Annotated in this window: 78 protein-coding genes, 2 tRNA genes and 1 pseudogene; 45 read left to right on the top strand and 36 right to left on the bottom strand. The window is 60.7% G+C overall.

The features are described from left to right. The 3 genes from mcpH to N5D53_RS15955 form a co-directional block, all read right to left on the bottom strand. Positions 1–1,891 (bottom strand): methyl-accepting chemotaxis protein McpH (mcpH, locus tag N5D53_RS15945; RefSeq protein ID WP_279840544.1); only part of this gene is annotated, 1,891 nt, incomplete at its 3' end. 317 nt (positions 1,892–2,208) lie between these two features. Next, positions 2,209–2,511: a cell division protein ZapA gene (locus tag N5D53_RS15950; RefSeq protein WP_003255684.1), complete on the bottom strand. Its 303-nt coding sequence runs from the start codon at positions 2,509–2,511 to the stop codon at positions 2,209–2,211. Next, a complete protein-coding gene (locus tag N5D53_RS15955) occupies positions 2,508–2,738 on the bottom strand; it encodes a hypothetical protein (RefSeq protein WP_003255686.1) in 231 nt (76 codons plus the stop codon). Before N5D53_RS15955 ends, N5D53_RS15950 begins: the two co-directional genes overlap by 4 nt. A gap of 266 nt (positions 2,739–3,004) precedes the next feature. Here N5D53_RS15955 and N5D53_RS15960 point away from each other — a divergent pair, with 266 nt between their 5' ends. Further along, entirely contained in the window at positions 3,005–4,630 is a 1,626-nt protein-coding gene (locus N5D53_RS15960) for a methyl-accepting chemotaxis protein (RefSeq protein WP_003255688.1), read from the top strand. A gap of 108 nt (positions 4,631–4,738) precedes the next feature. Here N5D53_RS15960 and gbcB read toward each other — a convergent pair whose 3' ends face one another. Continuing rightward, positions 4,739–5,839 carry a glycine-betaine demethylase subunit GbcB gene (gbcB, locus tag N5D53_RS15965; protein ID WP_014589387.1) on the bottom strand — a complete coding sequence of 367 codons (1,101 nt, stop codon included), beginning with the start codon at positions 5,837–5,839 and terminating at the stop codon, positions 4,739–4,741. 295 nt (positions 5,840–6,134) lie between these two features. On the opposite strand from gbcB, the gene gbcA reads away from it, so the two are divergent. Then, positions 6,135–7,427: a glycine-betaine demethylase subunit GbcA gene (gbcA, locus tag N5D53_RS15970; protein ID WP_014589386.1), complete on the top strand. Its 1,293-nt coding sequence runs from the start codon at positions 6,135–6,137 to the stop codon at positions 7,425–7,427. 43 nt (positions 7,428–7,470) lie between these two features. Here the strand turns inward: gbcA and N5D53_RS15975 are convergent, their stop codons facing one another. The 7 genes from N5D53_RS15975 to N5D53_RS16005 all read right to left on the bottom strand — a co-directional run bounded on the left by N5D53_RS15975 (position 7,471) and on the right by N5D53_RS16005 (position 16,772). Further along, on the bottom strand, positions 7,471–8,361 hold the full coding sequence (locus N5D53_RS15975) for an RHS repeat-associated core domain-containing protein (protein ID WP_129932082.1): 891 nt from the start codon (positions 8,359–8,361) through the stop codon (positions 7,471–7,473). A 607-nt stretch (positions 8,362–8,968) separates the two neighbouring features. Beyond that, positions 8,969–9,739, bottom strand: coding sequence for an electron transfer flavoprotein subunit beta (locus N5D53_RS15980; RefSeq protein ID WP_003255694.1), 771 nt, complete (start codon positions 9,737–9,739; stop codon positions 8,969–8,971). Positions 9,740–9,749: 10 nt separating this feature from the next. Further along, on the bottom strand, positions 9,750–10,982 hold the full coding sequence (locus N5D53_RS15985; protein ID WP_190869764.1) for an electron transfer flavoprotein subunit alpha/FixB family protein: 1,233 nt from the start codon (positions 10,980–10,982) through the stop codon (positions 9,750–9,752). Continuing rightward, entirely contained in the window at positions 10,982–12,934 is a 1,953-nt protein-coding gene (gene dgcB, locus N5D53_RS15990) for a dimethylglycine demethylation protein DgcB (protein ID WP_104960625.1), read from the bottom strand. The genes N5D53_RS15985 and dgcB overlap by 1 nt, the downstream gene beginning before the upstream one ends. A gap of 178 nt (positions 12,935–13,112) precedes the next feature. Next, entirely contained in the window at positions 13,113–15,173 is a 2,061-nt protein-coding gene (dgcA, locus tag N5D53_RS15995) for a dimethylglycine demethylation protein DgcA (RefSeq protein ID WP_003255697.1), read from the bottom strand. 15 nt (positions 15,174–15,188) lie between these two features. After that, positions 15,189–15,719, bottom strand: a complete 531-nt coding sequence (locus N5D53_RS16000) for a DUF5943 domain-containing protein (RefSeq protein WP_003255698.1) — start codon at positions 15,717–15,719, stop codon at positions 15,189–15,191. 75 nt (positions 15,720–15,794) lie between these two features. Continuing rightward, positions 15,795–16,772, bottom strand: coding sequence for a dipeptidase (locus N5D53_RS16005; RefSeq protein ID WP_003255700.1), 978 nt, complete (start codon positions 16,770–16,772; stop codon positions 15,795–15,797). Between the two features lie 285 nt (positions 16,773–17,057). Here N5D53_RS16005 and N5D53_RS16010 point away from each other — a divergent pair, with 285 nt between their 5' ends. The 3 genes from N5D53_RS16010 (at position 17,058) to N5D53_RS16020 (ending at position 18,996) form a co-directional block, all read left to right on the top strand. Next, complete coding sequence (locus tag N5D53_RS16010; RefSeq protein ID WP_104960624.1) at positions 17,058–17,474, top strand: lysozyme inhibitor LprI family protein; 417 nt, start codon at positions 17,058–17,060, stop codon at positions 17,472–17,474. A 138-nt stretch (positions 17,475–17,612) separates the two neighbouring features. Then, positions 17,613–18,305 (top strand): hypothetical protein, encoded by a 693-nt coding sequence (locus N5D53_RS16015; protein ID WP_020193117.1) that lies wholly within the window; start codon positions 17,613–17,615, stop codon positions 18,303–18,305. Between the two features lie 73 nt (positions 18,306–18,378). Next, positions 18,379–18,996: a hypothetical protein gene (locus N5D53_RS16020; RefSeq protein WP_104960623.1), complete on the top strand. Its 618-nt coding sequence runs from the start codon at positions 18,379–18,381 to the stop codon at positions 18,994–18,996. 3 nt (positions 18,997–18,999) lie between these two features. Here the strand turns inward: N5D53_RS16020 and N5D53_RS16025 are convergent, their stop codons facing one another. Further along, positions 19,000–19,947, bottom strand: coding sequence for a GlxA family transcriptional regulator (locus N5D53_RS16025; protein ID WP_011953245.1), 948 nt, complete (start codon positions 19,945–19,947; stop codon positions 19,000–19,002). A gap of 144 nt (positions 19,948–20,091) precedes the next feature. On the opposite strand from N5D53_RS16025, the gene choX reads away from it, so the two are divergent. The 4 genes from choX to N5D53_RS16045 all read left to right on the top strand — a co-directional run bounded on the left by choX (position 20,092) and on the right by N5D53_RS16045 (position 23,653). Then, positions 20,092–21,036: a choline ABC transporter substrate-binding protein gene (gene choX, locus N5D53_RS16030; protein WP_014589378.1), complete on the top strand. Its 945-nt coding sequence runs from the start codon at positions 20,092–20,094 to the stop codon at positions 21,034–21,036. Between the two features lie 123 nt (positions 21,037–21,159). Further along, positions 21,160–22,044, top strand: a complete 885-nt coding sequence (locus N5D53_RS16035) for a 3-keto-5-aminohexanoate cleavage protein (protein ID WP_064490896.1) — start codon at positions 21,160–21,162, stop codon at positions 22,042–22,044. A gap of 162 nt (positions 22,045–22,206) precedes the next feature. After that, positions 22,207–23,172, top strand: a complete 966-nt coding sequence (locus N5D53_RS16040) for an L-carnitine dehydrogenase (protein ID WP_020193114.1) — start codon at positions 22,207–22,209, stop codon at positions 23,170–23,172. A 10-nt stretch (positions 23,173–23,182) separates the two neighbouring features. Further along, entirely contained in the window at positions 23,183–23,653 is a 471-nt protein-coding gene (locus N5D53_RS16045; protein ID WP_190869765.1) for a thioesterase family protein, read from the top strand. A gap of 99 nt (positions 23,654–23,752) precedes the next feature. Here N5D53_RS16045 and N5D53_RS16050 read toward each other — a convergent pair whose 3' ends face one another. Next, positions 23,753–25,333: a zinc-dependent metalloprotease family protein gene (locus N5D53_RS16050; protein WP_190869766.1), complete on the bottom strand. Its 1,581-nt coding sequence runs from the start codon at positions 25,331–25,333 to the stop codon at positions 23,753–23,755. Between the two features lie 338 nt (positions 25,334–25,671). Here N5D53_RS16050 and N5D53_RS16055 point away from each other — a divergent pair, with 338 nt between their 5' ends. Further along, entirely contained in the window at positions 25,672–25,929 is a 258-nt protein-coding gene (locus tag N5D53_RS16055; protein WP_003255717.1) for a hypothetical protein, read from the top strand. Between the two features lie 118 nt (positions 25,930–26,047). On the opposite strand, the gene N5D53_RS16060 is transcribed toward N5D53_RS16055, so the two are convergent. After that, positions 26,048–27,154, bottom strand: coding sequence for a GlxA family transcriptional regulator (locus N5D53_RS16060; protein ID WP_104960620.1), 1,107 nt, complete (start codon positions 27,152–27,154; stop codon positions 26,048–26,050). Positions 27,155–27,656: 502 nt separating this feature from the next. Further along, positions 27,657–29,033 carry an L-serine ammonia-lyase gene (locus tag N5D53_RS16065; RefSeq protein ID WP_010951662.1) on the bottom strand — a complete coding sequence of 459 codons (1,377 nt, stop codon included), beginning with the start codon at positions 29,031–29,033 and terminating at the stop codon, positions 27,657–27,659. Between the two features lie 452 nt (positions 29,034–29,485). Here N5D53_RS16065 and N5D53_RS16070 point away from each other — a divergent pair, with 452 nt between their 5' ends. From N5D53_RS16070 to choV, 3 genes are all read left to right on the top strand, one after another. Further along, positions 29,486–30,433 (top strand): choline ABC transporter substrate-binding protein, encoded by a 948-nt coding sequence (locus tag N5D53_RS16070; RefSeq protein ID WP_104960619.1) that lies wholly within the window; start codon positions 29,486–29,488, stop codon positions 30,431–30,433. An 81-nt stretch (positions 30,434–30,514) separates the two neighbouring features. After that, the gene (gene choW / locus N5D53_RS16075) at positions 30,515–31,363 is read left to right on the top strand and encodes a choline ABC transporter permease subunit (RefSeq protein ID WP_172830946.1); all 849 of its coding nucleotides are present in this window, start codon (positions 30,515–30,517) and stop codon (positions 31,361–31,363) included. After that, entirely contained in the window at positions 31,360–32,538 is a 1,179-nt protein-coding gene (choV, locus tag N5D53_RS16080) for a choline ABC transporter ATP-binding protein (protein WP_190869767.1), read from the top strand. The genes choW and choV overlap by 4 nt, the downstream gene beginning before the upstream one ends. A gap of 173 nt (positions 32,539–32,711) precedes the next feature. Here choV and hisF read toward each other — a convergent pair whose 3' ends face one another. The 6 genes from hisF to N5D53_RS16110 all read right to left on the bottom strand — a co-directional run bounded on the left by hisF (position 32,712) and on the right by N5D53_RS16110 (position 37,599). After that, on the bottom strand, positions 32,712–33,482 hold the full coding sequence (hisF, locus tag N5D53_RS16085) for an imidazole glycerol phosphate synthase subunit HisF (protein WP_003255729.1): 771 nt from the start codon (positions 33,480–33,482) through the stop codon (positions 32,712–32,714). Between the two features lie 10 nt (positions 33,483–33,492). Further along, positions 33,493–34,230 (bottom strand): 1-(5-phosphoribosyl)-5-[(5-phosphoribosylamino)methylideneamino]imidazole-4-carboxamide isomerase, encoded by a 738-nt coding sequence (gene hisA / locus N5D53_RS16090; protein WP_003255731.1) that lies wholly within the window; start codon positions 34,228–34,230, stop codon positions 33,493–33,495. A 27-nt stretch (positions 34,231–34,257) separates the two neighbouring features. Then, positions 34,258–34,518: a DUF2164 domain-containing protein gene (locus tag N5D53_RS16095; protein ID WP_003255734.1), complete on the bottom strand. Its 261-nt coding sequence runs from the start codon at positions 34,516–34,518 to the stop codon at positions 34,258–34,260. Further along, the gene (hisH, locus tag N5D53_RS16100) at positions 34,519–35,157 is read right to left on the bottom strand and encodes an imidazole glycerol phosphate synthase subunit HisH (protein ID WP_014589369.1); all 639 of its coding nucleotides are present in this window, start codon (positions 35,155–35,157) and stop codon (positions 34,519–34,521) included. After that, positions 35,158–35,751: an imidazoleglycerol-phosphate dehydratase HisB gene (gene hisB / locus N5D53_RS16105; RefSeq protein WP_003255736.1), complete on the bottom strand. Its 594-nt coding sequence runs from the start codon at positions 35,749–35,751 to the stop codon at positions 35,158–35,160. 186 nt (positions 35,752–35,937) lie between these two features. Continuing rightward, positions 35,938–37,599, bottom strand: coding sequence for an OFA family MFS transporter (locus tag N5D53_RS16110; protein ID WP_266022179.1), 1,662 nt, complete (start codon positions 37,597–37,599; stop codon positions 35,938–35,940). A 268-nt stretch (positions 37,600–37,867) separates the two neighbouring features. Here N5D53_RS16110 and N5D53_RS16115 point away from each other — a divergent pair, with 268 nt between their 5' ends. The 4 genes from N5D53_RS16115 to N5D53_RS16130 all read left to right on the top strand — a co-directional run bounded on the left by N5D53_RS16115 (position 37,868) and on the right by N5D53_RS16130 (position 41,613). Beyond that, complete coding sequence (locus N5D53_RS16115; RefSeq protein ID WP_104960617.1) at positions 37,868–40,114, top strand: AsmA family protein; 2,247 nt, start codon at positions 37,868–37,870, stop codon at positions 40,112–40,114. Beyond that, the gene (mutY, locus tag N5D53_RS16120; RefSeq protein ID WP_010951654.1) at positions 40,111–41,178 is read left to right on the top strand and encodes an A/G-specific adenine glycosylase; all 1,068 of its coding nucleotides are present in this window, start codon (positions 40,111–40,113) and stop codon (positions 41,176–41,178) included. The genes N5D53_RS16115 and mutY overlap by 4 nt, the downstream gene beginning before the upstream one ends. Next, positions 41,175–41,447 carry an oxidative damage protection protein gene (locus N5D53_RS16125; RefSeq protein WP_003255742.1) on the top strand — a complete coding sequence of 91 codons (273 nt, stop codon included), beginning with the start codon at positions 41,175–41,177 and terminating at the stop codon, positions 41,445–41,447. Before mutY ends, N5D53_RS16125 begins: the two co-directional genes overlap by 4 nt. A 90-nt stretch (positions 41,448–41,537) precedes the next feature. After that, positions 41,538–41,613: transfer RNA gene (locus N5D53_RS16130), tRNA-Phe, on the top strand. Positions 41,614–41,800: 187 nt separating this feature from the next. Here the strand turns inward: N5D53_RS16130 and N5D53_RS16135 are convergent. Further along, complete coding sequence (locus N5D53_RS16135; RefSeq protein ID WP_019439077.1) at positions 41,801–42,028, bottom strand: hypothetical protein; 228 nt, start codon at positions 42,026–42,028, stop codon at positions 41,801–41,803. A 239-nt stretch (positions 42,029–42,267) separates the two neighbouring features. Here N5D53_RS16135 and N5D53_RS16140 point away from each other — a divergent pair, with 239 nt between their 5' ends. Next, the gene (locus N5D53_RS16140; RefSeq protein WP_014589364.1) at positions 42,268–42,711 is read left to right on the top strand and encodes a hypothetical protein; all 444 of its coding nucleotides are present in this window, start codon (positions 42,268–42,270) and stop codon (positions 42,709–42,711) included. 238 nt (positions 42,712–42,949) lie between these two features. On the opposite strand, the gene gabP is transcribed toward N5D53_RS16140, so the two are convergent. Continuing rightward, positions 42,950–44,335, bottom strand: a complete 1,386-nt coding sequence (gabP, locus tag N5D53_RS16145; RefSeq protein ID WP_020190016.1) for a GABA permease — start codon at positions 44,333–44,335, stop codon at positions 42,950–42,952. A 631-nt stretch (positions 44,336–44,966) separates the two neighbouring features. Between gabP and N5D53_RS16150 the strand changes: the two genes are divergently transcribed. From N5D53_RS16150 to N5D53_RS16170, 5 genes are all read left to right on the top strand, one after another. Further along, positions 44,967–45,740: an ABC transporter ATP-binding protein gene (locus tag N5D53_RS16150; RefSeq protein ID WP_003255746.1), complete on the top strand. Its 774-nt coding sequence runs from the start codon at positions 44,967–44,969 to the stop codon at positions 45,738–45,740. Between the two features lie 11 nt (positions 45,741–45,751). Further along, positions 45,752–46,504, top strand: a complete 753-nt coding sequence (locus N5D53_RS16155; RefSeq protein WP_021782626.1) for an ABC transporter substrate-binding protein — start codon at positions 45,752–45,754, stop codon at positions 46,502–46,504. 54 nt (positions 46,505–46,558) lie between these two features. Then, positions 46,559–47,251, top strand: coding sequence for an ABC transporter permease (locus N5D53_RS16160; RefSeq protein ID WP_003255749.1), 693 nt, complete (start codon positions 46,559–46,561; stop codon positions 47,249–47,251). After that, positions 47,251–47,940: an ABC transporter permease gene (locus N5D53_RS16165; RefSeq protein WP_014589362.1), complete on the top strand. Its 690-nt coding sequence runs from the start codon at positions 47,251–47,253 to the stop codon at positions 47,938–47,940. The genes N5D53_RS16160 and N5D53_RS16165 overlap by 1 nt, the downstream gene beginning before the upstream one ends. A 111-nt stretch (positions 47,941–48,051) precedes the next feature. Next, positions 48,052–49,257, top strand: coding sequence for a DUF2890 domain-containing protein (locus N5D53_RS16170; protein ID WP_190869768.1), 1,206 nt, complete (start codon positions 48,052–48,054; stop codon positions 49,255–49,257). 354 nt (positions 49,258–49,611) lie between these two features. Here N5D53_RS16170 and N5D53_RS16175 read toward each other — a convergent pair whose 3' ends face one another. After that, positions 49,612–49,902 carry a DUF3077 domain-containing protein gene (locus N5D53_RS16175; RefSeq protein WP_003255753.1) on the bottom strand — a complete coding sequence of 97 codons (291 nt, stop codon included), beginning with the start codon at positions 49,900–49,902 and terminating at the stop codon, positions 49,612–49,614. 525 nt (positions 49,903–50,427) lie between these two features. Between N5D53_RS16175 and N5D53_RS16180 the strand changes: the two genes are divergently transcribed. From N5D53_RS16180 to N5D53_RS16210, 7 genes are all read left to right on the top strand, one after another. Continuing rightward, the gene (locus N5D53_RS16180) at positions 50,428–50,676 is read left to right on the top strand and encodes a hypothetical protein (RefSeq protein ID WP_010951646.1); all 249 of its coding nucleotides are present in this window, start codon (positions 50,428–50,430) and stop codon (positions 50,674–50,676) included. Positions 50,677–50,774: 98 nt separating this feature from the next. Next, positions 50,775–50,850: transfer RNA gene (locus tag N5D53_RS16185), tRNA-Thr, on the top strand. A gap of 162 nt (positions 50,851–51,012) precedes the next feature. Continuing rightward, positions 51,013–52,332, top strand: coding sequence for an integrase arm-type DNA-binding domain-containing protein (locus tag N5D53_RS16190; RefSeq protein ID WP_190869769.1), 1,320 nt, complete (start codon positions 51,013–51,015; stop codon positions 52,330–52,332). 930 nt (positions 52,333–53,262) lie between these two features. Next, positions 53,263–54,243: an integrase domain-containing protein gene (locus tag N5D53_RS16195; protein WP_190869770.1), complete on the top strand. Its 981-nt coding sequence runs from the start codon at positions 53,263–53,265 to the stop codon at positions 54,241–54,243. After that, positions 54,240–54,515, top strand: a complete 276-nt coding sequence (locus N5D53_RS16200) for a hypothetical protein (protein WP_190869771.1) — start codon at positions 54,240–54,242, stop codon at positions 54,513–54,515. The genes N5D53_RS16195 and N5D53_RS16200 overlap by 4 nt, the downstream gene beginning before the upstream one ends. A gap of 310 nt (positions 54,516–54,825) precedes the next feature. Then, on the top strand, positions 54,826–55,725 hold the full coding sequence (locus N5D53_RS16205; protein ID WP_190869772.1) for a hypothetical protein: 900 nt from the start codon (positions 54,826–54,828) through the stop codon (positions 55,723–55,725). Positions 55,726–56,096: 371 nt separating this feature from the next. Continuing rightward, positions 56,097–57,413 carry a hypothetical protein gene (locus tag N5D53_RS16210; RefSeq protein WP_190869773.1) on the top strand — a complete coding sequence of 439 codons (1,317 nt, stop codon included), beginning with the start codon at positions 56,097–56,099 and terminating at the stop codon, positions 57,411–57,413. 631 nt (positions 57,414–58,044) lie between these two features. Here the strand turns inward: N5D53_RS16210 and N5D53_RS16215 are convergent. The 4 genes from N5D53_RS16215 to N5D53_RS16230 form a co-directional block, all read right to left on the bottom strand. Then, positions 58,045–58,227, bottom strand: coding sequence for a helix-turn-helix domain-containing protein (locus N5D53_RS16215; RefSeq protein WP_155741781.1), 183 nt, complete (start codon positions 58,225–58,227; stop codon positions 58,045–58,047). Between the two features lie 457 nt (positions 58,228–58,684). After that, positions 58,685–61,153 (bottom strand): TonB-dependent receptor, encoded by a 2,469-nt coding sequence (locus N5D53_RS16220; protein ID WP_190869774.1) that lies wholly within the window; start codon positions 61,151–61,153, stop codon positions 58,685–58,687. Positions 61,154–61,252: 99 nt separating this feature from the next. Then, positions 61,253–62,236 carry a FecR domain-containing protein gene (locus tag N5D53_RS16225; protein ID WP_223843569.1) on the bottom strand — a complete coding sequence of 328 codons (984 nt, stop codon included), beginning with the start codon at positions 62,234–62,236 and terminating at the stop codon, positions 61,253–61,255. 5 nt (positions 62,237–62,241) lie between these two features. Further along, entirely contained in the window at positions 62,242–62,751 is a 510-nt protein-coding gene (locus N5D53_RS16230; protein ID WP_064491786.1) for a sigma-70 family RNA polymerase sigma factor, read from the bottom strand. 300 nt (positions 62,752–63,051) lie between these two features. On the opposite strand from N5D53_RS16230, the gene N5D53_RS16235 reads away from it, so the two are divergent. From N5D53_RS16235 to N5D53_RS16245, 3 genes and pseudogenes are all read left to right on the top strand, one after another. Then, complete coding sequence (locus tag N5D53_RS16235) at positions 63,052–63,375, top strand: helix-turn-helix domain-containing protein (protein ID WP_064491785.1); 324 nt, start codon at positions 63,052–63,054, stop codon at positions 63,373–63,375. Further along, positions 63,375–64,601, top strand: a complete 1,227-nt coding sequence (locus N5D53_RS16240; RefSeq protein WP_064491784.1) for a type II toxin-antitoxin system HipA family toxin — start codon at positions 63,375–63,377, stop codon at positions 64,599–64,601. Before N5D53_RS16235 ends, N5D53_RS16240 begins: the two co-directional genes overlap by 1 nt. A gap of 41 nt (positions 64,602–64,642) precedes the next feature. Continuing rightward, a pseudogene (locus tag N5D53_RS16245) lies at positions 64,643–64,726 on the top strand (DUF3079 domain-containing protein); the annotation flags it as partial. 171 nt (positions 64,727–64,897) lie between these two features. Here the strand turns inward: N5D53_RS16245 and N5D53_RS16250 are convergent. After that, positions 64,898–67,195, bottom strand: coding sequence for a TonB-dependent siderophore receptor (locus N5D53_RS16250; RefSeq protein WP_279840547.1), 2,298 nt, complete (start codon positions 67,193–67,195; stop codon positions 64,898–64,900). A 140-nt stretch (positions 67,196–67,335) separates the two neighbouring features. On the opposite strand from N5D53_RS16250, the gene N5D53_RS16255 reads away from it, so the two are divergent. The 3 genes from N5D53_RS16255 (at position 67,336) to N5D53_RS16265 (ending at position 71,244) form a co-directional block, all read left to right on the top strand. Continuing rightward, positions 67,336–68,055, top strand: coding sequence for a response regulator (locus tag N5D53_RS16255; protein WP_190869777.1), 720 nt, complete (start codon positions 67,336–67,338; stop codon positions 68,053–68,055). A gap of 1 nt (position 68,056) precedes the next feature. Continuing rightward, positions 68,057–69,424, top strand: a complete 1,368-nt coding sequence (locus tag N5D53_RS16260; protein ID WP_104886813.1) for an ATP-binding protein — start codon at positions 68,057–68,059, stop codon at positions 69,422–69,424. Positions 69,425–69,573: 149 nt separating this feature from the next. Next, positions 69,574–71,244 (top strand): FMN-binding glutamate synthase family protein, encoded by a 1,671-nt coding sequence (locus N5D53_RS16265; protein WP_190869778.1) that lies wholly within the window; start codon positions 69,574–69,576, stop codon positions 71,242–71,244. 151 nt (positions 71,245–71,395) lie between these two features. Here N5D53_RS16265 and N5D53_RS16270 read toward each other — a convergent pair whose 3' ends face one another. Beyond that, positions 71,396–72,715, bottom strand: a complete 1,320-nt coding sequence (locus tag N5D53_RS16270) for an OprD family porin (RefSeq protein WP_003255784.1) — start codon at positions 72,713–72,715, stop codon at positions 71,396–71,398. A gap of 474 nt (positions 72,716–73,189) precedes the next feature. Here N5D53_RS16270 and N5D53_RS16275 point away from each other — a divergent pair, with 474 nt between their 5' ends. Next, positions 73,190–75,259, top strand: coding sequence for a TonB-dependent siderophore receptor (locus N5D53_RS16275; RefSeq protein WP_121160939.1), 2,070 nt, complete (start codon positions 73,190–73,192; stop codon positions 75,257–75,259). A gap of 67 nt (positions 75,260–75,326) precedes the next feature. On the opposite strand, the gene N5D53_RS16280 is transcribed toward N5D53_RS16275, so the two are convergent. After that, positions 75,327–75,524 carry a hypothetical protein gene (locus tag N5D53_RS16280; protein ID WP_011953221.1) on the bottom strand — a complete coding sequence of 66 codons (198 nt, stop codon included), beginning with the start codon at positions 75,522–75,524 and terminating at the stop codon, positions 75,327–75,329. Between the two features lie 192 nt (positions 75,525–75,716). After that, positions 75,717–76,823 (bottom strand): agmatine deiminase, encoded by a 1,107-nt coding sequence (aguA, locus tag N5D53_RS16285; RefSeq protein WP_010951636.1) that lies wholly within the window; start codon positions 76,821–76,823, stop codon positions 75,717–75,719. 277 nt (positions 76,824–77,100) lie between these two features. Between aguA and rfbC the strand changes: the two genes are divergently transcribed. From rfbC to N5D53_RS16305, 4 genes are read left to right on the top strand one after another with little or no spacing between them, the layout of a single operon-like run. Then, on the top strand, positions 77,101–77,646 hold the full coding sequence (rfbC, locus tag N5D53_RS16290; protein WP_104960607.1) for a dTDP-4-dehydrorhamnose 3,5-epimerase: 546 nt from the start codon (positions 77,101–77,103) through the stop codon (positions 77,644–77,646). A 42-nt stretch (positions 77,647–77,688) separates the two neighbouring features. Further along, the gene (locus N5D53_RS16295) at positions 77,689–79,503 is read left to right on the top strand and encodes an ATP-binding protein (RefSeq protein ID WP_010951634.1); all 1,815 of its coding nucleotides are present in this window, start codon (positions 77,689–77,691) and stop codon (positions 79,501–79,503) included. Then, positions 79,500–80,906, top strand: a complete 1,407-nt coding sequence (locus tag N5D53_RS16300) for a sigma-54 dependent transcriptional regulator (RefSeq protein ID WP_010951633.1) — start codon at positions 79,500–79,502, stop codon at positions 80,904–80,906. Before N5D53_RS16295 ends, N5D53_RS16300 begins: the two co-directional genes overlap by 4 nt. Continuing rightward, positions 80,906–81,361: a YiiD C-terminal domain-containing protein gene (locus N5D53_RS16305; RefSeq protein ID WP_179052312.1), complete on the top strand. Its 456-nt coding sequence runs from the start codon at positions 80,906–80,908 to the stop codon at positions 81,359–81,361. The genes N5D53_RS16300 and N5D53_RS16305 overlap by 1 nt, the downstream gene beginning before the upstream one ends. An 82-nt stretch (positions 81,362–81,443) precedes the next feature. Here the strand turns inward: N5D53_RS16305 and cysQ are convergent, their stop codons facing one another. Both cysQ and nudE read right to left on the bottom strand, forming a co-directional pair. After that, complete coding sequence (cysQ, locus tag N5D53_RS16310; RefSeq protein WP_104886817.1) at positions 81,444–82,262, bottom strand: 3'(2'),5'-bisphosphate nucleotidase CysQ; 819 nt, start codon at positions 82,260–82,262, stop codon at positions 81,444–81,446. After that, a complete protein-coding gene (gene nudE, locus N5D53_RS16315; RefSeq protein WP_104960604.1) occupies positions 82,259–82,825 on the bottom strand; it encodes an ADP compounds hydrolase NudE in 567 nt (188 codons plus the stop codon). Before nudE ends, cysQ begins: the two co-directional genes overlap by 4 nt. 64 nt (positions 82,826–82,889) lie before the next feature. Here nudE and yrfG point away from each other — a divergent pair, with 64 nt between their 5' ends. Next, positions 82,890–83,552: a GMP/IMP nucleotidase gene (gene yrfG / locus N5D53_RS16320; RefSeq protein ID WP_021782608.1), complete on the top strand. Its 663-nt coding sequence runs from the start codon at positions 82,890–82,892 to the stop codon at positions 83,550–83,552. Positions 83,553–83,648: 96 nt separating this feature from the next. Here the strand turns inward: yrfG and lysM are convergent, their stop codons facing one another. Further along, a complete protein-coding gene (lysM, locus tag N5D53_RS16325) occupies positions 83,649–84,089 on the bottom strand; it encodes a peptidoglycan-binding protein LysM (RefSeq protein ID WP_010951629.1) in 441 nt (146 codons plus the stop codon). 175 nt (positions 84,090–84,264) lie between these two features. On the opposite strand from lysM, the gene fdhD reads away from it, so the two are divergent. The 3 genes from fdhD (at position 84,265) to N5D53_RS16340 (ending at position 88,125) form a co-directional block, all read left to right on the top strand. Next, positions 84,265–85,095 (top strand): formate dehydrogenase accessory sulfurtransferase FdhD, encoded by an 831-nt coding sequence (gene fdhD, locus N5D53_RS16330; RefSeq protein ID WP_010951628.1) that lies wholly within the window; start codon positions 84,265–84,267, stop codon positions 85,093–85,095. A 5-nt stretch (positions 85,096–85,100) separates the two neighbouring features. Then, complete coding sequence (locus tag N5D53_RS16335) at positions 85,101–87,446, top strand: FdhF/YdeP family oxidoreductase (RefSeq protein WP_190869779.1); 2,346 nt, start codon at positions 85,101–85,103, stop codon at positions 87,444–87,446. Between the two features lie 196 nt (positions 87,447–87,642). Then, the gene (locus N5D53_RS16340) at positions 87,643–88,125 is read left to right on the top strand and encodes a glycine zipper domain-containing protein (protein ID WP_104960602.1); all 483 of its coding nucleotides are present in this window, start codon (positions 87,643–87,645) and stop codon (positions 88,123–88,125) included. Positions 88,126–88,177: 52 nt separating this feature from the next. On the opposite strand, the gene N5D53_RS16345 is transcribed toward N5D53_RS16340, so the two are convergent. Further along, positions 88,178–88,618, bottom strand: coding sequence for a thioesterase family protein (locus N5D53_RS16345; RefSeq protein ID WP_266022209.1), 441 nt, complete (start codon positions 88,616–88,618; stop codon positions 88,178–88,180). Positions 88,619–88,953 lie beyond the last annotated feature (335 nt).

Consider the following 88,953-nt stretch of genomic DNA (forward strand, 5'->3'; position numbering starts at 1 on the left):
CACGCAACGCCTGGCACTCCTCGCGGCACCCTTGCACCTCCGCCGCCGTCTCACGCGCCAAATCGGAAATCCCCTGCACCGTCCGGTTGATTTCCTCGGTCACCGCCGACTGCTCCTCGGTAGCCGTGGCCACCTGGTGGTTCATGTCACTGATGTGCTCTACCTGGTCGGTAATCGCGCTCAGTGATGCCCCGGTGCGCTGGCTCGATTCCACGCCACTGCCGGTCGCCTGCTGCCCTGCCTGCATTGAACTCACCGCCGAACCTGCACCTAGCTTCAGGCGCTGGATCATCTGCTGCACTTCATCGGTGGACAGTTGTGTGCGCCGGGCCAGCGTACGTACTTCATCGGCCACCACAGCGAACCCGCGCCCCATCTCCCCTGCCCGCGCGGCCTCGATGGCAGCGTTCAACGCGAGCAGGTTGGTTTGCTCGGAAATGCTGCGGATTACCGCGAGCACTTCATCGACCGAGGCGACTTCGTCGGCCAGCTGGCTAACCGCATCGGCCGCCTTGCCGATGTCGCCCGACATGCCCTCGATGCCACGAATGGATCGTTGCACCACCTCGCGGGCCTGCAACGCCTCGTCTCGTGCCGACTGCGACGCCTGGGCCGCATCGCCGGCATTGCGGGCGATGTCCTGCACGGTCAGGCCCATCTCGTGTACAGCAGTGGCGACCATTTCGGTCATCTCCTGCTGGCGCCCGGAGCGCTCGGCGGTGTTGTCCACCACCTGGGTTACCTGCTCCACGGCCCGCCGCAGCCGCTCGGAGGTATTCAACACCTCGCCGATCAGGCTGCGTTGGCTGTCCAGGAAGCGGTTGAAACCACGGGCCAGGTCACCCAGCTCATCCTGACGCGAATCGTCCAGGCGGTGGCTGAGATCACCCGCTCCACTGCCAATCTGAACCAATGCGGCGGTAACGCGGCGGATCGGCCGCACCAGGCCACGCGCCAGCAGTACCACCAACAGCAGCGACACCAACGCGACGGCGCCACCGATCAGGCTGGTCAGCCAGACGGCCTGATGCATTTGCGCGTAAATTTCCGACTCTGGCACTTCGGCCACAAGGGTCCAGTTGAGGTCGCGCAGCGGCAGGCCCAGCGCCAGGTAGCGCTCACCGTCACGGCTGAAGCGGCTGCTACGCAGGCTCTCGCCTCCGGTCATGACGCCTTTGGCTGCGTCCGCGCCAAGCTGCTCGGCAAGCTGGCGCTTGCCACTGAAGGCAGCATCGGGATGCACCTGGATCAGGCCATCGTTGCGCACCAGGAACACCTTGCCGTGCTCGCCAAAGCTGAAGTCGTGGATCAGCTTCGATAACTCGGTCATGCGCAGGCCCATGCCGGCCACACCCACCAGCTTGCCTTCCTTTTCCACGCGATAGTCGATGAACAGAGCCAGTTCGCCGGTGGCACCATCGATGTCGATGTTGATGAAGCGCTCGGCGCCGCTGTCGATGTAACCGTAAAACCACTTGTCCTTGGGGTTGCTGCGGCTGAGGGTGCGGTCCAGGCCGTTCTCGTTGTAGTAGTGGCCGGTTTCGGTCGAGGCGAACAGCGCAGTGAAGGCGTGGTTGCGCTGTTTGGCGGCGGTCAGGTATTCGATGAATTGGGGCGCCTGCGCGGGATCTTCACCGGCAGCAAGCCAGTCGCGCAGCAGGGTGTTACCGGCAATGTCCGCGGCAGCGACCAACGGTTGGCCCAGCATACGCTCGATGTCGTTGCGGATGGCTTCGATGCTGGCTGGCAGGGCAGTGTCGACCAGGTAGCGGTCGGTGAGGCGGTTGAGCGCCACGGTGAAGATAATGACCACCACCAGGATGCTCGCCAGCAGGGCAGCGCCCATGCTGGTGATCAATTGCAACTGGATGCTCTTACGCCAGATACGCATGCCCCTACTCCCCGCACATTATTGTTTTGCGGAAAGTGTATACACTTGCGTATCCAGTTAATCCAGTGATCTGAGGCAATCAGATGCACCCTGTAGGAGCGGGTTTACCCGCGAATGCGGTGTTGAAGCCACTGACGCATTCGCGGGTGAACCCGCTCCTACGGGGGGACGGTGTAAGGCCGTGGCGTCGATCTGCGCTTGAGTTCGCGCAAGGGTCTGCTGATGCCTGTAGGAGCGGGTTTACCCGCGAATGCGATGTTGAAGCCACTGACGCATTCGCGGGTGAACCCGCTCCTACGGGGGGACGGTGTAAGGCCTTATTGCTCAGCGATGGTCCGCACGATGGCATCCACCGTGGCGTCGATCTGCGCTTGAGTTCGCGCAAGGGTCTGCTGATGCTCCTTCTGCAGTTCAACCTGTTTGGAGCACAGGTTAAGGGCAGCCAGCACCAGCAGTTTGTCACCGATCAAGGTCGGGTACTGACGCTTGGTCTCGTTAAGGGCTTTGTTGAGCATCCGTACCGCCTGGGCCAGGGTTTCTTCCTGGCCTTCGGGCGCCTTGATCGAATAGTCGATGCCGAGGATCGACACGACATTGATCGGCTGCTCCTGCAGTCTCATGCGCCAACAACGCCCGCGCTGGCGCGCTCGACCAGGGCCTGGATGCGTGCTGCGGTAGCGCCGTTCTTCTCTTCCTGCTCCATCAGCGACAGCTGCAGGGTTTCGTTCTCTTCCTTGGCCTGGGCCAGTTCCTGGCCAAGGGCGGTGTTCTGCTCGATGAGTTGAGCGTTTTTCTGCATCAGGTCGCTGACCAGTTGCTCGATTTGATTCAGGGAAGCTTCCAGCATGGGTCTATCTCAGGTTGTTGCGAGGGGCACACACGATAAAGAAAAGTGCGCCCTATCGCCATTAAATATCGGATTCATAAGGTGTCGAACCCGCAGATTGACAGGGTAATCGACCCCTTGTTCCGACCTGGATCAACCGCCGGTCAGGAAAAGGTCAGCGGTTGCACCATTTTCCCCGAACGCATTCAAGACTGGCCAGTCACGACCGATAGCCCGGCAAGTCATGTTTTGTCGCTCTTTCCCCACTTGCCTGGATCCTCCTCTCCATGTCCCTACGCAACATGAATATCGCCCCGCGCGCGCTTCTCGGCTTCGCGCTCATCGGCCTGCTGATGCTCGGCCTTGGTATCTTCTCCCTGGTGCAGATGGGCAACATCCGCCAGGCGGGCGTTGCCATCGAGCAAGTCAGCGTGCCCAGCATCAAGATCCTCGACGAACTCACCGCGCTGAACCTGCGCATGCGCACGCTTTCCTACCGCCTGCTGCTCAACCGCGAGCCGGCAACCCAACGCGATACCCTCGATCTGCTGGACCAGCGCAACAGCCAGATCGACCGTGCACGCCAGGCCTACCTGCCAATGATCGTCGCCGCCGACGAACAGGCAGCATTCGACCAGTACGGTCAGTTGCTCAACCAGTACCGCCAGTTGGAATCGCGCATGCGCACACTGAGCCAGGCCGACCGCCTGGATGAATTGCGTGACCTGCTCAACCGCGACCTGCTGGCCAACTCCGAGCAGATCAACAAGGTCATGGACACCTTGGTACGCATCAACACTGACCAGACTCGCGCCACCAACGAAAAAGCCGCCAACCAGTATGCCGGCGCTTTCGCTCTGGTGATCGGCCTGCTGGTTGCCGCCACCGTACTGACCTTCGCCTGTGCTTTCCTGCTGACCCGCAGTATCGTCAAGCCGATCGAAGAAGCGCTCAAATGCGCCGAGCAAGTCGCCGACGGCGACCTGACCCACGTCATCCGCGCAGAGGGCACCGACGAAGCCGCCCGGCTGTTGCGCGCCATGGCGCGCATGCAGGACAAGCTGCGCGACACCTTGCAGCAGATCGCCGGCTCCGCCACCCAGCTGGCCTCGGCGGCAGAAGAGTTGAATGCCGTCACCGACGAAAGTGCCCGTGGCCTGCAGCAGCAGAACAATGAGATTGAACAGGCCGCCACAGCAGTCACCGAAATGACCAGTGCGGTGGAAGAAGTGGCGCGCAATGCCGTGAGCACTTCAGAAGCCTCCAGTGAAGCCAGCCGCTCCACCGGTGATGGTCGTGACCTGGTGATGGAAACCGTGGGTGCGATCGAGCGCATGAGTGGTGATGTGCAGGCCACCGCCAAGCTGATTACCCACCTGGCAGAACAGTCGCGCGACATTGGCAAGGTGCTCGACGTGATCCGTGGCCTGGCCGACCAGACCAACCTGCTGGCACTCAACGCAGCCATCGAAGCCGCGCGGGCCGGTGAAGCGGGCCGTGGTTTTGCCGTGGTCGCCGATGAAGTGCGGGCATTGGCCCATCGTACCCAACAGTCGACCAGCGAAATCGAGCGCATGATCGGCAGCATCCAGGGCGGTACGGAAGAGGCGGTAGAATCGATGCGCACCAGCACCGAGCGTGCGGAGTCGACACTGAACATCGCCCGGGGCGCAGGCATGGCACTGGACACCATCGCCGGCGCGGTGGCGCAGATCAACGAACGCAACCTGGTGATTGCCAGTGCGGCGGAAGAGCAGGCCCAGGTAGCGCGGGAAGTGGACCGCAACCTAGTGAACATCAATGACCTGTCGGTGCAGAGCGCTACCGGGGCGCATCAGACCAGCGCAGCGAGTGCCGAGCTGTCGCGCCTGGCGGTAGACCTCAATGGTCTGGTAGCCCGGTTCCGCACCTAGAAGCAGTCGCGGGTACGCCCGCTCCCACAAGGTTCACCGCAGTCCTGAAGATAGCGATGACCCTGTGGGAGCGGGCGTGTCCGCGAAGAAGCCAGACTGGCCACTGGATCAGTAATCGATCCGCACATCCCCTTTCGGCACGCTGCAGCACGACAGGATGTAGCCCTCGGCTTCGTCCTCTTCGGTAATCCCGCCGTTGTGCTCCATCTCCACCTCGCCGCCCAGCTTGAGCACCTTGCAGGTGCCGCAGATGCCCATGCCGCAGGCTTTCGGGATCATCAGGCCAACCTTGGCTGCCGCCGCATGCACGGTCTCGCCCGGGGCGATGCGGATGCTCTTCTCGCTGCCGATGAACTCCACCAGATTGAGGTCGGAAACGTCCAGCTCCGGTGCATCGGCCGCCTGCTCGGCGTGCTCCACGGCATCGGCCTTGGCTTCCGCCGGCGTCGCGCCGAACGACTCCTCGTGGTAATTCGCCATGTCGAAACCGACCGCTTCGAGCAGGCGCTTGACCGCTGTCATGTACGGCGTCGGGCCGCAGCAGAACACCACGCGCTCCATGTAGTCCGGCGCGATCAGTTCCATCAGCCGCTGGTTCAGGTAACCGCGGTAACCCGCCCACGGCTCGCCCAGGCCGTGCTTTTCGCAAATGATGTGCAGGCTGAAGTTGGGGATGCGCGAAGCCATCTGCTCCAGCTCGCGGTGATAGATGATGTCCTTCGGCGAACGGGCGCTGTGCACGAACACCATGTCGACATTGGCGTTGGTGTCGTAGAACCAGCGCGCCATCGACATCACCGGGGTAATGCCCACGCCACCCGACAGGTACAGCACCTTGCCCGACGGGAAGTCGATGGCGTTGAACAGGCCCACAGGGCCGTGCACCGGCAGCTCGAGGCCTTCGTGCATGGTGTCGTGCAGGAAGTTGGAGACCAGGCCGCCCGGCACGCGCTTGACGGTGATCGAGAAGCTGTAGGGCACTGACGGCGAACTGGAGATGGTGTAGGACCGCATCACGGGCTTGCCTTCGATCTCCAGCTCCAGGGTGACGAACTGCCCTGGCTTGAAGAAGAACATGATCGGCTGGTCGGCCATGAAGCAGAAGGTGCGCACGTCCCAGGTCTCCTGGATGACCTTGACGCAGCGCACAATGTGGCGGCCGTTGGCCCAGGTCTGGGTAGTGACCGGATTGAGGAAGGTATCGGACATGTTCATCTCCAGCGGCCGACTATGGCCCTTTTCATGGCTGCGATAATGCGCAAGCTGAAGACGACGCACATTCCTGCCTGCGACATCGACGTGCTTATCGCGACCAGCCCCGTGGCACAAGGGCTGGCGCGTCGTTATTCAAATCGGCCATGTCGCCCATGGATACGGTTCGCGGCGTCTTCGGACGCACACTCCACGGCAAAAGAACTAGCTGTTTTATCTGAAGCAGCCTTGCGGCACCACAACAACGATTAGCCACCTTTTGCCGGCCGCATACGGCCCCGAGGAATACACGATGGACGTCACCGCAACCCTGAGCCTGGGCGATCCACTTGAACCTGCACGCAAGGCTACCGCCGAGATGTTGCAGACCCGCGAGCGCACCTACTCGCTGCCCCAGCCTTTCTACACCGACGAGCGTCTGTTCCAGATCGACATGCAGGAGATCTTCCATAAAGAATGGTTGATCGCCGGCATGACCTGCGAGATCCCGGCCAAGGGCAACTACATCACCCTGCAGATCGGCAAGAACCCGATCATTGTGGTGCGCGGTGCCGAAGGCAAGGTGCATGCCTTCCACAACGTCTGCCGCCACCGCGGTTCGCGCCTGTGCGTCAGCGAGAAAGGCAAGGTGGCCAAACTGGTGTGCCCATATCACCAGTGGACTTACGAGCTGGACGGCCGCCTGCTGTTCGCGGGCACCGAGATGGGTGCTGACTTCGATATGAACCAGTACGGCCTCAAGCCCGTGAACGTGAAGGTGGCCGGCGGCTACATCTTCATCAGCCTGGCGGAAAACCCGCCTGCCATCGACGAGTTCCTGGCCACGCTGGACCATTACATGGAACCGTACGACATGGAGAACACCAAGGTGGCGGTGCAAACCACCTTGATGGAAAAGGCCAACTGGAAACTGGTGCTGGAAAACAACCGCGAGTGCTACCACTGCAACGGTTCGCACCCGGAACTGCTGCAAACCCTGCTGGAGTGGGACGACACCAACGACCCGCGCGCCAGCCAGGAATTCAAGGACCATGTGGCCGCCTCCGCCGCTGCCTGGGAAGCCGAGAAGATCCCGTACCTGCACAAGAGCCACGGCCTGCGTAACCGCATCGTGCGTATGCCGCTGCTCAAGGGCACCGTGTCGATGACCATGGACGGCAAGCAGGCCTGCCAGAAGCTGATGGGTCGCATCAAGAACCCGGACCTTGGCTCGATGCGCATCCTGCACCTGCCGCACTCGTGGAACCACTGCATGGGCGACCACATGATCGTGTTCACCGTGTGGCCGATCAGCGCCCAGGAGACCATGGTCACCACCAAGTGGCTGGTGCACAAGGATGCCGTCGAAGGTGTGGACTACAACCCCGAGAACATGCGCAAGGTATGGGACGCCACCAACGACCAGGACCGCCGTCTGGCCGAAGAGAACCAGCGCGGGATCAACTCCACGGCGTACCAGCCTGGCCCGTATTCGAAGACTTACGAGTTTGGTGTGGTGAACTTCATTGACTGGTACAGCGGGCGGCTACTGAACAACCTGGGAGCAGAGCCTGCGCCGTATCTGAAGGAAGTGCAGGCGCAGTAACCCGTACCACCCACTGGCACGGCAAATTGCCGTGCCAGTGGGTTTATGGTCGCCTTATGTCCCGATTCGGAGACGGAGGCGGCGCACTGGGTTCAGTACCCCAGCGACGCCATGCATCAATAGCTGCTCGACCTGCCGAAGCGATCCTGGCCCCGAGTGCCGTGCCTCTGCCCCACACGTACGAAGCCCCTTCGACAACCATGCGCACACCGGTGACTTCATAGAATGTCTCCCAGGCTACCCTTACCCCCGACACTCCGGGCTGTCCTACCCCCCTCCACACAGCCTGTGCCGCCTCGGCGTTGGAGAACAAGCCACCGCTGATGTTCCCAATTGCGTTGCCCAGCCCCAGGCGACGGCCGTGACTGGTCAGTACATTACCAATCCACCCTTGTTCGACTCCGCTCATTGCGGTGCCTGCAACCCCCATTACTCCTGTGTAGAAAAGGCTAGTATTACCAATCCGGGATCTTAGGCTCGGCGCGGTATATTCCGGACCGGAATGCGGTCTTTGCAAGTCGGCGACCACGTTTCTGGCCGTTCGCGCGATAGCCCCGCCCAGCGTCACCGAACTTGAAAACATGCTTATGCCACTGATCGCCGGGCTAATCACGTCGACCTGGGGGCGGGCGGACCGGATGGCCGGGACGGCGCCACTGGGGTCGACCCGGTTGATCGGGTCGCCACCGCAGTAGGCATAGGCATTCAGCCCACCCTCCGAGAAAGGGCTGAGTGAGTCGGCAGAGTGAAAGCGCATCAGCACAGGGTTGTAGGTTCGCCGGCCATTGCCCAGGTGATAGCAACCCGTCAGGCGATCGACCATCTGCCCGGCGAAGGCAATATTTCTTGCACCAGCATAGGCCCCGTATGCTGAATACGACCTTGGAATCCCGCCCATGTGGGTAGGGATAACGGGTTGCAGCATGCCATGCATGATGAACGCTCAGCCGATAGTGATCGCTCATTCTACTCGCCTGAAACAGGACTGCTAACTGATAGAAATGATAGGTTCTTGGTACTTATTCACAGGTTTTGACTCAGGTGATCCTGAATTTTTACCTGCCCTCAGGGTTCAAGCGTGTGTGAGCCCCGATTGGCTGTTTTCTGATCAAAGCACTCGAAGACAGGAACGGCGGGGCCTACAGCCGGTATCAAACAGATTATCCACAGACCGGCTCACAGAGATTGTGGGAAAATCCTGGCAAAAAGCAGCATGCCCGCATCAGGCGATGCCAAGGGAAGCTGATCATTTTATGATCTAAACCGTGTAAGCGCCGTTATATAAGGCTTCCAGCCATGCACCAACAATTTATCCACACCTTGGCGAACAGATTCCGTGGGCAAAACGGAGCGTACCTGACATTCGGCCAGTTTGCTGGAATCCAGGCATGTGAGGGGGGAAGTGAATAACTTATACACAGGGGACTGGGCTATGAATTGTGTCGCAGGGGCCGCAGCGGGCCCCAGGATCTCGAGTCTGGCTCAGGATTGTCAGGGCTGCTAAGCGGCCCATCGCGTCACACAGGCCGCTCCCACGGGACTCAGCGCAATACGCCCTCTTCCACCAGCAGCTTGAGGATCGCCTCAGCGCCTTCCTGCGGCGAAACGTCCTTCAGCACCTTGCCACCACCGCCACTGGCCTTGGCCGTCGCGGCCTTCATGCGGTCGGCGCCGCTCTTGGCCTTGATCACCTTCAAACGCTTGGGCCTTGGACGGGCCGGTTGCAGCTCGGCTTCAGCCAACAGCTCATCTTCGACAATGGCCACGTTACGCGCCGCCAATACCCCCCGGCGCGCAGGCCCAAAAGCGCTCTGGCGCGGCTTGGGCGCAGCGTTATCCACAGTCGCCAGCAATGGCAGACGTACCTTCAGCCGACGCCGCTGACCACGCGGCAGGGCCTGCAATACCTGCGCGGTGCCGTTGTCGATCGACTCCACCTCAGCCAGCCCGACAATCAGCGGCCAGCCGAGCTTTTCGGCCAGCAGGAACGGCAACATGCCCGATCCCTCGCCAGTCTCGGCCTGGCTGCCGGTCAGCACCAGTTGGGCCCCGGCGTCGCGCAGATAATCGCCCAGCACGCCCAGCACATCGGCCCCGGCCGGTTGCTCCAGCACGTCGAGGTGGTCCAGGCCCATGCCCAGGTAAGCGCGCAAGGCCTCTTCCTGTGGATCGCCCGCATGCACCACCTGCAAGTTATCCCCAGCCAGCTGCAAACCCAACTCCACGGCACGGGCATCCTGCTCGGCGCGGCGGGCGCGGCCAGAGCTGGGGTGGGCACCAATGGAAACCAGGCTGATCACTTTCGTACTCATGCTCGTGCCCTTATACCGCGTCGCGCTGGCCGCCGCTGCGGTAGTTGTCCACAGCCTCGATCAGCGCCTTGAGAATCGCCGAGCTGTCGCCAATCACCGACAGGTCAGCCCGTTTGATCATGTCGCAGCCCGGATCCATGTTGATCGCCACCACCTTGTCGCAGGCACCGATACCCTGCAGGTGCTGGATCGCACCCGAGATACCCACAGCCACGTAGACACGCGCGGTAACCCAGGTGCCGGTAGCCCCCACCTGGCGGTTGCGCGGCATGAAGCCGTCGTCCACCGCCACCCGCGAGGCACCTTCGGTAGCGCCGAGGGCTGCGGTGGCCTTGTGGTACAGGTCCCAGTCCTTGACACCGTTGCCGCCCGAGACGATGAACTCCGCTTCGGCCATGGCAATGGTGGCCGGGTCGACGGCCACCGAGCCAAGGTCTTCGATGCGCGGCAGGCTGCGTGCCACGCTTGTGGACAACTCCACCGGCAGCGCTTCGTGACGGGTTTCGCTGACCGGTTCGGCGCACTCGGCCGCCGCCAGGATCAGGCGCGGCACAGTGCGTTGCAGGTCTTGCTGGCCGGCACCGGCGCGGCCGATGCACTGGCCGTCCTTGACCTGCCATACCCGCGTTGCCGGGCGCTCGCCCAGCGCGGCGCCCAGGCGCCGACCCAGTTCGCCGCCACCGGTGCGGCTGTCAGGCAGCAGCCAGTGGCGCGGCGCGAACTGGTTATCCACAGCCCGCAGGCCTTGCACCAGTTGCTCCGGTGCATAACCTTCAAAGGCCTCGCCTTCGATAACCAGCAGGCGATCGACACCGGCTGTGGAAAAGTTGCTTTCCTTGTGCTCGTTGAACACCACGGCCAGCACCGCCCCGTCGCTGCCGGCCAGGCTGTGGGCCAGGCCAAGCAGGTCGCGGTCGTGGCTGCTCAGGCGGCCGCCGACCATGTCCGGCACGACGGCAATGTAGAACGCCGGCGCCGCCACCTGGTGCAGTGGCAACTTGACCTCGGCTGCTGCCGTGCGCCGCCCGCCCGCGCCGGTGCCCTGCTGGGCGCCGCTGCGGTCGATGCGCTTGATGCCGGCCGGGCCGACAAAGCCTGCGGCAATCGCATGTGGGTTCTTGCGGATGATGCCGTTGGGCCCCATCCAGCTGGTCTGTTGCGTCTGCATCGCGGCATGCAGCGGGTGCAGACGGTTACGGGCGATCCACTCGGCGCGTGGATCGCGGCGGATAATGTCGCTCATCAGTGCACCTCCGCAGGTTCACGTTTAGCCGTTTGCGGCTTTGGGACAGTGGATGCGTCCTCCTCGATCAGCACGTCGGCCACCAGTTCGGCCAAGTCCTTGATCTGTGGGCGCGGCTCGACCACGCCTTCAAGCATGGCGGTGCACTGCGGGCAACCCACGGCTACCAGCTCGGCCTCGGTCTCACGGATGTCGTCCATGCGCATATCGGGAATACGCTGCTTGCCAGGGATGTCAGTGATCGGCGCACCGCCACCACCACCGCAGCAACGGGAACGGAAGCCCGAGCGCTGCATCTCGCGCACCTCGATACCCAGCGCCTTGAGCACTTCGCGCGGGGCTTCGTACTCGCCGTTGTAGCGGCCCAGGTAGCACGGATCGTGGTAGGTGACGCTGCCGCCCTTGTGCTGGCCCAGGTTCAGCTTCTTGGCCGCGATCAGTTCGGCGATGTAGGTGCTGTGGTGCTGCACCTGGTAGTCACCGCCCAGGGCGCCGTATTCGTTCTTCAGCACATGGAAGCTGTGCGGATCGCAGGTGACGATACGCTGGAACTTGTACTTGGCCAGGGTCTGGATGTTGCGCTTGGCCAGTTGCTGGAAGGTTGCCTCATCGCCCAGGCGGCGCGCCACGTCGCCGCTGTCGCGCTCTTCCAGGCCGAGTACGGCGAAGTCCACGCCCGAGGCTTTCAATACTTTGACAAACGAACGCAAAGTGCGCTGGTTACGCATGTCGAAGGCACCATCACCGACCCAGAACAACACTTCGGTCGCTTTCACTTCAGACAGCAGCTGCAGGTTAAGGTCGGCAGCCCAGTTCATGCGCCCGCCGGGGGCGAAGCCGCCGGGGTTGTCGGTGGCGATCAGGTTGTCCAGCACCTCGGCGCCCTTGTTCGGGGTGGCGCCCTTTTCCAGGGTGAGGTGGCGGCGCATGTCGACGATGGCATCGACGTGCTCGATCATCATCGGGCACTCCTCGACGCAGGCACGGCAGGTGGTGCAGGACCACAGCGTCTCGGCGTCGACCAGGCCATTGACGATCGGCTGGTGTGGATTGCCGCCGTGTTCGCCGATTGGTTTGCCAGGGTATGGGCTACCGGCGAATTGCGCGTCAGTGCCACCGGCAAGGCCGATGACCATGTCCTGGATGAGTTTTTTCGGGTTCAACGGCTGGCCAGCGGCAAAGGCCGGGCACATGGCTTCACATTTACCGCACTGCACGCAGGCATCGAAGCCCAGCAGCTGGTTCCAGGTGAAGTCCACCGGCTTTTCCACGCCAAGGGGCGCGTTCGGGTCTTCCAGGTCCAGCGGCTTGAGGCCGGTGGAGCGGCCGCCGCCGAAGCGTTCGGCACGGCGGTGCCAGGCCAGGTGCAAGGCACCGGCGAAGGCGTGCTTCATCGGGCCGCCCCAGGTCATGCCAAAGAACAGCTCCGACACACCCCACAACACGCCCAGGCCCAGAACGGCGACCATCACCCAACCACCGGTGTTGGCCGGCAGGATTCCGGCGACCGGCAGGGTGGCAATGAAGAAGCTCACGGCGAACGCCAGCAAACTCTTCGGCAGGCGCATCCACGGGCCCTTGGACAGGCGAGAGGGCGGGTTGAGGCGGCGTTTGAAGACAAAGATGGCACCGGTGAACATGATCACCGTGGCGATCAGCAGTGCGTAGCCGAGGATCTTGCTCTGCAGGCCAAAACCATGCACCAGAATGGCCAGGACAGCAGACAGCACAAAGCCGCCCGCAGTGGCCACGTGGGTCTTGGACATGTATTTGTCGCGCTCAACCACGTGGTGCAGGTCCACCAAGTAGCGGCGCGGCATGGCCAGCAGGCCGCCGATCAGGTTGACCTTGGACGGCCGGCCACGGCGCCACATGCGCACCCGGCGCAAGGCACCGAGCACTGCCAGGCCAAGGGCAGCGAACAGCAGGATGGGTAGAAGGGTGTTCAACATGGGAGGCTCCCACAAACAGCTGGATTCTTGCGCCGACCAGAGGGCGAGACTGGCCCCATGTAAGAGCGGGTTCACCCGCGAATGCGTCCGGTCAGGCAACAGTGTTGTCAGTGCTGACGCATTCGCGGGTAAACCCGCTCCTACAGGGATCGCGCCCGATGGCGGCGACTGTTAACGATCAGAAGTCCTTGCACAGGCGCAAGGCGTCGTAGATCGCCGCATGCACGTTGCGCTGGGCCACGCAGTCGCCGATGCGGTACAGCAGGTAGCCTTCGCCCGGCTGGCTGAGGATCGGCTGTGGCTTGATGGCGAACAGCGCCTCCACGTCGATCTGGCCCTTGTTGCGCGAACCTTCCTTGAGCGCGTAGTACAGCTCTTCGTCAGGACGCACGCCGTTTTCAACCACGACTTGATCGACCACGCGCTCTTCCTTGGCGCCGGTGTATTCGTTCTCCAGTACCGCCACCAGCTTGTCGCCTTCGCGGTAGACCTTTTCCAGCATCATGTCGCCGGTCATAATCACTTCTTTGGGGTACATGCTGCGGTAGTAGGTGGGGAAGGTGGTACCACCCATGGCCACACCTGGCTTGATGTCGTCGGTGACGATCTCGACCTGGCTACCCTTGTCGGCGATGAAGTCGGCGACCGACATACCGGTGAATTCGCAGATGGTGTCGTACACCAGCACGTTCTTGCCCGGCGCTACCTTGCCATCGAGCACATCCCAGCTGCTGACCACCAGCCCTTCAGCGGCGCCCCAGTGCTCGTTCTGCTCCAGGAACGAGTGTCCACCTACGGCCAGCACGATGACGTCCGGGCGCAGGTCCTGGATGGCGGCCACATCAGCGGCAGTGCCCAGGCGCAAGTCGACTTTCAGGCGAGCCAGCTCAAGCTGGTACCAGCGTGTGATACCGGCAATCTGGTCACGCTGCGGGGCCTTGGCGGCAATGGTGATCTGCCCGCCAATCTGGTCCCTCTTCTCGAACAGGGTCACGTCGTGGCCGCGTTCAGCAGCCACGCGGGCCGCTTCCATGCCGGCAGGGCCTGCGCCAACCACCACCACCTTGCGCTTGACGCCGGTGGTCTTCTCGATGATGTGCGGCACACCCATGTACTCACGGGAGGTCGCGGCGTTCTGGATGCACAGCACATCCAGGCCCTGGTACTGGCGGTCGATGCAGTAGTTGGCACCGACGCACTGCTTGATCTGGTCGATCTGGCCCATCTTGATCTTGGCGATCAGGTGCGGGTCGGCCATGTGCGCACGGGTCATGCCGACCATGTCCACGTAGCCGCCTTCAAGGATGCGCGTGGCCTGGTTCGGGTCTTTGATGTTCTGCGCGTGCAGCACCGGGACCTTGACCACTTCCTTGATACCGGCCGCCAGGTGCAGGAACGGCTCCGGCGGGTAGCTCATGTTGGGGATGACGTTGGCCAGGGTGTTGTGGGTATCGCAACCCGAGCCGACCACGCCGATGAAGTCGAGCATGCCAGTGGCGTCGTAGTAGGCAGCGATCTGCTTCATGTCCTCGTGGCTGAGGCCATCAGGGTGGAACTCGTCACCGCAGATACGCATGCCCACGCAGAAGTCGTCACCCACTTCGGCGCGCACGGCTTTCAGTACTTCCAGGCCGAATTTCATGCGGCCTTCAAAGGTGCCGCCCCATTCGTCGGTACGCTTGTTGACCCGCGGGCTCCAGAACTGGTCGATCATGTGCTGGTGCACCGCCGACAATTCCACGCCGTCCAGGCCACCCTCTTTGGCGCGACGCGCAGCCTGCGCGTAGTTGCCGATTACCCGCCAGATCTCTTCCACCTCGATGGTTTTGCAGGTGGCGCGGTGTACAGGTTCGCGAATGCCCGATGGCGACATCAGCGTCGGCCAGTTGAAGCCGTCCCAACGCGAGCGACGGCCCATGTGGGTAATCTGGATCATGATCTTGGCGCCATGCTTGTGCATGGCGTCGGCAAGGTTCTGGAAGTGCGGGATGATGCGGTCGGTCGACAGGTTGACCGATGCCCACCATTCCTGCGGGCTGTCGATGGCCACCACCGACGAGCCGCCACAGATGGCCAGGCCGATGCCGCCCTTGGCCTTCTCTTCGTAGTACTTCACATAGCGGTCGGTAGTCATGCCGCCGTCAGTGGCGTAGACCTCGGCATGCGCGGTGCTGAGCACACGGTTGCGGATGGTCAGTTTGCCGATCTGGATCGGCTGGAACATTGCTTCGAATGCCATGACGCTATCTCCGGCTTACAACGGCTTTGTAACGAACAGGCCATCTTCGTGGCCTTCTTCCGACCCGCCATAGACCTGCTCGGCCACGGTGCGGATCTTGCTGCCGCGGGCAGCGAGAATCTGGTCCATCGCGCCAGCGAACCAGCCGGTGAACATGTAGTCGACCTTGCGGCCGCACTTGCCATAGACGTACACGAACGCAGAGTGCTTGAGCTTGACGCTGCAGGTACCTTTATCCAGGTCGATATCCTGGATCTCGAACAGGCCCCAGCCACGCTGGCTCAGGCGCTTCATGTAGTGCTCGAACACCGCCACGCCTTCCAGGCCATGGCACTCGGCCTCTTTTTCACACCAGTGCCAGGCAGACTTGTAGCCAGCCTTGTAGAGGATCTCGGCATAGGCGTCGGCGCCCAGCACTTCCTCGATGCCCATATGGTTATTGACGAAGAAATGCCGAGGCACATACAGCATCGGCAAGGCGTCGCTGGTCCAGACACCGGTCTCGCTGTCGACTTCGATTGGCAATTGCGGGGCGATTTTGGCCATGGAAACTCAACTCCATAAAATTTTTTGTGGGTGCCCCGGCGTTGCTGGCAGGGGCTATCAGGCTTGGAGAGCGGCTTACTCGCCCCAGACATCCTTGAGGACGTTTACCCAGTTCTCGCCCATGATCTTGCGCACCACGCGCTCGGAATGGCCGCGTTTGAGCAAGGTCTCGGTGAGGTTGGGGAATTCGCCGACGGTGCGAATGCCCAGCGGGTTGATGATCTTGCCGAAGTTGGTCAGACGGCGGGCGTAGCCCTTGTCATGGGTCAGGTATTCGAAGAAGTCCTGGCCGTGACCCTGGGTGAAGTCGGTACCGATACCGATGGCGTCTTCACCGACGATATTCATGGTGTACTCGATGGCCTCGGCGTAGTCATCGATGGTCGAGTCAATGCCTTTGGCCAGGAACGGCGCGAACATGGTGACGCCGACGAAACCGCCGTGATCGGCGATGAACTTCAGCTCTTCGTCCGACTTGTTGCGCGGGTGCTCTTTCAGGCCCGAGGGCAGGCAGTGCGAGTAGCACACCGGCTTTTTCGATTCGAGGATGACTTCTTCGGAAGTCTTGGAGCCGACGTGGGACAGGTCGCACATGATGCCGACACGGTTCATCTCGGCAACGATCTCGCGACCGAAGCCGGACAGCCCGCCGTCACGCTCGTAGCAGCCGGTGCCCACCAGGTTCTGGGTGTTGTAGCACATCTGCACGATGCCCACGCCCAGCTGCTTGAACACGTCCACATAAGCAATCTGGTCCTCGAACGCATGGGCGTTCTGGAAGCCGAAGAGGATGCCGGTCTTGCCCAGCTCCTTGGCCTTGCGGATGTCGGCGGTGGTGCGCACCGGCATCACCAGGTCGCTGTTGTCGCGGATCAGCTTCTGGCTGGACGCGATGTTGTCGACGGTAGCCTTGAACCCTTCCCAGACCGACACCGTGCAGTTGGCCGCAGTGAGACCGCCTTTGCGCATGTCTTCGAACAGCTCGCGGTTCCATTTGGCGATGATCAGGCCATCGATGACGATGCTGTCGGCGTGTAGTTCGGCTGGGCTCATCAGGCTGTCCCCTTTTATAGAGTTGGGTCGCGCCAAACCTTCTGCCGGCGCTTTGAGGCCAGCATATGCCTGTGCCCCGAGGCGCCCCGGTGCAAAAACGACAGGGGGTTTGCCGAAAGCGTCAATGCGCGACAAGAGCGCGTCTGGCGCGTGTTCCGGGGATGAGAGACAGTCTCGATAACGACATTCGCGGCCGGTACATGAACATTTGGTCAGGGAGCTACCACCTGACCTCTGGCTGAGCGAGAATCCCTGCGATTCGACAGCCTGTTGAGGAGAAAACGGATGAAATCAATGGCATGGCTGGTGCTGCTGGCCATCGTGAGCGGGGCCCAGGCCGGTGAGGAAGAAAGCACACCTTGCGACAATGTGGAGACCGACCAGCAAACCTTCGCCTGTGCAGCATTCAACAAGCAGGTCGCCGAGCGTGAGCTGCAGTCGGCCTATGACGACCTGATCGAGCGCATGCGTGATCAGTTTGGCGACGAGGCAGGCCTGATGTCGCGAATAGAGGCAGCCGAGAAAGTCTGGAGCCAACTGCGCGATGCAGACTGCAAGGTCGAAACCCATGCTGAACAACCCGGCAGCAACGCCTACCAGATCGCCTGGAACAGCTGCATTGCACAGCGCAGCGATGAGCGGGCGGAGTATTTGCGCAGCCTGGGCTCGCAAAACAGTGACGAGCCGGCACCCGAAGATTGATCAGCACGCGCGAGTGAAGGATCAACTCCAGAGGAACAACATGCCGCTGATGCCCCCTGCGTAATTGCTCGATAGTGCCCTCAGACCACGTGCTCACCATGTGTGTCTTGGAACTCACAACTATCAAGGAATTACAAAGTGGCTGACATCAAAGTTGAAATGGAAAAAATCCGCAAAGAGGGTCAAGAGCGCGTAGCCGCTACCGGCCAGACCATCTGCATCTTCGCTGACAATGTGCCTGCCAACATTGCAGAAGACATCCTGGCCGGCATGCGCTTGATGACCGAACTGGCCAACAAGAAGTTCGACAAGGAAACCCAGCAGCGCGAGTGGTACAACTTCTACAACGATGGCCTGATCAAGTTTGGCTGGACCATGACGGGCGCAGCACATGCCGAAGATGCCATTGATGAGGACAACCTGACCCTGGCAGAGCTGATCACCAAGTCCGTCACCATCAGCGTCTCCGCGGACCCTCGTCGCGCCGCCTGCGCCCGGCGTGTTCTGCAAATTGTCGTGCAGAAACCGGAAGTCAAGGCGCACCTGGAAAAGCACAGCCATAGCGAAACCGGCAAATCGAGCAACTTCGTGGTCGCCCAGTGCGAAATGACGCCACAAGGCCTGCCTGCGATGCACATGACCAGCTTCCAGGCCAGCTACGACTCGAAAGTCGAGCGTGAAGGCGCCCTGACCCGCAAGGTGGACAAAACCTCTACCCGCGTCTATCGCGCTTCGCAACAAGGCACGTTCAGCGTTCGTCACTTCGACGCTGCGCGTGACCTTGTGAATGAGAAGATCAAAGGCGACCTCGGCGCGTTTCTCGCTATCTGATTAGCGAGGCCGGGTACCAGAGCGCGCTGGTACCCGGTTCTGGTCATCTGCATCCATCGAGGAGCAATGCCACATGGACGATACGAGCCTGGACACCCGAATATTCGAGGAGCGGCTAAGCATCAAGCCTGCGCCCTGGCTGACACTCGATACATGGGAAGATTTGCAGCTATGCCTGCGTTATTCGCAAGCAGTAGCCAATGAAAAATACTCGATGGAAACCCAGCCTCAGCAATGGTTCACTGTCGCTATCGCCACCTTGCAATCATTGAAATTCACCCTGCTCGAACATACACATAAAACCATTGTGTATGAGCCGCACTTGCTTGCATTAAGCGATGTGTACAGTGGCTTTCTACCCCCACCGCGCGAAAAAGGGCCTTGGTTCAAGAGCCTCGACGAAAATGTTCAAGCCGCTCTGCAGTCGGCAGGTACGCGTACCTTCACCGTCATGAACGCCTCTTCACATCTCAGTATCGAAATGGACCATGAAGGGGACCAGGTCCCGGTTGCGATCCTGTTCTATGCCTACTGCATTACCGACCCGATCGAGCCCACCAGAAAGTTGAACCTGATATTCGATCACCTGGGTGCACGCTTCAATGCAGCGGGTTTCGCCCCGCTTCGCAAGGATCTGCAAGCAAGGAATCGCGAAAAGCTAAGGGCCATTCTCGAGCGTGAACTGGATTGAAGCTCACTTTGTACCGCTGGGCCGTCGCTCTTCCCGCGGGCACCGTCCAAACCTCAGCTTGTAGCGCCGCGTGAAATAGGATGGCAGTTCAAACCCGCACGCAAGGCTGACTTCAGTCACCGACATGTCGGTCTGGGCCAACAGCTGGCGCGCCTTGTCCAGCCGTAACCCGAGATAGAAACCGCTCGGTGTTGCATCCAGGTGCATGCGAAACAAACGCTCCAGTTGACGCCTTGTCACCTTGATCGCGGCAGCCAGTTCCAGCGTACTCAGCGGTGGCTCGATGTGTTTTTCCATTTCGCCAATGGCATGGACCAGCTTCTTGTTACTGATGCCATAACGTGCACCGATCTGCATGCGCTGGTGGTCCTGGCGCTGACGGATACGACCCAGCACGAACTGCTCGGACACCTTGACCGCCAGTTCGCTGCCGTGAGACTGGGCAATCAGGTGCAGCATCAAATCGATCGAGGCCGTTCCGCCGGCACAGGTGATGCGGCTGCGGTCAATCTCGAACAGCTCCTGGGTGGCTTGAAGGCCTGGATAGCGTTCCTTGAATGCCTCAAGCGCCTCCCAATGCAATGTCGCCCGGTAGCCCTCGAGCAGCCCTGCCTCGGCCAGCACCATCGCGCCCGTATCGATGCCACCGAGCATGACAGCTTCGTGGTTGAGCCGGCGCAACGCATGCAGCAGTTTGGGTGCGACATTGGCCAGTGGTTCGAAGCCCGCGACCACCAGCAGGATGTTGGCCGGCTCGCCCTCCCCCAAGGCGGCATCGGCATTGATCGACATGCCATTGCTCGCCAGCACCGCCTCACCGTCCAGGCTAAGCACCTGCCACCGGTACAACTGCCCCCCAAAACGATTGGCCACCCGCAGTGGCTCCACCGCCGAAATGAACCCCATGGCAGAAAAGCCGGGCACCAACAGAAAGGCAATCGTCTCCATCATCCCCTCCTCCACAGAAACTGGTCGCCCCGGTGCTAATTCCTGTCGCTAGCGTGCGCTTGGGCAAGGTAGCGCCAGCGTAGCGTATTCACACGGTCCGCAGAGGCCGCCCTCAATAACAATATGCACTGCCGATGGAGAGCCACCATGCACAGCTTGATCCGCCGCAGCCTGTTGCCCCTTGCCCTGAGCAGCATCGTCGCCACCCCGCTTTTCGCCGCCGAGCCCGCCGCCTGCAAAAACGTGCGCCTTGGCGTGGTCAACTGGACCGACGTCATTGCCACCAGCGCCATGGCCCAGGTACTGCTCGACGGCCTGGGGTACCAGACCAAACAGACCAGTGCCTCGCAACAGATCATCTTCGCCGGCATACGCGACAAACGCCTGGACATGTTCCTGGGTTACTGGAACCCGATCATGACCCAGACCATTACCCCGTTCGTCGATGCCAACCAGGTCAAGGTGCTGGACAAGCCAAGCCTGGAGGACGCGCGCGCCACCTTGGCCGTGCCGAAATACCTCTACGACAAGGGCCTGAAGACCTTCGCCGACATCCACAAGTTCGAGAAAGAGCTGGGCGGCAAGATCTATGGCATCGAACCGGGCTCCGGCGCCAACACCCAGATCAAGGCAATGATCACCAAGAACCAGTTCGACCTGGGCAAGTTCCAGCTGGTCGAGTCCAGCGAGGCCGGCATGCTCGCCGCCGTCGACCGCGCGGTGCGGCGCAAGGAGGCCGTGGTGTTCTTCGGCTGGGCGCCGCATCCGATGAACGTGAACATCGACATGGCCTACCTGGGTGACAGCCAGGATGCGCTTGGGCCTGACGAAGGCCGTGCGACGGTGTGGACGGTGACGGCGCCGGACTATGCCGAACGCTGCCCCAATGCCCACCGCCTGCTGGCCAACCTGAAGTTCAGCGCCGAGGACGAGAGCCGCATGATGCAGCCACTGCTCGACCACAAGGATGCGCTGGAATCGGCCCGCCAGTGGCTCAAGGACCACCCCGAGGACAAAGCCCGCTGGCTTGAGGGTGTGACCACCTTCGATGGCAAGCCGGCTGCGGACAACCTCAAGCTTACCGCCAACTGACAGGGCCCTTTCGCGGGCACGCCCGCTCCCACAGGTACAGCGCCACACTCGGGATCACATTGATCCTGTGGGAGCGGGCATGCCCGCGAAAAAGCCAACACAGACATCACAAGGAACTGCACCATGAACCACGACGTCATCATCACCTGCGCCCTCACCGGTGCCGGCGACACCGCCTCGAAAAGCCACCTGGTCCCGGTCACCCCCAAACAGATCGCCGAATCCGCCGTAGAGGCTGCCAAGGCCGGCGCCACCGTGGTCCACTGCCACGTCCGCGACCCGCAGACCGGCCGTTTCAGCCGTGATGTAAACCTCTACCGCGAAGTCATGGAGCGTATCCGCGAAGCCGACGTGGACATCATCGTCAACCTCACCGCCGGCATGGGCGGCGACCTGGAAATCGGCCCGGGGGAAACGCCGCTGGCGTTCGGTTCGGGCACCGACCTGATCGGCCCGCTGGAGCGCCTGGCCCATGTCGAAGCACTGTTGCCGGAAATCTGCACCCTCGACTGCGGCACCCTCAACTTCGGCGATGGCAACTCGATCTACGTGTCCACCCCGGCCCAACTGCGCGCCGGCGCCAAGCGCATTACCGAACTGGGGGTGAAGGCCGAGCTGGAAATCTTCGACACCGGCCACCTGTGGTTCGCCAAGCAAATGATGAAGGAAGGCCTGCTCGAAGACCCGTTGTTCCAGCTGTGCCTGGGCATCCCGTGGGGCGCACCTGCCGACACCACCACCATGAAGGCTATGGTCGACAACCTGCCTGCCAACGTCACCTGGGCCGGCTTCGGCATCGGCCGCATGCAGATGCCCATGGCCGCGCAGGCCGTGTTGCTCGGCGGGAATGTGCGGGTGGGCCTGGAAGACAACTTGTATCTGGACCGTGGCGTGCTGGCCAGCAATGGCCAACTGGTGGAACGCGCAAGCGAGATCATCACCCGCATGGGTGGCCGCGTGCTCAGCCCGGCAGAAGGCCGGGAAAAAATGAACCTCAAGCGCCGCTGATTCAACGATCGCAAATGCGCCGAAGACCCTGTGGGAGCGGGCGTGCCCGCGAAGCAGGCAACGCGATGGATGGCACCGGCCGTGCCGGTGTTCGCGGGCATGCCCGCTCCCACAGGGTTAGCCATGAACCCTGATGACTGTGTTTTACCCTGAGGACTAGCTATGCCCTTTATCACTGAAATCAAAACCTTCGCCGCCCTGGGTAGCGGCGTGATCGGCAGCGGCTGGGTCGCCCGCGCCCTGGCCCATGGCCTGGATGTGGTGGCCTGGGACCCGGCGCCCGGCGCCGAACAGGCACTGCGCAAACGTGTCGCCAACGCCTGGCCGGCACTGGAAAAACAAGGCCTGGCCCCTGGCGCATCGCAAGACCGCCTGAAGTTCGTGGCAACCATCGAGGAATGCGTGCGCAACGCCGATTTCATCCAGGAAAGCGCACCAGAGCGCCTGGACCTCAAGCTCGACCTGCACGCCAAAATCAGCGCCGCAGCCAAGCCTGATGCAATCATCGGCTCAAGCACTTCGGGCCTGTTGCCCAGCGAGTTCTACGAGTCGTCGACTCACCCTGAACGCTGCGTCGTCGGCCACCCGTTCAACCCGGTGTACCTGCTGCCGCTGGTCGAGATCGTCGGCGGTAGCCGCACCTCACCCGAGGCCATTGAAGCTGCCAAAACCATCTACACCGCACTCGGCATGCGCCCACTGCATGTGCGCAAGGAAGTGCCAGGCTTCATCGCCGACCGCCTGCTCGAAGCGCTCTGGCGCGAGGCCTTGCACCTGGTCAACGACGGCGTTGCCACCACGGGCGAAATCGACGACGCGATTCGCTTCGGCGCAGGCTTGCGCTGGTCGTTCATGGGCACGTTTCTGACCTATACCCTGGCCGGTGGCGATGCCGGCATGCGCCACTTCATGTCACAGTTCGGCCCTGCCCTGAAGCTGCCCTGGACGTACCTGCCAGCACCGGAACTGACCGACAAGCTGATCGACGATGTGGTGAGCGGCACCTCGGAGCAACAGGGCGAGCGCAGTATCGCTGCACTGGAACGCTACCGTGACGATACCTTGTTGGCGGTGCTCGAAGCGGTGAAAACCAGCAAGGCCAGCCACGGCCTGTCATTCAGCGATTAAGGAGGCCAAGATGCCCGCTCTGATCACCTACCGCACCACGGTCCAAGAGGACTGGGTCGATTACAACGGGCACCTTCGCGATGCCTTCTACCTGCTGATCTTCAGCTACGCCACCGATGCCCTGATGGAGCGCATTGGCCTGGACGCCGATAGCCGCGGGCAAAGCGGTAATTCGCTGTTCACGCTGGAGGCGCATATCAATTATCTGCACGAGGTGAAGCTGGGCACCGAGGTGTGGGTGCAGACACAGATCCTCGGCTTTGATCGTAAGCGTCTTCACGTGTATCACAGCCTGCACCGGGCAGGGTTCGACGAGGTGCTGGCGGCGAGCGAGCAGATGTTACTGCACGTGGACCTGGCGGGGCCGCAGTCAGCGCCTTTTGGGCACGCGACTGTTTGCCAATTGAATCACTTGGTAGAGCAACAGGAGGGGACGCCGGCGCCGCAATACATCGGGCGCACCCTAAAACTTCCTTCTTGAAGGATCAGGGAGCTGGCGCCAAGGTCTCCATAGATACGAAGCACCCTGGCGCCTTCACTCGCAACTATCAGACAGAACAGAAGCGAACAACCAAAACGATCACTCGTATGACACTCTATAGACTGGCCCTATCAGCCTTCTTGTAAATTTGAACCCTTCTGGTTTCCCACCGCCAGAATGCACACTCGTGATGAGGAAATCCCCAGAAAAGTTACTTCCCGTATAGCAGCTCTTTACCGTATACAAAATGTTGGCGAAGCATAATTTTCTCGGGGTTGAGCCACTGTAAAAGTCTTTTACCTCAACCCGTACGGGATCGACATTATTATCTTTGCATTCGGTATACCATGAGAGCAGGGCTTGTTCACCCGGTGTCAAATCAATGAAGCAACCCCGGTTCGCCCCATACAACCACAAACGAACGCGATGAGCAGGGTCCGGATAAAAATTGGCAACAGTGTCCCGATTTTCATTCAAAGTCCGCGCTACATCATTTTTATCTACCGTACCCATAGGAACCCCTTGATACTGCAACCGCGGGTTTGAATGATAGGGGATGGCGCCATGCGACGTTCGCATCTGCGTATGAAAATTTGGCGATGTATGCTTGTACCCATAAGCGTAAGCGGGTATGTCCTTATCGGGAAACTCGTCACTATGCATAGCCCCCATGTTATGCCCTAATTCGTGGCCTAACGCACCAAAGCAACTAATGGACGAGAAAGCCGTCTCCCTGTACGCTGGCATCTTCGCTATACCGCAGTAAATACTATACGTAGAAAGCATAGATACCAGATCGGCGCGCACTTTTTCACGTTCGATATGAATTTTCGCCCCTAATGGTCTATCGGCTATCATATCATTAAGCTGAGTACTGGGTTCTTTGCCTGTTTCATCGTAGTCGGAGTCGTAAATATTCGACAGCTCGTACACGGCATCGACTTTACTATTGATCAAGTATTGGTTGGCGTTCTGTAACGCCTGAGCCAATTCGAGCTTGTAATTCGGAAACGTGGCCCTCGACTGCTGCGTTGTAACGAATAGCACCCTAATAGTGCTTTTTGGCGACTGAGACGTACTGAGTGACTTGGTTTTTGCCTGCGCTTGCACAGGAACAGCTATCGGCGCTGCTTCTGGTGGTAATTTAGATTCATCCACCTTGACCAAGACTTGCTGGCCTTTGCCAACCGCCGTTAACCGGTAGAGCTGCCCATCCACCCGGACATCCCCAACGACCAGGTTGCCGTCACTCACTAACGAAACCCAGTTGAGCGGATCCATATCGATTTCCGCAGGTGAGGGGTAGAGTTGTCTGCGATTGGAAGGCAAATCGCCAACCCACCCTACCATTCCCGAAGCAACACTATCGCTTCTTGACAACTTGAAACTCACCGTTCGGCCGTCAGTCAGAGGCATTGATAGCATCGCCGTATCTTTCGATACAAGCCCAGGATTGACCTGCACTTCCTTAACTTCAGCGTCTTCTGCCACATTCAACAAAAGCTTCAAAAACTGGTCAGTACCCGATTGCCGCTCAAGGGCGGCGAGGTTCTGGTCTGGCTTGATCTGAAACAGCGTATCCGCCGAACTGTCGAGATAGTTTGTAGGGTCCGAAGCGGTGCATCCTCCAAAAAGAAACACAGCACCTAGCAAGCAGAATTTCAATTGTTTCCGGTTCATGTTCATGCTCCAGCTATCGGAGCTTTACTGGACCACGGGCATCGATTCCCAACAACTGACATAAATAACAGTTGCAAAAAAATAACCCCGGAAAGCCGTGAGCTACCGGGGCCAAGAGCGAGCAACATCCACTGCGTGTGAGCGAGGGTGACCAAACCCTCTGTACCGTGAATGGCTTCAGTGTGCGTGCTTGCCTGGCAGGGGATTTAGTCGTAAACGACCTGTTCTTAGCCAAAGCAGCCATGGCGACATTCTGTCCTTGCGAGGCTGTCGCGCACGTCACAGAATCGGTCGTAAATCACAGCAGCACTCTCTTAGCGATAAAAGGGACAACAGCCATGATGCATGCGGATTTGATTGATCAGGACGACCTCGCCGGCCACCTGCGCGCGCGCGGTTTCGATATTCCTGCCGGGGCCAGTGCCGAACAGGCGTGTGAAGCGGTGGTTCGTGGGCTGACCGAGCCCAATGCGCGGGCGCTGAAGGGGATGGTGGAGCAGATGTACACCGGTAGTGCGACGATCCTGCCTGCGGTGCGCCAGGCCATCGACAAGCAACTGTTGCCAGCGTTGGCGCAGTTCAACAAACGCGCGTAATTCTTTTACCCAGGCCCGGCCCCTTCGCGGAACAAGCCCGCCCCCACAGATCACCGCTGGCTCAGTTCAGCGGGTGACCTGTGGGAGCGGGCGTGCCCGCGAAGAGGCCGGCGCGGTATCAGAGCCTTACACTGGCAAATGTCGACTCATTGCGCGCCTGGCTCAGGGCCGCCATCGGCCCGCTGTGTGGCGACAGGGTCATGGCCTGCGGAATCGGCATCATGGCTACCTGCTGTGCGGTGTTGGAGCCCACACGCTCGTCACGCGGCGGAATACCGAAGTACTCGCGATAGCACTTGGAGAAGTGCGGGGTCGACACGAAGCCGCACACCGATGCCACTTCGATGATCGACATCGGCGTCTGCTTCAGCAGCTGCCGCGCCCGGATCAGGCGCAACTTCAGGTAGTAGCGCGACGGCGAGCAGTGCAGGTACTTCTGGAACAGGCGCTCCAGCTGACGTCGCGAAACCGACACATAGACCGCCAGTTCGTCCAGGTCGATCGGTTCCTCAAGATTGGCCTCCATCAGCGCGACGATTTCCTGCAACTTCGGCTGGTTGGTGCCAAGCATGTGCTTGAGCGGCACACGCTGGTGGTCCTGCTCGTTGCGAATACGCTCGTAGACGAACATCTCGGAGATCGCCGCCGACAGCTCGCGGCCGTGATCACGGCTGATCAGGTGCAGCATCATGTCCAGCGGCGCGGTGCCACCGGAGCTGGTGAAGCGGTTGCGGTCAAGGGTGAACAGGCGGGTGCTCATGTTCACCCGCGGGAAGGCTTCCTGCATTGCGGCCAGGCATTCCCAGTGCACGCTGCAATCGAAGCCGTCGAGCAGGCCGGCGCAGGCCAGTGCCCAACTGCCGGTGCACACGGCGCCCAGCCTGCGCGACTGACGGGCCTGGGCTTGCAGCCAGGTGACGTGTTCACGGGTGACGGAGCGCTGGATGCCAACACCACCACAGACAATCACGGTGTCGATAGGCGGAGCATTGCTGATGGCAGCATCCGGTGTGATTTGCAGACCATCGCTGGCCCACACCTGGCCGCCATCGATGGTCAGCGTGTGCCAGCGATACAGCTCACGACCAGACAGCTGGTTGGCCATGCGCAGCGGCTCGACCGCCGATGCCAGGGAAATCAGGGTGAAATTGTCCAATAGAAGAAACCCGATGGACTGGGGTGCTGTGCGGTTCTGGGTTGGATTCCCGGAGGTGTACGACGTCATCGCGATTTCTCCTCACACAAATGCAGGGTGTGCCTCAGGCGGGCACTTACTTCTTGTTATGACCCCTCGGTCATTTTCCGGGGGTAGGCTTGCCAATCTCAACGCAAACGCCGTGCCTAAACTTGAACGGCCATCCAAAAAAACCTGAAAACGACGCCTTTATGGGGCAATTCAAGTGCTTGCATCGTGTTGGCCAGTCGTCCAGAACAGGCGAGCTAGCGCGTTGCCTGTAACGGTTGAGCAGTTTAGTGACACGCGCCGCGTGGGTTTCCCAGAAGCGACACCTTTAAGTGTCACCGACAACGCCTACACTGATCGCGACATCCGACGATCGGTAGGCGGGCCGCCCATCACCGCACCATAAAGAGGCATAGGCGGTTGTGTTGCACCTGCATCAGCCTCAAGGGCCTCTTCGCGGGCAAGCCCGCTCCTACAGGGATTTGCACAGTTCCTGTAGGAGCGGGCTTGCCCGTGAAGAGGCCCAGAAGGTCAGTTCAGGAAATCAGCACTCGATAGCGCTGACCGCCAGGCCGCCGCGCGAGGTCTCTTTGTACTTGTCGTGCATATCGGCGCCGGTATCGCGCATGGTGCGGATTACCTGGTCGAGGGAAATGAAGTGCTCACCATCGCCGCGCAACGCCATCTGCACCGCGTTGATGGCCTTCACCGCAGCAATCGCGTTGCGCTCGATGCAGGGCACTTGCACCAACCCGCCCACCGGGTCGCAGGTCAGGCCAAGGTTGTGTTCCAGGGCAATTTCAGCGGCGTTCTCAACCTGTGGCGGGGTGGCGCCGAGCACTTCGGCAAGCCCCGCTGCGGCCATCGCGCAGGCCGAGCCGACTTCCCCCTGGCAGCCCACTTCGGCACCAGAGATCGAAGCGTTCTTCTTGCACAGGATGCCCACAGCGGCGGCAGCCAGGAAGTAATCGACAACGCTGGACTCATCCACCGCATCGCTAAATCGCATGTAGTAATGCAGCACTGCCGGGATGATGCCCGCCGCGCCGTTGGTAGGCGCGGTCACCATGCGCCCACCGGCGGCGTTTTCTTCATTGACCGCCAAGGCGAACAGGTTGACCCATTCCATGGCACTCATGGTCGAGCCGATCACGTTGGGCTTGCCGATTTCCTGCAGGCTGCGGTGCAGCTTGGCGGCGCGGCGGCGCACGTTCAGCCCGCCGGGTAGCGTGCCCTCGTACTTGAGGCCGTTGTTGACGCATTCCTGCATGGCTTCCCAGAGCTTGTGCAGGCCAGCGCGGATGTCTTCCTCGCTGCGCCAGACCTTCTCGTTGGCCATCATCAATTGCGACACGCTGAGGTCGTTTTGCTTGCACAGGCGCAGCAGTTCGGCGGCGCTGTTGAAGTCGTACGGCAACACTGTCTGGTCAGCATCCAGCACACCGCTGGCGGCTTGGGCTGCATCGACCACAAAACCGCCGCCCACCGAGTAATAGGTGTCGCGGTGCAACTCGCCCTGCTCGCCTTCGGCAATCAGGGTCATGGCGTTGGGGTGATAGGGCAGGTTCTCGTCCAGCAGCAGCATGTCGCGGGCCCAGACGAACTCGATGGGCAAGCGGCTATCCAGCTGCAGGGTGTTGGTTTCGCGCAGGTCGGCGATACGCGGCACGATCTGGGTCGGGTCAATGGCGTCAGGCCACTCGCCCATCAGGCCCATGATGGTGGCGTTGTCGGTGCCATGACCGATACCGGTGGCCGACAGCGAGCCATACAGGCGCACTTCGATCCGCTTTACACGTTCCAGCTCGCCGCGTTCTCGCAGGCCCTGAACGAACAGGGCGCCAGCACGCATGGGGCCGACGGTGTGGGAGCTGGAGGGCCCGACACCGATCTTGAACAGGTCGAACACGCTGATGGCCATTGTCGAATCACCTCTTGCTGGGCTTGTCTCTGCGCGCCATGCGCAGGGCGGGGTAGCTGCTAGTCTCAAACAGCGGGCCGCCTTGAATGCCAGCATCATCGGGCTTTTACCGCCCACCTCGCCGTCTGCAACCGACGTACTTTTGTCCAGCAGCGCCGCGCTGTTTTCAACCAGGAACTGCGCCCACCGCGCCGTTTTCCAGCGGCCTGGTGACGCAAAAATGCGCGCGAGGGGGTGGAAAAATCCATAAGCGACATCGCCCATACTGGATACGACCCGTTCCGTACTGGATACGACCCCACCAGTAGGCGATTGCCCGGCGCTGGAGGATTATCGAAAGCGACTCGTAAAGCACGGCCACGCATCCTGCCCTCTGCAGGCCTGGTCGACCGGACCCTCAGAAAGCCCGGCGACCCACGCGAACCCGAAGACAATATCTCAGGAGTCCATCCATGAAAGGTTCACCCTCGCTGTTGCTGGTTGCGTTACTGTCCGCGCCATTGCTGGCCCAAGCAGCCGAACCCGAGCAATGTCAGACTGTACGCTTCTCCGATGTCGGCTGGACCGACATCACAGTCACGACCGCGACCACCAGCGTTGTGCTCGAAGCCCTGGGTTACAAAACCCACACCACCATGATCTCGGTACCGGTGACCTACAAGTCGCTGGCCACCGGCAAGGACCTGGACGTGTTTCTCGGCAACTGGATGCCGACCATGGAGAACGACATCAAGCAGTACCGCGATGCCGGCACGGTAGAAACCGTGCGCGCCAACCTGGAAAACGCCAAGTACACCCTGGCAGTCCCCCAGGCGCTGTACGACAAGGGCCTGAAGGATTTCAGCGACATTGCCAAGTTCAAGAAGGAACTGAACGGCAAGATCTACGGCATCGAACCGGGTAACGACGGCAACCGCACCATCCAGAGCATGATCGACAAGAACGCCTTTGGCTTGAAGGACGCCGGTTTCAAGATCGTGCAGTCCAGCGAGGCGGGCATGCTGTCGCAGGTTGATCGCGCGCAGAAACGCGGCGAGGCCTTGGTGTTCCTGGGCTGGGAGCCACACCCGATGAACACCCGCTTCAAGATGCAGTACCTGACCGGCGGGGACGAATTCTTCGGCCCCGACTTCGGCAAGGCGACCGTGCTGACAAACACCCGCAAGGGATATACGCAGGAATGCAGCAACGTTGGCCAACTGCTTAAGAACCTGTCGTTCGAGCTCAAGGATGAAAGCACCATGATGGGCTATGTCCTGGACGACAAGATGAAACCCGAAGCCGCCGCCAAGAAATGGATCAAGGACAACCCAGGCAAGCTGGATGCCTGGCTGGCCGGCGTTACCACCGTGGATGGCAAACCTGGCCTGGAGGCGGTCAAGGCCAAGCTTACGCAATAACGAACTACGCAGTAGCGCTACCTCGGGGCAGGACCGTGCCTGCCCCGGGTTGATTTCAATCTATGCAGGTGGAAGCTCGCTATCATGCTTATCGATCAGAAAATACCCCTGGGCCAGTACATCGCGTCGTTCGTCGAATGGCTGACCCAGAACGGCGCGAATTACTTCGACGCCATCGCGCAAGGCCTGGAGTTCATGATCCATGGCGTCACCAGCGCCCTGACTTTCTTCAACCCGTTCGTGCTTATCGCCCTGTTCGCCGCCCTGGCGCATTTCATCCAGCGCAAGTGGGCACTGACCGCATTTGTCGCCCTGTCGTTCCTGCTGATCCTCAACCTGGGTTACTGGCAGGAAACCATGGAGACCCTGGCGCAGGTGACCTTCGCCACGGTGGTATGTGTGGTGATCGGCGTGCCACTGGGCATCCTCGCCGCGCACAAGCCGATGTTCTATACCGCCATGCGCCCGGTGCTCGACCTGATGCAGACGGTGCCCACCTTCGTCTACCTGATCCCTACCCTGACCCTGTTCGGCCTGGGCGTGGTGCCGGGGCTGATCTCCACCGTGGTGTTCGCCATTGCCGCGCCCATTCGCCTGACCTACCTGGGCATCTGCGACGTGCCGCAAGAGTTGATGGACGCCGGCAAGGCCTTTGGCTGCTCGCGTCGTCAGCTGCTTACCCGTATCGAACTGCCGCACGCGATGCCAAGCATCGCCGCCGGTGTCACTCAATGCATCATGCTGTCGCTGTCGATGGTGGTCATTGCCGCCCTGGTTGGCGCTGATGGCCTGGGCAAACCTGTGGTCAACGCACTGAACACCGCCGATATCTCCCTGGGCTTCGAAGCGGGCCTGGCGATCGTGCTGCTGGCAATCATGCTCGACCGTATCTGCAAGCAACCGGAACTGCCGGTAAGGGGTGAGGCATGAGCATCATTCGTTTCGAAGACGTCGACGTCATCTTCTCCAACAAGCCGCGCGAGGCACTGGCGATGCTGGACCAAGGCCAAACCCGCGAGCAGATCCTCAAGCAGACCGGCCTGGTGGTGGGTGTCGAAAAGGCCAACCTCGATATCAACAAAGGCGAGATCTGCGTGCTGATGGGCTTGTCCGGCTCGGGCAAGTCGAGCCTGCTGCGCTGCATCAACGGCCTCAACACCGTCAGCCGTGGCAAGTTGTTCGTCGAGCACGAAGGCAAGCACATCGACATTGCCAACTGCTCCGCGGCCGAGCTGAAGATGATGCGCACCAAGCGCATTGCCATGGTGTTCCAGAAGTTTGCCCTGATGCCTTGGCTGACGGTGCGCGAGAACATCAGCTTCGGCCTGGAAATGCAGGGTCGCCCGGAAAAGGAACGGCGCAAGCTGGTCGACGAGAAGCTTGAGCTGGTGGGCCTGACCCAGTGGCGCAACAAGAAGCCGGATGAGCTTTCTGGCGGCATGCAGCAGCGCGTGGGCCTGGCCCGGGCGCTGGCGATGGATGCCGACATCTTGCTGATGGACGAACCGTTCTCGGCCCTGGATCCACTGATCCGCCAGGGCCTGCAAGATGAGCTGCTTGGCCTGCAGGCCAAGCTGAGCAAAACCATCGTGTTCGTCAGCCATGACCTGGACGAGGCGCTGAAACTGGGTACCCGCATTGCGATCATGAAAGACGGTCGGATCATCCAGTACAGCAAGCCGGAGGAGATCGTGCTGAACCCGGCTGACGAATACGTGCGCACCTTCGTCGCCCATACCAACCCGCTGAACGTGCTGTGCGGGCGCAGCCTCATGCGCAGCCTGGACAACTGCAAGCGGGTCAATGGCTCGGTGTGCCTGGACCCAGGTATCGATTCGTGGCTGGACCTTGGCGAAGGCGGCGCGCTCAAGCGTGCACGCCAAGGCCAGAACGGGCTGGACATGCAGAAATGGGCACCGGGGCAAGATGTGGAGCTGCTGGAGCGCAGGCCGACCGTGGTGCACGCCGACATCGGCATGCGTGAGGCACTGCAGATTCGTTATCAAACCGGCAACAAGCTGGTGCTGCAGGATAACGACAGGGTGGTGGGGATACTCGGGGATACCGAGCTTTATCACGCGCTGCTCGGCAAGAACCACGGTTGAGGCAATTGGGGCCGCTTCGCGGCCCTTCGCGGGCACGCCCGCTCCCACAGGTTTGGACTGCCCCCAAGAAGTTGGACACCAATCCAACTCTTGGGGGGCAGTCCAGGTTTGCTGAGATCTCTGTGGGAGCGGGCGTGCCCGCGAAGGGCTGCAAAGCAGCCCCGATCAATGGATCAGCGAACGACAATCCCGCGCGAAGCCATGTAGGCCTTGGCCTCCGGCACTGTGTACTCGCCAAAGTGGAAGATGCTGGCCGCCAGCACCGCGCTGGCATGCCCTTCCAGAATGCCGTCTGCCAGGTGCTGCAGGTTACCCACACCCCCCGAGGCAATCACCGGAATCCCCAGCGCATCACTGATAGCGCGGGTAACGCCCAGGTCGAAGCCGTTCTTCATGCCGTCCTGGTCCATGCTGGTCAGCAGGATCTCGCCAGCGCCCAGGCCTTCCATCTTCTTCGCCCACTCGACTGCATCCAGCCCGGTCGGCTTGCGCCCGCCGTGAGTGAAAATCTCCCAGCGCGGCGCTTCACCTGGCCCGGACACCTTCTTGGCATCGATGGCGACAACGATGCACTGCGAACCGAAACGGTCCGCCGCCTCACCGACAAACTCTGGGTTGAACACCGCGGCGGTGTTGATCGAGACCTTGTCGGCACCGGCGTTGAGCAGGTTGCGGATGTCCTGCACGGTCCGCACGCCACCCCCTACCGTCAGCGGGATGAACACCTGGCTGGCCATGCGCTCGACGGTATGCAGCGTGGTGTCGCGCCCATCGACGCTGGCGGTGATGTCGAGAAAGGTGATTTCGTCGGCACCTTGCTCGTCGTAGCGACGGGCGATTTCCACCGGGTCGCCGGCATCACGGATGTTCTCGAACTTGACGCCCTTGACCACCCGGCCGTTGTCCACGTCCAGGCAAGGGATAATGCGCTTGGCCAGTGCCATGGTTCAGTCCTCAGCCTTGGTAGTTGTCACAGAAGGCCTGGGCCTCAGCGACATCCAGGGTGCCTTCGTAGATGGCACGGCCGGTGATGGCGCCGATGATGCCCGGGGCCTTGGCGTCCAGCAGGGCCTTGATGTCACCCAGGTTGTGAATGCCGCCCGAGGCGATCACCGGAATACGGGTGGCTTCAGCCAGTGCCTTGGTGAAGGGCACGTTGCAGCCCTGCATCATGCCGTCCTTGGCGATGTCGGTGTAGACGATCGCCGAGACGCCATCGGCCTCGAAACGCTTGGCCAGGTCGATGACCTGCACCGAGCTCACTTCGGCCCAACCGTCGGTGGCGACGAAACCGTCCTTGGCGTCCAGGCCGACGATGACCTTGCCCGGGAAGGCTTTGCACGCTTCAGCGACGAACTCGGGCTGCTTGACGGCCTTGGTGCCGATGATCACGTAGCTGACGCCAGCCTTGACGTAGTGTTCGATGGTTTCCAGCGAACGGATACCGCCGCCGATCTGGATCGGCAGGTTCGGGTAGCGCTTGGCGATGGCGGTAACCACTTCACCATTGACCGGCTGGCCTTCGAAGGCGCCGTTGAGGTCGACCAGGTGCAGGCGGCGGCAGCCACCTTCGACCCACTTGGCGGCCATGCTCACGGGGTCGTCGGAAAATACCGTAGAGTCTTCCATGCGGCCCTGGCGCAGGCGCACGCAAGCACCGTCCTTCAGATCGATAGCGGGGATAATCAGCATCTTGGGAACCTGTCTATTTGTTGGGTTTCAGGGCTTCTCGAGTGCCCACAGGTCGCTTTCGATGCTCTCGAACCGCTCCTTGAGGTGCAGCTGAACATCGGCAATCGCCCTGTTGTAGTAATGGGGTGCAATCTCTTTGCTGAACAGCTCGAGGACCTCGGCCACCTCGAACGACCCCAACTGCAGCTCGAAGCGGTCTTCGAGGAAGCGCTTCAAGGTGTCGAGCGCTTCGCGCTCCTGCTCGGGGGCCAGGGTGATGGTCGGGGCCTTGGTCTTCGACCTGCTCATTTACCAGCGCCCGTCCCAGGCGATGAAGTTCTGCAGCAGCTGCAGGCCATGGGTATGGCTCTTCTCCGGGTGGAACTGCACGGCAAAACGCGAACCGTCGGCCAGCGCTGCGGCGAAGTCGACGCCATAGTGACCGCGTCCCACCACTTGGCCCGGCTTGCCGGCATTGATGTAGTAGCTGTGCACGAAGTAGAAACGTGCGCGGTCAGGGATGTCGTGCCACAGCGGGTGGTCGATGGTCTGGCTGACTTCGTTCCAGCCCATGTGCGGCACCTTCAGGTGCTCGCCCTCTTCTTGCAGGTCTTTGCCGAAAAAGCGCACCTGGCCAGGGAACAGGCCAATGCAGTCGACGCCGGTGTTTTCCTCACTGTGCTCGAGCAGCGCCTGCATACCGACGCAGATGCCGAGGAACGGGCGGTCCTGGCTGACTTCGCGCACCAGGCTGTCGAAGCCGAGGCGGCGGATCTCGGCCATGCAGTCGCGAATCGCGCCCACGCCCGGGAACACCACACGGTCGGCCTCGCGGATCACTGAGGCATCGCTGGTAACCAGCACTTTACCTGCACCTACGTGCTCAAGCGCCTTGGCCACCGAGTGCAGGTTACCCATGCCATAGTCGATTACGGCTACCGTTTGCATTTACAGGCACCCTTTGGTGGAAGGCATCTGCCCGGCCATACGCTCGTCGAGGGTGATGGCCATGCGCAGAGCGCGGCCGAAAGCCTTGAATACGGTTTCGATCTGGTGGTGGGTGTTGTGGCCACGCAGGTTGTCGATATGCAGGGTTACCAGGGCGTGGTTGACGAAGCCCTGGAAAAACTCCTGGAACAGGTCGACGTCGAAGCCGCCAACGCTGGCACGGGTATACGGTACGTGCATCTGCAGGCCTGGGCGGCCAGAGAAGTCGATGACCACGCGTGACAGCGCTTCGTCCAGCGGCACGTAGGCGTGGCCGTAGCGGAAGATACCTTTCTTGTCACCGATAGCTTGGGCGAATGCCATGCCCAGGGTGATGCCGACGTCTTCGACGGTATGGTGATCGTCGATATGCGTGTCACCCTTGCACTCGATATCCAGATCGATCAACCCATGGCGGGCGATCTGGTCCAGCATGTGTTCAAGGAAGGGCACACCGATATCGAATCGGGCCTTGCCACTGCCATCGAGGTTGATCGAGCACTTGACCTGGGTTTCCAGGGTATTGCGCTCGACGGAAGCCTTACGTTCAACCATCACCAGCTCCGCAAAATCATTGGGCGAAAAGGGTTTCATTATAGGCCCAGAACGCGCCAGCTTGAAACGCGGATGACATATGGCAAAGCCAGGTTCTACGCGGGCTGGATACCGCTACAGGTCTATACAACCACAACGGCCCGCTCCTGCATCTGCGAAAGGGGCGCAGCGCCCCCCCCCTGCTGATCAATGGAACAGCACAGCAGTCTTCTGCAAGGTCACCCAGACACCCCAGGCCAACGGCACGACCACCACCGCCCAGGCCAGCAGCACCAGTGGCAGGCTGCCTGGCGCCGCTTTCCACTCCAGCGACCGAGCCCCATCGGCGCCCTTGTCATGGCTCAACGCCCGCTCGGCCGCCAGTTCGGCATCACTCATGAAGTGCTTGTCGGCTACCGGGCGCACCAGCATGTTGCAGATAAAGCCCAGCACCAGCAGACCCGCGAGGATGTACAAGGTCATGTCATAAGCCGCCGCCCGCTCCACGCCCGCTGCCAGTTGATACTCGCGCAGGTAGGTGATCAGCACCGGCCCCAGCACCCCCGCTGCCGCCCAGGCGGTCAGCAGGCGGCCATGGATGGCACCCACCATCTGCGTGCCGAACAGGTCGGCCAGGTAGGCCGGCACTGTTGCAAAACCACCGCCATACATCGAAAGGATGATGCAGAACGCTGCCACGAAAAGCGCCACGTTGCCCAGGTGCCCCATGTTCGGCACCAGGCTGTACAAGGCCACGCCCAAGGCGAAGAAGGCAAAGTAGGTGTTCTTGCGGCCGATGTAGTCAGAGAACGATGCCCAGAAGAACCGGCCGCCAATGTTGAACAGGCTCAGCAGGCCGGTAAAGCCGGCGGCGATCGCGGCAATCTGCGCCAGCTGCGCAGTGCTCAGCTGGCTGAAGGTCAGTTCGTTGCCCAGTAATTTACCGGCGAACACTTCCTGCAGCAGCGGTGACGCCATGCCCAAAATGCCGATGCCCGCCGACACGTTCAGGCACAGCACCAGCCAGATCAGCGCGAACTGCGGGGTCTTCCAGGCCACACTGACGTGCACATGACGGTCGGTGACCATGGCGTTACCGGCATTCTTCAACGGCGCAGCCCAGCCCTCAGGCTTCCAGCCGGTCGGTGGTACGCGATACGCCAGGGCGCCAGCGGTCATGAACACGAAGTAGATTGCCGCCATGGCGACAAAACTCTGCCATACGCCAACCTCGTGCTCATTGCCAAAATGCCCCATAAGCGCGGTGGCCAGCGGCGCCCCGACCATGGCCCCGCCGCCGAAGCCCATGATCGCCATACCGGTGGCCATGCCGCGTTTGTCCGGGAACCACTTGATCAAGGTCGACACGGGTGAGATGTAGCCCAGGCCCAGACCGATACCGCCAATCACGCCCGAGCCAAGCCACATCAGCCACAGCTGATGGGTTTTCACACCTATCGCCGAAAGCAGCATGCCACCGCACCAGCACAAGGCCGACACCAGGCCAGCCTTGCGCGGGCCGGCGTGCTCCAGCCAGCCGCCCAGCACCGCCGCCGAGCAGCCGAGGAAGACGAAGAACAGGGTATAGATCCAGCTCAGCATCGAGATTGGCCAGTCGCATTCGGCGCTGAACATCCGGGCCATGAAGCCCATGTCTGCCGCACAGGCGACGGGGGCGGTGATCCCCAGGGCTTGCGACAAAGGCAGCCAGAATACCGAGAAGCCGTAGGCCATACCGATGCACAGGTGAATGGCCAGGGCAGCTGGCGGGACCAGCCAGCGGTTGAAGCCCGGGCGGGCGATTATGCGTTCCTTCGACAGGAAGCCTGGCTCACTGGCCGAGCTTCCCGTCGCGACGGTACTGGTCATGAATCTGATCCTTGTTATAGGGAGGGTGCTCGCAAAGCGGCGCAAGGGTAGCAGCATCAAGCAGCATGAAAGCAATCTGCCATCGTTCATTTTTGCCTGACTGAAACGGTCATGTTCCCGGCAAAAGCTCAATATTAGGCTGTCGAAAGCCATACTCTCTGATACAGGCGTAGGAATTTCCTACATCTCTAGTCGTACAAGCGGGGGTAACCGCGACAGCGTTATACTCTGCCGCCTGAACTCACTAACGGACTAAAAGGACTCGCCCATGAAAGCGTTCGGCAAAATCCTGGGACTGGGGCTTCTCGGGTTACTGCTGATCATCGTGGCGCTGGGCTTCGCCCTGACCCACCTCTTTGATCCCAACGACTACAAAGACGAGATTCGCCAGCTGGCACGCGACAAGGCGCACGTCGAACTGACCCTCAACGGTGACATCGGCTGGAGCCTGTTCCCGTGGCTGGGCCTGGAGCTGCACGAAGCCAGCATCGCCACCTTGAACAAACCCAAGGAACCGTTCGCTGACCTGCAGATGCTTGGCCTTTCGGTCCGTGTGCTGCCGCTGCTGCGCCGCGAAGTGCAAATGAGCGACGTACGTGTCGAGGGCCTGAACCTGACCCTGGCGCGTGACGAACAGGGCCATGGCAACTGGGAGGACATCGGCAAGCCGCTGCCCGCGCAGAATGGCGCAAGCACCGATGCATCCGCACAGGCACCTGCCGAGCAGACGCCTGCGACCACCAACAGCAACGACCGCGCCATCAAGCTGGACATCGACAGCCTGACCGTGAACAACGCCCGCGTGCAGTACACCGATGCCAAGACCGGCCACAGCTACAGCGCCGAAAGCATCCAGCTGAGCACCGGCCCGATCCATGAAGGCGCAAACATTGCGCTCAAGGCCAGCGCCTTCATCAGCGCCAGCCAACCGAGCATCAAGGCCCGTACCGAGCTGGCCGGCGAATTGCGCTTCGACCGCAAGCTCAAGCGCTACAACTTCGAAGACATGCGCCTGTCGGGCGAGACCTCGGGTGAGCCTACCGGCGGCAAGACCGTGACCTTCGCCGCCCAAGGCCAACTGCTGGTCGACCTGGCCGCCAATGTCGCCTCATGGAACGGCCTGAAAGTCTCGGCCAACCAACTGCGCGCCCTCGGTGAGCTGAACGTGCGTGATCTGGACAAAGCACCCCAGCTGAGCGGCGGCCTGTCCATCGCCCAGTTCAACCTGCGCGCCTTCCTTGAAAGCATTGGCCACCCGCTGCCGGCCACCAACGACCCGGCCGCCTTCGCCAAGCTGGAGCTGGTGACTCGCCTGCAGGGCACGCCCAGCAGCCTGGCCCTGGAAGACCTGGCAGTGAAGCTGGACGACAGCACCTTCAGCGGCCGCGTGGCCGTCGAAGATTTCGCCAAACAAGCCCTGCGCCTGCAGCTTAAGGGCGACACCTTCGACGCCGACCGCTACCTGCCGGCCAAGAGCGAAGAAGCCAAGGGCGCCACCGCTGCGCGCCAGGCCGAGGTCAAGCAACAAGAGGCCAGCGCCGTAGCCGGTGCCGGCACCACACCACTGCCCAACGCCCCAACACAAGTGGCATGGAGCGACGACAAGCTGCTGCCGGTCGACCGTCTGCGCGCCCTCGACCTGCAGGCCGACCTGGCCTTCGGCTCGTTGACCCTGGACAAGCTGCCGATCGAGGGCGCCCAGCTCAAGGCCGTTGGCCAAGGCGGCCTGCTGACCCTGCAAACCCTGCGCGGAGAGCTGTACAACGGCACCTTCGAAGCCAAGGGCACGGTCGACGTGCGCCCTGCCGTGCCACAGCTGGGTGTGAACACCAATATCCAGCGGGTGCCGGTGGAACACTTCATCAAGACCGAAGGCAAGGAACAGACGCCACCGGTCAAGGGCCTGCTGACCCTGACCAGTGATCTGACAGCCACCGGTAACAGCCAGAAAGCACTGGTCGACACCCTGAACGGCAGCGCAAACTTCGCCATCAACGATGGCGTGCTGGTCAATGCCAACCTGGAACAGCAGCTGTGCCAGGCCATCGCCACGCTCAATCGCAAGACGCTGAGCAGCGAACCACGCGGCAAGGACACCCCGTTCCAGGAGCTGCGCGGCAGCCTGGTAGTACGCAACGGCGTCGCCAGCAACCCGGACCTCAAGGCGCGCATCCCGGGTCTGACCGTCAATGGCCATGGTGACCTCGACCTGCGCGTGCTGGGCATGGACTACAACATCGGCATAGTCGTCGAAGGCGACCAGCGTGCCATGCCGGACCCGGCCTGCCAGGTCAACGAACGTTATGTGGGTGTTGAAGTCCCCCTGCGCTGCCGTGGTCCGCTGGAACTCGGCGCAAAGGCCTGCCGCCTCGACCAGAACGGCCTGGGCAAGGTTGCCGCCAAGCTGGCCGGCAACCGCCTGAAAGACAAGATCGATGAAAAACTTGACGAAAAACTTGGAGACAAAGTGAGCCCGGAACTGAAAGACGCGCTCAAGGGGCTGTTCAACCGATGAGCCCCGAGCAGTTCTCCAGCGCAGTACTGGACTGGTATGACGAGCACGGCCGGCACGACCTGCCCTGGCAACAGGGCATCACGCCGTACCGGGTGTGGGTATCGGAAATCATGTTGCAGCAGACCCAGGTCAGCACCGTGCTCAATTACTTCGACCGCTTCATGCAGGCCCTGCCAACCGTGCAAGCCCTGGCCGAGGCACCGGAGGACGAAGTGCTGCACCTGTGGACGGGCCTTGGCTACTACACCCGCGCACGCAACCTGCAAAAGGCCGCCAAGGTCGTCGTCGAGCAACATGGCGGCGAATTCCCGCGCAGCGTCGAGCAGCTTACCGAGCTGCCCGGCATTGGCCGCTCCACTGCCGGCGCCATCGCCAGCATCAGCATGGGCATCCGCGCACCGATCCTCGACGGCAACGTCAAGCGCGTGCTGGCACGCTACACCGCCCAGGCCGGCTACCCCGGCGAACCCAAGGTTGCCAACCAGCTATGGGCCACTGCCGAGCGCTTTACCCCGCAACAACGCGCCAACCACTACACCCAGGCGATGATGGACATGGGCGCCACGCTGTGCACGCGCAGCAAGCCCAGTTGCCTGATCTGCCCGTTGCAGCGCGGCTGCGAAGCGCACCTGCACGGCGAAGAAACCCGCTACCCCGAGCCCAAACCGCGCAAGGCGCTGCCGCAACGGCGCACACTGATGCCACTGCTGGCCAACCACGAAGGCGCCATCCTGCTTTACCGCCGCCCTTCCAGCGGCCTGTGGGGTGGTTTGTGGAGCCTCCCGGAGCTGGACGACATCGCCCAGCTCGACGACCTGGCCTACCAGCACGGCCTGCGCCTCGCTGGCCGCCACGCCATGGACGGCCTGACCCATACCTTCAGCCACTTCCAGCTGGCGATTGAGCCCTGGCTCGTGCACGTCGACCCGGTCGGCGAGCACGTGGCCGAGGCCGACTGGCTCTGGTATAACCTCGCCACCCCGCCGCGCCTGGGCCTCGCCGCCCCGGTGAAAAAGCTGCTTGAACGCGCGGCCGACGAACTGATCGCAGGAGACGCCCGATGACCCGCACCGTGATGTGCCGCAAATACCAAGAAGAACTGCCAGGCCTGGAACGCCCGCCCTATCCCGGTGCCAAGGGCCAGGACATCTTCGAACACATCTCGCAGAAAGCCTGGGCCGACTGGCAGAAGCACCAGACCATGCTGATCAACGAGAAGCGCCTGAACATGATGAACGCCGAGGACCGCAAATTCCTCCAGGCTGAGATGGACAAGTTTTTCGCCGGCGAAGAATACGCCCAGGCCGAAGGCTACGTTCCACCGGCCGAATGACCCCAAAAATCGTAAGCGACGGAATTAATTTAAAATTTTTTCAAAAAGTCGTTGACGAGCGGTCCGGAAATCTATTTAATTCACCTCGTCGCCCAGATAGCTCAGTCGGTAGAGCAGAGGATTGAAAATCCTCGTGTCGGCGGTTCGACTCCGTCTCTGGGCACCACCTTCAAGCTTCTGGTGGTTGCAAAGTTACCCGAAGCGACAACAAGAAACCCGCCTAGTGCGGGTTTTTTGTTGTCTGTGATTTTTAACTTCAGGCGGCTTCGAAGAACACCAGATTTCACAACGCAACCTGAAGGCTCGCCATGCAATCGAGAAACCCGCAGCCTAAGCAGACTGCGGGCCAACCCTTACTCGTCCGACATGGAACGAAGATGATTGAATGCGTCCTCGGTCATGTGCCCCATGTAGGAGATGCTGTGCAACTGAAGGTGGCCGTGTTGCTTGCCTTTTTCGATAATGGCGGCGATGTCAGCCTTTGTAATCCTTTGCTCGTCGCAACCGGCGAAACCGGTTGGATAGTAAACCCTGCCATCGTCCGTGTAGCCGTACAGGGTGACCAGATAAAAGTGCTTCATGACTCCTCCTTTGTAGCGCAAACGTGCGCATCACTCACAGACGCCGAATTGGCGCAGTGACAGGCTGCCAGCCAACATGGCTGGCAGCAGGAGAGAAGCTACGCAGGGCCCACGGTCCGCATAATCTGGATATGTATCCCACAGACATCTCATGCTGCAGCGCCCAGGCGCACTGCTTGGGTTTATCGGGCAATTGCGCTTCAATACGCGCACTTTCAGACACACCCAAGGATTTCCCCATGGCCACCCCCACCAAGCAACAGAAACGCGCCAAGCGCGCCGCCAGCAAGGCCAAGCAGAACCGCATGGTACGCAGCGGCCAAGCGGTCAAGGCCAGCGCCGGCGACAGCGCCAGCGTCGAGCAGGTGTACAACAAGGCCATGGAGTCGGGCAGCTACGACGCGATGTTCAACAAGATGAAGGAAGCCCAGGAAGGCGGCCTGGTGCCAATGATCTCGGTGTTCCTGGTGGACCCGCTGCTCGCCCTGGTGCTCAAGGGGCACAAGGAAGAACACGCCACCGACTACATCGTGCTGGTGTTCAACGCCTACCGCAAATGGCTGGACGGCGCTGACGAAGAGACCACCATGGCCTGGCTGGAGAGTGATGAGTTCCAGGACGCCTATATCGCCGCTTCCGAACTCGTGGCCAAGCAGCAGCAACAGCAGAAGCAGTTCGGCTGACAGGGCCATATAACCTGTTGCGCCCCCTGTAGGAGCGGGTTTACCCGCGAATACGATGGCGGCTGCAACGGTGATTAGCCAAGGAAATTGGCCTGCAGCCCCGGCCCTTTCGCGGGTAAACCCGCGCCTACGGGCCTGTGGTGAACCTGCGGGCTTGCCCGCGAAAGGGCCATCACAGGCCACAAAAAAAGGCCGCACCCTTCACAAGGTGCGGCCTTTTCATTTCAGCCAGCGCCGATCAGCTGTCCAGCGCCGCCCGCCCGGCAGCCTCGCGCTTGCGGTGCACCAGCAAGCCAGCCGCCACCACACCAATACTCAGCAACGCAGTCGCAATGATCTCCGCACGGTGATCCTCACGCAGCGCCATGACCACCAGAATGGCAACGATGAAGGCAATGGTCGCCCAGGTCAGGCCCGGGAACAGCCACATCTTGAAGGTGATCTTCTCGCCGCGGGCTTCACGCTGGGCGCGCATGCGCAGCTGCGAAACGGCAATCACCAGGTACACCAGCAGCGCGATGGCGCCAGAGCTGGCCAGCAGGAACTCAAACACCTGGGCCGGTGCCACGAAGTTGGCGAACACGCAAAGGAATGCCGCTGCGGTGGACAGCAGTACCGCCACGTGCGGGGTCGCCGCCTTGGTGGTGCGCTGGGCGATGGCCGGGGCGTCGCCACGCTTGCTCAGCGAGAACAACATGCGCGAAGAAGTGTACAACGCCGAGTTCAGGCAGCTGGTCACGGCAATCAGCACGACAATGTCGACGATCAGCTTGGCATTCGGCACACCGATACGGCTCAGCACGGTCTGGTAGGAGCCCGTCTCGGCCAGGGCCGGGTCGTTCCACGGCACCAGGGCCACGACCAGGAAGATCGACACCAGGTAGAACAGGCAGATACGCCAGATTACCGAGTTGGTGGCACGGCTGATCTGCTTGCCCGGGTCCTTCGACTCGGCAGCGGCGATGGTGACGATTTCGGTACCCATGAACGAGAACATGGTGGTCAGCATGGCTGCCAGCACTGCGCCCAGGCCGTTGGGCATGAAGCCCTGGGTATCGAACAGGTGGCTGGCACCGCTCACCTGGCTGCTCGGTACAAAGCCGAACAAAGCAGCACAGCCCACGGCGATGAAGCCGATGATCGCCAGCACTTTGAGCAGGGCAAACCAGAACTCGAACTCACCGTAGTTCTTCACACTGCACAGGTTGGTAAGTGTCAGTGCCAAGGTAATGACGAGGGAGAACGCCCACAGGTCAACCGCCGGGAACCAGGCATGCAGAATGGCTGCGGCGGCGTTGGCCTCCAGCGGAATCACCAGCACCCAGAACCACCAGTACAGCCAGCCAATGGTGAAACCAGCCCAGCGCCCGATGGCGCGGTCGGCATACGTAGAGAACGAACCGGTGTCAGGCGAGGCGACTGCCATTTCACCCAACATACGCATCACCAGCACGACCAGCGTACCGGCGGCAGCGTAAGCCAGCAGCACGGCAGGGCCGGCCGCTGCGATGGCGTGGCCGGAGCCTACGAACAGGCCGGCACCGATGACGCCAGCGATGGACAGCATGGTCACATGCCGTTGTTTGAGCCCCTGAGCGAGGTCATTGGAATTGTTACCGCTCATTGAAACTACCTTTGTAAGGAGTGGACCACGCCGACTGCGGGTACAGAGCGCGCCAGGGGATGACCTAGGCGTCGCTGCAATCGGCGGTTTCCAACTGGCAATAAGCGCGCCATATGACGAATGCACTCGTCAGAAAATTCTGCAGGCCTTTTAGGATGCGGCCTGGAGGGCTTTCGGCCATTGCATGACCGAAAGGACATCAAATCAGCGGATTACTGAAATACCCACTTACAAATGCACCAAAGGTGCTCCTCGGTAACACCTGTGCACCACTGCAATGCCAAAAAGTGCAACCCATGGGTACAACCTTGTGACATCAACATGGCATTCCTGGGTGAACCCGTTTGCACTGGCAAAAGGTCGGGTTTACCCCTCCAATGGGTCAAAACAGCTTCCATGAGCCGGCCAAAGCTGGCACCATCGCGCCTTTTTTCATCAAGGCTCTGGTGCTGGGCGACACCTTCGCGGACATCTGCGCGACGTTACGCTGTAGCGATGCGACAAACTGCCCCACCAGCGCCCCCAGTCCCCGGCGACCCTGTTGGCCGTCATAATGCCGCTATGCTAGCTTGGCGCACGCCAGGAAGGCCGCCAACAGCTGGGAACGCACCCGAACACATGAGGACCGCACATGGCTCAGGCCACGCCCGCGCTGGAAATCCGCAATTTGCACAAACGCTACGGCGAGCAGGAAATTCTAAAGGGCATTTCGCTGACCGCTCGCGACGGTGACGTGATCTCCATCCTGGGGTCGTCCGGCTCCGGCAAGTCCACCCTGCTGCGCTGCATCAACCTGCTCGAGAACCCGCACCAGGGCGAAATCCTGGTCGCCGGCGAAGCCCTCAAGCTCAAGGCCGCCAAGAATGGCGACCTGATCGCAGCCGACAACCGCCAGATCAATCGCCTGCGCAGCGAAATCGGCTTTGTCTTCCAGAATTTCAACCTGTGGCCGCACATGTCGATCCTCGACAACATCATCGAGGCGCCACGCCGCGTGCTCGGCCAAAGCAAGGCCGAAGCCATCGAAGCCGCCGAAGCGCTGCTGAACAAGGTCGGCATCTACGACAAACGCCACAGCTACCCCGCCCAGCTTTCCGGTGGCCAGCAACAGCGCGCCGCCATTGCCCGTACCCTGGCCATGAAGCCCAAGGTCATCCTGTTCGACGAGCCCACTTCGGCCCTCGATCCGGAAATGGTCCAGGAAGTGCTTAACGTTATCCGCGCATTGGCCGAAGAAGGCCGTACCATGCTGCTGGTGACGCACGAGATGAGCTTTGCCCGCCATGTGTCCAGTGAAGTCGTCTTCCTGCACCAGGGCCTGGTCGAAGAGCAGGGATCGCCGCAGCAGGTCTTCGAAAACCCGACCTCGGCGCGTTGCAAGCAATTCATGTCCAGCCACCGCTAACGGAGCAATACATGCACACCTACAAGAAGTTTCTCCTGGCAGCTGCTGCCACGCTGGTGATGTCGGCAAACGCCATGGCCGCAGAAAAACTGCGCATGGGCATCGAAGCCGCCTACCCACCGTTCAACAACAAGGATGCCAGCGGTAACGTGGTTGGCTTCGACAAAGACATTGGCGACGCCCTGTGCGCCAAGATGAAAGTCGAGTGCTCGGTCGTTACCTCCGACTGGGACGGCATCATCCCGGCCCTGAACGCCAAGAAGTTCGACTTCCTGGTGTCGTCGCTGTCGATCACCGACGAACGCAAGCAGGCTGTGGACTTCACCGATCCGTACTACTCCAACAAGCTGCAGTTCATCGCGCCGAAAAACGTCGACTTCAAGACCGACAAAGCGTCGCTCAAGGGCAAGGTCATCGGCACCCAGCGCGCCACCCTGGCCGGCACCTACCTTGAAGACAACTACCCGGATGTCGATATCAAACTCTACGACACCCAGGAAAACGCCTACCTTGATCTGGTTTCCGGTCGTATCGACGGCATCCTGGCCGACAAGTACGTGCAGTACGAGTGGCTGAAAAGCAAAGACGGCTCGAACTTCGAGTTCAAGGGCGAGCCGGTGATGGACAGCGACAAGATCGGCATTGCCGTGCGCAAAGGTGACACCAAGCTGCGCGACGACCTGAACAAAGCCCTGGCAGAAATCAAAGCCGACGGTACGTACAAGAAAATCAACGACAAGTACTTCCCGTTCAGCATCGAATGATCCGCCCTGACCGGCGCGCCCCCGCGGCGCGCCAGTCCCTAAAATGACCTGCCCATGAATATCGACCTGCACGGATTCGGTCCGGCCATGATGGCCGGCACCCTGATGACCGTAAAACTGGCGCTTTGCGCCTTGCTGTTGGGGCTGGTCCTGGGCCTGCTCGGCGCCCTGGCCAAGACCTCCCCGCTCAAGCCGCTGCAATGGCTTGGCGGCTTCTACTCGACCCTGGTTCGCGGCGTGCCCGAACTGCTGTGGGTGCTGCTTATCTATTTCGGCACCGTCGGGCTCATGAACAGCCTCGGCGAAGCCCTGAACATGCCGGGCCTTGAGCTAAGCGCCTTCGCCGCGGGCGTGATCGCCCTGGGCCTGTGCTTTGGCGCCTACGCCACCGAAGTGTTCCGTGGCGCCATCCTCGCAATCCCCAAAGGCCACCGCGAAGCTGGCCTGGCGCTGGGCTTGTCCAAGGGCCGCATCCTCTCGCGGATCATCCTGCCGCAGATGTGGCGCATCGCCCTGCCCGGCCTTGGCAACCTGTTCATGATCCTGATGAAGGACACCGCCCTGGTATCGGTAATCGGCCTTGAAGAAATCATGCGTCATTCGCAGATCGGCGTGACCGTGACCAAAGAGCCGTTCACCTTCTACATGGTCGCGGCCTGCATCTACCTGGGCCTGACCGTGCTTGCCATGACCGGTATGCATTTCATGGAAAAACGCGCCGCTCGCGGCTTTGCGAGGGCTGAATAATGAATTGGGAAGTCATCTTCAAATGGCTGCCACGCCTGGCCGAGGGTGCGGTCCTGACCCTGGAGTTGGTGGCCATTGCCGTGGTTGCCGGGTTGATCCTGGCCATCCCGCTGGGCATCGCCCGTTCCTCGCGCCACTGGTACGTGCGCGCGGTGCCGTTCAGCTACATCTTCTTCTTCCGTGGCACGCCGCTGCTGGTGCAGTTGTTCCTGGTCTATTACGGCCTGGCGCAGTTCGATGCGGTGCGCTCCAGTTCGCTGTGGCCGTACCTGCGCGATCCGTTCTGGTGCACGGTGCTGACCATGACCCTGCACACCGCCGCGTACATTGCCGAGATCCTGCGTGGCGCGCTGCAGTCGATCCCCAAAGGTGAGATCGAAGCGGCACGGGCGCTGGGCATGTCGCGTGGCAAAGCGCTGTTTTACATCATGCTGCCACGCGCTGCGCGCATCGGCCTGCCGGCGTACAGCAACGAAGTGATCCTGATGCTCAAGGCCAGTGCCCTGGCCAGTACCGTGACCCTGCTGGAGCTGACCGGCATGGCCCGTACCATCATCGCCCGCACCTACCTGCCGGTGGAGATCTTCTTCGCCGCAGGCGTGTTCTACCTGGTGATCTCGTTCATGCTGGTGCAAGGCTTCAAGTTGCTGGAGCGCTGGTTGCGCGTGGATGCCTGCCAAGGCCGCTGACATCTCCTAGCCGTCTTCGCGGGCACGTCCGCTCCTACAACAGGCCTATGCTGAACCGTCGTAGGAGCGGGTTTACCCGCGAATAGGCCCTCAACCCCAACACACATCCCCATGCCCAGCCCCCTCCACAGCCACCACCTAAGCACCCGCTTCCAGGTCCTCGACCAGTTCCTGATCGAGCACCAACAGCTGTGGAAACCCCGCCCCTTCACCACCCTGCATCTGCCTTGGGAAACCACCCACCCAGAGCTTGCCGCCCACCTGCGCCAATGTTCCCTGGCAGACGCCGAAGCCGACAGCGCCGCTGACCGCTTGCCTGCCCCATTCCCGCAACTGGACGAACAAGCCCGACAGCTCGCCACGCTCGGCAGCCTTGCGCAAACCGACCTGCCACCTGCCGCCCACCGCCTGGACGTCGCTGTGCCCGGCCGCAAATGGCAGCAGATCGAAGCCTTCGCCAGCCACCTGGCCTTCCGCGAGCAGCCCCGCCACTGGCTGGACTGGTGTTCTGGCAAAGGCCACCTCGGCCGTCGCCTGCTGCAACCTGGGCAACACCTGACCTGCCTGGAGTACGACGCCGACCTGGTCGCTGCCGGTCAGGCCCTGAGTGCACACCACCACTTGCAAGCACAGCACATACATCAGGATGTGATGGCCAGCGACAGCGCGCACCACCTGGCTAACGATAAAAGCGTGGTTGCCTTGCATGCCTGTGGCGATCTGCATGTACGCCTGATGCAACTGGCCAGCCAGCAAGGTTGCCGGCAACTGGCCATAGCCCCCTGCTGCTACAACCGCATCGCCGCGCAGCAATACCAGGCGTTATCCACAGCCGCGCAGGCGTCGAGCCTGCAGCTGTCGCTGGACGACCTGGGCCTGCCCTTGAGCGAAACCGTCACTGCCGGCGCCCGCGTGCGGCGCCAGCGCGACACCTCGATGGCCCGGCGCCTGGGCTTCGACCTGCTACAACGCCAGCAGCGCCAGAGCGATGAATACCTGCCGACGCCTTCCCTGCCGGTGGCCTGGCTGGAGAAGCCCTTCGAGCAATACTGCCGTGACCTGGCTGAACTGAAGCAATTGCCAGTGAGCGGCAACCCGGACTGGGCAATGCTGGAAGCTGCGGGCTGGCAACGCCTGGCCGAGGTTCGGAACCTGGAGCGCGTACGCAACCTGTTCCGTCGGCCACTGGAGCTGTGGCTGGTACTCGATCGCGCCCTGTTCCTCGAAGAACAAGGCTATGACGTGCGCCTGGGCCTGTTTTGCGATTACCCACTGACCCCGCGCAACCTCCTCATTCTGGCGGAACGCGACGGTTAGCCGCAGCACAACCTGTGGATAAGTCTGTGAACAAGCTTGTGATTACCTGTTGGATCCAAGCGCTATTTCAAGCGCTTGGCTTATTCCTGCTTGCGGCTGCAGCCCAGTAAAAACAGGCGTTTGCGCAAAGACCAGCGGCGTAGCGATCCGGCATGCCTTTCGCTCAGGCCCCAAATGCCACTTGTGCATAAACATTTCTTGTGGTTAGCGCAAGCGGCTTTTGTGGGAGCGGCCTTGCGTCGCGAAAGGGCCGCAAAGCGGCCCCCGTTTTCGGCACAATATCTGAAATCGCCAGGGCTGCTTTGCAGCCCATTCGCGACGCAAGGCCGCTCCCACAAATGACCGCGTCAATGCCTAATGCGCCTTGCCCTTGGCAATCTCGATATCGTTCATCAGCGCCTTGGCCATGTCGCAAAGGTAATCGGCTGCACCCAGGAATTTATGGTCGTCCTCCATATCCCCCTCGCGCACCAGGTGCTTGATGTAGCCCATCAGGATCGAGACATGCTCGTAGGCCGCGTCGACGGGGACGCCGGGCTCTACGCGTAGCAGATTGAGGGATGGGTTACCGGCTGCGAGGAAGGTTTCCACGCCTGCGGTTGTGATTGGTTTGGGGCTGTTGGGATCAGAATCGATCGTTTTCACTTTTCAAACTCCCTAGTTCAAAAGGAGTTGCCGTGTTCATTCTTTCTCACGGAACAAAGGCGGCAACCGTGCACGAGGTGAGAAACCGAGTGAACGTAGGAAGCTCGGCCAGACCAAGGTCTGCCCGCGCACAGTCGCCATTACGCAGCCGATACGTTCAAAGTCGGGTTCTCACACCCGGTCGCCAGAGCGACCCGAAAACGGTATCCGTGAGCCACTTCCCCGACAACAGCGTTACTTCGGCGGCGCGCGTAGGATACTTCCGAAGCATCCAAACCCTGAAGCTTTTGACCCCATGGTTCAGAATTCCCTTACACAGATAACCCGGCTTACCCGCCCCCTTGTAGGAGCGGGTTCACCCGCGAAGAGGCCATACCAGACAACACAAGGCTAATGCTCCACCGCCGCAACGGTGTATCATCCGCCCCCCAAATCATTAAAAAGTGACGTCGCGCGCTGCCCGCCAGCCCCGCGACCTTCTGGCGTTGCGCCAGAACCGACAATGGACCACCGGACCTGAGCATCGTGACCCGAGCCAACCCCCTCGCCCTGTTGACCTTCGCCCTGGCCCTAACCGGCTGCGCCGGCGGCACCTCGCCCCACCCCAACAGCAACCTGGGCTGGAACCACCCCGGCATGCAGCTGGGTGGCGACAAAGGCCTGCCCCTGCGCACAGAAGCCCCATGCCGCAAGCGCGGCTGCGACAACGACAAGCTGTTCTTCAACCCGGGTAAAAGCGAGCCTAGCGTCACCACCATGCATCGCGGCTGGTAGGAAAATTCTTCTTTTAGGCCGGTGACTTAGGTCTTTTGCGAACATTCGCAAGGAAGTGGTTTACAGGCGCCAAACGATCGCTATAATGACGCCCCATTGCCGGTATAGCTCAGATGGTAGAGCAACTGACTTGTAATCAGTAGGTCCCGGGTTCGATTCCTGGTGCCGGCACCATTCAAGGTTCCATAGAAAGCTTTCAAAATCTCTGGAACCCCCGAAAAACCCGCCTTCTGGCGGGTTTTTTCGTTTTGGCGTTCCGTCGGATTCCGAGGGTAGCCAGCGCTAATAAGGGTACTTTTAAGGATACCTACCAATTCGACATTGGAAAGTACCCTTATGGCTCGCACAACGGCTCCCCTTACCGACAGCGCCTGCCGCACTGCAAAGGCTCGCGAACGTGAGTACAAGCTTTTTGACGGCGATGGCCTTTACCTGCTCGTGAAGCCCAACGGTCGCAAAGGCTGGCGGCTCAGGTATGTGAAGCCCGATGGCCGCGAGGGCCTGACCTCACTTGGCAACTACCCAGTGGTCGGGCTGGCTGACGCTCGCCACAAGCGCTTCGAGCTCAAACAGCAGCTCGCCAACGGCATTGACCCTATACAGTCCAAGCAGCAGGCCAAGGTGCAAGCCGTGATCAATGGCCGAACCTTCGAAAGCGTTGCGCTCGATTGGTATGCCGGGATGGTGCCGAAGTGGGCGCCGGGCCACGCTAAGACTGTGCTCAGTCGGTTGAAGACTCACGTATTCCCTTTGTTAGGTGCCAGGGCAATCGTTGAGTTGGACACCCACGACCTCATGCAGCCACTGGAGGCTGTGACGAAGCGCGGCACCATCGACGTGGCGCTCAGGATCAAGAACTACCTGCAAAGCATCATGCGCGAAGCCAAACGGCTGCGACTGATCACGGCGAACCCGGCTCACGATCTCGATGGCTCGATCAAAACGCCACGGGTTACACATCGACCCGCACTACCCTTATCGCGGTTGCCTGAGCTACAGGCGCGTATCGACGGCTACAAAGGTCGCCCGCTCACGCGCCTCACGGTGATGCTATCGCTGCACGTGTTCGTGCGCTCCAGTGAACTGCGCTTCGCCCGTTGGAACGAGTTTGACCTCAAGCGTGGCATCTGGGAGATCCCCGACACCCGCCCGGCGCTGGACGGAGTACCCTTTTCCACAAGGGGTACAAAAATGGCCGGGGATATCCACGTTGTACCCTTATCGCCGCAGACAGTGGCCTTGCTTGAGCAGATCCACGCGATCACCGGCAAGTTCGAGCTGGTGTTCGCGGGGGATGCCAAACCGTGGAAGCCGATGTCCGAGAACACGGTGAACGCCGCGCTAAGGACGATGGGCTATGACACCAAGGTGGATATCTGCGGCCACGGGTTCCGAGCCATGGCGTGCAGTGCGCTGGTCGAGTCCGGGCTGTGGTCGGAGACGGCTATCGAGCGGCAGATGAGTCACAAGGAGCGCAACAACGTACGGGCCGCTTATACCCACAAGGCCGAGTTCCTCGAAGAGCGCCGGATGATCATGACCTGGTGGAGCCGGTTTCTGGAGGCGAACCGCGAGGACCATGTGACGCCGCACGAGTTTGCCAAGCAGACGGGCGAAAACGTCACACGCCTGCGCAGTGCCAAGAGGACCGAGTAGCCCGCAGCACCCCCCCCCCTCAAACTCGCTGTGAAGTTACCCACAGCACCGCATGAAGCTCCTCCGCGCGGGTCCTTTCAAACGGGGCTGCAAAGCCGCCCCGTTTGAAAGGACCATACCTAAGAAAAAAACTGCTGGCACAGCGTACGTCTGTGGAAAACCACAGATGTCCACCGAAGGATAATTTTATCCACAGGCGCTAAATCCCTGAAATCGCTTTGCTTGACGAACATTGTCCACAGGCGTAGACCGGGAGTTGCAAACGCTGTCGATGACAGCACCCCAGGTGACCCGAACCTTAAAGGTCACGCCGCTCTGGCGGTGGTTCTCCCCAAGGGCGATTCGCATCCGGCAGCTCGCCCGGTCACTACCCATGTGATGGATGCTCTTACACACATAGCGCTCGTGCGCCAGATACACCGTACCTCGCTGCCCTGCAGCAACCTATCCGCTTGGCCGAATATTGCGCCAACCTGTGCCCGTCTCTTTCTGTGGAAAGAGACGGGCACTTCTACCACTGCTGCAGCCCTGATCGCACAAGGCTTTGCGGCATTCCCCCTCGTGACAATCGGCGTGACAAACGCCGATGTCACCAGCAACAGCCATGTAGATGATGGTGCCGCAGACCAGGGATGGACTGCACCTGACTGACAGTCAGGCATGCCCCGGTCATCGCATTGCTGCTTGCACCTGGCTCAGGATCTCGCGGCACTGGTCTCGTCAGCCAATGCAGCCTCCACCCGCCCACCGGTAACGGTGCTCAGGAGGCCAGATCATGAGATGCCCTTGCTCCCGGTAGTAAGGAGCCGCCAGTCCCGCGTTAGAGGACATCCCCACAGGTCGCAGGGGCCTTGATCCCTGATAACACTCAGCATTCTTGGCGGGATGACGTGGGGCGAGGATCGGAGATCGAGAGATGAGGTGAGCGACATGGCATTGGTAGGTAGACGCGATGGCCGCAATTTCGGTTACGGCAGGCAGTTGAGCTATGCAGGGCCGCAGGCGCTGAAAGACATGTTCGGTGGCGGTCACTACGCCACGGTCAAGGCGCACAGTGATCGCTGGCAGGCATTCGTTAAGTGGTGCCGCTCAGAACAGGGGCCGGGTATCAATGATGCGCGGCAGATTGATCGGAAGGTGTTGGCCGACTATGCAGTGTATCTGCGCGACGTGGTTAGCCGCGGTGACCTCGCCGTCAGCACCGCACATAACCGCCTATCCAGTGTTAACAGGACCATGGCAGCGCTTCGCGGTGATCAGCATGTGAAAATGCCAAGTCCGAGCAAGGCGTTGGGTATGCAGCGCACCGGGGTTCGCCAGTCGGTGCCGCAGGGCCAAGATCGCGAACAGGTTCAGCAGATCGTCGATGCGCTTTGCCGCCATGATCAGCTACGGGCCGCCGCCATCGCCCTGTTGGCGCGAGCCACCGGTATGCGCTTGCGTGAGGCCATCTTGGCTGACCTGCCACGGCTAAGCCGTGAGGCTAACGACCTAGGCAAGATCAATATTCAGGATGGCACCAAGGGCGGCCGCGCTGGCGCCACGGCGCCGCGTTGGATTGCGGTGGACAACCATATTCGTGGTGCACTTGGGTGTGCATGGCAGGCGTCACCTGCGGGTAGCCGAAACATGATTGCGCCACACGAAAGCTACCGGGAGTTTCTGCATGAAATCATCGGCCCTGCGCGAGACATCCTGCATGCACACAACCTCAAGGGCTTCCATGAGCTAAGAGCGGCGTACGCATCTGAGCGCTACGAGCAAATTACCCGGCATTGCGCGCCTATCAACGGCGGTCAATGTTGCCAAGTAGATAGAAACGTTGATCGTGAGGCCCGGAGGCAAATCAGCTATGAGCTGGGGCACGGGCGGATCGACGTGGTCGCTGCCTACATTGGAGGACGGGCATGAGCAAGCCATTCGATATGGAGTTGTTCTTGGCTGGCGTGCTGACCGGGTCGCACGCGACGCGGCAACGCCACTTGCGGCAGGCGAAAGTCATTCAGGCTGACATTGCAGAACGCTGGCAGCGAGAGACCCCTTGGGGTTGGCAGAGAAAGCATGTAGCTTGGTTCCTCGAACACCGCATGCGCCACCGCAGGGAGGCTACACGCTACTACTACGTGCTGACGGTCCAGCTGGTCGCTCGACGCCTAGAAAAGTCATGGGTTTTCTATCTCTGAGCTGGACCCGATATTGATGGCTAAGACCGACAACAATCGCCAGAAATAGCCACTCGTCGAAATCAACACCAGCTTCGGGTTGTAAGAAATTTTATCACCAAGCAGTCGATTCTCTCATTTCAACAAGGCCTCCAGCGCCATTCAACAATCTAAGGAAGCAATTCGGACTAGACATCAGGTCGCAGGCATCACATCTCTCATGATCAGGCTGTGTGCATTGACTAATTCCCCAGGTGCATTAACCTTTCATCTCTAAATAAATAGCTGCGTAAGAGTCCACGCAGACCACTTAACTTTACGGTAGGCTGCTATGTCCATTCCTACAGAAAATTACGAAACCATTTTTAAACAGTACTCGGCAGCTTTGAGGTGGATGGAAGGGCTTGGCATAAAATTGAGTCCAGGAAGAACATCTCATTACGAAAGAATCATCGGTTACTGGAAAGATGCGTACAAAAACGCAACTGCACATGAAGGGCAAAATATATTTCCAGAATTTGTCAGCTCAATGTTCGAAGTATTTGAATTTGTGAACATCCATAAAGCCTTTAATGCCCTTCCAAACCATGAGGTGAAAGGTATCGTTGAGAAACTTCAAAAAGGTGTTAATGGTCCGTTCAACGCCACAAACGAGACACCAGAATCCTCCGTTGCTCGAAACTTTCTTTTTGAGGCTGCGGTTGCAGCAAAGGCACATCGTCCTGATAGAGGTGTTGAGGCCATACTCGATGCAAGGTCCGATACAGGTATAAGTATTGGCGAAAAGAAAATATGGGTTGAATGCAAACGTGTCACAACCGTCGAAAAAATTGAGAGCAATGTTCGGAAAGCTTCAAGTCAGCTAGAGAGAATCCTTGCAGGTGAGGTAGGCTCTGGTCATCGTGGGCTTGTCGCATTAGATGTTTCCAAAATTTTAAATCGTGGCGACTCGATTTTCATGACTAGCAACGACAATACGTTACTAACGTCAGTGAATCAGCTAATGGATGACTTCATTAAGGAACACTCTCACATTTGGGAGCGAATTTACGAGAGGAGAAATAGGAAGATCATAGGAACGATCATTAAATTCTCATTCATGGCTACTTCGGAAGCCAGAAACCTCATTGTACATACTTCACAATGGGCAATAAATCCGCGTTTAGGCATCGCTAAGAGTGACGAGCACATTCAGAGACAGCTTGTTGCCGAGCTCGCGAACACGCAGTAAAATGATCACCTAAACTCCACTTAAAGTAAACGCGGAAGGGGTGAGTGAATTGCCCCCGAAATATCTTAGATACTGAACGACCAATTTTGGTCTAGATAGGGCAAAAACGTAAGCTCTGTTTGGAAGCCTGCGTTGCTACGTCAAATTTGCCAATCCTGTCTAGCCATCAAATCAAAATATTGCTTGAGAACTCGTTTTTGTTTGGGCAGCAAACCTGCTTTAACTGTTTTCACACCGCCTCGCCCCACAGAAACCTCTCACAGACGAGCGCTAAGGTAAGATTCAGTTGCGATATTGACAATCGCACGCACCGTACAAAATCATTGTCACGCACTCTACTAACGCATCAAAGCATAAATAGGTTTTACATCATGGCCGGAAATAAAAACTCAACTTTTTGCAGTTCAGAGCCCACATGGGCAAATGCATGCGTGGGAAACAACGGCAGCCCTGGGTACTTTGAATATTCCAAAGGCTTCTCCACCGCCGCCAACTTACTGATTGACCAAGTTCTTTCCAGGAAAATGGATTTGGAAATTGACGATTTAGTATACCCGGTATGTTTTAATATGCGCCACTCCGTTGAATTGAGACTAAAGGGAGCAATTCAGGAACTGTCGTTCGTAGCTAGAGCGAAAAATCACGAACTCCCGTTCGACTTGTCCGGATCTCATGACATTGGAAATATATGGGGATTTTTTAAAACTCACTCTGAGCTTCTGGACAGCCGCTATACCGATATTAACGGTAAAATTGCCGAGACGATCGTAGATATTTCAGAGGTAGATGCCACAGGGCAGACGTTCCGCTATCCCTTAAGCAATGAAAGCATAAAGCATCTAACAGACGTCGCCTCTATAAATTTTTTCCGCTTAAAAGAAAAGTTTGACGAGCTAGAAAGAAACCTGGATAGACTTCACGAATTAAACTTGTGGCTCAAAGAAGAATATGCCCAAGGAACTTTCACATCAAAACTTTCACGACCAATAATTTATAGATTAGCTAGAGCCCTACCACCAAAGTCTGACTGGACAACATCAGAATTTAAAGACACAAAGCAAGAGCTTATGTGCAAGTATTCCATTGGCAGCAGAGATTTTTCAAAAGCTGTTGAAAAAATAAAAACGCACTATTATCTCGCATCATTGATAGGTGATCCCTTACCGCTTAAGGGTATAGTTCCGGATCAGCTATTTTCTTTCTTCGATCAGTGGATACCTCTGAACACCAAAAGCTTGACCCCAAATGCACCAACCCTAAGCCTCGATTACTGGGATCGAAAGAAGTCAATGCTTGACGGCATAAAGAAAAGAGTCAGTGCTAGGGATTTAATTTGGAGTGAACTTGAAGCCAAGCTAACGCCTGAGTATCTCGCGGGACTACATACATTATTCTACTTTGCGCGCGACAAGCTCTACGTAGAATTTTACGACAAGTTATACAATTCCACCATTCTAGAAATTAACAGCCACTTCACATCTGGAATTCAAGATGTAAAAGAAAGCTTCATGCATATCTTTGATAAAACGAACGCACTGTCTAACATTTCAACGTCTCTTTTTGCCCTAGGCCATAACAGCTTGGCTGAAGCCATTGTAGATAGATATAAAGTTGACTCATCACTAAAATGGCTTGAGAGATGTAGGAATGGCGATCTTTTTTCTTACCCGGAATTTGCCAAATACTAAACTCAGAGATTGAAAATATTAAATAGCCGCTGACTGATAACAACTTTTTACCAGGCTAAGCTATGCACCCCTTGCTACCGCTAGCCGTAACTGAAACCTTGCCTTCTGATCATGGAGGCACGATACCCCTATGCTTGGTGGATAATCTTCCTAGCTCTTCGCTTACTGCCCCTATAGAGAAACGGACGTGCGCGCCAAAGGATATTTTTTGAGATATAACCGCGAACAAGAAAAAATAAAGCTATTAAAATCATATGGTTATGATTATTTTCGACTCCTGGTGCCGCACCATACGCAGTATCAAAAAAGGCTCACCTAAAGGTGGGCCTTTTATGTTTTCGACTAGGAGGTATAACTCAAATGGCGGACTCCCCCAGCCTTGCGCAAGACGCTGTGCATTCAGCTTGCTCACGCTACGGGGCAACCGCCGCGGCGACTCGGCCGTAGAGCTGCCTCAACAATCCCATAGCGCTCTTCCAGGCTGCACCGTCGCGCATAGTAAAAGATTCAAAAGCACGCCGCGTCGTCTGTAGGAGCGGCCTTATGTCGCGGAGGGCCACAAAGCGGCCCCGGCAATCTCAGGCCAGAATAGCGAAAGCTCAAGCCCTCCGAGATGGCTCAAAAAGCCCTGTCAGGCGGCTTTCTGCTCCAAACTCTCCCAACCTAGGCAAGCCAGCGCCAATGTGCGTGGTACCGCTTCACGACCACTGCTGTAGCGGCTGATGCTACGGGGGCTGACTCCCAGCGCTTCGGCAGCCTGGTCGAGCGTCCGGTTGGAGTTATCCACAGAACAGCATGAAGCTCTTTCGCGCAGCCACGCGGTTAAGGGCCCAAACTAGATGAACAACTTCTGGGCCACGATCAGCTGGGACAACGGGGTCTGTGGAAACCCGATGACTCCACGTAGGAATACGTTTTATCCACAGGCGCTAATCACCTGAAAATGCATTTCTTGACGACCATTGTCCACAAGCGTTGACTGCTGTTTCTAATGCTGCCGGGGCAGCAAAATTTGGCCTGGAGCCGGGAAAGCCACACCGCAACCGGAGTGGTTCAAGCCGAGTAGGATCCGCATCCGACAGTTCGTACGTTCACTACCTATGTGATGCCGAAGAGCTTGGCTGCTCAACTAACCCAGCATTCGCGTAGACGCGCGATTTAGGATGTTTTGAACAGCTCGATTGCTCGGAGGGTTTTCACAAAGCCTCGGTCGATACCCGCCATTCGCCAGTGAGCGCTCTCGACCCAAAGCCAATGCCCGGTGGCTAATTTCAGAAGTCGTATCGCGTGTTCAACATCACATTGCGCGGTTCACCGTAGTACCCGCTGTAGAACGTGGTGTCCAACGCACTGATGTACTTCTTGTCAAACAGGTTGTTCACGTTGAGCGTGGTGGAAAGCTGGTCGGTGAGCTGATAGCGGGCCATGAGGTTGACCACGGTAAATTGCGATTGCTTGGCCTTGACCGTGCCCATCGCCGTGCTCGGCGTAACGGTTATGTGGGTGCCGCTTTGCCAGTTCGCGCCACCGCCAACGGTCAGCCGATCGAAATCGCCCGGCAGCCGGTAGGTGCTCCACAGCTTCACCATGTTGGCAGGAGCTTCGGTGTTCAAGCGCTCGCCGTCGCGATCCTTGGTGATGCCATGGTTGTAGCTGGCGGAAACATTCCAGCCAGGCATCAGCTCGCCATTGGCTTCGACTTCAAAGCCACGGGTAGTCGCCCCGCTTACTGCCTTGTAGGCGGCGGTAGAGCCATCGTTGTTGACGGTCTTGCCTTCGTCGAGTACAGCAAGGTTGTCTTGCTTGATCTCGTACGCCGCGATACTGGTGTTCAACAGGCCACCAAAGAATTCGCTCTTCAAACCTATCTCGTAGTTGTCACCTTCACGCGGTTCAAGGGTCGAGCCATCGGCGTCACGCACGCTCTGTGGTTTGAAAATGCTGGTCCAACTGGCATAAACCGAGTGCACGTCGTTGAGGTCGTAAACCACGCCTGCATAGGGTGTCACCACGCCGTTTTCCTTGTAATCCGTCGTGCGATTGCTGCGTGGCGTCGCCGGGTAGGTCAGGTCGTAGTCGTAGTTATACTTGTTGACGCGCGCACCGAGGATCACCGACAAGTTGTCGGTCGGGCGCAGCCGAGTGGCAATGTAGGTGCCACTCTGGTGAATGACGGTGTCGCCATCGTAGAGCTTGCCGCCACCCATGACAGGTTGGTTGGTGTAGTTGTCCCATTCGTAGAAATTGACGAAGGTCCCTTCGATCCCGGTACCACGGGTGGGCGTATGGCGATTCTCGTAACGCGAATAGTTGTAGCCAACGATCAGCTCGTGCTGGCGGCCGAAGAGCTGGAAGGGGCCTTGTGCCTGCAGGTCTACGCCGGTCTGTTTCTGCCAGGTGCTGCCCGCGCCACCGTACAGACGCACGCCAGCGCCCGTGTTCTCGTCAGGGAAGCCCCAGCTGGCGGTGGCCAGCTTGTAGTCGTCACGCTTGATGTACATGCGGTTCACGGAAGCCTTCAAGCTCCAGTCATGAGCCAGCTTCTGCTCGATGCTTGCGAAGGTGTTGAGGGCATCTTGCGGGTTGTGGCTCCAGCGTGCGGCACTGTTGGTCGAGCGAGAGAAATCGGTCTGTTTGCCATTGCTGTAGAACAGTGGGAAGGCCACGGATGACGAGCCTTGCGGGTTATTCTTCTGGTAGTCGGCGCCGACGGTAAGCAGGGTGGTATCGGTCAGGTCGGCTTCGAGGACGCCATAGAAAATCTGCTTTTCTTGTGAATAGTGGTCAACGAAACTGTTGTTCTGCTGGTACGCCGCGACCATGCGGCCACGCACGTTACCGGCTGGGGTCAGCGGGCCGGACAGGTCGACTTCGGTGCGATACTTGTCCCAAGAGCCCACTCCAGCGGTGATGTGGCCTTTGAATTGTTCAGTAGGGCGTTTGCGCACCAGATTGATGGTGGCCGAAGGGTCTCCCGCGCCGGTCATCAGGCCAGTCGCACCGCGCAGCACTTCGACACGGTCGTAGATGGCCATGTCCGCAAGGCTTTGCGCCGACATTTGCGTTGCGATATCCAGCGTCGTCGGAATGCCATCGAATTGGTAATTATCTACCGAGTACCCACGTGAATAGATGTTGAAGCGTTCGCTCCCCAGGCTCTGCACCGACAGCCCAGGCGTCTGCTGCAGCACTTCGGTAATGTCATTGAGCCCCTGGTCATCCATGCGCTGGCGAGTGATCACGCTCACCGACTGCGGCGTTTCACGTATCGACAGGTTCATCTTGGTAGCGGTGCTGCTTAGCCCTGTGGTGTACGAGCCTGTCCCTTCTGTGGTTGCACCTAATGACCGCGAATTGATCGACGTCACCCCCAGCTCCAACGCCCCGCTCGGCTCAGCGGCCTGCATCAGCAGGTAGTTGCCGCTGTCGGTCCTGAACACGTTCAGACCGGTGCCAGCCAGTAACCTGGCAAAGCCCTGCTCCACGTTGAAACTGCCCTTGACCCCAGGACTGGTCTTGCCGGCCGTTAGGCTGGCATCGATCGATAAAGGGATACCAGCCTGGCGACCAAACTGGCTGAGTGCCAGGTCGAGCGGGGCCGCATCAATGTCGAAACGAATGATGCTACTGGCCGCCGGCTGGGCCAGTGCGGCATTGGTACCAGACAGGCTGCACAGGGTCAGGCCAGTGGCGAAGGCCAGGTGGATGGCGCGGGCCAGCGGGGTGATTCGATGCGTCATGTGGAACGTCCGAAAGGGTCAGAGGAACCGCGGTATTGGCGGGGTATGCCCTGAAGCCAATCGAGAACGAAAAAACTGCGCAGAGGGTGAAAATATTTTTCAGGCGCCAGCTCTCGGTACCACCGTCACCCAGTAGCGGGTTCGCCGTTGAATGCTCACTGGCAGGCTACTTTCCAGCAGTGCGAGGATGCGTTCGTCGTCATCCAGCGGGTAGGACCCCGTCACCCGCAAGCCGGCCACACGCGGGTCGCAACGCAAGATGCCCGGGCGGTAGCGGCCGAGCTGGTCGATCAGTTCGTCCAGGCGTGTGGCCTGGGCAATCACGAAGCCGTCGATCCAGGCATCGTCCTGCACCGCCGGTTGACTGACGACGATCCCCTCGCTATCGAGCCTTGCGCGCTGGCCGCTGTCGATGACGCGCTGACCCCGGCCATGTCGCAGCGTGGCAGCCACGCGCCCGCTGCTGACCGACAGCAGCGTACCCGGACAACCATCCCCGCAACGTACTGTGAAGCGGGTGCCGAGCGGCCGCATCAGCGCATCGTCGGTTTGCACCAGCAGCGGTCGGCCGAAGGGGTCGTGCCCGGTGAGCACGTTGATTTCGCCATACCGCAACAAAATGCGCCGCTCGTTGGCATTGAAATCGATGTCCACCGCCGTGGCGGTGTTCAGCCACAGTTCGGTGCCATCGTCCAACACCTGACGGCGGCGCTCTCCGGTCTCGGTGCTGAGGTCTGCCAAACCGCCCTGCAGCCATTGGCTTTCTCTGTTCTGCCAGGCGATGGCCCCCAGCAAGCTGGCACCCATCAACATTTTCAATACCTGGCGACGGTCACCGCTGACATAGCGGGCCTGCTGTAGCGCAGACCGGGCGACCGGGTCGCCTAGCACGCCAGCGTTGTTGCGCAGCAGCGCCGGCAAACCCACCATGCGCTGCCACGCAAGTTCGTGCTCGCTGTCGGCCTGACGCCAGCGTTCAAGCTCCCGGATTTGCTCGGCGGTGATATCGCCGGACTGGGTCAACGAATACCAGGCGATGGCCTGCTGGCGCACGCTGGCGGAAATCGGCTGGGCCTGGGACATGGCGGTCACTCGAACTGACTGGCATAGCAGCGATCGAAGGCCTTGAGCATGGCCCTCTGAACCTGGTCGACACTCAGCGCCAGCTGCGCGGCGATCTGCTTGTAGGTCAGCCCATCGAGCTGCGACAGCAGAAAAATCTCCCGCACTCGCGGCGACAGCCCGTGCAGCAGCTCATCGAGCTGTGTGAGGGTTTCGATCAGCAAGTGTCGCTCTTCGGCGGAGATCTCGTATTGCTCCGGTTGCGCCGCCAATGCCTCGGTATAGGCACGCTCCACCGCCAGGCGCCGCCAACGGTTGATCAACAGGCTGTTGGCGATGGTGGCCAGGTACGCCAAGGGGCGCTGCACATCGTTGAGCGGGCGTCGCGCGCGCATGATACGCACGAACGTGTCCTGGGCCAGATCATCAGCATCAGCAGCCTCCCCCAGACGCTTCATCAGCCAGCGCTTCAACCAGCTGCGGTGCTGCGTGTAGAGGCGCTCGACATCCAGGTCGAAGGAGCTTGGGGGTCCCATAGGCGAGTGGCCTGTCTGCGTTCTTGTGAGCGGAATATGATAATCACTCGCAATTAAGCAGTGCAAGCAGCGGGGGGACGGAGTAAAAGGCTCACCGAAAGTTGGCCTTTTTTGTTTTAACCCCCACAGCCCCCACTCCACTCTAGGCCCTGCAAGCTCATCCCCTTTATAAAATATCTTTTGATGATATCTTATCGAATATAAGGTGCCATAAAACGAGACCTTAATTTTCTGATACGTTTTATTAGTGTGTATTGAGTGGTACCTTATCCTCTATAAAATGTCGCTTGGTGCCACTTTATGAAAGACTTTTTCCCTGTTCAGAGCACCTCAGTGCTGCACCGAATAGGCCTTCTGATGAAGGAGGCGCGTCTGCGCATGAGAATGCGTCAGGCAGACCTTGCGGACCTGGCTGGAATTTCTCTCCGCACTGTTCGTCACCTCGAGAGGGGTAAGGCTGACGGTGTTTCGTTGCGAGATTTCATGCTCGCGCTGTTCACTGTTGGAATCTCTGACCGGGTTTTCCAGGCGTTGATCGATGACCCTGCGCTTGATCTCAACTCTTTAGAAACCAACACGACCAAGCGCGTAAAGCTGCCGCGCTGCAACGCGGAGGACTTCTGATGTCACGCGCTTACATCTACATGGAGTGTCCGGAAACAGGTGAGACTGTGACGTTGGGTAGGCTGACCCTTGCTGGTCGCACGGGAACCTTCGTCTATGCGCCGGAGATCGTGGATGCCAAGCGTTGGGTGCCCGACCCGATACGATATCCGCTCTCCGCTCGACCCTTTCCGGTACATAAGAATGGCGGCGTTCCTGGGTTCATTGATGATGCGATGCCAGATGGCTGGGGGGAACGACTGCTGCGCCGCACCCTAAAGGGAGAACTCACTCCGATCCAGCTCCTGCTGCTGTCTCCCAACGAAGATCGCGCCGGAAATATCATGGCTGGCGAAGTTCGCACACCGCGGCCGGGCATAGGCGAAAGGCCAGTGAAAATGCTTGAAGCCAAAGGGCTCGATCACTTCATAGAGGTTTGTGCTGCGATCTATGACAGCCAGCTGAGCGCAGAGCAGCTGGAGGCATTGAGAATACGGGATCAGCGCTCAGCAGTGGGTGGTGCCAGGCCCAAGCGTACGTACCGTTTTGATCACAAGCTGATTCTGGCGAAGCCACGCGATAAATTTGACCACTACGACCTACCGAAATTTGAGTATGCCTGCATGACTTTTGCGGCTACCAAGGGAATGAATGTCGCCCGGACAGCACTCCATCAAAGTGAAAAAGGCAACACGCTGCTAGTAGAGCGATTTGACCGAAAATGGTCAGAGAATGATGCAAGGTTTCGGCGCATCCCGATGATGAGTGGCTTAACTCTTCTCGATGCCGAATGGCATGCGCAGCGCAACAAAGGGTGGATCTACGCGGCGCTCGCCGATGAGCTGTACCGCAGAGGCGCGCCAGATGCTGATAGGCAGGAGCTCTACAGGCGAATGGCCTATAACGCTCTCGTAGGGAACAGTGACGATCACCCTCGTAACCACGCCGTGATTTGGCAGGAAGGGGCTTGGCGCCTCTCGCCAATGTATGACGTTCTTCCCGTACTGGGAGAGGGGCCTGCACAGGGACTGTCAATGGATGTTGGGATCAACGGTCCCCTTCTAAGTCGAGCTAACTTGCTTAGCCAGCATAAGCATTTTGCACTGACGGAAGATGAGGCGGCAGGCATATTGGATGAGGTCGCTTCTTGGCAGTCAGAGCTGATGGAACACTATGCAAAGCATTTGGCTGGGGCTGAGCTGGATGCGGCGGCGGACGCAACAAGCTGCGAGAGACTGCTGGCTTAGGGGCGGGCTGCGAAGGCCTCGCTCGAGAGCTTCGCGCTTACGCAGATCGGACCATGCACCAGGTCGAGCGGTTTGGCGAAGATTGGGATAGCTTCGAGGGCCGATTGGAGATGCCAGTTGAGCCAGCAAGCGCCAGAGCACAGGTGAGAAAGCGCCGCTTGGCGGCCCAGCGCAGGCCTTGGAGCGAGCGCTGGTTCTGTAGGAGCCGGCGCTGCGGTTGCAGGCACCGGCTGCGCCGGTGTTCGCGGGTGAACCCGCTCCTACAGGTACAGCGCCAGGCCTTGTGGAATGGCTGATCAGAACGCGGTGCTCACCGTCAACGACAGGTTACGCGGGTCACCATAAATCGCCCCGGCATAGAACCCGTACTGGCTGTAGTAGTGCTTGTCGAACAGGTTGTTGGCGTTGAGGCTGACGCTGGTGTCGTCGGTCAGCTGGTACTTGGCCATGGCATTCCAGATGGCATATCCGGACCAGTTCACGTCAGTGGCACCATTGCTCACACCGTTGGTGGGCTGGCCAGCCGGGCTGGAGATGGCGCGGATGTTGGTCTGCGCAGTCACGCCGGCGCCCAGGGTCAGGCGGTCGAGCGGGCCGCTCAAGCGGTAGGTGGTGGAGGCCTTGAACAGGTGCGACGGGTCGCTGCGGCCGTCGCTGTCGACGCGGCGGAAGTGCAGATAGGTGTAGCCGGCGTAGGCGTTCCAGTTGGGGGTCAGGGCGCCTGCGACTTCCAGGTCGATACCGTCGGTTTCCTGCCCGGAGCCGGCCTTGTAGGCGCTGCCGCCGGTCGGGGTGGTCAGGTCGCCGTCCAACACGGCCTTGTTTTCCTGCTTGGTGCGGAAGTAGGCCGCCGAGGCGTTCAGACGGCCATCGAACCACTCACCCTTGATACCGGTCTCGTAGCTTTGCCCACGAATCGGCTCGACCTTGCTGCCGCTGCTGGTTTCAGAGGTTTGCGGCGTGAAAATATCGGTGTAGCTGGCATACACCGAGTAGTTGTCGTTGAGGTCATACACCGCGCCCAGGTAGGGGGTGACGATGCCGTTTTCTTCCTGGCTGCTGCGCTCGCCAGCCACGCTGCGGGTGACCGAGGAATAGTTGCTGGTGCGCACGCCAACGATCACCGACAACGGGTCGGTGATGCTCAGGCGGGTGGCGGCGTACATGCCCTGCAGGCGAGTGGTGGTCTTGCTGTGAAGGCCGGTGCGCGAGGCGATGAGGTCGTAGTCGTCATCCACGCCATTGTGCCAGTCGGTGACCGGGAAGCCGTTGTTGGCGCGGAACTGGCAACCCAGTGCAGGCGCGCTGGTCATGCCGTCGCCGACCATGGTGCAGGTGTACTGAGGCGACCAGCCGACGGTGCGGCTGTCGTTGTAGCCGACCATGGCCTGATGGGTGCGGCCGAACAGCTGGAACGGGCCAGACAGGTCGATCTGCGCCGACTGCTGGGTGGTGTCGCTGGAGCTGTGCAAACCATTCAGTACGGCGCCGCTGCCGTCCTGGTCCCAATAGCCGCCGTAGCTGCCGCGCCCAGCCGAGTTCACCTTGGCAAGGCCCCGGTGGTTCAGGGCTTCGGTGGTGGCCTGGGCGGCTTTCAGGTCCAGGGTCCAGTCGTTGTCGAAGCGGTGCTCGAGCGAACCGAACGCAGTGCGAGTGGTGTACTCGCCAAAGCTCCAGCTGGGCACCAGGTTGGTGCTGCGCGGCAAGTTGGTCTTGCTGCCGTCGCGGTACCAGATCGGGATGTTCGCGCCCCAGCCGCCGCCCACAACCTTGTTGTACTCATACTGGTAACCGGCGCCCAGGGTGGTGGTGTCGTCCAGGTCGAATTCGAAGTTGGCCAACGCGGCGCGGGAGCGCTCGGACTGGTTGTCGCGGAACGAGTTGGCATCCTGTTGGGTCATCACGAAGCGCGAACGCAGGCGGCCATCTTCGGACAGAGGCAGGTTCAAGTCAGCACCCAGACGACGCTTGTCCCAGCTGCCATAAGTGGCATAGGCACTACCGCCGAAGGTTTTGGTGGGTGCCTTGCGGATAAGGTTGACGGTGGCCGAGGGGTCGCCGGTGCCGCCCAGCAGGCCGTTGGCGCCGCGTACGATGTCGATGCGTTCGTACAGGTCCATGTTCAGCGCATTGCCGCTGCCACTGAAATCGGAGCCGCCCTGAGTCTGCAGGCCATCGACCTTCCAGTTGCTGATTGAGTAGCCACGCGCGCGGTAGTCGGTGCGCCCACCCACCTCGGACTTGTTGGCCGTTACGCCTGGGGCGGTTTCCAATGCCTGCTCGATGGTGTGGATGTCGCGGTCATCCATCTGCTGGCGGGTGATGGTGGTAACCGATTGCGGCGTCTGCCGTGGTGTCAGTGCCAGGCCAGTGGAGCTGCGGGTGCTCTCGACCGTATAGCCCAACTGGCCGGCATCGTCGGCAGGCAGTACTGCGCTGTCTTCGATCTGTGTGGCGTCGAGTTCAAGGGGTTTACCGTCGGCAGCCACTGCACCACCGCTGATGGCGACGGCGACGCAGAAGGCCAGCGGCTTGAGGCAATTGCCGCTTTGACTGAAGGGGGTGAACACTGGCGTGATGCTTTGGGGATTCATTTGGGAAGGCTTCGTATTTGCAGATGATTTTTTGTTAGGATTCTAGGGATCAGCCCTCCGGGCTCCAGACCCGACATGTACGGGGATGTAATTGAACGTAACGAGCGCCAAGGGCACTCACCTAACAGGTGTTTTTCTGCATGAGCACGACCCTGCTGGTTGTCGATGATGACGACGAGATCCGCGAACTTCTTTGTGATTACCTGACCGATGCCGGCTACAACGTGCTGGCGGCAGCCGACGGTCAACAGATGCGCGACCAGCTGGCCCGGCACAAAGTGGAGCTGGTGGTGCTCGACCTGATGCTGCCGGGTGAGGACGGCCTTAGCCTGTGCAGGCAGTTGCAGGCCACACCAGGGTTGGCAGTGATCATGCTGTCAGCCAAGGGCAGCACACTGGACCGCATCATCGGCCTGGAAGTAGGCGCCGACGACTATCTGGCCAAGCCCTTCGAACCACGCGAACTGATCGCCCGGATCAAAGCCGTACTGCGTCGTCCGCAACGCCTGGGCACCTCTGCCGAAGAACCCGTGGTGGACGCCCAGCTGTTCGCAGGCTTTCGCCTGGAACACGTCAAGCGCCTGCTCACCCGCCCGGATGGCGAGACCCTGACCCTGCCGCGCTCCGACTACCGCGTGCTGCGCGAACTGCTGGAAGCCAACAACCGAGTGGTCTCCCGTGACCAACTGACCCGCAGCGCGTTCGGCCGCGATCACCTGCCCGACGACCGCTCGGTGGACATGTGTGTCAGCCGCCTGCGCCAGCAGCTGCGCCGGGCGCCGGCGGGCACCGCGCAAATCCTGACCATCCGCAACGAAGGCTACCTGCTGAGTCTCGCCCCACTCGCGCCCGGTGCCTGACATGCGCTGGTTTCACCGGCTATGGCCCCGCACCTTGTTTGGTCAACTGCTGCTGATCATGGTCAGTGGCACGCTGGTGATCCAGTTGATGTCGAGCAGCATCTGGTTCGATGTGCGTTTCGCTCAGGCGCTAGAGGTGCCCGTGCGACTGGTTGCTGCACGCAGCGCACCCCTGATTACCCAGGCCGACTGCCACGGCGGTACGCTGCAGGCGCCAGCCCACTACCAGCTTCACTGCGTCGAAAGCCCGCCTGCGCAAGAGCATGACGAGCGCCGCGGGCACAGGCGGGTCGAGCTGTTGTTGCAGCAGGCCCTGAAGTACGAGCTGGGGCATGCCCAGGACGTGCGCCTGATGAACGTGCAACTCACCGACGAACTGGGCCAGCCGATCGTCTGGCGCAGCCTGTTCGGCCTGCGCACGGCCCAGGCGCATATCCAGTTCGCGGTGCCGCTGGCCGATGGCCACTGGCTGACCGTTGCGGGCCAGGAACTGCAGGGCTGGAGCGGCGAGTCGGCCTGGGTGCTGATCAGCGATTACCTGCTGCGGGTGTATGCGCTGCGCATCGTCGCGGTGTTGCTGGTATGCCTGGTTGCCGTGCGCCTGTGCCTGCGCCCGTTGCGGCGCCTGGCCGATGCCGCACGCGGCCTGGGCAGCAACCTCGAGCAGCCTCCCCTGGCGCTGGATGGCCCGGAGGAAGTGCGCCAGGCGGCGCAGGCGTTCAACGCGATGCAGCAGCGGCTGATTGCCATGGTCAACGACAAGGCCTACTTCCTGGCCGCCGTGTCTCATGACCTGCGCACCCCACTGACCCGCATGCGCCTGCGACTGGAGCGCTTACCCGATGACGAACACCGCCAGCGCCTGCAGCAGAACATCACGCAGATGGACAATATGATCGGTCAGGTTCTGGATTACCTGCGTGCCGGAGAGCAGCAGAATTTGCAGCAGGTGGACCTGGACCGATTGGTTGCGCGCCAGTGTGCGGACCTGGCGACTGACCAGGAACCACTGCCGGTGCACGGCCGGGTGAACAGCCTGCGGGGGGATGCCCTGCTGCTGCAGCGCTGCCTGCAGAACTTGTTGGTCAATGCGTTGCGTTATGCCAAGGATGTTTCTGTCACGCTGGAGCGGACCACCACAGGAGTGTTCATCCACATCGACGACCATGGACCAGGCATTTCGCCAGCGCTGCTGCCGACCATCACCGACCCGTTCGTGCGCGGTGAGGGATCGCGTAACCAGGCATCCGGCGGATATGGGCTGGGGCTGAGCATTGCCCAGCGGATCGCCGCCAGCCATGGGGGTGAGCTGATATTGTCGAACCGTGAGAGCGGTGGATTGCGGGTCAGCATACTGCTGCCTGGCTAACGCGATCGTCTGTGGGAGCAGCCCCACACCATAGGACTGCGCAGACCTGGGAATTCGCAATCAGGTAACAGTCTTTTACCGATTACCCAGGTTTTCCGTCCCCTGCGTTTGCCTATCCTAGGCCCGGTCATCCTGCCTGCGATGGACCCATGAAACACTCTCTTCCCAGCCGCTACGCCTGCCTCGTACTCTGCCTTGTCTTCACTTTCGCCAGCCTGCCCCTGCTGGCCCAACATGCCTGGCTGTGGCCGGTAACGCTGATCACCGCGCTGCTCAGCCTGGTCGGTCTGAATGACCTGCGCCAAAGCCACCATGCGGTGCGACGCAACTACCCGATCCTAGGCAATATCCGTTACCTGATCGAAACCATCCGCCCGGAAATCCGCCAGTACCTGATCGAAGGTGACGACGACAAGCTGCCGTTCTCCCGCTCGCAACGCTCGCTGGTCTACGCCCGCGCCAAGAACGAAAGCGCCGAGAAAGCGTTCGGCACGCTCAACGACGCCTACAAACCTGGTTTCGAATTCATCAGCCATTCCATGCTACCGGTGGCCACGCCAGACCCTGCGTCGTTCCGCATTGCCATCGGCGGGCCGCAATGCCGAATGCCCTACTCGGCCTCGATCTTCAACATCTCGGCGATGAGTTTCGGCGCCCTCAGCGCCAACGCCATCGCCGCGCTCAACCGCGGCGCGCGCATGGGCCGGTTTGCCCATGACACTGGCGAAGGCAGCATCAGCCCGTACCACCGTGAACACGGCGGCGATCTGATCTGGGAAATTGGCAGCGGCTACTTCGGCTGCCGCACCGAGGACGGTCGTTTCGATCCACAGCGCTTCGCCGAACAGGCCCGCTCGGCACAGGTGAAGATGATCGAGATCAAGCTTAGCCAGGGCGCCAAGCCTGGCCACGGCGGCATTTTACCGGGGCACAAGGTCAGCCCCGAAATTGCCGAGACCCGTGGCGTACGCGCAGGCGAGGACTGCATTTCGCCCGCGGCGCACAGCGCCTTCCGCACACCGGTCGAGCTGCTGCAGTTCGTAGCCGGCCTGCGCGAGCTTTCGGGCGGCAAGCCCGTTGGCTTCAAGTTCTGCCTGGGCCACCCTTGGGAATTCATGGGCATTGCCAAGGCCATGCTCGCCACCGGCATCACCCCTGACTTCATCGTTGTCGATGGCAAGGAAGGCGGCACCGGCGCGGCACCTCGCGAGTTCAGCGACAACATGGGCGTGCCGATGCGCGAAGGCCTGATGTTCGTGCACAACACGTTGGTCGGCCTGAACCTGCGCTCCAGCATCCGCATTGGTGCGGCAGGCAAGATCGTCAGCGCCTTCGACATTGCCAGCGTATTGGCCATCGGCGCTGACTGGGTCAATTCGGCACGCGGTTTCATGTTTGCCATTGGCTGTATTCAGTCGCAGAGCTGCCACACCAACAAGTGCCCGACCGGCGTGGCGACCCAAGACCCTCTGCGCCAGCGCGCCCTGGTGGTGCCAGACAAGGCCGAGCGGGTAGCCAGCTTCCACCGCAACACACTGCACGCACTGGCCGAGATGTTGGCTGCCGCAGGCCTGGAGCACCCTTCGGAGCTCAAGCCCAAGCACCTGGCGCGGCGCATCAGCCCCAGCGAAATCGGGTTGTTTTCGGACTTGCACACATTCCTCAAGCCGGGCGAATTACTCAGTGGCTCGATCGAAAGCGAGTTTTATGCGCGGATGTGGCGGATGGCGCGTAGCGACAGCTTTGCACCGGAGACGGGGGACACTGCAGCACGAACTGTGGCATCAAGACTGCGCCACGAAGAGACTGAACCTGCATGACAAACATGACTGGGGCTACCCTGCAGCCCTTCGCGGGCGTGCCCGCTCCCACAATTTGCAGCGCCATCGAAGGCGGCGCTTTACCTGTGGGAGCGGGCAAGCCCGCGAAGGGCCGCAGCGCGGCCCCAGCTTTCATGCAAAGAACTGCGGATCAGAAGATGCTGATCGGGTACTCGACGAATACGCGGACTTCGTTGCCGTCGTCGTTGTAACCGTTCTGCTGCACGGCGTTGTTGGTACGCAAGAACGAGCTACGCAGCTTGATCGACAGGTCCTTGGCCGGGCCGTCCTGCACCACGTAACGGATCTGGTTGAAGATTTCGCGCTCTTTACCTTCGCCGAAGCCTTGCGGGTTGGCGACGTTGCGGGTGTTGATGTTGTCACCCACCACGTAAGCCAGCTTGTAGGTCAGGCCCGGAATGCCGTAGGCACCGAAGTCCAGGCCGTAGCCCAGCTGCCAGGAGCGCTCGTCTTCGGCGTTGAAGTCGGACCAGTACGAGTTGGCCAGGTAGATGGTGGAACCACCGTCACCCACGCCGCCAGCGTTCTGGTAGAAGCCGTAGTTGTAGCCCGTGCTGCCAGTGCTGCGCTGGTGAGCGAGGGTGAACGAGTGCGCACCGTACGCGTAGGTGGCTGCAAGGCTCCAGATGGTGTTGGAGTCGCCGTTCAGGCCTGCGGCTTTTACGTACTTGTTGTTGATGTCCGACTTGTAGCCGTTGAAGTCCAGGGTCAGGGACTGGTCGCTGGCGATCGGGAAGACGTAGTTCAAGCCCAGGTAGTGCTTCTTCATCACATCTTCGTTGTCGGCGGTGTACAGCGAAGCGGTGAAGTTGTCGGTGAACTTGTAGCTGCCACCTAAGACGTTGATCGACTTCAGGCCACCACCATCACGGCGCTCGGCGCTCTTGCGCGCTTCCTGGGTGAAGCGGCCGGCGTTCAGTTCCAGGCCCTGGATCTCTTTGGAGGTGATCAGGGTGCCGGTGAAGCTTTCTGGCAGCAGACGTGCATCGTCGTACTGCAGCACTGGCAGTGCTGGCATCTGGTCACCGTACTTCAGCACGGTGTTGGAAATGCGGAATTTCACAGCAGCACCACCACGCGCCAGGTTGTGCGGCGAGCTGGCGTTGCCTTCGGCATTGGTGGTTTCGTGCGGTTTGAAGAAGTCGACGCCGCCACCACCGTTGTGGCCTTTGCCGCCATCCAGGCGCACGGCGTACAGGCCGAATGCGTCAACACCGACGCCAACGGTGCCTTGGGTGAAACCGGAGGAGAAGTTGGCGATGAACGCCTGGCCCCATTCGATCTGGTCGTCGGTGCCATGCTTCTTGTCACGGTTGATGTAGGCGTTGCGCAGAAGGACGTTGGCGTGACTGTCCTCGATGAAGCCCTTGCTGTCAGCCTGGTCATTGGCCTGAGCCTGGGTCGCGGCGATCATCGCCAGGGCGACCAGGCTGATCCTGGTTTTCAACATGTTGTTTTCCTTATTTCTTAATCAAAAACGCACTGCAATATGACGCCAGGAACCAACGCCCCTTCGTAGGTTCGACGCTATGCGGATCCAGCCGGGTGGGCCGACCGGTAATTTCACGGCGGCCCTTGGCAGCAGCTTGGCCAATACCATGGCCAGCAGGCGTTGGCCGAATCCTAGCCGTGTGCGATTACAAATGTCAAAAAGTCGTGAAATGCAGGTTGATATAACCAAAATTACCGGCCTGTCTGGTGCATTTCCATGCAGGTTTGCGCTATCAGCGGGCAATTTATCTTGTGTAGGAAATTGCCTTTTGATCGAACGGACAATTTCCTGGGAGCAGGCAGAGCGTGGCCGCAGAGGCTGTTACAAACGGACACATATGTAAAGACAAGCCTTTACAAATACCCAAGCAGGAGTAAATAGCAAGCATTACCATTCGCACTTAATTTTCAACTGTCCGGTTTGAATGTGCCCATGCTTGTACCCTGCCGTCTTTCACCCCTGACGCTTGGCCTGTCGCTGCTGTTCAGCGCCAGCCTGGCCAGTGCCGCCACCACCACACTGCCGGAGTCGTCGGTTACCGCCGACAGCGAACGCGAGAAGGACAACCCGCGGGTCAAGGAGGTGAGCACCGCAACCCGCACCTCAACGCCCGTGCGTTATGTGCCGCAGGCCATCGATACGGTGAAAACCGCCAATGTGCTGGATTACGGCAGCAACACGCTGGGCAAGGCGCTGGAGGGTATCCCCAACGTCAGCAGCGGCGCCGACACCCGTTTTGACAGCGTACGCATCCGCGGCTTCGAGGCCAGCAACGACTTCTACCTGGACGGTATCCGCGACGACAGCCAGTACATCCGCGACCTGCACAACATCGAGCGGGTCGAAGTGCTGAAGGGGCCTGCAGCGGTACTGTATGGCCGTGGCAGCCAGGGCGGCATCGTCAACAGGGTCAGCAAGGCACCGGAGCCGGGTCGCCGCTCGACCATCGAAGCGCAGGCCGGCAGCGAAGACCTGCGCAGCCTGTATGCCGACCTCAGCGCCGACCCCAGCGACACGGTCAGCCTGCGCCTGAACATGGGCAACCAGGACAACAACAGCTTCCGCGATGGTATCGACGGCAGCCGCCAACTGTTCGCCCCGTCGATCAGCTGGCAGATCACCCCCGACCTGAACTGGCTGGTGCAGTACGAATACAGCCGCTACAACCGCACACCAGACCGGGGCATCCCGAGTGTCAACGGCCGCCCGGCAGACGTCAGCCGCAGCGCCACCTACGGCGACAATCGCGACTACATTGACGACCGCGCCCAGTCGCTGCGCTCGCGCCTGAACTACCAGTTGAACGAAACCTGGCAGCTGCGCCACACCCTGGGCCTGTTCAAACTCGACAGCGAGTTCGACAACACCTATGTCACGGGCTACAACGCCGGCACCAATACCTTGACCCGCCAACGCTGGCAGCAGGACCTGAACACCCGCAACCTGTTCAACAACCTGGAGGCCGAGGGCGACTTCGACACCTTGGGCCTTGAACACAAGCTGCTGCTGGGCCTGGAGTTCGGCAACCAGCGGCGCGATCCGCTGCTATACAGCGCCGGCAGCCAGAGCCTGCCAGGCCTGGGCAAACCCAGCCAGCCGCACAATGGTACGTTGGCGGTATCGAGCAACAACCACACCGTGGTCGACAGCCGCGGGGTCTATCTGCAGGACCAGATTCGCCTGAACGATCAGTGGCAGGTTCTCGCCGGCGTGCGCTTTGACCAGTTCGAAGTGGAAACCACCAACAAGGATGGCTTGCGCGAACCGCAGGACAGCAACAGCACCAGCCCACGCCTGGGCGTGGTCTACACGCCATGGCGCGACCATTCGTTCTACGCCTCGTGGAGCAAGACTTTCTCACCGGTGGGTGGCGGCTTGATCGGCATCACCCCAGGGGCACAGGGCAACACCAATAAAACCGACCCGGAAGAGACCCGGCAGAAAGAAATAGGCGTAAAGAGCGACTGGTTGGATCAGCGCCTGACCACCACCCTGGCCATCTACGAGCTGGAACTTTACAACCGCCGCACCCGCGACCCAAACGACCCGAACATCATCTTGCTCAGCGGCATGCAGCGTTCGCGCGGCATCGAACTGACGGCCACCGGCAACATCGTCGGCAACTGGTATGTACGCGGCGGCATTGGCCTGCAGGATGCGATCATCGTCAAGGACAATAACGGCCAGGAAGGCAACCGCATCAATGACGTGGCCAAGCGCAATGGCAGCCTGTTCGTGACCTGGAAGCCAGAATTGGGGTGGTACGCCGAAACCGGGCTGACACTGGTGGGCGAGCGTTATGCGGACAACCAGAACACCACGGTATTACCAGGGTATGGCCGTTGGGATGCACTGGCGGGGTATCGGACCCATGACTGGGATGTGCGGGCGGCATTGAGCAACATTGCTGACAAGACCTACTACAGCTCGGCGACCAGTGCGGCGCAGATCCAGGTGGGCGATCCGCGTAGCCTTGTGGTGACGGGTAGCTACAGTTTCTGATTTTAAGTTGCCTGTACCTGCCTCTTCGCGAGCATGCCCGCGAAGAGGCAGGTACAGGTGCAATAGATCAGTGCCACACCGCCATCAGCGCCTGCATCTCTGCTTCGCTGATCAACCCTTGGGGGTATCGCCCGGCAAGCAGACGTCGTGGGTCGGTCGTCCTGACCCTGATGCTTCCATGGTGTTTCAACCGCTTCGCCAAAAGCCTGAGCGATTGGCGATCAACTGCCGATGGGCGCAATGCCGACTCACTTGCTGCGTTCATGTCCACACGTACTCCCTGGCCCGTGAGCGGCTAATTTACGTAGGTATTGTTACAGATCAGAGGCGCGGCCTGACCGTGCCATCTCGCTATCTGCTTGAAAAACAATACAAAACGTATGCCAGCTCGGCCTCCGGGCGTCGCCCGCGCAAAAAAGAGGCCCGTCACATGACGGGCCTCTCATTCATTACGGGCTCAGCGCTTGACCGGCGCCGGCTGCTGTTGGGTCAGGCAGTGAATGTTGCCGCCACCCAAGAGCAGCTCGCGGCCCGGGATCATCACCACCTCATGGTCGGGGAAGATCCTTGCCAGGATCGCTCTGGCTTCAGCATCTGCCGGGTCGTCGAAGCTTGGGGCAATGATGCCACCGTTGACGATCAGGAAGTTCACGTACGAACCCGCCAGGCGCACCGACGGGTCACGCTCCTGGCTGCCGGCGACCTGGTCGACACCGGCGCATTCTTCGGCAGTGGCGAACAGCGGGCCCGGGATCGGCATCTTGTGCACGATGAACTCGCGGCCCTTGGCGTCGCGGGTGTTCTTCAGCACATCCATGGCCGCGTGGCAGCGCGCATAGTTGGGGTCGTTGGAATCATCGGTCCAGGCCAGTAACACTTCACCCGGGCGCACGTAACAGCAGAAGTTGTCGACGTGGCCGTCAGTTTCGTCGTTGTACAGGCCATCGGGCAGCCATACCACGGTGTCGACCGCCAAGTGATCACGCAGCACCGCTTCGATCTGCTCGCGGCTCAGGTGCGGGTTGCGGTTGCGGTTGAGCAGGCATTCCTCAGTGGTGATCACGGTGCCTTCACCGTCTACGTGGATCGAACCACCTTCCAGCACAAAGCCTTCGGTCTGGTAGCGCTGGCAGCGCTCCATTTCCAGCACCTTGGCGGCCAGTTCCTCGTCGCGGTTCCAGGGTGCGTACAGGCCGCCATCGAAGCCGCCCCAGGCGTTGAAGCCCCAATCTACACCGCGCACTTCGCCATGGTCGTTGATGACGAAGGTAGGGCCGGTGTCACGCACCCAGGCATCGTCGTTGCTGATTTCAACCACACGAATGTTCGGCTGGTCGAGCTGGCGCCGGGCGTTCTCGTACTGGCCGGCGGAGACCGCGACGGTTACAGGTTCGAAACGGGCAATGGCCTTGGCCAGGGTTACGTGGGCAGCCTGCGCCGGCTTGCCGCCCAGACGCCAGTTGTCCGGGCGCTCCGGCCAGACCATCCATACCTGAGTTTGTGGGGCCCACTCGGCGGGCATGTGGAAACCATCGGCACGGGGCGTGGAGTTGAGGGTTTTCATGGGTGACCTCTGTGATGGCCCTGAGCCGGGTATGCTGGGGCGTTTGTCAATTTATAACCGATATATATCGATATTTGAAGCCTGAAAATCGAAGAATGCCGCGCCATTCGGCGAATTTAAATCGATAACAATCGACACATGTCAGCACTGGTCTGGTGAAAGGAACGGCCTGCTGTCTACCATAGCCACACCTTATGCATCCTGTTACAGCTACGCGCGGAAATTTCCGGCAAGGCCGACTAGGGTCAATACTTGAACGACGGGCCAGCGAGCCGCTATGAACATCATCCCTACAGCAATCCCTGAAGTACTGATCATCGAGCCGAAGGTGTTCGCTGACAGCCGTGGTTTTTTCTTCGAGGCATTCAACGCCCGTGAGTTCTCAGAGCAAACCGGCGTGAACGTGGCGTTCGTCCAGGACAACCACTCGCGCTCCATCAAGGGCGTGCTGCGTGGGCTGCACTACCAGGTGGCAAACACCCAGGGCAAGCTGGTGCGCGTGGTGCACGGGGAAATCCGCGATATCGCCGTGGACGTGCGCAAAAGCTCGCCAACATTCGGTAAATGGGTCGCGGTGCACCTGTCAGCCGACAACCATCGCCAGCTGTGGATTCCGCCTGGCTTCGCCCACGGTTTTGCGGTGATGAGTGAATCGGCCGAGTTCCTCTACAAGACCACCGACTACTACAACCCTGGCGCCGACCGCTGTATCCGCTGGGACGACCCGCAACTGGCCATCGACTGGGGGCTGCAGCAGCCACCGCTGTTATCGGACAAGGACAAGGTGGGCTTGCCATTGGCAGAGGCGGAAGTGCTGCCTTAACTAGCGCATAATTGCGTCAGACTTTTCTGGCGCATTTACCTGATGATTGCAAAGCCCACGCCCCCACGCCGTCCCCGCTGGCGCAGCCTGGCCCTACTGGCGCTGATCTTGGCCCCATTACTATGGCCACTGCATCACTTGGCCGAACGCTATTACCAGGAAGAACTGGCCTCGCAGAACCGCCAGACCCTCGACCTGTATGTCGCCAACCTGCTCGGCACCCTGCACCGTTACGAGACCTTGCCGCAAATTCTCGGCGACTTGCCGGCGCTGCGTGGCGTGCTGGCCGACCCTTTCCGCCTGGAAGCGGTGACCAACGCCAACCGCCTGCTCAAGGACATCGTGCAGAAGACCGGTGCCGAGGTGATGTACCTGATGGACGTCAGCGGCAACACCTTGGCCGCCTCGAACTGGGACAAGCACGACAGCTTCGTTGGCCGAAACTTCGCCTTCCGCCCTTACTTCAACGAAGCCATGGCCGGCCACCTTGGCCGCTTCTTCGGCCAGGGCACCACCTCGGCCAAGCGCGGCTACTTCTTTGCCGCGGCCGTGCGCGACCGCGAGCGGATCGTCGGCGTGCTGGTGGTCAAAGTCGATCTCGACCACACCGAAACCCTGTGGGGCCGTACGCCCGAGCAGCTGTTGCTGACCGATCACAATGGCGTGGTCATCCTGACTTCGCGGCCCGACTGGCGCTTCCGTGCTACCCGCACGCTGACCGACGCCGAGCGCCAGGCCATCATCGCCATCCAGCCCTATCCGACCCAGGCCCCACAGCCGCTGGTTCTCAACCCGCAGGCCTGGATCACCCAGACCCGCGACATCAAGGAAACTGGTTGGCAAGTCAGCATCCTCGCCCCGCGCACGCTGGTTGATCGCTCGGTGCAGACGGTAATGGCCATCGGTGCCGGTACGCTGCTGGTACTGATGTTGCTGGCAGGCCTGGTGATGCAACGGCGGCGCCATTACATCGACCGCATCGACTTCGAAGCCCGTGGCCGCCAGGAACTGGAAAAGCGCGTGGCCGAACGTACCGCCGACCTTGAAGGCCTGAACACCCGCCTGAAAAATGCCGTGCTGGAGCGCGAAAACGCTCAGCAGGAGGCAGTGCGCGCACAGGACGAACTGGTGCAGGCCGGCAAGCTGTCGGTGCTCGGCACCATGTCGGCCAGTATCAGCCATGAGTTGAACCAGCCCCTGGCCGCCATCCGCAGCTACGCAGAAAACGCCGAGATCCTGCTCGACCACCAACGTACCGAAGACGCCCGCGGCAATCTCAAGCTGATCGGCGAGCTGACCGGGCGCATGGCCTCGATCATTGCCCACCTGCGTGCCTTCGCCCGTCGCGACCGCCATGCCCCGGAGAGCGTGGCCCTGCAGCCGGCCCTGGACGATGCCCTGGCGCTGCTGGCCAAGCGCCGCCGGGCGATGGCCGTAGAGCTGATCCGCGACCTGCCGGAAGCCACCTTGTGGGTACAGGCCGGCGAAACCCGCCTGCGCCAAGTGCTAGGCAACCTGCTGGCCAATGCCCTCGACGCCCTGACCGAAAAAGCCAACCCGCGCCGCCTGTGGCTAAGTGCCGAGCAGCGTGATGACTGCGTCTACCTGTACATCCGTGACAACGGCCCCGGCTTCAGCCGCCAGGCCCTGGAGCACGCCAAGGAGCCGTTCTTCACCACCAAGACCCGCACCCAGGGCCTGGGCCTGGGGCTGGCCATCTGTGAAAGCCTGATGCGCGCCCTGGGCGGTGAACTGCTGCTGGCCAACCACCCGGAAGGTGGCGCAATGCTGACTCTCCAGCTGCGGGTGGCCGCATCTGGCGCTACTTTGCCCAATTCGGAGGACCCCTCGGCATGACCACCGAGACACTGATCGACAGCCGAGCCCAGGTCATCCTGGTGGACGATGACCCCCACCTGCGCCAAGCCTTGAGCCAGACCCTGGACCTGGCCGGGCTCAAGGTAGTCGCCCTGGCCGAAGCCCAAGGCCTGGCCGAGCGTATCGAGGCCGACTGGCCCGGCGTGGTGGTCAGCGACATCCGCATGCCGGGCATCGATGGCCTGCAGTTGCTGGAACAACTGCACGGCCGGGACAGCGAACTGCCGGTGCTGCTGATTACCGGCCATGGCGATGTGCCGCTGGCGGTGCAGGCGATGCGCGCCGGGGCTTATGACTTCCTGGAAAAACCCTTTGCCACAGACGCCCTGCTCGACAGCGTGCGCCGCGCCCTGGCTTTGCGCCGGCTGGTGCTGGACAACCGTAGCCTGCGTCTGGCACTGAGCGACCGCCAGCAGCTGGCAACCCGTCTGGTCGGCCATTCACCGGCCATGCTGCGCCTGCGCGAGCAGATCGGCGCCTTGGCCGGCACCCGCGCCGACGTGTTGATTCTGGGCGAAACCGGCGCTGGCAAAGAGGTGGTGGCCCGCGCGCTGCACGACCTGTCCAGCCGCAGCGAAGGGCCGTTCGTGGCGATCAACGCCGGCGCGCTGGCCGAATCGGTGGTCGAAAGCGAACTGTTCGGCCACGAGCCCGGTGCGTTCACCGGCGCGCAGAAACGCCGTATCGGCAAGTTCGAATTTGCCAACGGCGGCACGCTGTTCCTCGACGAAATCGAGAGCATGAGCCTGGATGTACAGGTGAAGTTGCTGCGCATGCTGCAGGAGCGAGTGGTCGAACGCCTGGGCGGCAACCAGTTGATCCCGCTGGACATCCGCATCATAGCCGCGACCAAGGAAGACCTGCGTCAGTCTGCCGACCAAGGGCGTTTCCGCGCAGACCTGTATTACCGCCTGAACGTGGCGCCGCTGCGTATTCCGCCACTGCGTGAACGCGGCGACGACATATTGGTGTTGTTCCAGCATTTCGCCGATGCTGCCAGCCAACGTCATGGCCTGTCGCCGCATGCGCTGCAACCCGCGCAACGCGCCCTGCTGCTGCGTCATGACTGGCCAGGCAACGTCCGCGAGCTACAGAACGCCGCCGAGCGTTTCGCCCTTGGCCTGGAGCTGGCACTGGATGGCCAGGCACCCTCGGCAGCAGCCCCGGCAGCGCCCATGCTCAGCGGCAACCTCAGCGAACAGGTCGAGCAATTCGAACGTTCGCTGATCGCCGCCGAACTGGCCCAGCCACACGGCTCCATGCGGAGCCTGGCCGAAGCACTGGGTATCCCCCGCAAAACCTTGCACGACAAGCTGCGCAAGCATGGCTTGAACTTCGACGGCGGCAGCGGCGGGCATGACGATCAAGAGGACAACCGTTAATGAGCACCGATAGCCAGTACCTGCAGTCCGTACTGCACAGCGACATCCCCCTGACCCGCGAAATGGGCCTGGAAGTGATCGATTGGCAGCAGCACACCCTGCGCCTGCAACTGCCGCTGGCGGCCAACGTCAACCACAAAAGCACCATGTTCGGCGGCAGCCTGTACTGCGCAGCAGTGCTGGTGGGTTGGGGCTGGCTGCACCTGCGCCTGCGTGAACTGGGGATCGATGACGGGCATATCGTCATCCAGGAAGGGCAGATCAGCTACCCGTTGCCAGTGACCGGCACGGCGGTGGCGCGTTGTGCCGCGCCAGACGAGAAAACCTGGGAGCGGTTCCTGACCCTGTACCAGCGGCGTGGGCGGGCACGGTTGACGTTGGAAACCACCGTGAGCAATGCCGGAAGTGACGAGCCTGCAGTGAAATTCAGCGGCCAGTACGTTCTGCACCGCTAGTACGACTAACGCGGCCTTTGTGGGAGCGGCCTTGCGGCCCTTTCGCGACGCAAGGCCGCTCCCACAGGATCGTGCCAGGCAGTTAGATGAGGTTCAGGAAGGCCTGGCGCCATGCAGCATTGGCAGGTAATGCCAGGAAATGCGGATTGAGCAGCGACTCGCGTGGCGGATACCGGAACGGCAAGCCATCCAGCCCGATCACTTCGCCACCGGCCCCCTCCACCACACCCTGCGCCGCAGCAGTGTCCCACTGCGAAGTCGGCGCCAGGCGCGGATAGCAGTCTGCGCTGCCCTCAGCCAGCAGGCAGAACTTCAACGAACTGCCGATATTGGCCAGCTCCAGCTCTCCCACCGCAGCCCCAAGGCCGGCCAACAGCGCTTCCTGCTCCGGGCTGGAATGCCGACGGCTGGCAACCACGGTAAAACGCTCGCCCTGCGCGGGTTCGTTGCGTACTTGGATCAGCTGGGCTGCCTCGCCGGCATCTGCACGCCAGGCCCCCATCCCGCGCCCACCGAAGTAGCAGCGTCCATTGGTCGGCATCGACACCACGCCAAACACCACGTCGCCGTTCTCGATCAGGGCGATGTTGACCGTGAACTCTTCGCTGCCGGCAATGAACTCCTTGGTGCCGTCCAACGGGTCGACCAGCCACCAGCGGCTCCAGCTTTGCCGCTCGGCCAGCGAAATATTGCAGTCCTCTTCGGACAGCACCGGAATCTGCGGCGCCAGCGCCAGCAGGCCATCGGCAATTACCCGGTGCGCCGCCAGGTCGGCGGCGGTAACCGGCGAATCGTCGGCCTTGTTGGTCACCGCAACATCGGCGCGCCAGAATGGCAGGATCGCCTCGCCTGCCGTCAGCGCCAGCTTGACCACTTCGTGCATCAGTTGCAGGTCGTTCATAGCTCCAGCAACCCCCGCTGAATCAGCAGGTCACGGGCCAGGTACAGCGCCGCCAGGGCGCGGCCCTCGGTGAACTGCGGATGCATGGCCAAGGCCGACAACTCACGCAGGTTGACCTTGTCGACCCGCATCGGCTCGGGCTCGTCGCCTTCCAGGCGCTCTTCGTACAGGTCGCTGGCCAGCACCACCTGAATCTTCTGACTCATGTAGCCCGGCGACAGCGACAGTTCCGTCAGGTGCTCCAGCTGGTGTGCGCCAAAACCGGCTTCTTCCTTGAGCTCCCGGTCGGCTGCCGCCAGCACGTCTTCGCCCGGCTCGATCAAGCCCTTGGGCAACGACAGCTCGTATTCATCGGTGCCACCGCAGTACTCCTCCACCAGCACGGCGTGCTCGGCATCGAGCATGGCCACGATCATCACCGCGCCGTAGCCATTACCCCGGCCCACCAGACGCTCATAGGTGCGCTCGGCGCCATTGCTGAAGCGCAGCTGTACGGCTTCGACGCGGAACAGGCGGCTACTGGCGACAATTTCGCGGCTGAGTACGGTGGGTTTCTGGCGCATGGGGCGGCTCCTTGGCGTGAACGGGTTACTATACCGTGGCTTGCCGACTGATCGAGAGTTTCCCATGCCTGTTCTTCCCTGGTCTGCCATCGATACCGTCCTGCTGGACATGGATGGCACCCTGCTCGACCTGCATTACGACAACCGCTTCTGGCTGGACCACCTGCCCCAGCGCTATGCCGAGCTGCACGGTGTAAGCCGGGCCATGGCCGAAATGGAGCTGCAACCGCTGTTCGAACGCAATGCCGGCACATTGAACTGGTACTGCCTGGACTTCTGGAGCCGCGAGCTACGCCTGCCCATTCGCGAGCTGAAGCGGGAAATTGCCGACCTGATTGCCCTGCGCCCGGATGCCGATACCTTCCTGGCGGCGATTCGCCAGGCAGGCAAGCGTGTCGTGATGATCACCAATGCCCACCGTGACTCGCTGTCGCTGAAGCTGGAACGGGTGGAGCTGGCGCCGTACTTCGAGCGACTGATCAGCTCGCACGACTATGGCTACCCGAAGGAAAGCCCGCAGTTCTGGGATGCCCTGCAGGCGGATATCGGCTTCGAACCGGAACGCAGCCTGTTCATCGATGACACGCTGGCGATTCTGCGCAGTGCACGGCGGTTTGGTGTGGGGCACTTGCTGGCGGTGCGCCAGCCGGATAGCCAGGCACAACCACGCGATACCGAAGAGTTTGCAGCGGTCGAGGATTACCGGGCGTTACTGGAAGGCCTGTAAGGCCCCATTCGCGGGCATGCCCGCTCCCACTCAGTGCTGGCGCTGTACCTGTGGGAGCGGGCGCGCCCGCGAAGAGGCCGGTACAGACTTCAGCGATCAGTCAGGAATACGCAGCACCTGCCCCGGATAGATCTTGTCCGGGTGCTTGAGCATCGGCTTGTTGGCCTCGAAAATCTTGTTGTACTGATTGGCATTGCCATACACGACCATGGCAATGGCTGAAAGTGTGTCGCCCGATTTCACTGTGACGAACCTTGCCGCCTGGACTACCGGCCCGGTCACGGTGATCTGGTCCTCGACACTGGCCACGCCGCTGATGTTGCCCGCCGCCAGGATGATCTTCTCCTTCTCTTCCTGGCTGGCCACTTCACCCTTGAGGATGATCTTGTCTCCTTCTACAGTGGCGGTGATGTTAGGGTTGCCCAGGCCAACAGCTTCCACGTGTTTCTTAAGCTGCTCCTCGGCATTGGCGTTGCCAGGGGTCAGCAGGTCGATCAACTTCTCGCCGGCTTCCTTCACGAAACTGAACAGGCTCATTGCGCTCTCCTTGTTGACGAAACCTTGGACACAGGAGTCTAGGTCAGCTTTACCACTTCCGCCCTGCGCTACCAATCGACGCGGTCTATCAAGGCATAGACCCTAGCGATTAGACGCCGCCGGCCCACGCGCCTAGGCTTGTGCTATCAGAAAGCCGCCGGTATTCAGCGCCCCGATGAACAGCAAGCCTCCGGTCTGCGCGGCCTCATCGCCCTTGTCCATGCCCGCCGCCAGCAACACCTACGATTACGTCCAGCTCAGCGACGCCAAACGCGACAGCACCCCGCTGGCCGAGGAAGTGGCCCTGGCCATTGTCTATAACGGCCTCAACCAGGCAGTGATGCTGGTCAGCCCTACCGATCTGGAAGACTTCGCCGTCGGTTTCAGCGTCGGCAGCGGCATTGTCGAAGGCACCGCAGAAATCTACGACCTCAAGCTCTCCGGCAGCGGCTCGGCACTGTACGCCGACCTGGAAATCTCCAGCCGGGCGTTCTGGAACCTGAAAAACCAGCGCCGCCAACTGGCCGGCACCAGTGGTTGCGGCCTGTGTGGGGTCGAGGCCCTGGAGCAGGCACTACCGGATCTGGCCGTGTTGCCGGGTGCGCCCCTGCCCCCGGCCCAGTGGCTGGTCGGCCTGCGCGAGCGCATCGACGCCTTCCAGCCACTGGGCCAGCATTGCGGTGCCGTGCATGCAGCATTGTTCATGGACCGCCAAGGCGAACTGCTGCTTGGCCGCGAAGACATCGGCCGGCACAACGCCCTCGACAAACTGATCGGCGCGCTGCTGCGACAACGCATCGACACCCAGGGTGGCCTGGCCATCGTCACCAGCCGCTGCAGCCTGGAGCTGATCCAGAAAGTACTGCGTGCCGGCATCCAGACCCTGGTCAGCCTGTCGGCGCCCACCGGCCTTGCCCTGCAATGGGCGCGCAAGCACAACCTCAACCTTATCCACTTGCCCAAGCACAGCGCACCGCGGGTCTACAGCCCAGCGGCGGAGTCGTAACAGTCGTGACCTCGTACCAACAACTTCCGGACAACACCCCAACCTCCCCCCCTCGCTACAAGCCCTACCACGGCCCCGCCGGCGGTTGGGGCGCACTGCGTAGCGTGGCCAAGGCCTGGGTCGGCAGCGATAATGCGCTGAAGAACATTCGCGCCCTGCTCAAGACCAACCAGAACGGCGGTTTCGACTGCCCCGGCTGCGCCTGGGGGGACTCGCCGGAAAGCGGCATGGTCAAGTTCTGCGAGAACGGCGCCAAGGCGGTGAACTGGGAAGCTACCAAGCGCCGTGTCGATGCTGCCTTCTTCGCCCGTTACAGCGTCACCTCGCTGCTGCAGCAAAGCGACTACTGGCTGGAGTACCAAGGGCGTCTGACCGAACCGATGGTCTACGACGCTCCCAGCGACCGTTACCTGCCGATCAGCTGGGATGCCGCCTTCGCCCTGATCGCCCGCGAACTGAACAAGCTGACCAACCCTGACCAGGCCGAATTCTATACCTCGGGACGTGCCAGCAACGAAGCGGCGTACCTGTACCAACTGTTCGTGCGCGCCTACGGCACCAACAACTTCCCTGACTGCTCGAACATGTGCCATGAGGCCAGCGGCGTGGCGTTGGGGCAAAGCGTCGGGGTCGGCAAAGGTACAGTCACCTTCGACGACTTCGAGCACGCCGACGCCATTTTTGTCTGGGGCCAGAACCCCGGCACCAATCACCCGCGCATGCTCGACCCACTGCGTGATGCGGTAAAGCGTGGCGCCCAGGTGGTGTGCATCAACCCGCTCAAGGAGCGTGGTCTGGAGCGCTTCCAGCACCCCCAGAACCCACTGGAAATGCTGACCAACAGTGACCGCCCGACCAACACCGCCTTCTTCCGCCCGGCCCTGGGTGGCGACATGGCGATGCTGCGCGGCATGGCCAAGTTCGTCCTGCAATGGGAACGCGAAGCCCAGGCCAACGGCGAACCGGCCGTGTTCGACCACGCCTTCATCGCCGAACATGGCCATGGCGTCGATGAGTACCTGGCTGTGGTGGACGCCACGCCGTGGTCGCACATCCAGGCACAGTCCGGCCTGACCTTGGCCGATATCGAACTGGCCGCGCGCATGTACTGCCGGGGCAAGCGGGTGATCATGTGCTGGGCGATGGGCATCACCCAACACCGTCATTCGGTGCCGACCATTCAGGAAATCGTCAACCTGCAGATGCTGCGTGGCAACATCGGCGTGCCCGGTGCCGGCCTGTGCCCGGTGCGTGGCCACAGCAACGTGCAGGGTGACCGCACCATGGGCATCAACGAGCGCCCGCCAGAGGCGCTGCTGGATGCCATCGAAAAGCGCTTTGGCTTCCCTGTGCCACGGCGCAATGGCCATAACACCGTCGAAGCCATTCACGCGATGCTCGATGGCCGGGCCAAGGTTTTCATCGGCTTGGGCGGCAACTTCGCCCAAGCCACACCCGACACCGAGCGTACCGCCCAGGCGCTGCGCAACTGCGAGCTGACCGTGCACATCAGCACCAAGCTCAACCGTAGCCACCTGGTCCATGGCAAGCAGGCACTGGTCCTGCCGTGCCTGGGCCGCACCGACATCGACCTGCAGGCCGAAGGACCGCAGGCAGTCACGGTTGAAGACTCGTTCAGCATGGTCCACGCCTCCAACGGCCAGCTCAAGCCGCTATCGACGCAAATGCGCTCAGAGCCTGCGGTGATCGCCGGCATCGCCGCCGCCACGCTGGGCAAGCAACCGGTGGACTGGCACTGGCTGGTGGCCGACTACGACCGCATCCGCGACCTGATCGGCGACACCATTGCCGGTTTCAGCGGCTTTAACCAGCGCCTGCGTCACCCGGGGGGCTTCTATCTGGGCAACAGCGCGGCCAGCCGCGAATGGGAAACCAGCACCGGCCGCGCCAACTTCAAGGCCAACCTGCTGCCCGACACGCTGCTTGACGAACGCGTACGCGCCAGCGGCCAGTTGCCAGACCTGATCATGCAGTCGATGCGCTCGCACGATCAGTACAACACCACTATCTATGGCCTGGACGACCGCTACCGCGGCGTGCGCGGCCAGCGCGAGGTGCTGTTCGCCAACGAGGCCGACATCATCCGCCTGGGCTTCCAGCCGGGGCAGAAGGTCGACATCGTTTCGCTGTGGGGGGATGAACATGTGCGCCGGGTGCAAGGCTTTACCCTGCTGGCCTTCGACATCCCTGCCGGGCAGGCAGCGGCGTATTACCCGGAGGTGAACCCGCTGGTGCCACTGGAGAGCATTGGCGTTGGTAGCCATACGCCAACATCGAAGTTCATTGCTATCAAGCTGGAGCGCGCGCGCGACGACGGGCGCATTCTGTAAAAATGAAAAAAGCCCTGTTCCGTGGCGGCTCAGGGCTTTGTCATAAAGGTCTCAGACAGCCTGAAAACGATAAAGTTTCATAGTAAATACAGCAAGTTAGAGAATTGTGTACAACTCGTGTTACTCGTCGGATTTCCGTTGCCAGCCACGCCTCTTAGCCTCAAATTCGCCTCGTCATCCCTATGAGGCTCTCTTGATGAAGAAGTACTCCTCGATTCTGTTGTTGTCTTTCAGCTTGCTCAGCGGCGTTGCCATGGCAGGCGGCACCACCGAGGCCGGCATTGGCGGCGCACTGGGTGGGGTACTGGGCTCTGTCGTGGGCAACTCCATCGGTGGCAGCACCGGCGGCGCCATTGGTGCCGGTCTGGGCGGTGCGGCAGGTGGCGCTCTGGGCGCAGACAAACGCCAGCGTGGTGAAGCCGCTATCGGCGGCGCGCTGGGCGCCGCAGGTGGTAACGTGGTCGGTCGCTCCGTGGGCGGCACCACGGGTAGCTACATTGGTGCGGCAGCCGGCGGTGGTGCCGGTGGTGCGCTGGGTAACTACCTGGGCAAAGAGGCCGACAAAGACGATTACCGCGATGGCCGCCGCTATCGTCGCGGTTACGACGACGACCGTCGTCACTGGGACCGTGGCCGCCACTACGGCCACCGCAAGCACAAGCGCCACTGGCGCGACTAACGCCTGGGGCCCTGCCCCGGCAACAAAACCCCGCCCCTGCCAGCGGGGTTTTTTATGCCTGTCGCTCCAGCACAAGGCCGGACAGGATCACCTGCAGCGCCTCTGGCAACGCTACAGGCCGGCCACTGGCGCGCTCGATGAACACCTGCACCACCGTACCTGCCGCGCACGCGTCCGATTCGCCCGGACGGTACAGCGCCAGCCGGTACTCTACCGTGCTGCCCGCCAGACGCGTCACTCCCAACCCCACTTCCAACAAATCCGGGAAGCCCGGTAGCGCGTAGAAATCCGAAGCTGAACTGACCACGAAGGCGGCCAGTTCACCGTGCCGCAGGTCCAGTTCCGCCTGCTCGACGAGAAACGCCTGTATCGCGGTTTCGAAGAAACCGTGCACCGTTGCACCGGCAATGTGGCCGTTCAGGTCGTTATCCTGGGGGCGGGTAAGGATCGGGTGGAAGTGGGAGAAGGCAGTGCGCTGAGGGGCTTCGGTCATCTGGCTGGCTCTTGTCTACGCAATGGATGCTGACAGTGAAACAGAAAAACCAGAATTTCGCTGCCTATGCGGGCCCCTTCGCGGGCAAGCCAGCTCCTGCAACGGCCTGCGCCCACCACCGATGGTGTGTAGGCGCGGGTTTACCCGCGAATACGATGGCGGCTGCGACGGTGAAGCACGGGTGGAAATTGGTCAGCAGGTCCGGCCCTTTCGCGGGTAAACCCGCTCCTACACGACGGCCTGCGCCCACCGCCAATCAGTGTGTAGGAGCGGGTTTACCCGCGAATACGATGGCGGCTGCGACGGTGAACCACGGGTGGAAATTGGTCAGCAGG

The sequence above is a fragment of the Pseudomonas sp. GD03862 genome (genome assembly GCF_029840855.1).
In the GTDB taxonomy this organism is placed as follows: domain Bacteria; phylum Pseudomonadota; class Gammaproteobacteria; order Pseudomonadales; family Pseudomonadaceae; genus Aquipseudomonas; species Aquipseudomonas alloputida.

What these genes read in the sequence shown, in the direction of transcription:
- N5D53_RS15950 (WP_003255684.1), bottom strand. Translation starts at nt 2,511, where the DNA reads ATGAGACTGCAGGAGCAGCCGATCAATGTCGTGTCGATCCTCGGCATC.
- N5D53_RS15955 (WP_003255686.1), bottom strand. Translation starts at nt 2,738, where the DNA reads ATGCTGGAAGCTTCCCTGAATCAAATCGAGCAACTGGTCAGCGACCTG.
- N5D53_RS15960 (WP_003255688.1), top strand. Translation starts at nt 3,005, where the DNA reads ATGTCCCTACGCAACATGAATATCGCCCCGCGCGCGCTTCTCGGCTTC.
- gbcB (WP_014589387.1), bottom strand. Translation starts at nt 5,839, where the DNA reads ATGTCCGATACCTTCCTCAATCCGGTCACTACCCAGACCTGGGCCAAC.
- gbcA (WP_014589386.1), top strand. Translation starts at nt 6,135, where the DNA reads ATGGACGTCACCGCAACCCTGAGCCTGGGCGATCCACTTGAACCTGCA.
- N5D53_RS15975 (WP_129932082.1), bottom strand. Translation starts at nt 8,361, where the DNA reads ATGCATGGCATGCTGCAACCCGTTATCCCTACCCACATGGGCGGGATT.
- N5D53_RS15980 (WP_003255694.1), bottom strand. Translation starts at nt 9,739, where the DNA reads ATGAGTACGAAAGTGATCAGCCTGGTTTCCATTGGTGCCCACCCCAGC.
- N5D53_RS15985 (WP_190869764.1), bottom strand. Translation starts at nt 10,982, where the DNA reads ATGAGCGACATTATCCGCCGCGATCCACGCGCCGAGTGGATCGCCCGT.
- dgcB (WP_104960625.1), bottom strand. Translation starts at nt 12,934, where the DNA reads ATGTTGAACACCCTTCTACCCATCCTGCTGTTCGCTGCCCTTGGCCTG.
- dgcA (WP_003255697.1), bottom strand. Translation starts at nt 15,173, where the DNA reads ATGGCATTCGAAGCAATGTTCCAGCCGATCCAGATCGGCAAACTGACC.
- N5D53_RS16000 (WP_003255698.1), bottom strand. Translation starts at nt 15,719, where the DNA reads ATGGCCAAAATCGCCCCGCAATTGCCAATCGAAGTCGACAGCGAGACC.
- N5D53_RS16005 (WP_003255700.1), bottom strand. Translation starts at nt 16,772, where the DNA reads ATGAGCCCAGCCGAACTACACGCCGACAGCATCGTCATCGATGGCCTG.
- N5D53_RS16010 (WP_104960624.1), top strand. Translation starts at nt 17,058, where the DNA reads ATGAAATCAATGGCATGGCTGGTGCTGCTGGCCATCGTGAGCGGGGCC.
- N5D53_RS16020 (WP_104960623.1), top strand. Translation starts at nt 18,379, where the DNA reads ATGGACGATACGAGCCTGGACACCCGAATATTCGAGGAGCGGCTAAGC.
- N5D53_RS16025 (WP_011953245.1), bottom strand. Translation starts at nt 19,947, where the DNA reads ATGATGGAGACGATTGCCTTTCTGTTGGTGCCCGGCTTTTCTGCCATG.
- choX (WP_014589378.1), top strand. Translation starts at nt 20,092, where the DNA reads ATGCACAGCTTGATCCGCCGCAGCCTGTTGCCCCTTGCCCTGAGCAGC.
- N5D53_RS16035 (WP_064490896.1), top strand. Translation starts at nt 21,160, where the DNA reads ATGAACCACGACGTCATCATCACCTGCGCCCTCACCGGTGCCGGCGAC.
- N5D53_RS16040 (WP_020193114.1), top strand. Translation starts at nt 22,207, where the DNA reads ATGCCCTTTATCACTGAAATCAAAACCTTCGCCGCCCTGGGTAGCGGC.
- N5D53_RS16045 (WP_190869765.1), top strand. Translation starts at nt 23,183, where the DNA reads ATGCCCGCTCTGATCACCTACCGCACCACGGTCCAAGAGGACTGGGTC.
- N5D53_RS16050 (WP_190869766.1), bottom strand. Translation starts at nt 25,333, where the DNA reads ATGAACCGGAAACAATTGAAATTCTGCTTGCTAGGTGCTGTGTTTCTT.
- N5D53_RS16055 (WP_003255717.1), top strand. Translation starts at nt 25,672, where the DNA reads ATGATGCATGCGGATTTGATTGATCAGGACGACCTCGCCGGCCACCTG.
- N5D53_RS16060 (WP_104960620.1), bottom strand. Translation starts at nt 27,154, where the DNA reads ATGACGTCGTACACCTCCGGGAATCCAACCCAGAACCGCACAGCACCC.
- N5D53_RS16065 (WP_010951662.1), bottom strand. Translation starts at nt 29,033, where the DNA reads ATGGCCATCAGCGTGTTCGACCTGTTCAAGATCGGTGTCGGGCCCTCC.
- N5D53_RS16070 (WP_104960619.1), top strand. Translation starts at nt 29,486, where the DNA reads ATGAAAGGTTCACCCTCGCTGTTGCTGGTTGCGTTACTGTCCGCGCCA.
- choV (WP_190869767.1), top strand. Translation starts at nt 31,360, where the DNA reads ATGAGCATCATTCGTTTCGAAGACGTCGACGTCATCTTCTCCAACAAG.
- hisF (WP_003255729.1), bottom strand. Translation starts at nt 33,482, where the DNA reads ATGGCACTGGCCAAGCGCATTATCCCTTGCCTGGACGTGGACAACGGC.
- hisA (WP_003255731.1), bottom strand. Translation starts at nt 34,230, where the DNA reads ATGCTGATTATCCCCGCTATCGATCTGAAGGACGGTGCTTGCGTGCGC.
- N5D53_RS16095 (WP_003255734.1), bottom strand. Translation starts at nt 34,518, where the DNA reads ATGAGCAGGTCGAAGACCAAGGCCCCGACCATCACCCTGGCCCCCGAG.
- hisH (WP_014589369.1), bottom strand. Translation starts at nt 35,157, where the DNA reads ATGCAAACGGTAGCCGTAATCGACTATGGCATGGGTAACCTGCACTCG.
- hisB (WP_003255736.1), bottom strand. Translation starts at nt 35,751, where the DNA reads ATGGTTGAACGTAAGGCTTCCGTCGAGCGCAATACCCTGGAAACCCAG.
- N5D53_RS16110 (WP_266022179.1), bottom strand. Translation starts at nt 37,599, where the DNA reads ATGACCAGTACCGTCGCGACGGGAAGCTCGGCCAGTGAGCCAGGCTTC.
- N5D53_RS16115 (WP_104960617.1), top strand. Translation starts at nt 37,868, where the DNA reads ATGAAAGCGTTCGGCAAAATCCTGGGACTGGGGCTTCTCGGGTTACTG.
- mutY (WP_010951654.1), top strand. Translation starts at nt 40,111, where the DNA reads ATGAGCCCCGAGCAGTTCTCCAGCGCAGTACTGGACTGGTATGACGAG.
- N5D53_RS16125 (WP_003255742.1), top strand. Translation starts at nt 41,175, where the DNA reads ATGACCCGCACCGTGATGTGCCGCAAATACCAAGAAGAACTGCCAGGC.
- N5D53_RS16135 (WP_019439077.1), bottom strand. Translation starts at nt 42,028, where the DNA reads ATGAAGCACTTTTATCTGGTCACCCTGTACGGCTACACGGACGATGGC.
- N5D53_RS16140 (WP_014589364.1), top strand. Translation starts at nt 42,268, where the DNA reads ATGGCCACCCCCACCAAGCAACAGAAACGCGCCAAGCGCGCCGCCAGC.
- gabP (WP_020190016.1), bottom strand. Translation starts at nt 44,335, where the DNA reads ATGAGCGGTAACAATTCCAATGACCTCGCTCAGGGGCTCAAACAACGG.
- N5D53_RS16150 (WP_003255746.1), top strand. Translation starts at nt 44,967, where the DNA reads ATGGCTCAGGCCACGCCCGCGCTGGAAATCCGCAATTTGCACAAACGC.
- N5D53_RS16155 (WP_021782626.1), top strand. Translation starts at nt 45,752, where the DNA reads ATGCACACCTACAAGAAGTTTCTCCTGGCAGCTGCTGCCACGCTGGTG.
- N5D53_RS16160 (WP_003255749.1), top strand. Translation starts at nt 46,559, where the DNA reads ATGAATATCGACCTGCACGGATTCGGTCCGGCCATGATGGCCGGCACC.
- N5D53_RS16165 (WP_014589362.1), top strand. Translation starts at nt 47,251, where the DNA reads ATGAATTGGGAAGTCATCTTCAAATGGCTGCCACGCCTGGCCGAGGGT.
- N5D53_RS16170 (WP_190869768.1), top strand. Translation starts at nt 48,052, where the DNA reads ATGCCCAGCCCCCTCCACAGCCACCACCTAAGCACCCGCTTCCAGGTC.
- N5D53_RS16190 (WP_190869769.1), top strand. Translation starts at nt 51,013, where the DNA reads ATGGCTCGCACAACGGCTCCCCTTACCGACAGCGCCTGCCGCACTGCA.
- N5D53_RS16195 (WP_190869770.1), top strand. Translation starts at nt 53,263, where the DNA reads ATGGCATTGGTAGGTAGACGCGATGGCCGCAATTTCGGTTACGGCAGG.
- N5D53_RS16200 (WP_190869771.1), top strand. Translation starts at nt 54,240, where the DNA reads ATGAGCAAGCCATTCGATATGGAGTTGTTCTTGGCTGGCGTGCTGACC.
- N5D53_RS16205 (WP_190869772.1), top strand. Translation starts at nt 54,826, where the DNA reads ATGTCCATTCCTACAGAAAATTACGAAACCATTTTTAAACAGTACTCG.
- N5D53_RS16210 (WP_190869773.1), top strand. Translation starts at nt 56,097, where the DNA reads ATGGCCGGAAATAAAAACTCAACTTTTTGCAGTTCAGAGCCCACATGG.
- N5D53_RS16220 (WP_190869774.1), bottom strand. Translation starts at nt 61,153, where the DNA reads ATGACGCATCGAATCACCCCGCTGGCCCGCGCCATCCACCTGGCCTTC.
- N5D53_RS16225 (WP_223843569.1), bottom strand. Translation starts at nt 62,236, where the DNA reads ATGTCCCAGGCCCAGCCGATTTCCGCCAGCGTGCGCCAGCAGGCCATC.
- N5D53_RS16230 (WP_064491786.1), bottom strand. Translation starts at nt 62,751, where the DNA reads ATGGGACCCCCAAGCTCCTTCGACCTGGATGTCGAGCGCCTCTACACG.
- N5D53_RS16235 (WP_064491785.1), top strand. Translation starts at nt 63,052, where the DNA reads ATGAAAGACTTTTTCCCTGTTCAGAGCACCTCAGTGCTGCACCGAATA.
- N5D53_RS16240 (WP_064491784.1), top strand. Translation starts at nt 63,375, where the DNA reads ATGTCACGCGCTTACATCTACATGGAGTGTCCGGAAACAGGTGAGACT.
- N5D53_RS16250 (WP_279840547.1), bottom strand. Translation starts at nt 67,195, where the DNA reads ATGAATCCCCAAAGCATCACGCCAGTGTTCACCCCCTTCAGTCAAAGC.
- N5D53_RS16255 (WP_190869777.1), top strand. Translation starts at nt 67,336, where the DNA reads ATGAGCACGACCCTGCTGGTTGTCGATGATGACGACGAGATCCGCGAA.
- N5D53_RS16260 (WP_104886813.1), top strand. Translation starts at nt 68,057, where the DNA reads ATGCGCTGGTTTCACCGGCTATGGCCCCGCACCTTGTTTGGTCAACTG.
- N5D53_RS16265 (WP_190869778.1), top strand. Translation starts at nt 69,574, where the DNA reads ATGAAACACTCTCTTCCCAGCCGCTACGCCTGCCTCGTACTCTGCCTT.
- N5D53_RS16270 (WP_003255784.1), bottom strand. Translation starts at nt 72,715, where the DNA reads ATGTTGAAAACCAGGATCAGCCTGGTCGCCCTGGCGATGATCGCCGCG.
- N5D53_RS16275 (WP_121160939.1), top strand. Translation starts at nt 73,190, where the DNA reads ATGCTTGTACCCTGCCGTCTTTCACCCCTGACGCTTGGCCTGTCGCTG.
- N5D53_RS16280 (WP_011953221.1), bottom strand. Translation starts at nt 75,524, where the DNA reads ATGAACGCAGCAAGTGAGTCGGCATTGCGCCCATCGGCAGTTGATCGC.
- aguA (WP_010951636.1), bottom strand. Translation starts at nt 76,823, where the DNA reads ATGAAAACCCTCAACTCCACGCCCCGTGCCGATGGTTTCCACATGCCC.
- rfbC (WP_104960607.1), top strand. Translation starts at nt 77,101, where the DNA reads ATGAACATCATCCCTACAGCAATCCCTGAAGTACTGATCATCGAGCCG.
- N5D53_RS16295 (WP_010951634.1), top strand. Translation starts at nt 77,689, where the DNA reads ATGATTGCAAAGCCCACGCCCCCACGCCGTCCCCGCTGGCGCAGCCTG.
- N5D53_RS16300 (WP_010951633.1), top strand. Translation starts at nt 79,500, where the DNA reads ATGACCACCGAGACACTGATCGACAGCCGAGCCCAGGTCATCCTGGTG.
- N5D53_RS16305 (WP_179052312.1), top strand. Translation starts at nt 80,906, where the DNA reads ATGAGCACCGATAGCCAGTACCTGCAGTCCGTACTGCACAGCGACATC.
- cysQ (WP_104886817.1), bottom strand. Translation starts at nt 82,262, where the DNA reads ATGAACGACCTGCAACTGATGCACGAAGTGGTCAAGCTGGCGCTGACG.
- nudE (WP_104960604.1), bottom strand. Translation starts at nt 82,825, where the DNA reads ATGCGCCAGAAACCCACCGTACTCAGCCGCGAAATTGTCGCCAGTAGC.
- yrfG (WP_021782608.1), top strand. Translation starts at nt 82,890, where the DNA reads ATGCCTGTTCTTCCCTGGTCTGCCATCGATACCGTCCTGCTGGACATG.
- lysM (WP_010951629.1), bottom strand. Translation starts at nt 84,089, where the DNA reads ATGAGCCTGTTCAGTTTCGTGAAGGAAGCCGGCGAGAAGTTGATCGAC.
- fdhD (WP_010951628.1), top strand. Translation starts at nt 84,265, where the DNA reads ATGAACAGCAAGCCTCCGGTCTGCGCGGCCTCATCGCCCTTGTCCATG.
- N5D53_RS16340 (WP_104960602.1), top strand. Translation starts at nt 87,643, where the DNA reads ATGAAGAAGTACTCCTCGATTCTGTTGTTGTCTTTCAGCTTGCTCAGC.
- N5D53_RS16345 (WP_266022209.1), bottom strand. Translation starts at nt 88,618, where the DNA reads ATGACCGAAGCCCCTCAGCGCACTGCCTTCTCCCACTTCCACCCGATC.